This is a genomic window from Streptomyces dengpaensis, assembly GCF_002946835.1.
In the GTDB taxonomy this organism is placed as follows: Bacteria; Actinomycetota; Actinomycetes; order Streptomycetales; family Streptomycetaceae; genus Streptomyces; species Streptomyces dengpaensis.
In genome coordinates this window covers 738,801-853,346 of the sequence record NZ_CP026652.1, presented here as the reverse complement: position 1 = coordinate 853,346, position 114,546 = coordinate 738,801, and the positions used below count along the sequence as shown (strand labels likewise).

Here is a 114,546-nt window from a genome sequence, read left to right as displayed (position 1 = left end):
CGGCTTCGAGGAATTCGCCGAGCACGCCCGCGGCGTCTCCTGGGACGACATCCTCACCGCCACCCAACTCACCCGGCAGCGGATCGAGGAAGTCCGCGACTACGTGCTGCGCGCCAAGCGCGTCATCGTCTGCTGGGCCATGGGCGTCACCCAGCAACGGCACGGCGTGCCCACCGTCCGCGAGATCGTCAACTTCCTCATGCTGCGCGGCAACCTCGGCCGTGCCGGCGCCGGGGCCAGTCCCGTGCGCGGACACAGCAACGTCCAGGGCGACCGCACCATGGGTGTCTGGGAACAGATGCCCGACGAATTCCTCGACGCCCTCCAAGCCGAGTTCGGGTTCGACCCGCCTCGCGAGCACGGCGTGGACTCCGTCAAAGCGATCAAGGCCATGCGCGAGGGCCGCATCAAGGTGTTCCTGTCGTTGGCGGGGAACTTCGTGCGCGCTGCTCCCGACACCCACATCACCGACGAGGCCATCCGCCGCTGCCGCCTGACCGCGCAGATCTCCACCAAACTCAGCAAAGCCCACACGGTCACCGGGGAGACCGCGCTCATCCTGCCCTGCCTGGGCCGCACCGAAATCGACATCCAGGCGGGCGGCGTGCAGTTCGTCACCGTGGAGAACACCTCGAGCGAGGTCCACACCTCCTTCGGGAAACTCCCTCCCGCCTCCCGGCTCCTGCTCAGCGAAGTCGCCATCCTGTGCCGGCTCGCCCACCGCACCCTCGGCGACAAGGTCAAAGTCCCCTGGCTCGAATTCGAGGCCGAATACGGCACCATCCGGGAGCGCGTCTCCCGCATCGTCCCGGGGTTCCACGACTTCAACCGCCGCGTCACCCGTCCCGGCGGCATCAAACTGCCCAACCCCGTCAACGAAGGCGTCTTCGCCACGCCCACCGGCAAAGCCATGTTCACGCGTAACGACTTCGACATGTCCCGCGCCCCCGCCGGAGCCCTCGTCCTGCAGAGCATGCGCTCCCACGACCAGTGGAACACCATCCCCTACACCGACAACGACCGCTACCGTGGCATCCACGGGGGCCGCAACATCGTCATGGTCAACCCCGAGGACATGTCCGACCTCGGCCTCACCAGGGGCCAATACGTCGACATCATCGGCGTCTGGGACGACGACATCGAACGACGCGTCGATGGGTTCGTGGTCGTCCCCTATCCCACGACCCGCGGGTGCGCCGCCGCCTACTACCCCGAAGTCCAGCCCCTCGTCCCCCTCGACAGCGTCGCCGATATCAGCAACCAGCCCACTTCCAAAGGCATCGTCGTCCGACTCGAACCCACGACACCGCCGCCCGGCGCCAAATCCGCCCATTTCCATGAATGACCGACCACACGCAGAAGGGCGGGCGCGGTCAGGACGCCGACTCCCGGAGATCTGCTGATCATCATCGGTTACGCTCAGGTCCTGGTCGGGGAGACCCGGAGGACCCGAGGAGTGCTCGTGAGCGACGTGGAGATCCGTGACGACCGGGCGGGCGGCTGGCTGGCGGCGTTCGCCGGGGACGAAGTCGTAGGCCATATCGAGTACTTCGTCCTCGAAGCGCCCGCACGGGCCCTCGTCCCCGTGCACACCATCGTGGAACCCGGGCACGAGGGCCAGGGCATCGCGGGCTCCCTCGCCCGTGAGCTGTACGCCATCGCCGCCCGCGAGGGCATCGTGGTCGCGCCGCTGTGCCCGTACGTCGTGAAGTGGGCGGCGGGCCACCCCGAGGAGGCCCCGGTGGCCGACCCGGCGCTGCTGGACGCGGCGGTGGAGTGGCTCAAAGCGCACCCGGGCCGCTTCTGATGACCGGGACCGGCTCCCCGCGGCTGACCGGGACCGGTGCCTTGCGATGACGTCCGGCGGTCCGCTCGCCCTGTTGCACACCTCGCCCGTGCACGTCCCCGTCTTCGACGCCCTGCGTGACGAGGAACACCAGGGGCTGGAACTGCGGCACTTGGTGGCCGAGGAGCTGTTGGCCCGGGCACGGCGCGAGGGTCCGGACGCGGTGGTCGACGCGGTGCGGGCGGTGCTCGAACGGGCCGTCGCGGAGGGCGCGCGGGCCGTGCTTTGCACCTGCTCGACCATCGGCGGCGTCGCGGAGCGGGCGGGGGTCGGCGTGCCCGTGCTCCGCGTGGACCGCCCGATGGCCGCCGCCGCGGTGGCCGTTGGCCCGCGCGTCGTCGTCCTCGCGACGGTGGAGAGCACCCTGGGGCCGACCATCGCCCTCGTCGAGGAGGAGGCCCGGAGGGCCGGGCGCCCCGTAGACATCCGTACCGAGCTGCTCGAGGGCGCGTGGGCCCGCTTCGTGGCGGGCGACACGGAGGGCTACGTCCGCGCGGTGGCGGCCGCCGCCGACGCGGTCACCGGCGCCGACGCGATCGTCCTCGCCCAGGCGTCCATGGCCCCGGCCCAGCGGCTGACCGCGACCTCGACCCCGGTGCTGTCCAGCCCCCGCCCGGGGCTCGCCGCCGGTGCGGACGCCGTGCGCACACGGCAGCCCCGGTAGGCCCAGCCGGCCGCCATCCCTCGCGCGACGGGGTGAGTGGGCGCGCGGCGGCCGGGTACGCGGGGGACAAGTCCAGGGCGGACGTACCGACTGGCTGGAGGACACCATGACGCATCCGTTCCCCGACCCGGTGAAGCCGGGCCCCACGCCGGGCCCGGGCCCCGACCGCCCGGAGCCCGTCCCCGACCCGGGTCCCCACCCCACGCCGGAGCCCGTCCCGCCTCCGTCTCCGATCCCTAAGCCCCCGGGTCCCGACCCGGTACCGGAGCCGGAGCCACAGCCGGGGCCGATCTCCTGGGAGTACCCGTACGGGCCTCCCACCGGGGGTGCACAGAACAGAGAGTGAGAGGTGTGGCCGACGGTGTCGGCCCGATGCCGAGGTCGTCACGTCCCCGGTCCCCGGGACGTGACGACCTCGGCATCGCAGATGCCTACGCCTCGACCTCCGACCGGTCCCCGCCCCACAGCGTGTGGAACGAGCCCTCCCGGTCCGTACGCCGATAGGTGTGCGCCCCGAAGAAGTCCCGCTGTCCCTGAGTGAGGGCGGCGGGCAGGCGCTCGGCGCGCAGGGCGTCGTAGTAGGCGAGGGCCGCGGAGAAGCCGGGCGTGGGGACGCCCTGGCGGGTGGCGGCGACCAGGACCTCGCGCCAGTCGTCCTGGGCGTCCGCGATCTCCTGCGCGAACGTGTCGTCCGACAGCAGGCTCGGCAGGTCGGGCCGGGCGTCGTACGCGGCGCGGATGCGGTCGAGGAAGGCCGCCCGGATGATGCAGCCGCCACGCCAGATGGCGGCGACGGAGCCGAGGTCGATGTTCCAGTCGTACTCGTCGCTGCCCGCGGCGATCTCGTGGAAGCCCTGCGTGTACGAGACGATCTTCGACGCGTACAGCGCCTGCTCCACCTTGTCCGCGAAGGCCGCCGCCTCGGACTCGCTGAGCTTCTTCGCCTTCGGACCGGCGAGTCCGCGCGAGGCGGCGCGCAGGTCGGCGTGGCCCGACAGGGAACGGGCGAAGACCGCCTCCGCGATGCCGGACACCGGAACGCCCAGGTCCAGCGCGATCTGCACGGTCCAGCGGCCCGTGCCCTTCTGCTCCGCCTGGTCCTGGACCACGTCCACGAACGGCTTGCCCGTCGCCGCGTCCACGTGCGACAGGACCTCGGCGGTGATCTCGATCAGGTAGGAGTCGAGCCGGCCCGTGTTCCAGGTGCGGAAGATGTCCGCGATCTGGGCGGGGGAGTAGCCGGCCACATCGCGGAGCAGCTGGTAGGCCTCGCCGATCAGCTGCATGTCGGCGTACTCGATGCCGTTGTGGACCATCTTCACGAAGTGTCCGGCGCCGTCGGGGCCCACATGGGTCACGCACGGCGTCCCGTCCTTGGCTTTCGCGGAGATCTTCTCCAGCATCGGGCCGAGGGAGTCGTACGACTCGGCCGAGCCGCCCGGCATGATGCTCGGGCCGTGCAGGGCGCCCTCCTCACCGCCGGAGACGCCCGTCCCGACGAAATGGATGCCCTGCTCGCGCAGTGCGCGCTCCCGGCGCCGGGTGTCCGCGAAGTGCGCGTTGCCGCCGTCGATGATCATGTCGCCGGGCTCCAGGAGCGGGGCGAACTCCTCGATCACCGCGTCGGTCGGCTCGCCCGCCTTCACCATGATCACCAGGCGCCGGGGCCGCTCCAGCGCCGCCACGAAGTCCTTCGCGGTCTCGGCCGCCACGAACTCGCCCTCGTGGCCGAACTCCTCCATCAGCGCCTTGGTCCGGCCGACGGTGCGGTTGTGCACGGCGACCGCGTAGCCGTTGCGGGCGAAGTTGCGGGCGAGGTTGCGGCCCATGACCGCGAGACCCGTTACGCCGATCTGGGCGGAAGTGCTCATACGATTGGCTCCTAATAAATGCTGGCATCAGTGATGCCAGTTGTGCTCGTCAGTGCTAACGGTCTTGCTCGTCAGTTTCGTTCCCTGCCATCTTGACGCGTCGGGGAGGGGTACGCAGAAGAGCCCCCGAATGCCTCATCGGCCGACGCCGCCGTTGACGAAGTGACGCGGTGTCAGCATGCGGCCATCTTCCGCCACTAGGCCGCGCGGCGTTGGCGCGAAGCCGGCTCACGGGCGTCACGGGAGCGCACAGCACGACCGATTGCGCTCTTGTCATGGCCTGTTCGCAGCGCTTACTTTTGCCGCTCCTGACGCATGTCTAGGGGGCCCGCTCATGGCCGTACGCGGTCGGCACCGCCGGTACCAGCCGAACAGGATCAACCGCGCCTCACTCACCGTCACGGCCGGGGGCGCGGGCATAGCCCTCCCGCTCGTCACCACCGGAGTCGCCCACGGGGCCGATGCCGGCACCTGGAACAAGGTCGCCGCCTGCGAGTCCAGCGGCAACTGGAGCATCAACACGGGCAACGGCTACTTCGGAGGGCTGCAGTTCACCCAGTCCACCTGGGAGGCGTACGGCGGCAAGGTCTACGCGCAGCGCGCGGATCAGGCCACGAAGGACCAGCAGATCGCCGTCGCCGAGAAGGTGCTCGAGGGGCAGGGGCCCGGCGCCTGGCCGGTGTGCTCGGTCCGCGCCGGGCTGACCAGAGGCGGCGACACCCCCGACATCCACCCGTCCGGCGCCGCCTCGCCCGGGACGACGAAGCGCTCCGTGCGGGACGTGAAGCCGCAGAACACGCCCCAGTCGCAGGCGGGGACCGCCGAGATGTACACGGTCGTGCACGGCGACACGCTCTCCGGCATCGCCGACTCCCGGCACGTCCAGGGCGGCTGGCAGCCGCTGTACGCCGCGAACCGCGAGACCGTGGGCTCCGACCCGGACCTGATCCTGCCGGGCCAGCGGCTGAACCTGCGCGGCAAGGCCCAGACGCCCGCGCCCACGCGGAGCGCGCCGAAGCCGAAGCCGGCGGACGCACCCAAGTCGAAACCGACGGACGCACCGAAGCCGAAACCGACGAAGCAGTCCTCCACGAAGCAGTCCTCCACGAAGCAGTCCTCCACGAAGCAGTCCTCCACGAAGCAGTCCTCCACGAAGCAGTCCTCCACGGACCAGGCCAAGGAGGCCAAGGCTCCCTCGGTCGTCGCTCCCGTGAACGCGTCGGCCGGCACGCCCTACCGAGCCTCCGGCTCGTCTTGGTCGAAGGGTTACCACACGGGGGTCGACTTCCCCGTGGCCACCGGCACGTCCGTACAGGCGGTCGCGGCCGGTCAGGTCGCCGAGGCGGGCTGGGGCGGCTCCTTCGGGTACCAGGTAGTGATCCGGCACGCCGACGGCCACTACACGCAGTACGCCCATCTGTCCGCGATCTCCGTGAAATCGGGGCAGAGCGTGGTGAGCGGCCAGCGGATCGGCCGCTCCGGGTCCACGGGCAACAGCACGGGCCCGCATCTGCACTTCGAGGTGCGGAGGGGGCCCGGCTTCGGTACCGACATCGACCCGGTGGCCTACCTGAGGGCGGGCGGGGTCAGGATGTGACGCGCGTGCGGTGGTGGCCGACGAAGGCGACCGGCACATAGGGGGCGCCGTACAACGCCGTGTAGTACGGCAGGTCGTCCGGCGCCTCCGCCGTGTCCCGCGACGTGCTCTCCACCGCCGGCGCGCTCACCTGGGCCGGTATGAGGACGTCCTCGACGACGGCCTGCTCGGGAAGCCCGGCCAGCAGCTCCTCGACCTCGGCCTCGGCCGTCGTGAGCGTGGCGAGGTCCGGCTCGACGGCGGCAGGGACAGCGGTCGTGAGCGCGGCGAGGTCCGGCTCGACCGTGACGGGCACAGCGGTCGCCTCGCCGACGCGATCGTCAGGCTCCGGCGCGACCCCTTGTGCGGCAGGCGCGGTGGCCTGCGCGGCCGCGGTCGCCGGCCGCGTGCTGCCGATGCGCTCGGTCGTGAGCAGGATCAGACCGCCCGCCGCGACCACTCCGCAGCCCAGCGCGAGGGCGGTGCCGGTCGTGCCGTAGCGGAAGGTTTCGCCGAACATCGTGATGCCGACGGCGGCCGCCACGACGGGGTTCACGACCGTCAGCGTGGCCAGCGGGGCCGGCAGACCGCCGCCCCGGTAGGAGGCCTGCGACAGCAGCATGCCGGCCGTCGCGAAGACACCGATCACGGCGAGGCTGGAAAGGTCGGAGACGGACACCTGCTGCGACCAGTCCACCGCGACCGTCTTCGTGAACACCGAGGACATGCTGAAGGCGATGCCCGCCGCGACCGCCAGCAGCACACTGCGCACCGCCGGGTGCCGGTGCGCCGCGCGCCCCGCCACCATCAACGCCACCACGGAGCCGGCCGCCACCACGGTAAGTGCCACGCGCTGGGCGCTGCCCAAGGACTGCGTGTCGGCCGCGCCGACCAGCGACAGCAGGCCCGCGAGGCCCACCGTGGCCATGATGGCGCCGCGCCAGGCGGTCGCTCCGGCCTTGCGGCCGACGAAGAGGGCGGCCATGGGAAGGGCGAAGACTATGGTCAGCGCGCCGAGCGGCTGTACGAGGCTCAGCGGGCCGTAGGCGAGGGCCACCACATGCAGCAGCCCGCCGAGGCCGTTCAACGCCACAGCGGCCCACCAGCCCGGCCTGCGCAGCGGCGCGTAGGTCTGGCCGGGTGAGGTCAGGGCGACCTGCTCCTGCACGATCGCGCCGCCCGCGTACGCGACGGCGGAGACGAAACAGAGCACCACGGACAAAGCGAGGGCACTCATACGTCCCTCCTCTGCGTACGGCGGGCGCGGTCTGCCCGGTGCGACGAACGGTCGGCTTCCATGCAAACAACGATGCCTGGCGAATTAGTTCACGTCGTCGTACCTGAGCAGGCATTGACTCCTACTACCGATGGAGTACGCATCGCCCCCAGTCCTCCCCAGGGTGGGTTACACCGGCGGCCGACCCGCTGGTGAGAACCCTTAGGGGGCTTGGTACTACTGCTCTTCGTGGACCTCGACCCCGAACTCGCGGCGCTCGGCGCGCTCGGCGGCTTCTTCGTGCTGCGCACCGGCGTACCGCCGCGCGGCCCGCTGCCCACGCTCGCGCAGGCGTACACGACGCCACAAGTCCGGGCCCACGGCGATGCTTACGCGGATCCGATGACGTTTCGCGTCCGTAAAGTCGCGCGGAGTATTCACGCGCCGGAAGCGCGGATCGCGGTCTCGGTCGCCCAACAGGGCCTCGCGGCCCGGCTGTGGTCGATCGCGCTGGGCGCCGCCGCGTTGTACGGACGGGTGCCCGACCTCGATCCTGAGCTGCTGTGCTGGGATCCGGACGGCAGCGCTCCGGACGATCTGTGGCTGACGCGGGTGCGCGCCCTGCCCGCCACGGCCGTCGACGAGGTCGTACGAGCCGGTCACCTCGCCCCGCTGGCGACGGTCCTGCACTCCCGGTACCACGTCTCGGCACGCCTGTTGTGGGGCAACGCGGGCTCCGCCCTGGCCGGCACGGTACGCCAGATCGACCGCTGGGCACGGGCCAACGGCCGTCCGGAGGCGGGCGAGCGGGCCCGCACGCTCGCCGCCGGACTCTTCGCGCATCCCGACCTCTCCGGCGCCCTCGACGCCGGCACGCTCCGCCGCCGCAGCTGTTGCCTCTACTACCGGCTGCCCGGCGGCGGCCTGTGCGGCGACTGCTGCTTCGACCGCCCGCCACGGCGCGCGACCCACCCCTCCTGACCTCACATGGTCCGCGCGCGACCTCACGCGGTCTGCGCGCGGTCCCCGCGCGCTCTTCCCCATCCGCCCCGACTGAGTGACCATGAGGGGCACCAGCCGCTACGACGGGGGTGCTGTGTGCGCGTGGGACTGCTGACCCGGGAATACCCGCCGGACGTGTACGGCGGTGCGGGCGTCCATGTCGAGTTCCTCGCACGGGAGTTGCGCAGTCTCACTGACCTGGACGTGCACTGCTGGGGCGAGGGCGCCGCGGGCGGCGTCGTACGCCACCGGCCCTGGCCCTCGCTCGACGGCGCCAACGACGCCCTGCGCACCTTCTCCGTGGACCTCTCCATCGCCGCCGCCCTCGAAGGCCGCGAACTCGTCCACTCGCACACGTGGTACGCCAACCTCGCCGGCCACTTCGGCAAACTCCTGCACGGCATCCCGCACGTCATGACCGCCCACTCCCTGGAACCGCTGCGCCCCTGGAAGGCCGAGCAGCTCGCCGGCGGTTACGCCCTCTCCAGCTGGGCCGAACGCACCGCCATCGAGGCCGCGGACGCCGTGATCGCCGTCTCCGGCGCGATGCGCGAGGACATCCTGGCCTGCTATCCGGCCCTGGACCCGGCGAAGGTGCGCGTCGTGCACAACGGCATCGACACCTCCCTCTACCGCCCGGACCACGGCACGGACGTCCTCGACCGTATCGGCATCGACATCGGCCGCCCGTACGTCCTGTTCGTCGGCCGCATCACCCGCCAGAAGGGCGTGCCCCAACTCCTGCGCGCGGTACGGCATCTCGACCCGGCCGTGCAGGTGGTGCTGTGCGCGGGCGCGCCGGACACCCCGGAGATCGACCGGGAGTTCCGCGATCTCTTCCAGGAGTTGAGCGGCGTACGCGAGGGAGTGCACTGGATCCCGCAGATGCTGCCGCGCCCCGACGTCATCCAACTCCTCACGCATGCCGCCGTGTTCGTCTGCCCCTCGGTGTACGAGCCGCTCGGCATCGTCAACCTGGAGGCGATGGCCTGCGGAACGGCCGTGGTGGCGTCCCGGGTCGGCGGGATTCCCGAGGTGGTCGAGCACGGCGTGACGGGTTCCCTCGTGACGGTCGAGGGGGACTTCGAGGCCGGTCTGGCGCTGGCCCTCGACTCCGTGCTCGCCGACCCCGGGCAGGCGCGGCGGATGGGCGAGGCCGGACGGGAGCGCGCGGTGCGGGAGTTCGGCTGGGACGCCGTCGCCCGCAGGACCGTCCAGCTGTACGAGGAAGTCCTCAAACCGGGGTAACCATCGGACAGGTGCAGTTCAGCAACGGGGCCGGCCCGGCACAGCGGGCGCGGCCCGACCGGGCGTAGAGGGGCGGCGGCATGCGCGGTGGACCTTCGGTGCTGGGAATCGTACTCGCGGGGGGAGAGGGCAAGCGTCTGATGCCCCTCACCGCGGACCGCGCGAAACCCGCGGTCACCTTCGGCGGCACGTACCGCCTCGTCGACTTCGTGCTCTCCAACCTCGTCAACGCCGACATCCTGCGCATCTGCGTCCTGACGCAGTACAAGTCGCACTCCCTGGACCGGCATGTGACCACGACCTGGCGGATGTCGAGCCTGCTCGGCAACTACGTCACTCCCGTCCCGGCCCAGCAGCGGCTCGGCCCGCGCTGGTACCTGGGCAGCGCCGACGCGATCCTGCAGTCCCTGAACCTCGTGCACGACGAACGGCCGGACTACATCGCGGTGTTCGGCGCCGACCACGTCTACCGCATGGACCCGCGCCAGATGCTGGCCCAGCACATCGAGGGCGGCGCGGGCGTGACGGTGGCCGGGATACGGGTGCCGCGCGCCGAGTCCTCGTCCTTCGGCGTCATCAGCCCGGGCTCCGACGGCCAGACCGTGCGGGGCTTCCTGGAGAAGCCCGCCGACCCGCCGGGCCTCCCCGACGACCCCGAGTGCGTCTTCGCCTCGATGGGCAACTACATCTTCACCACCAAGGCCCTGATCGAGGCGCTCCAGCGGGACGCCGAGGACGGGCACTCGGTGCACGACATGGGCGGTTCGATCCTGCCCATGCTCACCGGCCGGGGCGAGGCGCAGCTGTACGACTTCAGCGACAACCACGTACCCGGCGAGACCACCCGCGACCAGGGCTACTGGCGCGACGTCGGCACCCTCGACGCGTACTACGACGCCCACATGGACCTGATCGCCGAGCGCCCCGCCTTCAACCTCTACAACCGCAGCTGGCCCATCTACACCACGTCCGGGCAGCTGTCGCCGGCGCGATTCAACGCGGGGGGCATCGCCGGCGAGTCCATCATCAGCGCGGGCTGCCTGATACGGGGACAGGTCACCAGGTCCGTGCTCTCACCGGGCGTCGTCGTCGACCCAGGAGCGGTCGTGCAGGGCTCGGTCCTGCACGACAACGTCCACATCGGGCGGGGCGCGGTGGTGCGCGGCGCGGTCCTCGACAAGAACGTCGAGGTACCGCCGGGTGCGACGATCGGCGTCAACCCCGATCGGGACGCGGAGCTCTACACCGTCTCGACGGGCGGGGTGATCGCCTTGGGCAAGGGGCAGCGCGTCCCCTGACCGCACACACCTCCTCCCTGGGCCCGACGGAGGGTTCACAGCGCCCGCCGTCGCCGTCCCAGCCATGTCTGCGCGATGACCACGACGGCCAGGAAGGCGCCGCTGACGACCTGCTGGTAGGCCGAGTCCAGTGAACCGATCTGGTTGATGACGTTCTGGATGACCTTCAGCAGGAGTACACCGACCAGCGAGCCGCTGAGGAAGCCGAATCCGCCGGTGAGCAGGGTCCCGCCGATGACCACCGCGGAGATGGCCTCCAGTTCCATGCCGGAGCCGAGGATCGTCACGCCCGACACCAGCCAGGCCGCGTTGAGCGCGCCGGCGAGCCCCGCGCACAGCCCGGACAGCGTGTACACGGAGATCTTCGTACGGGCCACGGGGGTGCCCATCAGCGCCGCCGCGTCCTCGTTGCCGCCGACCGCGTACACGTACTGCCCGAACCGTGTGCGCCGCAGCGCCACCGCGCCAAGGACGAACAGCGCGACGGTGATCCAGACGGGCACACCGATGCCGAGGAGCGTGTCCTGGCCGAGTTTCGCGAAGAACGAGTCCTTGTCCACGAGATACGTGGTGGAGCCCTCGTCCGTGAGGGAGAGCAGGATGCCCCGGGCGCCCAGCATCGAGGCGAGCGTGACGATGAACGGGGCCAGCCGCGAGCGGGCGATCAGCAGACCGTTGACCAGACCGATCAGCCCGCACACGGCCAGCGGGAGCAGCAGGGCGACCACCGTGCCGTACTGCGAACCCCAGGCCGCCAGCACCCCGCCGAGGGCGAACGTGGAGCCGACCGACAGGTCGATGCCGCCCGTGATGATCACGAAGGTCATACCGAGCGCGACCACCGCGAGGAACGCGGAGGACAGCGCCATGTTCTCCAGGTTGTCGCCGGTCAGGAACGTGTCGAAGCTCAGGGACGCCGCGATCACGGCGACCACGAGGGTGACCAGGGCGCCGTGCTGCTGGGCGAGAGCGCTGAGCCGCTCGGAGCGGCTCGCGCCGACGGGCTCTTCCTCGGGTGTGCTCATCGCGCGGACCGGACTCTCCACGTCGGCCGTCATCGCTTCCCCCGTTCCCGTGCCGCGTAGACGGCGAGGACGATCACCACGGCCTGGGCGATCTGGGTCCACGACGGCGGCAGATCGTGCTTGATGAGCGTGGTGGTGAGCAACTGGATCAGGACCGCGCCGGCGACCGTGCCGCCGATGCGGACCCGGCCGCCGCTCAGCGGAGTGCCGCCGACCACGACGGCGGTGATCGCGGACAGTTCCATCAGGGTGCCCAGCGAGGTCGGGTCGCTCGCGGTCAGCCGCGCAGTGGCCAGGACGCCGGCGATCGCGGCGAGGACGCCGGAGCAGACGTACACCAGGATCAGTACGCGACGCACCGGCAGCCCGGCGAGACGCGCGGCCGGACGGCTGTCGCCGAGGGCCAGGAGCTGCCGGCCGAACGTTGTGCGGCGTACGACGAACGCGATGAGCAGCGCGAGCGCGGCGGCGATCAGCACCAGGTACGGAACGCCGAGCACATCGCCCGAACCGAGCTCCGCCATGGCCGGGTTGTGCACGTCCTTGAGCTGGGGGAGCAGGACCAGGGCCAGTCCGCGTCCGGCGACCATCAGGGCGAGTGTCGCGACGATCGGCTGGACGCCGACGAAGGCGATCAGGGCGCCGTTTGCGACGCCGACCATGATGCCGCCCGCCACCGCGGCCAGTACGGCGATCCACACGCCGTACCCGAGGTAGAGCGAGAGGAGCGAGGTGGACAGGGCCATCACCGAACCCACCGACAGGTCCACGCCCTCGCTGCCGATGGCCAGCGCCATGCCGAGGGCCACGATCAGGACCGGGGCTACCTGGACCGCTTGGGTGCGGAAGTTCTCGGCGGACAGGAAGTGTGAGGTGAAGACGATGTTCAGCAGAAGCAGGACCACGACGCCCAGATAGACGCCGTATTCCTGGAGCAGGCGCAGCAGCCGGTCGCGGTCGGCGGTCGCCCGGCCCAGCGTCAGATCAGTCATCGTCGCCTCCGGCGGCGGTGGTTGCGGTGGGGGCCGCGGGCGCGGAGGGCGCGGTGTGCGCGGTCGCGATGGCGCGCATCAGCCGGTCCTCGGTGACGGCGTCGCCGGTCAGCTCCGCCACGACCGCGCCGTCCTTGAGGACGACCACCCGGTCGCTGCCCTCGATCAACTCCTCGGTGTCCGAGGAGATCAGCACCACGCCCAGGCCGTCGTCCGCGAGTTCGTCGATGAGTTTCTGCACCTCGGCCTTGGCGCCGACGTCGATGCCCCGGGTCGGTTCGTCCAGCAGGAGGACCTTGGGGTGCATGGCCAGCCAGCGGGCCAGCAGGACCTTCTGCTGGTTGCCGCCGGAGAGCTCGCCGACCTTCTGGTGGGGGCCCGCCGCCTTGATGCGCAGCCGTTTCATGAACGTGTCGACGATCCGGTCGATGCGTGCCTCGTCGACCAGACCGAAGCGGGAGAGCCCGGGCAGCGCGGCGAGCGCGATGTTCTCCCGGACCGAGAGCCCGGGGACGACGCCCTCGGCCTTGCGGTCCTCGGGCAGCAGGCTGATGCCCGCGCGGATCGCGGCCGGCGTCGAGCCGCTGCGCACCGCCGTGCCCGCCACCACGACCCGGCCGGAGTCGATGCGCAGGGCGCCCGCGATGGCTTTGGCGGTCTCCGTGCGGCCCGAGCCGAGCAGCCCGCCAAGACCCACCACCTCACCGGGACGTACGGCCACGGACACGCCGTGGAGCTGATGACGGACCGTCAAGTTCTCGGCCCGCAGAACGGGTTCGGAAGCCGCGTCGTGGCTCCCCGTGAACTTGGTCAGCCCCTCGTCCTGTACGACGCCGATCTCCCGGCCCAGCATCAGGGACACGAGCCGCAGCCGGTCCAGGTCCGCGATCCGCCCGGTGTGCACCAGCTTGCCGTCGCGCAGCACGGTGACCGTGTCGCAGATCGCGTACAGCTCGTCGAGGCGATGGCTGACGTAGATCACCGCGATGCCGCTCTCGCGCAGCGTGCGGATCACGCCGAACAGGGTCTCCACCTCGCGGGGTTCGAGCGAGGAGGTCGGTTCGTCCATGATGACGACCCGCGCGTCCACCGACACGGCGCGGGCGAGCGCGACCATCTGCTGGGCGCCGACGCCCAGTTCGCGCAGCTGCCGGCGCACGTCGACGCGGATGCCGAGCCCGCGAAGCGCCTCCTCGGCCTGCTGGTGCATGCGCCGGAAGTCGATCAGGCCGAGCCGGTTGTGGGGCTCCCGGCCCAGCAGGAGGTTGCGCGCCACGCTCATCAGCGGAACGAGGTTGACCTCCTGGTAAATGGTGGAGATGCCCGCCTGCTGGGCCTGCAGGGGAGTGGTGAAACGGACGGGGGAGCCGTCGTAGGTCACCTCGCCCTCGTCCGGCTGGTACACGCCCGTGAGCACCTTGATGAGCGTCGACTTGCCCGCGCCGTTCTCGCCGATGAGCGCGTGCACCTCCCCGGCGCGGGCCGTGAAGTCCACGGAGGACAGGGCCCGCACGCCGGGGAAGGTCTTGGACAGGCCAGTGACTGACAGCACGTCAGTAGGCCTTGCCCAGCTCGGACTTGGCGTTGTCCGTCGTGTACGCGCTGTCCTCGATCACGATGTCCTGGGCGACCTTGTCACCCTGGGTGAAGGAGTCGAGGGTCTGGAAGGCGAGCGGCCCGAAGCGCGGGTTGGACTCGATCACCCCGTCGATCCAGCCGTCGACGATCCCCTGCACGGCGTTGCGGGTGCCGTCGATCGTCACGATCTTCACCGCGCCCGGCTTCTTGCCCGCCCCCTTCAGGGCGTTGACCGCGCCGAGGCCCATCTCGTCGTTCTCGGCGTAGATCCCGGTGATGCCCGGCTTGGACTGGATGAGGTTCTCGGTGACGGACTGCCCCTTCTCGCGGGCGAACTCACCGGTCTGCTTGAAGACGATCTTGAGGCCGGGAGCCTTCTCCTTGACGCGGTCCTCAAAGCCCTTGGTGCGCTCGGTCGTCACGTTGTTGCCCGCGGCGCCGAGCAGGATCGCGATCTCACCCTTGCCGCCCGTCGCCTCGATCATCTGGTCGGCGGCGCGCTTGCCCTGCTCGACGAAGTCGGAGCCGATGAAGCTCACATAGTCCTTGCAGGCAGCCGCGTTGATCTTGCGGTCGATGGTGACGATCGGGATGTGCTTGGCCGACGCGGAGCGCAGCACCGGCTCCCAGCCGTCGGAGTTGAGCGGCGCGATCACCAGCAGGTCGGCGCCCTTGGCGATGAGGTCCTGGACGTCGCTGATCTGCTTGGAGAACTGTGACTGGGCGTTGGAGGTCAGCAGCTTCACGCCCCGCTTCTGCGCCTCGGCCTTGATCGAGGCGGTCTCCGCGATCCGGAAGGGGTTCGCCTCCTTCTCGGACTGGGAGAAGCCCACGGTCGCGGTCTTGAGGTCGATCTTCTTGCCGCCGTAGGCGTCGATGGCGCAGGTGGGGCCGGCGCCCGCGCTGGGCGACGCGACGACCTGGCCCGGGTCGCCCTGGCTGGTGGAGCTCTTGTCCTGGTCGGCGTCGTCCTCCGACTTGGCGCATCCGGAGACGAGCGCGAGGCTCGTGACGAGGCCGGTGGCGAGGAGGGTCCGGACAGAGGTTCGGCGAAGGATGGCGGTCGGCTTCATGGAGTCCCCAAACGGCACGCCCCGGCGCTGAGAGCGCTCCCGGGGAAGTTCGGCTCTTGCGGTCAACTCGCTGTGCACGTCGTTCAGGGGAGGTTTTTACATCGTTGGAAGATGGCTGTAAACCCTTCGGCCCGAAATCTCGTCAGCGCCGCCCCAGGGTGCTCTCGCGCTCCACGAGCCGGAAATCCGCGGTCAGTTCACGCCCGCCCGGCTCCGCGCGGCCCGACAGGCTGCGCAGCAGCGAGGCCACCGCCATCCGCGCGATGGCCGGCTTGTCCGGCGAGATGGTGGTCAACGAGGCGGCCCCGAACCGGCCCTCCTCGATGTCGTCGAACCCGACCACCGCGACGTCCCACGGCACCCTCAGCCCCCGCTCGTGCAGCACCCGCATCGCACCGATCGCGACCAGGTCGTTGTAGGCGAAGACCGCGTCCGGGCGTACCCCGGAGTCCAGCAGCCGGGCCATCGCCCGCGCGCCCTCGTCGCGGTTCCAGCCGCCGACCGGCACCACCAGGCTGTCCGGCGAGGGTACCCCCGCGGCCGTCAACTCCTCGCGCCAGCCCACGAGTCGCAGCTGGGCGGGCCGGTTGGCCGAGTCGGTACGGGCCCCCAGGTAGGCGATCCGAGAGCGGCCCCAGCCCAGCAGATGGCGTACTGCCGACCGTGCCGCGGCCACGTTGTCGATGGCGATGTGGTCGTAGGGCGCGTCGTACTCCCGCTCGCCGAGGAGCACGAGCGGCACGTCGTCGGCCCGGCCGCGCAGGTCGTCGGCCTCCAGCTCCAGCGGGCTGAGGATCAGACCGTCGATCACATTGGCCCGGAAGCCCTGGGTGACCAGGACCTCCTGCTCGCGGTCGCCCCGGGTGTGGTCCAGCAGCACGGTGAACTCGTGCTCGGCGGCGGCGTCGATGACCGCTCCGGCCAGCTCCGCGAAGTAGGGGTTGCCGAGCTCGGGCACGGCGAGGGCGATGATGCCGGTGCGCCCCTTGCGTAGATGACGTGCCGTCAGATTCGGTCGGTAACCGAGCTCGTCGATGGCCTCCTGGACCTTGGCACGCATGGCCGGAGTGACGTGCGGGTAGTTGTTCACGACGTTCGAGACGGTCTTGATCGAGACGCCGGCGTGCTCCGCGACGTCCTTCAGGCTGACCCGCAAGGGATCTCCTCTTCCTCGATGGGCGACCTTCCGCCAGGGCTTTTGTCATGAGCCTGGACAGGGGCCGGTCGCCGTGCTGTGATGCCAACTGCCGTTCCTTCCAACGTTGTACAGACTGAAGCAGCGAGCCGCCACCCTTCCTCAGCCAAGGAGGATTCGTGCGCATCAGACGATTCAGAGACAGACTCGCCCTACTCCTCGCCGCGGCGCTCGGCATCGCGGGACTCACCGCCGCCCCCGCCGCGACCGCGGCCGACGACCCCGTCGAGGTCCACGGGCTCAAGGGCGACTACTACACCCAGTCCGCCCCCGGAGCCTTCGACTTCCACGAGCTCAAGGCCACCGGATTCGACCCCCGACTCGACTTCGACAACCTGGAGCCGCGACTGAACTTCGCCACCGGGCGGTCCGACGACGTCAGCGTCCGCTGGACCGGCAGGATCGTGCCCGAGAAGACCGGCGCCCACACCTTCTCGATCATCGGCGACAACGGCTTCCGGCTGTGGGTCGACGGGAAGCTCGCCATCGACCACTGGGTCGACGACTGGGACCGGGAGCAGACGTCCGGCCCCGTCGACCTGACCGCCGGGCACGCCTACGACATCAAGGTCGAGTACTTCGAGCACTACGGCGGCTCCAACCTCCATCTGCGCTGGACACCGCCCGGCGGCAGCAAGACGGCCGTCCCGCAGTCGGCGTTCCGGCTGCCCGACGGATACGTTTACGACGGCGCCATCGCGACCACGGTCGCCCGCGACGGCCGTACGCTGCGCCTCGACTTCGCGCAGCCGCTTACCGCGCCGCCTGCCGGATTCACCGACCACGTCGAGGCGGTGATCGGCGGCGCCAAGTGGCCCGTGAACGGGGCGAAACTGGACCCGGCCGACCCCAAGGCCCTGCTCGTCGAGCTCAAGGAACCCGTCGTCGGCAACAAGACCGGCACGGCCAAGGGCACCGCGGACCTGCGCTACGACGGCAAGGGCGGCCTCTCCGGCACGAACGGCAACGTTGTCAGTGCCTTCTGGAGCAGCGGCGCCAACCACTCCACCTACGAACTGCGCACGAAGTGGGCGGACGAGGTCGGACCGGACAACGCCCACCCCGAGTACCCGCGACCCCAGCTGACCCGCGCCAACTGGCGCAACCTCAACGGCCAGTGGCAGTTCGCCGCGGCCGGGGCCGGCGAACAGCCCCCGGTCGGCAAGACCCTCGGAGAGAAGATCCTCGTCCCGTACCCCGTGGAGTCCCAGCTCTCCGGCCTCCAACGGCACGAGGACCGCATGTGGTACCGCCGCACCTTCACCGTGCCCGCGGACTGGAAGGTCGGCTCCGGCAAGCGGCTACGGCTCAACTTCGGCGCGGTCGACTGGCACTCCCAGGTGTACGTCAACGGCACCAAGGTCGCCGAACACAAGGGCGGCTACGACAAGTTCAGCGCCGACATCACCGACGCGCTGAAGCCCGGCCGCACCCAGGAGCTGATCGTCGGCGTCTACGACCCGACCGACACGCGGGGCGGCGAGAACCCGCCGATCGGCAAGCAGAGCCTGGACCCCAGCGGCATCTGGTACACGCCGTCCTCGGGCATCTGGCAGACGGTGTGGATGGAGCCGGTCGCGGCCGACCATGTCGACTCGCTCAAGCTCACCCCCGACGTCAAGAACGGCAGGCTCACCATCGAACCGCGGGGCGTGCGGGACGGAGTACCGGTCACGGCCACGGCGTACGCCGGGAAGAGCAGGGTCGGCACGGTGACCGGCAGCACCGGACAACCGCTGGTCCTGAAGATCGACAACCCGCGCCTGTGGTCGCCCGACGACCCGTTCCTCTACGACCTCAAGGTGCGCGTCGGCGCCGACCGGGTCAGCAGCTACTTCGGCATGCGGTCCATCGCCGTCGAGCAGGTGAACGGCACCCCGCGCACCATCCTGAACGGCAAGCCCGTCTTCATGATGGCCACCCTCGACCAGGGCTTCTGGCCCGACGGACTGCACACGGCGCCGACCGACGAGGCCCTCGCGTACGACCTGAAGCTGCACAAGCGGACGGGCTTCAACGCGGTCCGCAAGCACATCAAGGTGGAACCCGACCGCTGGTTCTACTGGGCGGACAAGCTGGGCCTGATGGTCTGGCAGGACATGCCCTCGATGACCCCCGGGGTCAACCCGAACGCCGCGTCCCGTGCCCAGTTCGAGCACGAGATGAAGCAGATGATCGACGAGCACATCAGCAGCCCCTCGATCGTCATGTGGGTGACGTTCAACGAGGGCTGGGGCCAGTACGACGTGGGCCGCGTCGCCGCCCAGGCCAAGGCCTGGGACCCGACACGGCTGGTCAACAACATGTCGGGCCTCAACCTGGGGGCCGACGGCGGCACCGGCGACATCATGGACGAGCACGGCTATCCGAGCCCCGCGCTGCCCCCCGCCCCCGACGGGAAGCGGGCCCTGGTCAGCGGCGAGTACGGCGGTCTCGGCCTCGCGGTGCCCGGTCATGCCTGGTCGGTGCAGCAGTCGTACGTGGACGTCGACCCCGCGACGTACACCGACACCTATCTCGCCCGCCTCGACGAGGTACGCAAGCTCGTCTGCAAGGGGAGCAACGGCGCCGTCTACACCCAGATCTCGGATGTGGAGGGCGAGTTGAACGGGCTGGTGACCTACGACCGCAAGGTGGTCAAGCCCGATGTGAAGCGCTTCAAGGCGGCCCACGACGCGCTGATCCACGACGCGTCGCAGGCGATCCCGGCGGGCTGCTCCTGACCGCGGGGCGCACCCGCACGACGCCTCCCCGCCGCTGCCCGCGCGCCCCGTCCTGACCCGCTCAGGGTCGTCGTACGGCTCGCCCTCTCCCACGGGAGCGGGCGGGCCGTACCCCCTCTTCCCCTCTGTCCCCACAGGAGCACCCGAATGCCCCTCGACAGACGCCTCTTCCTGCAGACGGGCTCCCTGGCCCTGGGAGCCCTCACCCTCGGCACGGCCTCCCCGGCCGCCGCGGCGGCCGGCCCCCTGCCGGACGCCTTCACCCGCCTGCCGCCCGGCAGCATCACCCCGCGCGGCTGGCTCGACGGGCAACTGCGGCAGCAGCTCGCGGGCCTGTGCGGCCGCTATGCCGAGCGCTCCCACTTCCTTGACTTCGCCACCAGCGGATGGGTCCACCCGGAGAACGGCGGCTGGGAGGAACTGCCTTACTGGCTGCGCGGATACGTCCCCCTGGCCATCGCCACCCGCGACACCACGGCGCTCGAACAGTCCCGCCGCTGGATCGACGCCATCCTCGCCACCCAGCAGAGCGACGGCTTCTTCGGCCCGCGGGCCCTGCGCACCTCGCTCAACGGCGGCCCCGACTTCTGGCCCTTCCTCCCGCTGCTCCAGGCCCTGCGCAGCTACGAGGAGTACGCGCGCGACGAGCGGATCGTGCCCTTCCTGACCCGCTTCCTGCGCTTCATGAACGCCCAGGGCCGGGGAGCCTTCGACACCAGCTGGGTCTCACTGCGCTGGGGCGACGGTATGGACGTGGCGCTGTGGCTCCACCGCCGCACCGGCGACGGCTTCCTGCTCGACCTCGTCGACAAGATGCACACCTACGGAGCCGACTGGACCGGCCCCCTGCCGAGCCCGCACAACGTCAACATCGCCCAGGGCTTCCGCGAACCGGCCCAGTACGCCCAGCGCTCGGGATCCGCCGCGCACACGCAGGCCACCTACCGTGCGTACGAACAAGTCATGGACGGCTACGGCCAGTTCCCCGGCGGCGGCCTCGCGGGTGACGAGAACATCCGCCCCGGCTTCGGCGACCCCCGGCAGGGCTTCGAGACCTGTGGCGTCGTCGAGTTCATGGCCAGCCACGAACTGCTCACCCGCGTCACCGGCGACCCGGTGTGGGCGGACCGCTGCGAGGACCTCGCCTTCAACATGCTGCCCGCCTCCCTCGACCCCGAGGGCAAGGCCATCCACTACATCACCAGCGCCAACAGCGTCGACCTGGACAACGCCCGCAAGACGCAGGGGCAGTTCCAGAACGGCTTCGCCATGCAGGCGTACCAGCCGGGCGTCGACCAGTACCGCTGCTGCCCGCACAACTACGGCATGGGCTGGCCCTACTTCAGCGAGGAACTGTGGCTGGCCACGCCCGACCACGGCCTGGCCGCCGCCATGTACGCCCCGTCCCGCGTCACCGCACAGGTCGCGGGCGGTACGCCGGTGACCGTCACCGAGGACACCGACTACCCGTTCCGCGAGACGATCACCCTCACGGTCCAGACCCCGCGCCCGGTCGCCTTCCCGCTGTACCTGCGGATACCCGGCTGGTGCACGGCGCCCCAACTCCGCGTCAACGGAGGGATCGTGGCGGCCGGGGACGGTCCTGCGTTCGTCCGCGTCGAGCGCACCTGGGCGAACGGCGACCGGGTGTCCCTGCGCCTGCCGCAGCGCACCACCGTGCGCACCTGGCACGGCAACCGCGACTCCGTGAGCGTCAGCCACGGCCCCCTCGCCTACGGGCTGCGGATCGGCGAGCAGTACGTCCGCTACGCGGGCACCGACACGTTTCCCGAGTACGAGGTGCATGCCACCACGCCCTGGAACTACGGCCTCCTGCCCGGCACTTCACCGGTCCTGCGGCGCACGGACGGCCCGCTCACCGGCGATCCGTTCACCCACGAGGGCAGTCCCGTCCGGATCCTGGCCAAGGCGCGCCGCCTGCCCGAATGGGTCGCCGACAACGAGCACGTCGTCGCCCCGCTCCAGCAGAGCCCGGCGCGCAGCAGGGAGCCCGTCGAGACCGTCACGCTGCTTCCGCTGGGGGCGGCACGGCTGAGGATCGCGTCCTTCCCGACGGCCGCCCCGGACGGCACCCCGTGGATACCGGAGCCCCCGTTCCGCCGCATCCTCAACCGGCACAGTGGCAAGGTGCTGGCCGTCGACCGGATGTCCACCGCCAACAGCGCCCGGGTCGTGCAGTTCGAGAACTCCGGGACGGGCGACCACGCCTGGCAGCTGATCGACAAGCCGGACGGCTGGTTCCTCATCCGCAACGGCCACAGCGGCAAGGTGCTCGGCGTCGACGGCATGTCCACCGCCAACAGCGCCCATGTGGTCCAGTACGAGGACAACGGCACCGCCGATCACCTGTGGACCTTCGTCGACCGGGGCGACGGCTGGTTCCTGGTCCGCAACAAGCACAGCGGCAAGGTGCTCGGTGTCGACGGGATGTCGACGGCGAACAGCGCACAGGTGGTGCAGTTCGACGACAACGGCACCGCGGATCACCTGTGGCGGTTCGCGTAACAGCCGAACTGACCTGCCGGTCACGACTCTTGACGAGTACGCACGACGAAGAATGCTCGCGCTGTGCTGTGACAGCGTTGTCCAAGCCTTGAGGAGGCGTCCCCGCCCATGAGATGGACCCAACGACTACGCGGTGCGAGAACGGCGGTCGCGGCGGCCGTGCTCCTCGGCGGCACACTCGCCGGCCCGGCCGCTCAGGCCGCCGGGCCACGCGACGGTCAACTCACCGATCTGGTCAACCCGTTCATCGGAACGGAGAACGAGGGCAACACCTATCCCGGCGCCGCTGTGCCCTTCGGCATGGTGCAGTTCTCCCCGGACACCGGCCACAACACCGGCTACGACTACTCCCAGAACCACATCCGCGGCTTCTCCCTCGTCCATCTGTCGGGCGTCGGCTGCGGCCTCGGCGGCGACCTGCCCGTGCTGCCGACGACCGGTGACGTCACGCGGACGGACTACGCCCAGTACCAGGCCGAGTTCAGCCACGACAGCGAGAAGGCGAGCCCCGGCTACTACAAAGTCGGACTCAAGACCGGCATCGACGCCGAGCTGACGGCCACCGCGCGCACCGGCGTACAGCGCTACACCTTCCCGGCCACGGACAAGGCCAATGTGCTGCTCAACACCGGGCAGTCGCTGCACAGCACCATCTCCACCAAGGTCGAGATCCTCGACAACCGGACCGTGCGCACGGCGATCACCGGCAGCGGCTTCTGCCAGCCCACGAAGCCGTACACCGTGTACACGATCACCCGCTTCGACCGGCCGTTCACGACCTCGGGCACCTGGAACGGCGACACGGTCACCGAGAGCTCCCGGCAGTCGGTGAGCAACGGCCGGAACGGCGCCTTCGTCCGCTTCGACACCACCGAGGACCGTACGGTCGAGGCGACCACCGCGCTCTCGTACGTGGATGCCGACGGCGCGGCAGTCAACCTCCGTTCCGAGGGCGGCCGTTCGTTCGACGCCGTCCGTGGGGCGGCCCGCCGCGCCTGGGAGGACCGGCTCGACGACGTACGCGCCCAGGGCGGCGGCGACACCCTGCGCCGTACGTTCTACTCGTCGCTCTACCGGTCCTTCCTCGCGCCGAACATCGGCAGCGACGCCGACGGCCGCTACACCGGCTGGGACCAGAAGATCCACCGCGCCCAGGGGTTCACGTACTACCAGAACTGGTCGCTGTGGGACACCTACCGCACCCAGTCGCAGCTGCTGTCCCTGCTCGCGCCGCGTGAGGCGCGGGACATGGCGATCTCCGTCATCAAGATCGACGAGGAGAGCGGCTGGCTGCCCAAGTGGGGCTACGGCACGGTCGAGACGAACATCATGACCGGCGACCCGGTCACCCCGTTCCTCACCAACGCCTATCAGCAGGGCCTGCTCAAGGGGTACGAGGAGCGGGCCTACCGCGCCCTGAAGAAGAACGCCGACGGGGTGCCGCCCGCCGACTCGCCGGCGGTGGGCCGCGAGGCGAACAAGGAGTACATGGCGAACGGCTTCGCGCCGTACGTCAAGGGCCGGCCGCACGCGAAGCCCGGTGACTCGGACTACGACCACGGGGCGTCCGCGACGCTGGAGTACGCCCTGTCGGACGCGATGCTCGGGGCGATGGCCCGGGATCTGGGCCATGACGCGGATGCCGCGCGCTATGCCGCACGGGCCCAGAACTACCGCACCGTCCATGACGGTTCGACGGGATTCTTCCGGGCGCGGGACGCCTCCGGCGTCTTCACCGGACCGGCGGACCCGGCACAGAGCGAGGGCTTCCACGAGGGCACGTCCTGGCAGTACCAGTGGCTGGTGCCGCAGGACCTGCCGGGCATGGTCGGCCTCATCGGCGGCAAGCAGGCGGCCAACGACCGGCTCGACTCGTTTTTCGCGTACGAGCAGCTGCTCAAGGACCCCGCGAAGACCGCCCGCGAGGTGTGGGTCAACGGCCCGTATGACTACTACAACGCGGACAAGTACAACCCGCAGAACGAGCCCGACCTCATCGCCCCGTACACCTACCTCTCGACCGGTCAGCCGTGGAAGACGACCGACGTGGTGCATGCCGCGCTGACCCTGTTCACGGACACGCCGACCGGGATGACCGGCAACGACGACCTGGGCACGATGTCCGCCTGGAACGTGCTCTCGTCCATCGGGATCTTCCCGGTGCAGCCCGGCTACGACACCTGGGGCCTGTCGACGCCCGTCTTCGAGCGGGTCGACCTGACGCTCGACCGGCGCTACTACCCGCGCAGCGCCCTGACGGTCACGGCACCGGGCACCTCGGACAGCGACCGGTACATCCAGTCGGCCCGCGCGGACGGGTCCCCGTACGGCCGTACGTATCTGACGACCGACGCGCTGCGAGGACTGCGCTCGCTCTCCTTCACGGTCGGCTCCGAGCCGTCCGGGTGGGGGACGTCCGCCGATGCCGCGCCGCCGGCCCTGAAGTGAGCACGAAGAGGACAGGCTGCACCTCAGACGCTCCTTGAGCCCCTTGAGTCCCACCCCTCTCACGAGGGGTGGGACTTAATCTGCTGTTAACTGTGCGTAGCTTGATCGTACTTGACCGTAATCGCTTGTCGGCGGTTGACTGCTTGCTCACCCGTCGTTGACATGAGAGCAAGCCTTTGACTCGAGGTGAGAGCGAACCTGTGACACCTGACCTCCTGGCACCACTCGACCTGGCGTTCTGGAACATCGAGTCCGCCGAGCACCCCATACACCTGGGTGCCCTCGGCGTCTTCGCGGCCCACTCGCCCACCGCGGGCGCGCACGCCGCCGATCTGCTCGCGGCGCGCGCGGCCGCGGTTCCCGGGCTGCGCATGCGGATCCGTGACGTCTGGCAGTGGCAGCCACGCGCCCCGCTCGCCTTCGGGAGCGCGGCCCGCGAACCCGCGCCCGACTTCGAGCCGCTCGACCACGTCCGGCTGCACGCGCCGACCGCGGACTTCCACGCGGTCGCGGGCAGGCTGATGGAACGCCCGCTGGAGCGCGGGCGGCCGCCGTGGGAGGCGCATGTGCTGCCCGGCGAGGACGGCGTGTCGTTCGCCGTGCTCTTCAAGTTCCACCACGCGCTCGCCGACGGGCTGCGGGCGCTCATGCTGGCCGCCGCCATCATGGACCCGGTGGACATGCCGGAGCTCCGCCGACGTCCCGCCGAGCCGCCCAGGGGGCTCCTCCCGGACGTCCGCAAGCTGCCGGGCCTCGTCCGCGGCACCCTCTCCGACATGGGCCGTGCCCTCGACATCGGCGCCTCCGTCGCCCGTGCCACCCTGGACGTCCGCTCCTCGCCCGCCCTGACCTCACAGCCCACCGGAACCCGCCGTACCGCGGGCGTGGTCCTCGACCTGGACGATGTGCACCGGGTCCGCAAGAGCGTCGGCGGCACCGTCAACGACGTCCTGATCGCCGTCGTCGCCGGCGCCCTGCGCACCTGGCTCGACGAGCGCGGCGACGGCAGCGCGGGCGTCACACCCCGTGCCCTGATCCCCGTCTCCAAACGCCGCCCGCGCACCGCGCACCCCCAGGGCAACCGGCTCTCCGGGTACCTGATGCCGCTCCCCGTCGGCGACCCGGACCCGCTCGGCCGGCTGCGGACGGTGCGGACGGCGATGGACCGCAACAAGGACGCGGGGCCCAACCGGGGAGCCGGCGCCGTCGCCCTGCTCGCCGATCATGTGCCGCCGCTCGGGCACCGGCTCGGCGGGCCCGTCGTCGGCCAGGCGGCCCGGCTGCTGTTCGACATCCTCGTCACCAGCGTGCCGCTGCCCAGCCTCGGCCTGAAGCTCGGCGGCTGCCCGCTCGCCGAGGTCTATCCGTTCGCCCCGCTGGCCCGCGGGCAGGCGCTGGCGGTGGCCGTCTCGACGTACCGCGGGCGTGTCCACTACGGGCTCGTCGCCGACGCCGAGGCCGTGCCGGACCTGGATCTGCTGGCGCGTGCGCTGTCCGAGGAGGTGGAGACGCTGATCGCCGCCTGCGGGTCCTGAGGCCCCTGAAGGCCCGTCGCCTGCGGTTCCTGACGGCCGTTGATCATCTCGGGTTTGGTGCTGCGCACCATTGCTCCGTAAAATTCCGCCTTCGACAGCGAGCGCGGTTCGAACGCGGCGCACAACCCGAGGAACGGCAACGGCGATGACGGTGACAGAGGACGGCCCCGCGGCCATGGACGAGATGTCCTACGGGCCTGGCATCGACCCCGAGCGGCTGGCCGTCTGCCTCAGCGTGCTCGACGAACTCGAGAAGATCGAGGTCGACCACCCCGATGCCATCGCCGTGCGGCGCGCCACCGCGGGCATCTACCGCACGGTCAAGCAGCGCCGCCGTCAGGAGCGCCGGGCCGCCAAGACCGCCCACGACAAGGCGGTCACCGAGGCCACGGCGACCGGCTCCGCGCAGCGCATCGACGACGAGACCGAGGGCATCCTGCCCTCGTCCGTGACCGGGGCCGGAGAGATCGCGGGGATACTCCAGCGCCCGCGCTCCTGCTACATCTGCAAGGCGCGGTACGTCGAGGTCGACTACTTCTACCACCAGCTCTGCCAGGACTGCGCCGCCGAGAACCGGTCCCGCCGCGACGCCCGAGCCGACCTCACCGGCAAGCGCGCGCTGCTCACCGGCGGCCGCGCCAAGATCGGCATGTACATCGCGCTGCGCCTGCTGCGCGACGGCGCGCACACCACGATCACCACGCGTTTCCCGAACGACGCGATCCGCCGCTTCAAGTCCATGCCCGACAGCGACGAGTGGATCGGCCGTCTGAAGATCGTCGGCATCGACCTGCGCGACCCGGCCCAGGTCGTCGCCCTCGCCGACTCGGTCGCCGCCGCGGGCCCGCTCGACATCCTGATCAACAACGCGGCCCAGACCGTACGCCGCTCCCCGCAGGCATACAGCGAACTGGTCGCCGCCGAGGCGGGCCCGCTGCCCGCCGGTGAGCTGCCGCCCGCCGAGGTGATCGGCACCTTCGGCTCCGGCGCCGTCGCCGCGCTCCCGGTCGCCGGGGGCGGCGCGCTCACCGCGCAGGACGTCACCGATCTGGCCCTGGTCTCCGGCTCGGCCTCCCTGGAGCGGATCGCGGCCGGTACGGCGATCGACGCGGGGGGGCTCGTCCCCGACCTGCACGACACCAACAGCTGGATCCAGGCGGTCGAGGAGGTCACGCCGGTCGAGCTCCTCGAGGTCCAGCTCTGCAATTCGACGGCGCCGTTCATCCTGATCAGCCGCCTGCGCGCGGCGATGGCGGCCGCCGGCGCCAGGCGCACGTACATCGTGAACGTCTCCGCGATGGAGGGCGTCTTCAACCGCGGCTACAAGGGCGCGGGCCACCCGCACACCAACATGGCCAAGGCCGCCCTGAACATGCTCACGCGCACCAGCGCCCAGGAGATGTTCGAGAAGGACCGCATCCTGATGACAGCCGTCGACACCGGCTGGATCACCGACGAGCGCCCGCACCCCGACAAGATGCGTCTCGCCGACGCGGGCTTCCACGCACCCCTCGACCTCATCGACGGGGCGGCCCGCGTGTACGACCCGATCGTCCGGGGCGAGCAGGGCGAGGACCTGTACGGCGTCTTCATGAAGGACTACGCGCCCGGCAAGTGGTGACGGCGGGTGCCGGCCACGGAGCTCACCGTCGCGTGAACGTGCCCAGGTGGACGTGCCGGGGCCGCCCTGGTCCCCGGCCCCGGCGGTCACCGCGTGCCGTCAGTCGACGGCTCCCAGGCGCGCGTGCTGGGCCGCCACCAGCTCCAGGACCGTGCGCCAGTCCTCCATGACCCCGGCGTCCAGGCCGACGACCTTGCCCGCGTCGTCGGCCTGCCGCAGGGTCACCGCGTCCTCGGACATCGGATCGCGCTCGAACGCGGCGGCCTCGTGCGGCGTCATGGCACCGCCCTGCACCGTCAGGGTCAGCGCGCTCTGCGGGGACAGCCCGCGGCCCGGCGACGTGGTCGCCAGATAGCGCTTCGCCGCGACATGCATCCGTACGAGGCGGGAGACCCGCTCGCCGAGCAGGGGCCGTACCGCGTCGGCCGCGACGTCGGCGTGACCGGCGTCGTCACCCGGCCTGAGCAGATGGCCTATGTCGTGCACCAGGCCCGCCACCTGGAGTTCCTTGTCGCTGGGATGGCCGCGGCGCAGCAGTGCGGCGGTCTGCAGCGCGTGATCGTGCAGATCGACCGGGTCGCCACTGCGGTCCGGGGTGTCCCAAGCGCCCCGGCAGGCGTGCAGCAGATCCATCAGCTCCTCGACGCTGCGCAGCTCCATGCGTCAGTCCTCCCGCGAGAAAAGCCGTTGCCGTGCGTCAGCAGATCATGGCCGCCTTGCGAATCGGCCAACGGGACCTGAACTGCGTCCCGTGTTCAAAGATGGGTGGACCCGTTCCCCTTTTCCGGTACGCCGCCCGTCTTTGCCGGTGCGCCGCCGGTCAACAGGGCTGGGATCACTCCGTGTTCGGCCACCAGGACGGCGCCCCAAGTCCGGTGGTGAGCGCGCGGGTCCGGGCACGGCCCAGGGGCGGTATTGAGCCGAATGGGCGGCCTCGAAGAGGGCATCATGTTTCAAATCACCGCAGATTGGGGCCTGATGGATGCTGGGTGACGCGTGACAGTAACCTCTTGTTTTCAGCCCCATCGAGCGGGTGCCCGCTCATTTGGTTAATCTATAAGGGACGGACAGCTTTTCGGGGTTCCACCCACACCCACGGTCCGTCCCGGGACAAGCCGGTCACCACGGCCTGCTCTCAGACGAGTTACCGGCGCCACCGCGTCCCTGACTGTCTTCGATTCAGACCCGAGCGGGCGTCAGGCGACCGGAGCGGACCGGACCTGTACGTCCCGAGGGTGACCCGACACATAAGGAGTGCGCGGTGACACCGGAGAAGACGAATCGCGATCAGCGCCCCAAGGAACGCGTGGAGCGCGCGGTCCGTGGGCCCGAGAAGAAGCTCGGAAGCCTCGACGTGTGGGCCAGGTCCGCCCCGATCCGCCTCGCGGGTTACGAGGACGACCTCGCCGAGCCCCACATCCTGCCCAGCGTCGACTGACCCCCGGCAGGAACCGTCGCGATCGCCGAGAGCATGGGCGTGCCGGACTCACTCCCATGCCGATCAGGTGAGCCGCGGCCGACGACCGGCCGCGGATCCGGCCTTTCCGGCACCGCATCGTCGCCGCCGAGACCTGCACCTGGGACCCGGGCACCTCCGAGGAGGTCGCCCGGGTCCACGCGTTGCGCCACTGCTAAAACCTGACGCCGACGTCAGGTGCGGCTCTGGCCCAGCGGCGCCGTCCGCTGCCACGGGTGCAGCTTCTCCAGCTGTTCCGCCAGCTCCAGCAGCTCCGCCTCCGACCCCGGGCTTCCCACCAGCTGTACGGCGCAGGGGGCGCCCGAGGGCAGGGTGCCGAACGGGACGGACATGGCGGGCCAGCCGGTGAGGTTCCAGGGCGGCGTCGTCGGCGAGTAGTGCGAGTTGGCCAGCATGTTGCGCAGCCAGCCGCGCTCGTGCCAGGGCCCGGCCTTGGGGGAGCGGCGGGCGAGGGCCGGCATGAGCAGGATGTCGTGCTCGGCGAAGAACGGGGTCAGGCGGCTGCGGACGCGTTCGCGGTGGTCGCCGGTGCGGACGGTGCGCAGGAGGCGGCGACCAAGAGCCGCGTGGACCCGGGTCCGCCGGGCCAGCAGCGCCGGGTCGAGGCCCTCGGCGCTCTCCGCGGTGCCCGCCGTCCAGAGCTGGAGCGCGGTGAGGCTCAGCGAGAGGGGATATGGCGGGTCGGCGCGCCGTATCCTGTGGCCCGCCCCGGCCAGCAGCCCGGCCGCATCCCGGACCGCGGTCCTGTACGGCGTGCCGATGGTGACTCCGGCGATCGGGCTGCGCAGCGACACGGCGATCTTCCACGGGGCCGGCTCGTCCCGGCGAACGAACTCCGTGTCCGCGAGGACCGAGAGCATCAGACGGAGGTCCTCGACCGTGGTCGCCAGCGGGCCGTGCTCGGCCATGCCGAACCAGTCACCGCCGTCGAACCCCGTCGGAACCACGCCGCGACCCGGCTTGAGCGTGACGAGGCCGCAGTTGGCCGCGGGTATGCGCAGCGAGCCCATGCCGTCGTTGCCGACGGCGACCGGCACCAGGCCGGCGGCCACCGCGGCCGCGCTGCCGCCCGACGAACCGCCCGCCGAGCGTGTGGTGTCCCAGGGGTTGCGGGCGATGCCGTACACGCTGTCCGTAGTGCCGACGATGCACAGTTCGGGCACGTTCGTCAGGCCCACGACCACCGCGCCCGCCGCCCGCAGCCGGGCCACGGTGACGTGGTCCTCGTCAGCGGGCGTCTCCGGAGTCGCGGCGGACCCGTTCCTGTTCGACTCGCCGCGTACGGCCAGGTTGTCCTTGATGGCCACGGGCACGCCCGCGAGGGGGAGTTCGGCCAGGTCGGAACGGGCCGCCACCTCGTCCGCCTCGGCGAGCGCCGCGTCCGCCCGTACGGTGCGGAAGGCTCCGACCTGCCCATCGAGCCGCTCGATCCGTGCGAGGTGCTCGGCCACGACTTCCCGGGGTGTGGCGCGCTTCTCGCGTACGGCTGCGGCGATCTCGATGGCGGTCCGGCCGACCCAGGTGGTCACGGGCGCTCCTCGTCGTACTCGTCAGTAGGGTGGAGAGCACTCTGCCCCGGGGTCAGGTGTTGTGTCGAGAGCTGACGCCCTTGAACTTTCCATTCTCCGACCGTCCGACGGCGACCCACGGCTCCCTCCCCGACGGAACGCCTGGCTAGTCCCTGATGCGGCGCTCCTCCTCCGTCTCCAGTCGCATCGGCGGCACGTAGTCGCGCACGTACGTCCGGTGCCAGCACGCGCCCGTCTCCCGCAGCTCGCGCCACGTCGTGTACCGGTACTGGAAGAGGCGGGCGCGGACGTAGCGGGGCGGGGCGTCGGCGGGGAAAGGGGAGCGGCGCAGCAGCCGTAGCGTCTCGCGGTCGTTCTCCAGGAGCCGCTCCACCAGACCCGAGAACCAGGAACCGGCGTAGGCGGGGGAGAGCGCAGCGAACCACATCAGCCAGTCGAGCCGCAGATGGTACGGCGCGAACTGGCGCGGCCAGTAGCGCGGATCGCCGGGCTTGCCCTTGAACTCGTACTCCCGCCACTTTGAGTCCGCGCGCGGGACGTCGTCCGCCGTGCCCTCGACGACCACCTCGTAGCGCACCCGGCTGATGCTGCCGAACGCCCCGTACGTGTTGACCAGATGGAGCGGGTCGAAGGAACGGTTCATGACCTGGCGCCGGGAGAGCAGATTGCGCGCCGGGCGATAGCTGAGGGCCAGCAGGCCCGCGGACACGGCGAGGACCACGATCACGTACCAGAGCGGTGGGCCGGCCACCCGCGGGGGAGTGGTGGGGAACTCGATCGCCGACAGGGCCACCACGATGGTGATCCAGTTCAGCCAGGCGAAGTTGCCGGACAGGACCAGCCACAGCTGGGTGAGGACCATCAGCGAGGCGGCGGCCGTCGCGATCGGCTGCGGAGTGAACAGCAGGACCGGGACAGCGAGTTGAGTGACGTGGTTCGCGGCCACCTCGACCCGGTGGAACGGCTTCGGGAGATGGTGGAAGAACCAGCTCAGCGGGCCCGGCATCGGCTGCGTCTCGTGGTGGTAGTCCAGGCACGTCAGCTTCCGCCAGCACGGGTCGCCCCGCATCTTGATCAGCCCGGCGCCGAACTCGACGCGGAACAGCACCCAGCGCAGCAGGAAGAGGACGACGACCGGCGGGGCCACCTCGTCATTGCCGAGGAACACGGCCAGGAAGCCGACCTCCAGGAGCAGGGACTCCCAGCCGAACGAATACCAGGTCTGGCCGACGTTGACGATCGACAGATACAGCGCCCAGGGAGCGAGCCACAGCAGCATCCCGCCCCAGAGCGGCAGTTGCGAGTCCAGGCCCGCGATCAACGCCACGGACACCGCGCAGCCCGTCCAGGCCCAGGCCGCGAAGAACCGGTCCGAATAGCGCAAGTGGAACACGCTCGGCGCGTCCCGGAACCGCACGCGCCCGAGGAAGCGGGGGACCGGCAGCATCCCGCGTTCTCCGATCAGCGCGCGGAACTGCAGTGCCGCGCCCAGGAACGCCATGAGGTACACGACGGCCAGTGCCCGCTGGAAGACCTGTCGGCTCAGCCAGTATTCGGGGGCGACGAACCACTCCACGTCGAGCACTCCTCTCCGTTCCATTGTGACGCTGGGTGACTGCCTCCGCTTGCGAGAGCCAACTTGCGTGAGCCAAGCGGGCGACGCAGACAATAGTGAACGATTCGCCCGGGATGAACGGGAGTACGTGGTGCACAAACCCACCAGAACCCTCGTCACAGCCTGCGTGCTCGCGGCGGCGCTCCTAGTCGCCGGCTGTGGCGTCGACAAGGAGAAGGACCAGGTGGCGCCCGACAGATCCAGTGGTGAGGTCTTCCTTGTGCCCGTCGCGGCCCAGGGTCCCGACCCCTTCACCGACACCACTGTGACCCCGCCGTCCGTCACCCGAATACCGCAACCGGCGTCCACCGGAACCGCCTCCGCCGCGCAGGGCGTGCGCTCGGTCTCCGGCGCCACGCCGGGCCTCTACGGCGGCATCCAGAACGCCGGCAGCTGCGATGTCGAGAAGCAGATCGGGTTCCTCGCCGCGGACCGGAGCAAGGCCCGTGCCTTCGCCCGGGCCTCGGGCAACTCCCAGGCCGCCATCCCGGACTACCTGCGCGGGCTGACCTCGGTCGTGCTGCGCGCCGACACGCGGGTCACCAACCACGGGTACGGCGACGGACGGGTGACCAGCTTCCAGTCGGTGCTCCAGGAGGGCACCGCCGTCCTCGTCGACAACCGGGGCGTGCCCCGCGTCCGCTGCGCCAGCGGCAACCCGCTGAACCCGCCCGTACCGGTCCGTGGGGACCCGGTCACTCAGGGCAAGCCCTGGGCCGGATGGCCCAGCGAGGTCGTCGTGGTGACGCCGGCGCCCACCGTGATCACCACCATCACGATCATCGACATCGCCGACAACACCTGGATCGAGCGCAGGATCGGCGACGACGGCCGCCAGGACCATGCCGTGCTGCCGCCCGACGGGTCCGAGCCCGACTGCGTCACGCCCACCGAGACGGATACGGGTCCGGATACCGGGACGGAGACCGGCGCGCCGCGAGCGACCGAGAGCGCCCCGGACCCGGCCACCGACTTCGGTCCCCCGCTGTCCGACGCGGCGAGGCTCGGGTCTTCGGCGGGGTGCCCCACGGCCACCGTCCCGGCCCCGCCGGCTACGGAGCCGGACAGCACGCCGAGCTCCCCGGTCGGAACTCCGCGCAGCGTCGACGCCCCGCCCGACGTCTTCGACAGCTGAGCTCACGCGCGGCCGGGGAGCCCGGAGACGGGCTCCCCAGAAGTCGAACATTCGGGCAAATCCTGGCAAGGTGGCTCCATGGTTGATCGGGGAGCGAGTGCCCTGTCACTCCCGGACGACTGGCCCGCCCACCCGGATCCGATCCTGGCGCTCAACCGCATGGGCAGCTTCGCCTGGGACCTGGACACCGGTCTGATGCTGATGGACGCCCAGGCGCACGAGGTCTTCGACGTGAGGCCGGAGGAGTACGACGGCCACCCCGAGACCCTGTCCCTGCGTGTCCCCCGGAGCGAGGGCATCCGCCTCGACACCCTGGTCGCCCAGGCCCTCAAGGACGGCAGCGAGAACTACGGCGCCTACTTCCGCGTCCGCTGCCGCGACGGTTCCCTGCGGTGGACCCACACCCAGGGCTGCATCCGCCGTGACGAGACCGGCAGACCACGCCGGATCATCGGCATCGTCCGCGACGCCACCCAGGAACTGGCGGAGGACGCGGCGCGCCTAGAGCAGGACGAACAGGACGAGGCCAGGCGCCAGCAGACGAACGTCGTGCAGATCACCACGGCCGCGCTCGCGCACGCCCGCACCGTCCAGGACGTCATCGACGTCCTCAAGGACTCCCAGGGCCTCACCCACCTCGGCGCGACGAGCCTGGTCATGGGCCTGGTGGAGGCCGCCCGGATCCGGCTGGTCGCGGAGGGGCCCGAGGGCAGCTTCGTACCCGGCACCCTGGTCACACGCATCGACGAGCAGTACCCGATGAGCGAGGTCGTGCGCACCCTCGCCCCGCGCTTCATCGAGTCGCCGGAGGACTTCGCCGCGTCGTATCCGCTGCTGTGGCCGCACATCACCGACCTCGGGATCACGTCGGCCGCGTATCTCCCGCTCATCGTGCAGGCCCGCCCCATCGGTGCCATGGGCCTGCTCTACAACGACCGGCGCGGCTTCACCCCGGAGGAGCGCAACGTCCTCGTCGCGCTCGGCAGCAGCATCGCCCAGAGTCTGCAGCGCGCCATGTTCTACGAGCAGGAGAAGGACCTCGCCCAGGGCCTGCAGCAGGCCATGCTGCCGCGCTCCATCCCCAGCGTGCCCGGCGCCGACATCGCCGTCCGCTACCGCTCCGCCTCCCTCGGCCGGGATATCGGCGGCGACTGGTACGACCTGATCCCGCTGCCCGGCGGCCGCGTCGGCGCCGTCATCGGTGACGTCCAGGGCCACGACACCCACGCGGCGGCCGTCATGGGCCAGCTGCGCATCGTGCTGCGCGCCTACGCCGCCGAGGGCCACACCCCGGCCACCGTGATGGCCCGCGCCTCGGTCTTCCTCCACGAACTCGACACCGAGCGCTTCGCGACCTGCCTGTACGCAGAGGCCGACCTGTCCACCGGAGTGGTCCAGCTGGTCCGGGCCGGCCATATCGACCCCCTGGTGCGGCACACCGACGGCAGCTGCCGCAGGCTGCCCCTCGACGGGGGGCTTCCGCTCGGCCTGTCCGCCGAGTTCGGGTGCCTCGAATATCCGGTCACCAGCATCGAACTCGACCCCGGGCACACCCTCCTGCTGTACACCGACGGCCTGGTCGAGCAGCCCGGCATCGACCTCGACGACGCCATGCGCACCCTGCGGGGGCTGGTCAGCTCCGGCCCGGACGACGTCCGCGACCTCGCCGACCGGCTCATCGACGTGGCCGAGGAGCGGGGCGGCGACGACGATGTCGCCCTGCTGCTTCTGCGCCGCCGCGGTCTCACCGACCAGCGGTCCGGCGGACGGCTTCAGCAGCATGTCGCCGCCGGCGATCCCGAGGCGCTCACCGAGGCACGTCACCTGATCCGCGCCGCGGTGCAGGCCTGGGGCGCCGACGAGCGCGCCGACGAGATCGAGCTGATCGCCGACGAACTGATCACCAACGCCCTGCTGCACACCGAGGGCTCCGCCATCGTCACCCTGCGCGTCCTCGCCGGCTCTGATCGCAGGCTGCGCGCCGAGGTCGAGGACTGCTCCAGCGCCCTGCCGCGCCGCCGGGAGGCCGGCGAGTCCGGCGTCTCCGGCCGCGGCCTGCTCCTCGTCGACCGGCTGACCGACGTGTGGGGCGTGGAGGCCCGCGGCGGCGGCAAATGCGTGTGGTGCGAGTTCATCGTCCCGGAAGAGGACTGACCAACGCAGGACCGGGCATCCCCGTACGCAGGACCGAGCATTCCCGTACGCAGGACTGACCATCCCCGTACGCAGGACTGACCATCCCCGTACGCGATCGACCGCTCCGGCAGGGCGCCTGCTGTTGTCGCTGCCGGATGGCACTCTGGACGTATGCCGGAACTGCCCGAGGTCGAAGCGCTCAAGGACTTCCTGGCCGACCATCTCGTCGGCCGTGAGGTCGTGCGCGTGCTGCCCGTCGCCATCAGTGTCCTCAAGACGTACGACCCGCCCGTCACCGCCCTGGAGGGACGCGAGGTCACGGCCGTGCACCGGTATGGCAAGTTCCTCGACATCGAGACGGACGGCCCGCACTTCGTGACGCACCTGGCCCGCGCGGGCTGGCTGCACTGGAGGGACACGCTGCCCGACGGACCGCCGCGCCCCGGCAAGGGCCCGCTCGCGCTGCGCGTCGCGCTGGCGACCGGTGAGGGTTTCGACCTCACCGAGGCCGGCACCCAGAAGCGGCTCGCGGTGTACGTCGTGCGGGACCCCGCGGAGATCCCCGGCGTGGCCCGCCTCGGCCCCGACCCGCTTGCCGATGACTTCGACGAGACGCGGTTCGCGAAACTGCTGGAGGGCGAGCGGCGCCAACTTAAGGGCGCGCTGCGCGACCAGAGCCTGATCGCGGGCGTCGGGAACGCGTACAGCGACGAGATCCTGCACGCGGCCAAGATGTCCCCCTTCAAGCTCGCCGCCTCGCTGACACCCGAGGAGATACGGCGTCTGTACGAGGCCCTGCGTTCGACCCTCACCGAGGCCGTCGAGCGCTCCCACGGTCTGGCCGCCGGACGTCTGAAGGCGGAGAAGAAGAGCGGACTGCGGGTGCACGGCAGGACGGGCGAGCCCTGCCCGGTGTGCGGCGACACCATCCGCGAGGTCTCCTTCAGCGACTCCACGCTGCAGTACTGCCCGACCTGCCAGACCGGCGGCAAACCGCTCGCGGACCGCAGGATGTCCCGGCTGCTCAAGTAGCGGCCGCTGACAGGCGAGGGCCAGAAAGAGCCGTTGATCAGCGGGACTTGGGCGTCGCCAGGGGTCAGTGGGACTGAGCGTTGCCAGGGGCCAGTGGGACTGAGCGTCGCCGGTGATCGGTGGACGTGAGCGTCGCCGGTGATCAGCGGGGCTGGAGCGTCACCAGGTGCTTGCCGTCCACCGTGCGCACCACGAAGCGGCTGATCTCCTTGGACGGGAGCGCGGCGCCGCCCTCCAGTCTGGTCATCTCTCCGTCGTGCGCGTGCACGAGCCAGCTGGTCACCGTCTGCTCGGAGCCGTCCTTGCCGAAGACCACGAGCTCACAGCTCCGCGGACCCCCGGCGTCCTTGACCTCGACGTCGATCTCGCTGCCCCAGTCCCGGTCCTGAGTCGTGACCTGGGCCCACACGCCGGTCCTCGCGTCCGTCGCGGCGACCTGTGTCGACCCGGGCCCGTGCTCGGTGACGATCGCGATCGCGGGCCCGCCCGCGGCGAGCACCACGGAGGCCGCCACCGCGTACAGCCGGCGCCTGCGCCCGGCCCGATTCCGTTTCGCCACCTCGCCGAGCAGCCGTTCGAGAAGCCGGGGTCCGGGGGCGGCGAAGGGGTGCACGGAGCGCGGTGTGGCCCGTCGGTAGAGCATCAACTGCCGTGTGGCGGAACGGAACTCAGTCACCTGCGCCGTGCACCGAGGGCACTCCATGAGGTGGTCCTCGAAGCGGAAGGCGTCCGCCTCGTCCAGCACGCCGAGCGCGTAGGCGCCGACGCCATGATGCCGTTCCAGGGACCTCATACCGAAACCGAATCCTCGTCGCGATGGTGCGGGGTGGGGGTGGTGCTGCTGTTGCCCACCGGTACGCACCAGACCGACGAATCACTCAAGACCCGCCCGGAATCGCGACCAAGACATTCGGAGCGAGCGGGCCCGCGGATTGGTGCGGGCCCAGAAAATTTGCTCGGACATCCCGCCGGCCCTCGTGGCCATCGCAGCTCGTGGCCGGAGGACCAGGTCAGGGGTGCAGGTCTCAGGAGGCGGTCAAGAGTGGAGGTCAGAGGAAGCGGCCGGGAGAGGAGGCCAGGAGAGGCGGTCAGATGTGGCTGTCAGAAGAGATGGATCGCCAGATGCCCCAGCGGCAGCCCGAGGCGCCACGCCGGCGTCCACACCTTCGGGCCGTCGTCGTCGCCCGGGACCGGGCCGCCACCGGGCACCGCGTCCAGGTCGGGGGCGAGCAGCTCGGTCTCCTCCAGCCAGCGCCAGGCCGCCGACGCCAGCGCCAGGTCCGGAGCGGGAGCACTGGACTCGGCGGCCTCGGTCGCAAGCCGCGCCATGTGCTCGCGCACCCAGTCCTGCCACGGCTGGTCGTACGCCGTCAGCGAAAGCCAGGTCTCCAGCTGCGAGACGACCCGGATGCCGGAGAGCTCGCCACCGCTGTCGGCAAGGAAGATGGTCAGCGCCAGCGCGTCGCGCCCGGCGCGGAACTCGAAGGACGTGGGCGGCATCAGGTCGCCGGTCCGCAGCAGTTCGTCGGCGATGTACTCGGCGTACAACCAGGCCATGGGGACGGTGAGTTCCTCACCGCCGGTGCCGTCCGTGCTCTCTTGACCTCTGTGCAGCATCCCTTTCTGCCCTCCTCCGGTTCACGTGCGCGATGCCCGTCCCGGGCCCCAACCGGAACACGGATGAGGCAAGCTGATTGCTCAACCATGGTCCTCAGCAAGGCGCTTTACGGAGGTTTGACTCGGCCTTCGGTTTCACCGCAGGTCGGCCGCGTATCCCGGAAGAACTCGGCGCAGGGCGCGCAGCGCGTAGTACGCGCGAGACTTCACGGTACCGGGCGGTATGCCGAGCGCAGCGGCGGCCTCCGCCACGCTCGCCCCTTGGAAGTACACCAGCACCAGGACTTCACGGTGCTCGGGAGTGAGAGTCTTCACAGCCTCCCGCACGTCGAGCGTCGCCGCGGACCGCTCGGCGTGATCGGCGCAGACGCTCGCACTGTCCAGCACCGCGTCGCCGACCTCCGCGGGGCGCGCCCGGCGGGCCCGCCGCGCGTCGATCGCGAGCCGCCGTCCCACGGTGAGCAGCCAGGGGCGTACCGAGTCGAAGTCGTCGGCACGCAGCGCCTCGGGGTGCTGCCAGGCGCGTACGAACGTCTCCTGCACCAGATCCTCGGCGCGCTGCCGGTCGCCGTCACAGAGCCGCAGCAGCAGCGCGAAGAGGGGCCGGCCGTGCTCGCGCTGCAACGCGGCCAGCTCGTGCTCGGCGGTCGTCCCGTGCGTGAAGGTGGTGGTTCCGGCCGTCATGGCCTGTATGCCAGCGGGTGCCGCTCCGCGGGGACAGGGCCAGGGCACGGGTCTGCGGTGGGCGGTCGAAGCTGTCGGTGAGCGGTGCGATGAACGGTCAATCGGGGGAGGGGACCTCCGCCGTCGGGTGCTGCGCTCGGACCCTGTTCGGGGGCGAGCCCTTGGACCTCGTGTCGCCCTGAAGGGCTCCTCCTCGAAGCCGGACGGGCTAAATCATGACGTTGTTCCTTGACTCGTAGCGGCCCTTTCATGTGGATTCTTGTTGATTCATATGCATATACGACCGCGATTGGGGCGAGGCTGATGACCACACGTCGGCGACAGACCACCGTGGCCCTCGCGGCTGTCCTCATCGCGGCGACCGCGGGCTGCCAGGCCCAGAAGCCGCCGACCGCGGCACCGGCACCTGTGCCCAAGGGGATGCCGACGCAGATGCCGATGCCGACAGCCATGCCGGCGCAGCAGAGCGGGTACCCGGCGGCCCCCGCCCCGGCATCCGGTTTCACCCTCGTCGCCTCCGGCGACGTGTTGCCGCACGGCTCGCTCATCGAGCGGGCGAACGCCGACGCGGGAGGCAACGGGTACGACTTCCGGCCGATGCTCGCGGGAGTCCAACCCGTCGTGTCCGGCGCCGACCTGGCGATCTGCCACGTGGGGATGGTGTACGGCGCCGGCGACGACACCGGCTTCCCGGCCTTCATGACCCCGCCGGAGGTGGCCGAGGGGCTCGCGGCGACGGGGTACGACAGCTGCTCCACCGCCTCGAACCACGCCCTCGACGACGGCGCCGCCGGCATTCAGCGCACCCTGGACGCCCTGGACTCCGCGGGTGTGCGCCACGCGGGATCGGCACGCACGGAGGAGGAGGCGACGAGCGTGACCATGATGAACGCGGGAGGGGCCAAGGTCGCGCATCTCGCGTACACCTACGACACGAACGGCATTCCGCTTCCGCCCGAGCAGCTCTGGGCGGTCAACCCGATCGACCCCGACAGGATCGTCGCCGACGCGAAGGCCGCCCGGGGAGCGGGCGCCGACGTGGTCGTCGTATCCCTGCACTGGGGCACGGAATGGCAGGAGGAGCCGGACGAGCAGCAGCTGCAGCTGAGCGAGCAGCTGACCGCCTCGCACACGAACGGGCGGCCCGACATCGACCTGATCCTCGGCACGCGCACGCACATCCCGCAGGCGTACGAGAAGGTCAACGGCACCTGGGTCGTCTATGGCCTGGGTGACCAGATCTCGGGCGAGATGGTCGACCACCAGGGTGTGGGCGACCCGCGCGGCAGCGCGAGCACCATCGCGCGGTTCACCTTCGCGCCGCCCGCGCAGGGGGGCGGGCGCTGGGAGGTGACCAAGGCCGAGTTCCTTCCCCAGACCTTGGACCTCGACGCCGGTCGCGTCATCACGCTCAACCCCGCCCTGGACCAGGGTGCCCGGGCCGGCGGCGGCGTACGCGACCGTATCCGGGACGTCGTCCTGAGCCGGGGCGCGGCCCAGGACGGACTCGTCATGGCGCAGTAGACACGGCGCCACCGCATGAGCCGGAGGGGCTGTCAGGCCTGTCGGCCGGACAGCCCCTCGCCGCAGGCCTCTAGCGGACGCGATACGTATGCACGTAGTCGAAGTGCGCGGTCGCCCCCGCGGTGTTCAGTGAGACGAGGCCGATCCTGAGGGGACCTTCGTCCGGCAGGGTCCAGGCCCCCGTCCAGGCCCAGTGCGACCCGTCCGTGCTCGTCGCCGCGCGCACCTCGTGGGCGCCGGACGTGCCGTCGCGGTGGCAGGACAACCGCAGCCAAAGGGTGTCGGCGGTCGGCCCGCCGAACATCGGTCCGTACGCCACCGGAAGCGGCGGACTCGTGGTCGGCCGCGCGCCCTCCCTCGCGAACTCGGTGACGTGCGTGACGGCCCCGGGGTGATGGCTCACCGGCAGCACGGCGTGGACCAGTTTGAGGTACTGGTCGTCGTTCCCGTACAGCACAAGTCCCGCCTGCTGGTTGGAGGTTCCGGGAGCGAACCGGAGCTTCGTCTCCACGACGTAGTCGCCCTGTGGCGCGGGCCGGGTCAGCACGGACGCGGTGTTGTTGCCGAGATAGAGCTCGGCGCTCTGGGTCGGCCAGGACAGCGCGCCGGCGCCGACACTCGTCCCGGACGCCGGGCCGCGGACCCAGGACCAGGCGGGGGAGAGGGCCGAGCCGTCGAAGTCGTCGCTGTAGGCGGGCAGCCGTGCGCCCGGCTGTGGATCGGGCACTCGGGAGGTGACCGGGGTGTAGAGCTGCGCCGCCCCTACGTTGTCCGCGGCCGCGCCGGTGCCGCGGGTGGCGATGCCGGCCTTGCCCGCCCGGGCGGCAGCGGCGGGCAGGGTGCGCTCCTGCGTGGCCACGGCGTCGCGCAGCCGGTCGGCGCTGACCTCGACGGTGAGGTGCGTACCGCGGACCTCGACGGCGACGTTGCGCCAGGCGCTCCACTGGTAGCCGGAGGGCAGTGCCGACACCCGCTCTCCCGCGCTGACGCCGTTCACCCGTACATCGGTGACGAGTGCGTTCCGGTCCTTGTCCAGCCAGGCGACGACGTAGTTGTCCGGGTCGACGTAGCCGACGAGCAGGCCTGCCGCGCCGCTGGCCGAGGTGACGCGCAGGTCGGCCTCGGCGCGCAGCCGCGCGGGGGCCTTGCTCTCCGAGACCAGGTAGGCGGGGCCGGTGGCACTGCCCGTGTGGGTGACGAACCCGCCCGGGTCCTGCTCGGTCGCGGGCACCCAGCCGTCCGTGCCCGAGCCTTCCGCTCTCCAGCCGGACAGGGAGCCGCCGTTGAAGGTGCTGCCGACGGCCCAGGTGGTGACCGGGGCGCGCTGGACACCCTCGGAGGGGCCGGCGCCCGCGCGTACCACGGGCCAGCCGTCGATCCAGTCGAGCCGGTCGATGAGCATCGGCCGCCGGGAGAGCTGGCGGTCCAGGCCGGGGAAGCGGTCCAGGTCCGGGTCGGTGGCGGGGATGCCGTGGTAGACGAGCCAGTCCTGCCCTGACAGGTCGGTCTGCAGGGCGTTGTGCCCCGGTCCGGCCCAGCCGCTTCCGGCGCCGACGACGATGCCGCCCTTGCTGGTGGGAGCCATCAGGTCCACGCCCTCGTCGTCCCGGAAGGGGCCGGTGGGGCTGGTGGCGCGGCCGACCTTGACCTGGTAGCCGCTGAAGGCACCGTCGCAGCAGCCGGCGTCCGAGTAGAAGAGGTAGTAGAAGCCGCCGCGCCGCACGACGAACGCGCCCTCCATACGGCGGCCCTGGGCGACTTCGGTGACCGGGCCCTCGATGCGGGTGCGGTCACCGTTCATCTTCGCCACGCAGATCGTGTCGTAGCTGCCCCAGTACAGGTACGGCTGACCGCCGACGTCGGTGAACTGGGCCTGGTCGATGTTGCCGGTGGCGCAGCCGCTCGGCGTGGGCAGCACGGCGCCCCGGTCGGTCCACGGCCCTGTGGGTGTGGGGGCGGTGGCCACGCCGACCGTGTCCTTGCCGGGGACGGAGTAGTAGAGCGTGTAGATCCCGTTCGTGTAGCGGATGTCGGGAGCCCACAGGCGGGAGCCGTTGTGCCAGGCGGGCTGGGTGGCCGGGGTGAAGACCTCCCCGGCGTACTCCCAGTGCGTCATGTCGGCCGACTTGAGGATGGGCAGCATCCGCTCGCCGGTCTCGCCCTTGCTCTGGAAGACGGGGTTCTGCGTGCCGTAGGCGTACCAGTTACCGTCCTTGCCGCGGAGGAGCGCCGGGTCGGGGAAGGTGTCGACGGTGTCGGCGGTGACCGGGTTCCGGTACGTCGCCGACTGCCGTACGCCGGCGGGGGATTCGGGCGCGGGGGCCGCCGTCGCGAGGTGCGCGGGAAGCAGGGCGGCGAGCAGGGTGCCGGCCAGGGCGGTGAGGAGCATGCGGGTGCGTCTCACGCCGCGAAGTGCCTTTCTACTCGGATCTATTCGAAGGAGCTGAGGCTGGGGTCGTAGTCGCGGGCACCGACGTCGGACATCGATGTCATCCAGTGGTAGAAGTTGTCGCCCCGCTCGCGCAGCAACTCGTAGAGCCGGCGTGTGTGCCCGAACGCCACGATGGTGCGCGGGCCTGGCGGCCGTCTTCTCGGGTGCGGTGATCACGTCAGCAGGTCAGCGAGGTGACGGCAGGCCGGGCACCGTGCGGGGATTTTCATCCGCGCGCAACAATCGGCGGCCCGGCCGCGACCGTCCGTGGCTTCACTGCGCCGCGGTGAGTGCTTCGAGGGCGCTCGCCTGGGTGCGCCAGTCCGTCTGGTTCGGCCTGGTGCCCGCCCAGCGCTGGCCGAGCCGGTTCAGGGAGTCCCGGTCGGTGCCCCAGATCGAGTCAGCCTGTTTCGTGATGTACGCCCGGTAGGCGGCCGATCCGATGGCGTTCGCGAGGTCGTCGAGGTGCCGCATGAAGATGCCCTTGAACTGTTTCTGGTTGTCGTCGCATGAGGCGGTGCCGGTGTCGCAGGACTCGGTCAGCACCCCGTCGCGCGTCAGTTGCGGCGAGGCCAGGGCGGCGTCGGCGAGGCGCCTGGCGGTGTCCAGGTAGCGGCTCTCGCCGGTGCCGCGCCACAACTGGGTGAAGGCGCCGATGGCAAGGCCCTGGTTGTAACTCCACACGGTCTGGCCGTTGTTGGCGCAGCCGGCGGTGAGGCCGTCGTTGACCAGACCCGCGGAATTGATCATCCCGCTGTTCAGGTACCAGTTCGCGGCGGTGCGCGCCCTCTCGCCCCATACCGTGTCGCCGGGGATGCGCTGGTGCAGCGCGGTCGTCAGCCACAGGTACAGGCCGTTGGTCACCGCGTTCTTGTACGTCCGCTCCCGGTTCCACCAGACGCCACCGCCGCACGTGCCCGTGTCCCAGTACTGGTGGACGTAGGCCGTGATGGTGACGGCCTCGTCCAGGTAGCGCCGATCGTGCGTGGAGTCGTACGCCGCCAGCCAGGCCACGCCCCACCAGGCCGCGTCGTCGATGGCGCGGCTGATGAAGTGCCCCTCGACCGGGTCCGAACTGCGCCCGCCCGCGGGGAAGACGCCGTTGTTCTGCTCGAAGGTTCGGGAGACGATCCAGTCGTAGTCGTGCCGCCCGGTGCGATCGGCGAAGTCGATCAGCGCGGTGAGCGCGACGGCCGAGTTCCACCAACTGCTCCGCCACCAGCCTTCGTTGGTGTGGTACGAGGCCATGAGCGCGTCCGCCGCCGCGCGCGCCCGCGTCGGTGCCGGCCTCGCCCACGCCGTGCAGCTGCCTTCCTGGTGGGCGGCCTCGCGCCCACAGGCGCGGACCGCGCCGCCGTACAACAGGCCGCGCGGGTCCCGGGTGGCGAACATGAGCGTTCTGGTGGTGGTGCCCCCGGACGGCACGCTGGTGCGGCCGAGCGAAGAGCCCTCGGGCCAGGTCGCGCCGCCGTCCCAGGAGCGGTCGAGCCAGATCTCGTCGCCCGCCCCGCCGTTCTCGATGACGCCCCACGCCGTGCCGTTCCGCTGGTCCATGTGCAGGCTGATGGTGCGCCCGAACAGGGTCGTCGCCGGGACCGGTCGCTCGTCGCCGGCCGCGGTGGCGGGATCGGCGCCGTCGCAGGACGCACCGTCGCAGACCTTCGGGTACACCCAGTCGGTGCAGGTGACCGCGGCCGCGTCGCCGCAGGCGCGGATCCAGCCGCGCCGGTGGCCCACCGGATCGGTGATGTTGTACATGAGCGTGCGCGTGCCGGTCCACGTGCTGGGGATGGAGGCCTTGCCCAGCAGCGGCTCCCAGGTGGCGCCCCGGTCCCAGGAGCGGTCCAGCCAGACCGAGTCGCCGGTCACACCGTTGTCGATGCTGGCCCAGGCCATGTCGTCGGGGTCGGAGACGTGCAGCCGCAGGATCCGGCCGTTGATGTTCCGGTCGGGTACGGGGAAGGTCTCCTGCGCTGCCTTGGAGGGGTCGAGCGTGTCGCAGGCCAGTGCGCACACCGGCGTCGCGGCACGGGAGGGGGTGGGCAGGGCGACCAGCCCGGCCAGGGCGAGTGCCAGGGCCAGCAGCCCGCCGAGGATGCGATGGGTTCGTACTGGCATGGTTCGTACTGGCATAGTCCGTACTGACATGACGTGCCCGTCCTTTCCGCACCCCGGCGGGCGCTCGGCTCAGGGGGCCCAGGGCGCCTCGATCGCCCAGATGGTGTCCTCGGTGAAGTTGACCGGGTTGTCCCAGGTGTGCGTACCGCCCGACTGGGCGAGCCACAGCTCGGCGTTGATGTGCCGCAGGTACTGGCCCGGGAAGTTGGACGCCGACAGCCGGATGCCTCCGTTGCCCTGGATCGGGCACCACGTCGCGTCCGCCTTGTACACCGCGGAGTTGTCGCCGGCCTCGCGCCGGACGCGGAAGTCGCGATGGCGCAGGTATTCACCCGGGTAGTTGCGGGACTCGAAGGAGTAGCAGAGCCTGTTCGCCAGCCCCGGTTTCACCTTCCATGTCGCGTCCTGCTTCAGCAGGCCGCTGCTGGCGGAGTCCACCACCTCGGTGAAGCCGAGCCCGTCGTAGTGCCGGATGTAGCGGTTGGTGAAGCCGGGCGTGGTGACCCGGATCGACACGTACTGCTCCAGCGGCAGCTTCACCGTCGGACCGAGGGTGCGGGACGCCGCGATGAGCGCCTGGTTGGCCGCGCGGACGCGGGCCTGGTCGACCTTGACGACCTGGCGGTTGTAGGTCAGCAGGCCGTTGGCCTCGTTCTCGACGTCGGTGATCTGCGTGTAGACGGCGGCCGACAGGCCGCCCGCGGGCATGGAGTTCTCCCGGATGCCGTTCAGCAGTCCGACGAGCCGGTCGTTCAGGGCGGCCAGGCTCGGCTGGTCCTCGTAACTGAACCCGCCGCCCGGGTACCACTCGTGACCGGAAACGCGGAAGCCGAGCCCCCCGTACTCGCCGAGCACCGAGGCGCGGACCGGCTCCGTCGGGGTGTTGCCGGGCCCGACGTAGTTGTGGTTGTCGATCACGTCGCCGTTGCCGCCGTCCTGCGCGGCACAGCAGTTGACGCCGCTCATGTTGTCGACGAGGCGCGAGGGGTCGTAGGACTTGACCATGTCGGCGATGCGGGCCTGGTCGTACTGGCCCCAGCCCTCGTTCTGGTTCACCCACAGGATGAGTGCGGGCGAACTGCGGTGCTCGTCGATGATCGCGCGGTACTCGCTCTCCCACTGGGTGCGGGCCGCGCCGTCCGGGCTCTTGCCGCTGTCCATGGAGGGCATGTCCTGCCACACCAGCAGCCCGAGCCGGTCCGCCCAGTAGAACCAGCGCTGCGGTTCGACCTTGATGTGCTTGCGGACCATGTTGAAGCCGAGGTCCTTGTGCTTCTGCAGGTCGTACTTGAGGGCGTCGTCGGTGGGCGCGGTGTAGATGCCGTCCGGCCAGAAACCCTGGTCCAGAGTGCCGGTCTGGAAGACGAACTGGCCGTTGAGGACCGGCCGGCGTACGCCGCCCACGTCCTTGACGGCGATGGAGCGCATGCCGGCGTAACTGCCGACCTTGTCGGTTCCGGCGCTGCCCGTCAGTTCGGCCGTGACGTCGTACAGAAAGGGATCCTCCGGCGTCCACAGGCGGGCGCCGGGCACGGGCACCGGGAACTCGGTGCCGACCGTTCCCGTGGCGCTGCCGACCGGCGTGCCGCCGGAGGAGACGGTGACCTTGACGGCCGCGCCGTCGGCGCCGGCGCCGCGCACGGTCACGCGCAGGGTGTTGTCCTCGAGGCTCGGGACCATGTCGATCCGGGTGATGTGGGCGGCGGCCGTCGGCTCCAGCCAGACGGTCTGCCAGATCCCCGAGGATGCGGTGTAGACGATGCTGTGACCGGGGTGCGGGGTGACGTCCTGGATGCGCTGTTTGCCGATGGCCTGCCCGCCGGTCTCGGTCGGGTCGTACGCGGAGACGACGATCGTGTTGGTGCCGCCGTTGAGCAGGGGGGTGATGTCGTACGAGAAGTCGTCGTAGCCGCCCCGGTGGACGGCTCCGGCCTGCTGTCCGTTGACCCAGACCGTGGTCTCCCAGTCGGAGGCACCGAAGTTGAGCTGGACACGGCGGCCGTTCCAGCCGGACGGGACGGTGAAGGTGCGCTTGTACCAGAGTTTGTCGTTCTGGGTGATCTTGCGCTGGATGCCGGAGAGAGCGGACTCGGGCACGAAGGGTACGCGGATCTGTTCGCCGAAGGTCGCGGGCTGGCCGGCGTCGCGGGAGGTGACGGCGAAGTCCCAGATGCCGTTGAGGTTGAGCCAGTCGGGGCGGGTGAGCTGGGGGCGCGGGTAGTCCGGCAGCGGGTTGTCGACCGGGACCTGGTTGGTCCACGGAGTGGTCATCGGCGCCGGTCTGGGTGTCCAGTCCGCCGCGGCGCGGCTCGGGGTAGTGCCGGAGACGAGTGCGGAGACGGTGGCCAGCGCCAGGACCACGGCGGTCAGGAGTTGGCGCCAGGCGCGTCGCGGGCGGGGGAGTGGGGGCGTGAGGGGGAACGGCTGTCTCACCACGGTTCTCGCTCCATGGTCTCGGCGGCGCCCGGCGGGTGGTGTCCGCCGGGGCGGTGGAAGCTTTCAACGTTGGAAGCGTCTGTTGTGTGCACGACAGCACCGGAGTCCACCTTTGTCTAGACCTGAGGCTCGGGCGGCCCGAACTCGCCTGCCAGGGAGGGGCGTTGACGACGGCGACGGCGCTGTGCCGGCGTGCCGCGTCCACCCGGTCCGTACCAGGGCGGCCTGACTCACGCCGGCCGCCCCACATGCCGGAGGGGCTGTCCGGCCACATGCCGGACAGCCCCTCACCAAGATCTGCGTCAGTCTTAGGGCACCACGGTGACGGGCCAGCGTCCCGCCTTCACCAGCCGGACCGCCACCGAACCGATGATCCGGTGTCCCGCCTGCTCCGAGGCGCCGACCACCACGGCGTCCGCCTTGAGCTCGTCCGCGGCGGTGACCAGGCCTTTGTAGGGGTCGCCGCGGAAGGTGTGGAACTCCCAGCGCACCTCGAACGTGCCCTGGAGGCGCTCGGTCGCGTCGCGGATGATCTGGACGAGGTCCTCGGCGATCTCGTCGGTCGTCTCGGCGACCGGAACGCCGAGTGCCGCCCCCGCCGCCATGACGGGCTGGACGTACACGACGGCGAGCAGCGCGTGCTGCCTCCTGGCCAGGCCGGCGGCGTATGCCGCCGCACGGAGCGAGGAGTCGGAGCCGTCCATGCCCACGACGATGACCCTGGGACCGTCCGTGCCCCGCTCGAATCGATGCGGGCTCTGCGCGCCCTGCTGTTCCGCCACGGCTTCGAGGCTAGCGGAAACCGCAGGTCCCGACGCCATGGGGGCGCCGGGAAACCCACTCGACGGGCCGGCGGGCCGCCCTTCCGTCCCGGGGCAGCCTCCTGGGCAGGGCGCCTGCGGGCTTCGCGGCCTTCATCGACGCGCTCGGCCCGCCCGGCGTCCTGCTCACCGCTTCGGGACCGGTGTCGACCGTGTGGGACATGGCTGTTTCCCGTGGTGCGTCACCGCTGACCTCGTCCAGGCGGGTGCTTTCGATGCCCCGCCCCGGTGTTGCTGAGCTCCGCCGCCTCTCCACGGGTGACTGATAAATCATGAAAGAGGATCAGCTGCTCACCCGCCGCCGGGTGTTGATCGCAGGCGCCGCCGTCCTCGGAGCCGCCGGGGCGGCGGGCACGGCCCGCCTCCTGACCGCCGAGTCGGCCGCGAAGCCGGTGCGGAGTGCCTCTCCGGTCTCGGGCGCCGGCGCGCAGCCGCACCGTGCCCTCAAGCCCTCCGCCCACCGCCTCCAGCCGATGACGGGATACGGCCCGCCGCGCAACAGGCCCGCCCGGACCGTCGTCCGGCACAAGCCGATCCTGCGCATGACCGGTCGCGGCAGCAGCATGGTGCTGACCTTCGACGACGGCCCCGACCCGCGCTACACCCCGGACATCCTGGCCACTTTGCGCGCGTACGACGTGCGCGCGATGTTCTTCGTGTGCGGCGGGATGGCCGTCGACAACAAGGACCTGCTGAGCGAGATGGCCGACGACGGACACATCGTCGGCAACCACACCTGGACCCACCCGCTGCTGACCCAGCTCTCGCGCTCCGAGATCCGCTACGAGATGGAGCGCACCTGCGAGCTCATCGACGACGCCTACGGCGAGCCGCCGCTCTGGTTCCGGGCGCCGTACGGGGCCTGGAACCGGGCGACCTTCCAGATCGGCGCCAAACTGGGCATGGAGCCGCTGGCCTGGACGGTCGACAGCCTCGACTGGCTGACCCCGCCCCCGGGCACCGCCACGATCGTCGAGCGGGTCGAGGACGGAGCCGCCCCGGGCGTCGTGATCCTCTCGCACGACGCGGGCGGCGACCGCTCGCGGACCGTGGCGGCCCTGCGCGACTATCTGCCCCACCTGCTGGATTCCGGCTACCACATCACCGTGCCGCGCCGGCAATTCTTCTAGGGCCTGTCGTCGAACTCCCTCCCCACTGCCTCAAGGGCGGGGGAGGCGGGCCCGCCTCCGGGCGGAGGACGGGAGTTCGACGACAGGACCTGGCGCCCCGACGGGCTCTCGCCCGCCCGGTCGGGAACGCGGAAACACTCAGCGAACCTCGACCAGGCGGGCGAATACGACGACGTTTCCGTCGTAGCCGTGCAGCTTGGAGAAACCGCCGCCGCAGGTGATGACCCGCAATTCGGCAGCGCCCTTGCTGCTGTACACGCGGTCGCCGGGGAATTTGTCCTTCGCGAAGACCTCGACGCCGTAGATCTCGAACACCGCGGTCTTGCCGTCCTTGCGCAGGACTTCGACCCCGTTTCCCTTCTTGAGCGCCCCGAGCCCGTAGAAGACGGCGGGACCCTCCGTATTGTCGACATGGCCCACCAGCACGGCCGTGCCCTTTTCGCCGGGCGAGACCGCGCCGGTGAACCAGCCCGCGAGGTTGGGGTCCTCCGGCGGCGGCGCGGCGACCCACCCGTCCGCGTCCAGGCCCACGGGCATGGCCGGCGCGTCGACCTGGAGCGCCGGGATCCTGACCCGGTCGACCACGGCGAACGGCAGCGAGGCCGGCGGGCTCGCCAGGGCCGCACCGGGGGTGCGGCTGTCCGCTGCCGCCGCCGAAACGGGCTGCGGAGGGCCCACGTCGAACTCACCGGACCCATTCCGGATGAGTGCGAGGCCGGTCAGCAGAACAAGCGCTATAACGCCCCACGGGGCGCGCTTCCTCTGCCGCTCCTCCTCTTCGGCCATCCAGGACGCAGACATTCGCCATCCCCTCTCGACACGGCCGTCGCCGGGTGCGTCGCGCATATAAGAACGTTAAGTGCAACACATCCGGTGGGCGACGGGGGCGCGGGCGAACGGGTGGCGGGGTACCTCCGTCGTGAGCCATCCGAGTTGCCACGAGCAGGAATTTTCTGACGGTCCGTGACCTGCGGCAATATCCGATTGTGTGGAAATCGCTCGGCGTGTCCTCTCACCGGGACGGACCATTCTCGAAATGCGGCTCTGTGCACGGCATCTGAGGGTCTGTCTGGGAGGCGCTTTCTCGCCGATCGACCGGGGACAGTTCCCGGGGCGCCTTCCGCGGAGGATCAGATGCGAAACTCACGCGCCTTGGCGGCCGCGGCCACCGCGGCCGCCGTCCTCGGGCTCGCCGCCCCCGCGGCCGCCACGTACCGTACGGGCGACTCGGGCCATCAGAACGACAACTTCTTTGGTGACTCGGGCAACAACAACGGGGCCGGGCCCGGCAACAACAACGGTTTCGGGCCGGGTAACAACAACAACGGGTTCGGGCCCGGTAACAACAACGGGTTCGGCAACAACAACGGGGGCGTGCCGGGCAACAACAACGGTTTCGGGCCGGGTAACAACAACGGGTTCGGGCCTGGCAACAACAACGGGTTCGGCAACAACAACGGGTTTGGAAACAACAACGGGTTCGGCAACAACAACGGCTTCGGCAACAACGACGACTTCGGGCAGGGCAACGACCATGGGGCCGGCCAGGGCAACAACTTCGGGGGCAAGTCGAGGAACATCGTCGCCGTGCCCAGCGTCATCGCCGCCGGCGGCCAGCTGACGGTGACGGTCGACGGATGCCGGAACGGCGGCACCATGAACTCGCCCGCGTTCCGGCAGACGAGCCTGTCGCGCATCCCGGGCGGCAACGAGACGGCGAGCGGAAGGGCGACCGTCGACCGCGACGCGCGCCCTGGCTCGTACGACATCATGGTCAACTGCGTCGGGACGGGCGGCCTGACCCGCCCCCGCGCCTTCACTGTCATCGGCGGTGTTCGCGGTGGTCTCGGCGGTAGCAGTTCCACTGGCGCCACGCCCACCGACATGGCGATCGGCGGCGGTCTGGTGGCCACGGCCGTCATCGGCGGCGGAGTGGTCTGGGTGCGCCGAAGGTCCGAGAAGAGGATTTGAGAGGCATCGCCCCGACTGGCCGGTCCTCCCCCTTCGGGACCGGAGCTCGCCTTCGGAAACCGCACGTGACAGCCTTCGCCCCGACCCCTCCTGACGAGGGCTCGGGGCGAAGGGCTCTGTGCTCCGTGAGGGTCCGTCACCCGGGCAGGTGCGGGAACAGCGCGGTGAACGGTTCCGCCGAGGCGGTGATGCCCCGGCTGTAGGGCGCGTCGAAGTCCCAGATCAGGAAGAGCAGGAAGGCGATCAGGGCGGAGAAGAGCCCGGCGAGGATCAGCTCGCGCGGGGTGCGCCGGATCTGCAGCGCGAAGACCATTCCGATGGTCACGACGGCACCAGTGATCAGCCCGAACCACACCACGCCCGGCATGGTCGGCTCCGTCGAGTCGGCGCGGGCGACGCGTGCGGCGTCCGCCATCGTCACCTGGTCGATGAGCGGCTGGTACTGCTGGGCCTCGAAGTCCGTCTTCGGCTCGTAGCCGATGACGTCCTGGCGGATGTTCCCGAAGAGCCGGTCGCCCTGGTCGGTCACGCGGCCCAGGTTCGCCATGGTCTTCCACTCGGTCGTGACGACGTGGCTGACGTACGTGTTGACGTCGCCGCGGATGCGGTCACGCACGTCGGGCGGGTAGACGCGGACCCGCTCCGAGATCTCGTGCAGGGCCTGGGCCTCCGTCTGCACATGGTTCTGGGCGACGCCGCGTGCCTCCCAGACACCGGCGATGGCCAGGCCCAGGACGATGGCGTACACCACACCGATCATCATGGTCATGTACTCGATCACGTCCGGGGTCTCCGACGGATCCTCGTCGTCGCGGGCCGTGCGATGACGTACGAGGGTCACGATGAGGACGACCAGACACGCGGCCGCCATCGCGAGGGAGAGAACAAGCCATTCCGACACAGTTGCCTCCAGAGGTCAGCGCGGGCGCAGCGCCGCGACAGCGAGCACCGCGGGCGCGGTGATGAGCAGGGTGAGGGAGACCAGCGGCGGGCCACCGCGGGGCGGGTGCTTGTGCCGCTGGGCGTGGTACTCCGGATAACTCACCGGGGACGGCGACGGCTTGGGGTGCGCACTCGGTGTCGGCGTCGGTGCGGGGATGGCCCGCGGCGCCGCGGGCCGTGGTGTCGCCACAGGCGGAGGCGGAGGCGGCGGTGGTTCGGGTCTCGGTGCGTGCGTGGGTGGGGGAGAGGGCGTCGGTGTCGGGGCGGGTGTCGGCGTCGGCGTAGGTGTCGGCGTCGGTGTGGGGGTCGGGCACCACGTGGTGTCCCCGACGACCGCCACGGCGCCGCTTCCCGCGACGGCCACCGCCGTACTGCCGTCGCCGTCCGGGCCGACGGAGGCGTACGCGCACGAGTCGGCGACCGCCACCCCTTGCGACGTTCCACTGAGGATCCAGGTCAGCGTCAGCAGCGCCAACACCCGTATGGCGAGGGCGGATCGGGTCCGCTTGGGTCCATGCACGACGAAGATCATGGGCCGCGCGGGGCCCTGCCACGCCGGAGCGCCGGGAGATTGCCCCGAAGGGAGGGCGTGCGCCTCCCGGCGGTTTGACGGGCTGTACGGGGATGCGCCGGTGGGTGTGTACACATGCGCGAACCGCCCGGTTCGTGTCACAGGAATTCGGAAAGAAATTTGTGAGCCCGTTGAACACTTCCGACACTCCCGCCCGTACCTAGGGCCATGCGCGGCGCAGCAGGGCGCTGCAACACCAATGCGAACAGCGGGAGTTATCCAATGAAGACCTCCTGGCGGAGCGCCGCACTCGTCGCGTCAGCTGCGGCCGTGCTGGCGCTCACGACGGCGTGCGGTCAGGAACAGGCCCCCCAGACCGGTAGCCAGAACGTGGGTGCCACCGCGGCCGCGGGTGATTACGGAACGGGTATCGGCACCGGCTCGAGCACCGACAACGGCTACGGCGCCGATGCCAAGGACCAGCAGGGCGCCGCGGCCCAGGCGCAGTCCGCGGGTCAGCTCGCTGTTACGGAAAGCGCGGAGCTCGGCGAGGTGCTGACCGACGGCGCCGGATTCACCCTGTACCGCTTCGACAAGGACACGGCCGAACCGCCGAAGTCGAGCTGTGACGGCGACTGTGCGAAGGCCTGGCCGCCCGTGCCCGCCGAGGGCGCCGAGGCCGCCACCGGTGTGGACAAGGCGCTGCTCGGCGAGGTCACCCGTACGGACGGCACGAAGCAGCTGACCGTTGCCGGCTGGCCGATGTACCGGTACGCGAAGGACACCAAGGCCGGGGACACCAACGGTCAGGGTGTGGGCGGTACGTGGTTCGCGTCGGCTCCCACCGGCAAGAAGGCGACGCTGGCCGACCTGCCCGGCCTCTCGGTCCGCAAGGACCCCCAGCTCGGTGACATCGTCGTCGACAAGAACGGCATGACGGTCTACCGCTTCATGAAGGACGAGGCCTGGCCGAAGCCGGTGTCGGCCTGCACGGGCGCCTGCCTGGAGAAGTGGCCCGCCGTCGCGCCGGTCTCCGCGGACGACACCGAGGGCGTCAAGAAGAAGAACCTGATGACCTTCACCCGCCCGGACGGCGTCCGGCAGATGACGGTCAACTGCTGGCCCATTTACACCTTCACCGGTGACAAGAAAGCCGGGGACACCAACGGTCAGGGCGTGGGCGGCACGTGGTACGCCGTCGCGCCCGACGGAAAGCCGGTCGGCGCGCCCGAGGCGGAGTAAAGGATCACCTCCCCAGGGTGGATCGCCTCGCCAGACAGCCACGCAACGCGGAAGGGAGGGGAACGCGGACAGGCCAGTGTGCCGGACGAACGGAACAGCGCGCGCGACCCCGGGTCCGCCCCCTCCGCACCCCACGGAGGGGGCGGACCGCTTGGCGTGCCCAGGAGCATGGAGGGGAGCGGCTCGGCGTCCAGGAACTTCTGTCCGGAAACCGTGCGCGGCCTGTCCGGACACCACGGCGACTCTTTGTAACTCCCCGGAGCTTTTTGGAATGCTTCGGAGCGTCTTCGCAGGGCCGGTGAGAGGCGTGTTGGGCACGTGTTCACGGGGCGTCAATTCGGCGCTTGCCGGAGGCGGTGGGGCCGGGAACGGACGGTCAATTTCCGTTTTGGCTCGCCCCTTTGGCGGGCGATCAGTAGCCTCTGCTCGAACACCGGATCGCCTACGCAGCCGACTATGCCGTGGAGAGATAGATGGAGCGTCCCGCCTGGGCCCCCCGAAGCATTGACATCTCGGTGCCGAGCGTGTCCCGTATGTATGACTACTACCTGGGCGGTTCGCACAACTTCGAGGTCGACCGGGAAGCGGCACGCAAGGCGATGGAGTTCATGCCGGGACTTCCCAAGATCATGCAGGCGAACCGGGCGTTCATGCGCCGCGCCGTGCGTTTCGCGGACGACGAGGGCATCTCCCAGTTCCTGGACATCGGTTCGGGCATCCCGACCTTCGGGAACGTGCACGAGGTGGCCCAAGCGGCCCGCCCCGGCGCGCACGTCGTGTACGTCGACCACGACCCGGTGGCCGTCGCGCACAGCCAGGCCGTGCTGCGGGGCAACGAGGATGCGGACGTCGTCGGCGGCGATCTCCTCAAGCCCCGGGAAATCCTGGACAGTCCACAGGTTCAGCGTCTGATCGACCTGAACCGGCCGGTCGCCCTCCTTCTCGTTGCCATACTGCACTTCGTGGAGGACGAGGACGACCCGTACAAGGCGGTGGCGGAACTGCGCGACGCACTCGCGCCGGGCAGCCTGCTCGTCGTCACGCATGCCTCGTACGAGGGAATTCCGCTCCCTCCGGAGCGGGCCGAGGGTGCGGTCGACGTCTACCAGAGCATCCGCAACCCGCTGATCATGCGCTCGCGCGACGAGATCGCGCGGTTCTTCGAGGGGTACGACATGGTGGAACCCGGACTGGTGCCGATGCCGGACTGGCGGCCCGACACGGCACCCGAGGACGAGGATCCCTATTCCTTCTCCGGGTTCGCCGGCGTGGGACGTACGGCGTGACCGCCGAGCCGGACGGGCCGGACGGGCCGGAGGACAGACTGCGCCGGTTCGCGACGATCTGGAGCCGGGCCGTCTACCCGGTCACCTCCACGTCGCTGACCCGGACCGAGTTCGAGCAGCAACTCATGCCGCTCGCACGGCGGTTGAGTGCGACGCTGCGGGCCAGGACCTTCGACGCGGCCGAGGGCCAGGCGGTGGGCGCCGCGCTGATCGCCGCGCACTGCACCGACCCGGAGGCGCTCAGCCGCGCCCTCGACTGCGTGGACGCCTATCTGGTGCTCTACTGCGGCGAGGACGGGCCCCAGGAGGCACTGCGCACCCGGTCGGCACGGTTGCAGCACGCCATGGCCGCCGGGTTCGCGCAGGCGCTGCGCGAGCGGACACTCGCCGAGCAGGAGGCCATCGCCCAGGCGGCGTTGGACGCCCGCAGCGCGGTGGCCGAGGCGCTGCACGCCAGCGAGGCCCGCTTCCGCGCGGTGTTCGAGGGCGCGGCCATAGGGATCGGCATCGCCGACCTCGACGGCAACGTCCTCCAGGTCAACGGAGCCCTGCTGCGCATGTTCGGCGGCTCCGAGCAGTCGATGCGCGGCCGCAACGTCTGCGAGTGGACGCACCCCGAGGACGCTCCTCAGATCTGGCGCCTGTACCAGGAGCTGGTCCGCGGCGAGCGCGAGCACTACCACGTCGAGAAGGCCTTCTACCGTCCTGACGGCACGGCCCTGTGGACCAATCTGACGGTCTCCCTGCTGCGCGACGCGGACGGCGAACCCCAGTACCAGCTGGCCCTGATGGAGGACACCACCGAGCGGCGGCTGCTCAACCTCCGGCTGCGGTACGAGGCCACGCACGACGCGCTCACCGGACTACCCAACCGGACCCTGTTCTTCGAGCGCCTGGAGAAGGCGTTGTCCGCGAGGGAGGGCCAGCGCTTCGGGCTGTGCTACCTCGACCTCGACGGCTTCAAGACCATCAACGACAGCCTCGGGCACGCGGCCGGCGACCGGCTGCTCGTCGAGGTCGCCGACCGGCTGCAGTCCTGCGCGACGGCGCCGGGCGAGATGGTCGCCCGGCTCGGCGGCGACGAGTTCGTGGCCCTGACCACCGGACCCGACACCGAGCGCGAGGTCGACGAGCTCGCCGGGCGCATCATGAACGCGCTGGTCACCCCGATCAGCGTCGACGGCCGTGAACTGACCGTGCGCGGCAGCATCGGTGTCGTCGAGGGACCCGCCGGTGAGCGTGGCCCCGCCGAGGTGCTGCGCAGCGCCGACATCACGATGTACCGGGCCAAGTCCGCGGGCGGCAACCGCTTCGAGCTCGCCGACCCCGAGGCCGACGCCCGCGCCATCACCCGGCACGGACTGACCACCGCGCTGCCCGCGGCCCTGGACCGGGGCGAGTTCTTCATCGAGTACCAGCCGCTGGTGCACCTCGGTGACGGCAGCGTGCGCGGCGCGGAGGCGCTGGTGCGGTGGCTGCACCCGCAGCACGGTGTCCTCGGGCCCGACCGGTTCATCCCGCTCGCCGAGCACACCGGGCTGATCGTTCCGCTCGGCCGCTGGGTCCTGGAGCAGTCGGTGCGCCAGGCCCGGGAGTGGCAGGAACGACACGCCGCCGCGGGTCCGCTGCGGATCAACGTCAACCTGTCGCCGTGCCAGCTGACCCATCCCGGCCTGGTTCAGGACACCGTCGACATCCTGGAGCGCGAAGGGCTCGACGCCGACGCGCTGTGCCTGGAGGTCACCGAGTCCGCGTTGATCGGCGCCGACGACGACCTGCTCAAACCGCTGCGCCGGCTGGCCGAGATGGGCGTCGACATCGCCCTCGACGACTTCGGCACGGGCTACTCCAACCTCGCCAACCTGCGCCGCCTGCCGGTCAGCATCCTCAAGCTGGACCGATCCTTCACCCAGGGCATGCAGCAGTTCCCCGCCGACCCGGTCGATCTGAAGATCGTCGAGGGCATCGTCTCCCTCGCCCACAGCCTCGACCTCGCGATCACGGTCGAGGGCGTGGAAACGGGCGCGCAGGCCGAGCAGCTGCGGATACTGGGCTGCGACACGGCCCAGGGCTGGTACTACGCCCGGCCGGGCCCGCCGGAGCGGCTGCACGAGCTGGCGCTGGTGGACGCGACGGGCTGACGCGGAGCCCCGCGCCTCGCTCCGCCCCGGCGCAGGAACCCTCGCTCCTGCGCCACGCACACCCCGGTGCCGCCCTTGCGCCCCGCGCACCCCTTGAGCTGCCCCCAGCCGGAATGCGGGGGACGATGGCCGCATGGCGGACGAACAGGACAACAAGGGCATCGAGCTGCACGGCAGGACCGCCGTGGTGACCGGCGCGAGCAAGGGCATCGGACTGGCCGTCGTGGAGGCCCTGGCCAGAGCGGGGGCGCGTGTCGTCGCCGGGTCCCGTACCTCGTCCGAGGGCCTGGACGCGCTGGTCAAGGAGGGCACGGTCACCTGGGTGCCCGTCGACCTCACCGAGCCGACGGCGGCCGAACGGCTGGTCGAGGCGGCAGACGGACGCGTCGACGTCCTGGTGAACAACGTCGGCGCGGCCCCGGCCCGCACCCGCGGCTTCCTGTCGGTGACCGACGAGGACTGGCAGCGCACGGTCGACCTGAACCTCTTCACGGCGGTTCGTGTCACCCGCGCCGCCCTGCCCGTCATGCTGGCGGCAGGTCAGGGCTCCGTGGTGACGGTCGCCTCGGTCAACGCCACGCTGCCCGACCCCATGGTGATCGACTACAGCGCCGGCAAGGCCGCCCTGGTCGCCTTCTCCAAGGCACTCTCCAAGGAGGTCGGCCCCCAGGGCATCCGCGTCAACACCGTCAGCCCCGGCCCGGTCGAGACGGAGCTGTGGCTCGGCGGCGGCGGAGTGGCGGAGACCCTGTCGGCCGCCACCGGCGTCACCCCCGACGAGGTCCTGGCCCAGGCCGCCGGTGCCACCGTCACCGGCCGCTTCTCCCGCCCCGCCGAGGTCGCCGACCTGGTGGTCTTCCTCGCCAGTGACCGCGCCCGCAACATCACCGGCAGCGACCTGGTGATCGACGGCGGCTTCATCCCGACGTGGTGACCGGGCGAAGACCGCAGGGTCCGCCCGCCTCAGCGCTCCAGCAGCATCCGCTGCAGCTCCCGCGCAGCCCGCGGCGGAGCCACATCGCTGCGATGGGCCAGCGCGATCCTCCGTTCGAGTCCGGGCCGGGCGAGCGGGGTCACCCGTAGCCCGCGACCGGACCGGGCGGCGACCATGTGCGGTACGACGGCCACGCCGAGCCCCGCACGGACGAAGCCGAGGACGGCGTCCATCTCACCGCCCTCGACGGCGAAGTCGGGTTCGAAGCCCTCGGCGCGACAGGCGGCGACGGTCAGCTCCCGCAGGTCGTAGCCGTGCCGGAACATCACCAGGCGTTCGCCCTCCAGGTCGGCGATGCGGACCGTGCGCCGACCGCGGCCGGGTGCGGTCGCGTCCGGTGACGACACCACCACCAGGTCCTCGCGCAGCACCTCCGTCGTGGTCAGCGCGGGGGACGGCGTGGGGAGCGGGAGGACGACCAGGGCGAGGTCGAGGGCGCCGCGCGCGAGATGGCGTACGAGATCGTGCGAACCGCCCTCCTCGATCAGCAGCCGGATGCCGGGATAACGGTCGTGGAAGGCGCGCAGCACGTCCGGGAGCAGACCCGTGCACACGCTCGGAGTGGCGCCGAGGCGGACCCGGCCGCTGCGCAGCTGGGCCAGCTCCTGCACCTCGTGCCGGGCGGTGTCGGCGTCGGCGAGGATGCGCCGGGCCAGTGGCAGCAGTGCCTCGCCCGCGTCTGTGAGCGTGATGTTCCCCCGCGCCCGCTGGAACAGATCCGCCCCGAGCTCCCGCTCCAGCGCCTTGATCTGCTGGGAGAGCGAGGGCTGCGCGACATGGACCAGGTCCGCGGCGCGGGTGAAGTGACGGGTCTCGGCGACCGCCACGAAGTACTGGAGCTGCTGGAACTGCACACCTCGACCATAGTCCATGTCTATGGAAACAAACCGGACCATGTCTTGGACCGATCGGGTCCGAGGGCTTTAGCGTCCGTCACATGGCTCTGGCAACGCGGACGGACCGACGGCCGTCGATGGCGCGCACTGTATGGGACAGCTCCGTCGGCAAGAAGACTGTGATGGCCGTCAGCGGGCTGATCATGCTGCTGTACCTGGTCGCCCACATGATCGGGAACCTGAAGATCTACTTCGGGGCCGCCGAATTCAACCACTACGCTCACTGGCTGCGTACGGTCGGCGAGCCCGTCATGCACTACGGGTGGACGCTCTGGACCATCCGTGTCGTGCTCGTGGTCGCGGTCGTCGCACACGCCACCTCCGCCTACCAGCTCAGCCGCCGCGACATCAAGGCGCGGCCGAGCAAGTACGTCCACAAGAAGCCGCGGGCCAGCTACGCCACACGCACCATGCGGTGGGGCGGGATCATCCTCGGCCTGTTCATCGTCTGGCACCTCCTCGACCTGACGACCGGCACCGTGCACCCCGGCGGCTTCCAGGAGGGCCTCGCGTACCAGAACGTCGTGGACACCTTCTCCACCTGGTACAGCAACGTCATCTACATCGTCGCGATGCTCGCGGTCGGCCTGCACATCCGGCACGGCTTCTGGAGCGCGGCACAGACCCTGGGCGCCGGCAGCCGCACCCGCGACCGCGCCCTCAAGACCGTCGCCGACGTCCTCGCACTGTTGCTGACGGCGGGCTTCATCGCCGTACCCATCGGCGTCATGACCGGAGTGGTGAGCTGACATGACTTCTTACGCTGACTACACGACCGGTGAGCCGGTCGTCGACGGCAAGGCCCCGTCCGGGCCGATCAACGAGCGCTGGGACACCCGCCGCTTCGAGGCCAAACTGGTCAACGCCGCCAACCGCCGCAAGCACACGGTGATCGTCGTCGGCACCGGCCTCGCGGGCGGCTCCGCGGGCGCCACGCTCGCCGAACAGGGCTACCACGTCGTCCAGTTCTGCTACCAGGACTCCCCGCGCCGCGCCCACTCGATCGCCGCGCAGGGCGGCATCAACGCGGCGAAGAACTACCGCAACGACGGCGACTCCATCCACCGGCTCTTCTACGACACCGTCAAGGGCGGCGACTTCAGGGCCCGGGAGTCCAACGTCCACCGCCTGGCGCAGATCTCGGTCGAGATCATCGACCAGTGCGTCGCGCAGGGCGTGCCCTTCGCCCGTGAGTACGGCGGTCTCCTCGACACGCGTTCCTTCGGCGGCGTCCAGGTGTCCCGGACGTTCTACGCCCGTGGGCAGACCGGGCAGCAGCTGCTGCTCGGCGCGTACCAGGCGCTGTCGCGGCAGATCGCCGCGGGCAATATCGAGATGCATCCGCGGACCGAGATGCTCGACGTGATCGTGGTCGACGGACGGGCGCGCGGAATCGTGGCCCGCGATCTGATCACCGGGAAGATCGACACGTACTTCGCGGACGCGGTGGTGCTGGCGAGCGGCGGATACGGCAACGTCTTCTACCTCTCGACGAACGCCATGAACTCCAACGCCACCGCCGTCTGGCGCGCCCACCGGCGCGGCGCCCTCTTCGCCAACCCCTGCTTCACCCAGATCCACCCCACCTGCATTCCGCGCACCGGCGACCACCAGTCCAAGCTCACCCTGATGAGCGAGTCGCTGCGCAATGACGGCCGTATCTGGGTGCCGAAGGCGAAGGGTGACACCCGCCCGCCGAACGAGATCCCCGAGGACGAGCGCGACTACTACCTGGAGCGCATCTACCCGTCCTTCGGCAACCTCGTGCCCCGCGACATCGCCTCCCGCGCCGCGAAGAACGTCTGCGACGAGGGCCGCGGCGTCGGCCCCGGCGGCCAGGGCGTCTACCTGGACTTCGCCGACGCGATCAAGCGGCTGGGCCGCAAGGCCGTCGAGGCCAAGTACGGCAACCTCTTCGACATGTACCAGCGGATCACCGACGAGGATCCGTACGAGGTGCCGATGCGGATCTACCCGGCCGTGCACTACACGATGGGCGGGCTGTGGGTCGACTACGACCTGCAGACCACCATCCCCGGCCTGTTCGCGATCGGCGAGGCCAACTTCTCCGACCACGGAGCGAACCGGCTGGGCGCCTCGGCCCTGATGCAGGGACTCGCCGACGGCTACTTCGTGCTGCCGTCGACGATCAACGACTACCTCGCCCGCAACCCGCACCACGAGCAGGTCACCGACGAACACCCCGTCGTCCAGGAGGTGCTGGCAGAGACCGAGGACCGGCTGCGGCTGCTCCTCGCCGTCGACGGCGACCGTACCCCCGACTCCTTCCACCGCGAAGTCGGCGAACTCATGTGGGAGTTCTGCGGCATGGCCCGTACGGAGACGGGGCTGCGCAAGGCACTTGAGCGCATCCCGCAGATCCGTGAGGAGTTCTGGCGGCGCATCAAGGTCCCCGGCACCGGCGAGGAGTTCAACCAGTCCCTGGAGAAGGCGAACCGCATCGTCGACTACCTGGAGCTCGCCGAGCTCATGTGCCTCGACGCGCTGCACCGCGCCGAGTCCTGCGGCGGCCACTTCCGCGAGGAGTCGCAGACCCCGGACGGCGAGGCCGCCCGCAACGACGACGCCTTCTCCTACGCGGCGGCCTGGGAGTTCACGGGTACGGGCGAGGCCCCGACCCTCCACAAGGAAGACCTGGTCTTCGAGTACGTCCACCCCACTCAGCGGAGCTACGCATGAAGCTCACCCTGCGCGTCTGGCGGCAGAAGAACGCCGACGCAGACGGAGCGATGTCCACATACGAGGTGGACGGCATCTCGGCCGACATGTCCTTCCTGGAGATGCTCGACACCCTCAACGAGGAACTCATCCTCAAGGGCGAGGACCCGGTCGCCTTCGACCACGACTGCCGCGAGGGCATCTGCGGCGCGTGCTCGCTCGTCATCAACGGCGACGCGCACGGACCGGAACGCACCACCACCTGCCAGCTGCACATGCGGGCCTTCCAGGACGGCGACACGATCGACATCGAGCCGTGGCGCGCCTCGGCCTTCCCGGTCGTGAAGGACCTCGTGGTGGACCGGTCGGCCTTCGACCGGATCATCCAGGCCGGCGGCTACATCACCGCCCCGACCGGCGCCGCGCCCGAGGCGCACGCCACGCCCGTGCCCAAGCCGGACGCCGACTTCGCCTTCGAGCACGCCGAGTGCATCGGCTGCGGTGCCTGCGTGGCGGCCTGCCCGAACGGCGCGGCGATGCTGTTCACCTCGGCGAAGATCAACCACCTGAACGTCCTGCCGCAGGGCGCGCCCGAGCGCGAGACCCGGGTGCTCGACATGGTGGCGCAGATGGACGAGGAGGGCTTCGGCGGCTGCACCCTCACCGGAGAGTGCGCGACCGCCTGCCCGAAGGGCATTCCGCTCTTCTCCATCACCAGCATGAACAAGGAGTGGCTGCGCGCGTCCCGCAAGGCGGGAAAGCGTTAGCCGTACATCGTTCGCCGTTAAGGTGCGGACGGGCGGGACCGGGAGTGGTGCTCTTCCCGGTCCCGTCTCGCTTTCCGTCCCACCCCTGGGGTTCAACATCCCCACATCCGCCCTCCTGGCGCAGGTCACGCGCACGCCAACCGGCATCGGAAGAACAGGATCGCGCAGATCGCACCGACCCGGTCTGCCGCCGCACTGCCGAACCGGCCCGTGACCAGGAGAGTGCCATGACCGGCGTATCCACCCTCGACAGCCCCCCACCCTCTGTCGCCCCCACCCGCTACACCGTCACCCTCGCCCGTGACGAGGACGACGTCCGGGCCGCGCAGCGCCTGCGCCACGACGTCTTCGCCGGAGAGATGGGCGCCCTCCTGTCCACCCCGCAGCCGGGCTACGACATCGATGCCTTCGACGCGTACTGCGACCACCTGCTGGTCCGCGACACGGTCACCGGTCAGGTCGTCGGCACCTACCGGCTGCTGCCGCCGGACCGGGCCGCGGTCGCCGGGCGGCTGTACTCGGAGAGCGAGTTCGACCTCGGCCCGCTGGCCGGAATCCGCTCCGGACTCGTCGAGGTCGGCCGCTCCTGCGTCCACCCCGACCACCGCGACGGCGCGGTCATCGGGCTCATCTGGGCCGGGATAGCCCGCTACATGGTCGATGGCGGCCATGAGTGGCTCGCGGGCTGCTGCTCGATTCCGCTGGCCGACGGCGGCGCACTCGCGGCCGGGACCTGGGACCGTGTTCAGGCCAAGTACCTGGCGCCCGAGGAGTACCGCGTACGTCCGCTGCTGCCCTGGAGCGCGGAGGGCGTCGCCCGGCCCGAGCGCACGGAGCTTCCCCCGCTCCTGCGCGGCTACCTTCGCCTCGGCGCCTGGGTGTGCGGCCAGCCCGCCCACGACCCGGACTTCGGCGTGGCCGACATGTACGTGCTGCTGTCGATGCGCCGGGTCAACTCGCGCTATCTGCGGCACTTCCTCTCGCTCGCCCCGGCGTGATGAACACGTCTCGCGCGGGCGCGACGAGCGTGTCCCGCCTCGGTGTGATACTCCGTCCCCGCCGTGCCGCGGCGGGGACGGACACGGCGTTCCCGGCCACTGCTACGGTGCCGCGCCCTCGGGACGGCGCGCCGGGGGCCTCCGTGCCCGGCGGGACGCTCGCGGGCCCGGCGCCGACGAGCGCCTGGCTGCCCAGTGCCCCGTGCTCCCCGAAGGACTGCGTCGAATCCACGGGTTCGCGGGCGGCCTTGCCGCGCGCGGTGCTGCGGCTGGCCGTCCTGCTCATCGTGACCGGAGTCGGGATCCTCCTGACCCCGGTGGTCGGACGGATCTCCGCCGCGCCGCGCGACCGGCTCATCAGGGCCTGGTGCCGGACAGTGGTGCGGGCCGCCGGTGTCCGCGTACGGATCACCGGCGCCGCCCCGCCCACCGGTGGTCTGCTGATGGTCGCCAACCACATCTCCTGGCTGGACATCCCCCTCCTCGCCGCCGTCCGTCCCGGCCGGATGCTGGCCAAGGCCGAGATCCGGCAGTGGCCCGTGGCGGGCGCGCTGACCGCCCTGAGCGGTGCGCTGTTCATCGAGCGCGACCGGCTGCGCGCGCTGCCCGACACGGTGGCGCGGATCGCGGACGCGCTGCGCGACGGCTCGGCGGTGGTGGTCTTCCCGGAGGGAAGCACCTGGTGCGGCCGGGCCCAGGGGTATTTCCGGCGGGCCGTCTTCCAGTCCGCGCTGGACGCTGCCGTGCCGGTCCAGCCGGTGCACCTGCACTACCGGTTCGACGGGGGAGCGGCGAGCACCGCGCCCGCGTTCGTCGGGAGCGACTCGCTGCTCACCTCGGTGTGGCGGGTCGTGTCCGCCAGCGACCTCGTCGCGGACGTGCGGGTGCTGCCGGTCCTCGCGCCCGGCGCATACACCGACCGGCGTGACCTCGCCCGCGCCGCGCAAGGGGGATCGGACGCACCGAGCGCCCTGCCCCACCGCTGACGCCTACCGCGCCCGAGGGAGGGCGCGGGCGAGATTGGGTGCCGTCCGGCTCCCGTCCTCCCGCGCCACCTCGGCCGGCGGCCCCGAGGCCGCGATCCGCCCGCCCGCGTCGCCGCCGCCCGGCCCCAGGTCGATGACCCAGCCCGCGAAGGTAGCCCCACGCTGACGAACCGTCAGCACGCCGAACAGCCCGAAGCGCAACTGCGTTGCAAGGCACAGCCGTTGCGGCTCGCCCACCGAGAGCGTGGGGGTCGCCCGGTCCAGACTGATGTAGCCGAGGCCGAGTTCGAGGATCGGGGCGATGCGCTCTCTGAGATCGTCGGTGAGCACCCGGGCCGTCTCCGACGTGCTCTCGCGCTCCGCCGCGCGCTCGAGCCGCTCGACCAGCTCCGTCAGCGGCAGCGCGGCCAGTTCGGCGATGTTGGACCCCGCGAAGGTCACCTCCAGCGCCTCCGGGCGCAGCTTGGTGCCGCCGCACGCGGGACAGGGCGCGTTGGTCAGGAACCGCTCGGCCCTCGCCCGCAGCGCCGGGCTCTTGGAGTCCGAGAACGTCTTCATCACGTACCGGCGGGCGCTCATGTACGGGCCCTGGTAGGGCCGTTGGATCTTGTCGGCGTCCCGCACCGGGTGCACCGTGACCACCGGCTGCTTGGGGCGAGGCGGCGTCCGGCGCGGCCCGGGGCGCTTCGCGGCGCTCCGGGCGGGCAGGGATCAAGTCGTCGGAGTGCCCCCACCGCCAACGAGAGCAGGAATGCCCCATGCAGTACGTGAAGCTCGGTTCGACGGGCCTGGACGTCTCCCGGATCTGCCTGGGGTGCATGAGTTTCGGCCTGCCCGACCGTGGCCCGCACGAGTGGACCCTCGACGAGGAGGCGTCCCGCCCGCTGATCCGCCAGGCGCTGGAAGCCGGAATCAACTTCTTCGACACCGCGAACGTCTACTCGGACGGCACCAGCGAGGAGATCGTCGGCCTGGTGCTGCTCACGGGCCTTGCGCGCCGCGACGAGGTCGTCATCGCCAGCAAGGTGAACGGCGCGATGCACGACGGCCCCAACGGCCGCGGCCTGTCCCGCAAGGCGATCATGACGGAGATCGACAACACCCTGCGCCGGCTGGGCACCGACTACGTGGACCTCTACCAGATCCACCGCTTCGACCCCGCCACCCCCGTCGAGGAGACGATGGAGGCGCTGCACGACGTGGTCAAGGCGGGCAAGGCCCGTTACATCGGGGCGAGTTCGATGTACGCCTGGCAGTTCTCCAAGGCCCAGTACACGGCCCGGCTGAACGGCTGGACACGGTTCGTCTCCATGCAGAACCACTACAACCTCCTCTACCGCGAGGAGGAGCGGGAGATGCTGCCGCTGTGCGAGGACCTGGGCGTCGGCGTACTGCCCTGGAGCCCGCTCGCCCGTGGCCGCCTCACCCGCGACTGGGACGCGACCACCGCGCGCAGCCGGACCGACGAGTTCGGCAGGAACCTCTACCAGGACGGCGACCGCGAGATCGTCGACGCCGTCGCCCGTATCGCCGCCGAGCGTGACGTGCCGCGTGCGCGGGTCGCCCTGGCGTGGCTGCTGCACCAGAGCACCGTGACCGCGCCCATCGTCGGCGCCACCAAGCCGCACCACATCGAGGACGCGGTCTCTTCCCTCGGCCTGGAGCTCACGGACAAGGAGACCGAGGAGCTGGAGGGGCCGTACACGCCTCGGGCGATCAGCGGTCACTGATCCGCGGCGCATTTGCCGCGGCTGGGGCGTGGTCCATCGGCGCGCGCCAAGGCCGCTGCCCAAGGTGGACAGCGGCCCCGGCGCGCACGCGCGGACGGTGCGAATCAGACGGTACGGAAGGCCAGTACCACGTTGTGGCCGCCGAAGCCGAAGGAGTTGTTCAGGGCCGCGATCCGCCCGTCCGGCAGGGCGCGCGGCTCACCACGGACGACATCGGCCTCGACCTCGGGATCGATGGTGTCGAGGTTGATGGTCGGGGGAGCGAGCCGCTGGTGGAGCGCGAGAACCGTGGCCACCGACTCGACGCCGCCGGCCCCGCCGAGGAGATGGCCGGTCATGGACTTCGTCCTCTCGGCGGCCGGGGCGGCGGGCCTGGTGAAGGCGGCGCTCGCTGTCCACCACGGCGTCGTACCGCCGCAGCCCGCCGAGATGCGCGTCAACGGCGAGCTCGGGCTCGACGCCGCGGGACTGCGCCTCACCACCGAGCAGCAGCCCTGGCCGCACGACGACGTACGCCGGGCCGGGGTCAGCTCCTTCGGCTTCGGCGGCACCAACGTGCACGCCGTGCTCGAAGGCGCGCCCGCCGCCGGACCCGTCCGGCGCGACGCAGGGCCGGCGGCCCAGACCGCCGCGCGCGGAGCCGCACAGTCCGACGCCCGTCCGGCCGAGGGGCACGAGGACGCGCCCTGGCTGTTCCTGCTCTCCGCCGGGTCCGTGCCGGACCTCGCCCGCCACGCCGAGGAGATCCGCGGCTTCGTCGCCGGCACCCCGGACGCCACGCCGGCCGCCGTGGCCCGCACCCTCGCCTCCCGCGAACTGCTCACCGCGCGCCTGGCGGTCGTCGCCGCCACCCGCGAGGAACTGCGCGACAAACTCGACGTGGCCGCCCGGCGGCTGGCGGAAGGCGCCCTCGGCGAACTGGCCGAGGGCATCCACGCGACAGCCGCGCCGCTGCCCGCCGAGGACCGCAAGGTGGCCTTCGCCTTCCCCGGCCAGGGCTCCCAGCGCCCCGGCATGCTGGCCGACCTCGTCCGGCGCTTCCCGGCCCTCGCCGAACGCGCCGCCGAGCTGGCCGAGTTCACGGCCGAGGAGTCCGCGACGCTGCCGCAGGCGCTGCCCGATCTGCTGTGGGGCGGGCACGAGCCCGACGACGCCGAGGCGCAGGCGGCCCTGACCGTGACCGACGTGTGCCAGCCCGGCCTCGGCATCACCGGCGTCAGCACCATGGAACTGCTGGCCGCCTGCGGGGTCGAGCCGGACATCGCGGTCGGACACAGCGTCGGCGAGTTCCCGGCGGCGGTCGCGACCGTGCAGAGCCGCCTCGGGGCGCAGCCGGCGGCGATGACGGCGCAGCGCGCCGCGGCCCCGACGCCCGAGCCGGTTCAGCAGGCTCCGGCCGCCGCCGGGCCGAGCCGCCCGGTCGCGGACCGCAGCGAGACCGCCGACGTCCGCGCGTTTCCCGAGGTTCTCGCCTCGCTGGAGCGCGCCCGCACCATCGCATCGGCCAGTGTCCACAACCCGTACTTCCTGCAGCACGAGGGCACCATCCGGGACACCACCCGGGTCGGGGACCACGAGCTGATCTCGTTCTCCAGCTACAACTACCTGGGCCTGTCCGGGCACCCAGCGGTCTCCGCGGCCATCGCGGACGCCGTCGAGCGCTACGGCTCCTCGGTGTCCGCCGCCCGCATCCTGTCCGGCAACCGCCCCCTGCACGAGGAACTCGACCGGGGCCTGGCCGAACTCGTCGGCGCCCAGGCCGCGGTGACTCTGGTCAGCGGCCACGCCACCAACGTCACGGTCATCGGCCACCTCATGGGCGCCGAGGACCTGATCCTGCACGACTCGCTCGCCCACGACAGCATCATCCAGGGCTGCCGCCAGTCGGGCGCCGCCCGCCAGCCCTTCCCGCACAACGACATCGCGGCCCTGGACCGGATCCTGAGCCAGGTACGGGACCGCTACCGCCGCGTGCTGATCGTGGTGGAGGGCGTCTACAGCATGGACGGCGGCACCGCCGACCTGCCCGCCCTGATCGCTGTCAAGGAGAAGCACGGCGCCCTGCTCATGGTGGACGAGGCCCACAGCATCGGCGTCATGGGCAAGACCGGCGGCGGCATGGCCGAGTTTTCCGGAGTCACCCCCGAGGACGTCGACGTCTGGATGGGCACCCTCTCCAAGTCACTGGCCAGCTGCGGGGGTTACGTGGCGGGGCGGCACGAGCTCATCGAGCACTTCCGGTACACGCTGCCGGGCTTCGTCTTCAGCGCGGGCCTGCCCCCGGCGTCCACCGCCGCCGCGCTGGCCGCGCTGCGGCTGATCCGCGAGGAGCCCGAGCGGGTGACCCGGCTGCACGACAACTCGGAGCTGTTCCTGCGGCTCGCCGCCGAGGCCGGGATCGACGTGGGCACCAGCGAGGGCACCCCGATCGTGCCCGCCATCACCGGTGACTCCATGAAGGCGCTCCAGCTCTCCGACCGGCTCTACGCCCGCGGCGTCAGCGCCAACCCGATCCTGCACCCGGCGGTGGAGGAACGGCTCGCACGGCTGCGGTTCTTCATCACCTCCGAGCACACCGAGGAGCAGATCACCGCGTCGGTCGACATCCTGGCCGAAGAGCTGGCCAAGCTGTCCTGACCCACCCCGGATCCGCACCGGGGCGGAGCGAAGGGACCCCCGCCCTTCAGCTCCGCCCCGGTGCCGGCAGCCACGGACTTGTTCAGCCGCGGAACACCGCCTCCGAAGTGAGTACCCCCATGCCCTCCCTCACGCCCCGCGCCCCTCTTCCGCCGTCGTCGGCCGCCTCGCCCATGACCGCCCTGCTCTCCGCGCACGAGATGCTGCTCGAAGTCATGAAGGCACTTGACGGACCGTCAGCATCGCTTCGGGGCCCGGCCGCGGGACCGCTGGTGACGGGCCCGGGTCTGCTGCGCCCCTCCACGGAGGACTGACACGGCCGCGCCGACGGCCCTCGGGCCTGTTTAAGGTGGCACGCGTGAAGGAGCAGAGCGGCAGTAGACCCCTGGCGATATTCGACCTGGACGGCACCCTCGCGGACACCGCGCACCGCCAGCGGTTCCTGGAGCGCAAGCGGCGGGACTGGGACGCGTTCTTCGCGGCGGCGCCGCACGATCCACCGCTGGCCGAGGGCATTGCGCTGGCACTGAAGAGCGCTGAGGAGTGCGAGGTGGTCTACCTCACCGGCCGCCCCGAGCGGTGCCGCCGGGAGGCGGCCGACTGGCTGGCTGTCCAGGGGCTGCCCGACGGGCGCATCTGGATGCGGCGCAACGACGACCGCAGGCCCGCGCGCCGCACCAAGCTGGAGATCCTCCGCAGACTGGCCCGCGACCGCGAGATCCGCGTCCTCGTGGATGACGACGAGCTCGTCTGTGAGGACGCGGAGCGGGCGGGCTTCAGGGTCGTACGAGCGCGCTGGGCGGCCGCGTCGGCGGCGCTGATGGACGCGCAGGAGCGGGAGGGGCGGACCTGAGGGGGTCCGCAGGTTCTGAAGTGCCGGACGGAGGCCTGGGGGCCTGGGGTCACGCGCCTTCTTCGAGCCGGAAGCCGACCTTCATGCAGACCTGGTAGTGCTCGATCTGCCCGTTCTCGATCTGCCCCCTGACCTGCGTGACCTCGAACCAGTCCAGGTTGCGCAGCGTCTGCGACGCCCGGTTGATCCCGTTGCGAAGGGCCTGGTCGACGCCCTCGTGGGAGGTGCCGACGATCTCGGTGACCCGGTAGGTGTTGTCGGACATGCGGGTGCTCCTCTCCGCCGTGGCGGGTGTGCCACGCGTCATTCCACGGTGCCCCACGGTGCGGCGGTCCGCGAGATATCCGGGGTGTCGGGGGGATGCCCCGGATGGAATGGCGGGCGAGTCCTGGGCTGTCGGCGCTGCGTCAGGCCGGTTCCGGCCCTTGACGCACTTGATTGGTACATACCAAAATCCAGACACCCGTACGAGCGTTGAGCTCGTCCCCCACGTCGGGCCTCTTGCCCCTGTCCGCCAGACAGAACAGGACCCCTCGTGAGAAACCGCCCCCGCAGAGCCCGCCTCCTCGCCGTCGTGTGCGCCGCCGCCTTACTGCTCACCGCCTGCGGTGTCCTGCCCGAGGGAGGGGCCGGGCGGCGGACCGTCACCGTGTGGCTGATGAAGGGCAGCACCTCCAAGGAATTCCTGAGGCGGTTCACGGCGGAGTTCGAGCGGACCCACGGTGACCTGCGGCTCGACATCCGCATCCAGGAGTGGACCGGGATCGGCGAGAAGGTCCAGGCGGCGCTGAAGCAGGAGGACGAGGGCGCGCCCGACGTCATCGAGGTCGGCAACACCCAGGTCGCGCAGTACGTGGACGGCGACGGGCTGAGCGACCTGAGCCTTGAGTCGTTACGCGACTGGGGCATGAACGACTGGCTCCCGGGCCTCGCCGAACCCGGCCGCTTCGGCTCCCGCCAGTTCGGTGTCCCCTGGTACGCGGCCAACCGCGTCGTCATCTACCGCGAGGACCTGTTCGCCCAGGCCGGCATCAAGGAGCCGCCGCAGACCCGCGACCAGTGGCTGGCGGACACTGAACGGCTCAACTCCTCGGAAAACCAAGGGATCTACCTGGCCGGACAGGACTGGTACACCCTCGCCGGGTTCATCTGGGACGAGGGCGGCGACCTCGCCACGAAGGCCTCCGCCGGAACCTGGGAGGGCAGTCTGCAGACGCCGGCCGCCCTGCGGGGCATGGACTTCTACCGGCGGCTGCAGGCACTCGGCGACGGGCCCGTGAACGCCGACGAGGAACACCCGCCGCAGGCGGGAGAGTTCGCCAAGGGACGGGTCGCCCAGATCGTGGCCGTGCCCGGCCTCGTCCAGGCCATCGAGCGGGCGAACCCCGGCCTCAAGGGCAAGCTGGGCTTCTTCCCCGTGCCCGGCCCGACGGCCGCCGAGCCCTGCGCGGTCTTCACCGGCGGCTCCGACCTCGTGGTGCCTAAGAACACGGACGTCCGGCCGGGCGCCACAGCCGTCGTCGCGGCACTTGCCGGCGCCAAGTGGCAGAAGGACTTGGCCAGGACGATGAGCTACGTGCCCAATAAGACGACCCTCGCCTCGGCGGTGGCGGGCGAGAAAGGAGTCGCGGCCATGGCGGCGGGCGCCGCGCAGGGCCGGGCGACCCCCGCCACGCCCCAGTGGGCCGCCGTCGAGGCCGACAACCCGATCAAGGTCTACATGACGAAGGTCCTCACCGGATCCGACCCGGCGACGGAGGCCCGGCGCGCCTCGGCCAGCATCACGCGGACGTTGGCGGGCAGGGCCGAGTGACGGGTCCGGCGCCTGCGGCACCCGCCTGGGACGAGGGCGGCGGCCTCGCCACGGAGCGCCCGCCGCGCACGGAGCGCCCGGCCCGCCGTCTCGACGGTGGTCCCGGGCGCTCCGTTCCGCGCGGCGCCCGCCCGCTATCCGGCCCTGCTCAACGACAGCGCGAAGCGACCCTCCTCGTCCGTCCACCAATGGGTCAACGCGAAGCCGGCGGCGGCCAGTTCACCGCGTACGCCCTCCTCGCGGAACTTCGCCGAGATCTCGGTCCGCAGTTCCTCGCCGTCCGCGAAGTGGACGGCGAGGTCGAGTGCGGGGATCTTCACGGTCTGCGCGGTACGCGAGCGCAGCCGCATCTCGATCCACTCGTGCTGGGTGTCCCAGAGGGCGACATGATCGAACGCGTCGGGGTCGAAGTCGGCGCCGAGCTCACGGTTGACGACGGTCAGCACGTTCTTGTTGAACGCGGCCGTCACCCCGGCCGCGTCGTCGTACGCGGCGACCAGAACCGACTCGTCCTTGACGAGGTCTGTGCCCAGCAGCAGCGCGTCGCCGGGCGACAGCAGGGCCCGTACGGATGCCAGGAACGCGGCGCGTTCGGCGGGCAGCAGATTGCCGATCGTGCCGCCGAGGAACGCCACGAGCCGCGGTCCGGGCGTGCCCGGCATCGCGAGACCGCCGGTGAAGTCGGCGATCAGGGCATGCACATCGAGGCCCGGGTGCTCCTCCATCAGCGCGTGCCCGGCCTGGGTGAGCGCGCTCTCGCTGACGTCGACGGGAACGTACGTGTGCACGTCGGCCAGCGCTTTGAGGAGAGACCGCGTCTTCTCGGACGAGCCGGAACCCAGCTCGACGAGGGTGCGTGCCCCGGTGGCCGTGGCGATCTCGCCGGCCCGGGCGATCAGGATCTCCCGCTCGGCACGCGTGGGGTAGTACTCGGGAAGTTCGGTGATCTTCTCGAAGAGTTCGCTGCCGTGCGCGTCGTAGAACCACTTCGGCGGCAGCGTTTTGGGCGAGTGGGTGAGGCCCTGCAGGACGTCGGCGCGCAGGGCGGCGTCCGTGGCGTCCTCGGGCAGGGTGCGGGTGAGAAGGAACGGACTCACGTACGGGGCTCCTTCGGTGGTGCGGATGTCATGGCGGCGGTGTCGCCGGTCATGTCCTTGAGCGGGGTGAGCAGCACCTCGGTGCGGCTCGCCGTGAGGAGTGTGCGGTCGGGGACCTCCTGCCAGCGCGGGTCGTCGTCGTAGGGCTCGGAGGCCACGACGGTGCGGCGGCCGGGCTCGGTGAGATACCAGAGGGTGTCGCCCCAGGCGGTCGCGGTGATCGTCTCGCCGTTGGTGAGCAGCAGGTTGAGCCGGGACCCGGGGGCCGCCCCGGCGACCTCCAGGACCGTGTCGGCCAGCGCCTGACTCTCGTCGTCACCCCTGCGCAGCCGGTGCAGGACCAGCGCCCAGACGAGAGCCGCGTCGCAGCGGGCCTCCAGCGACAGCAACTCCACCGCGGGCAGGGTCGCGGCGAGCGGGGCGAGGGAGCCGGGCCAGCCGAGCACGGCGCCGTTGTGGCTGAACAGCCAGGGGCCCGCGGCGAACGGCGCCGCCGCGGCCTCCCCGTCCGCACCCGCCACGGTCGCGTCCCGCACCGCCGCGAGCAGCGCGGTGGTCCTGACGACCCGGGCCAGGTCCGCGAACGACTGGTCGCCCCAGATGGGCCCGGCCCGTCGGTACCGGGCGGGCACGGGATCGCCCGCGGCGTACCAACCCACCCCGAAACCATCGGCGTTGACCGTCCCGTACCGCTGCTGCCGCGGTGCCCAGGACTGCCGGAACAGGCTGTGCTCCGGCTCCACGAGCAGCGCGCCGAGCGGCTCCTCGGGGCCCAGGAAGGCCAGTTGACGGCACATCAGGAACTCTCCGGTCCGGCGTCCCGCGCCGTACGGAAGCCGGAGAAGATCTGCCGCCGGATCGGATAGTCCCAGTTGCGGAACGTGCCCCGGCAGACCACCGGGTCCACCGCGAACGAACCACCGCGCAGCACCTTGTATTCCGGCCCGAAGAACACTTCCGAGTACTCCCGGTAGGGGAAGGCCACAAAGCCCGGATAGGGCTGCAGATCGCTCGACGTCCACTCCCACACGTCGCCGATCAACTGCCGTACGCCCAGGGGCGATTCGCCCGCCGGATAGCTGCCGGCCGGCGCCGGGCGCAGATGGCGCTGGCCGAGGTTGGCGTGTTCCGGGGTGGGGTCGGCGTCGCCCCACGGGTAGCGCGTGGAGCGGTCGGACGCCGGATCGTGGCGGGCCGCCTTCTCCCACTCGGTCTCGGTGGGCAGCCGCCGACCCGCCCAGCGCGCGTACGCGTCGGCCTCGTACCAGCACACGTGCAGCACCGGCTCGTCGGGCGGTACCAGCTCGGTGACACCGAAGCGGCGCCGCAGCCACTGCCCGCCGTCGCGGCGCCAGAACAGCGGCGCCTTGATGCCGTGCGCCCGGATGTGGTCCCAGCCCTCGGGGGTCCACCAGCGCCGGTCGCCGTAGCCGCCGTCCTCGATGAACGCCTGGTACGCGGCGTTCGTGACCGGCACGGTGTCGATGTAGAAGGAGGGGACGATACGCCGGTGGGCGGGCCGTTCGTTGTCCAGCGCCCATGGCTCGGTGGACGTGCCCATCGCGAACGGGCCGCCGGGCACCAGGACTTCGGCCGGTCCGGTGAACAGCGGCGCGGGCGCGGGATCCGGTGCCGTCAGGGCGGCCGGACCCTTGCGGAGCTGATGGGTGATCAGCATCGTCTCGTCGTGCTGCTGTTCGTGCTGCGCGATCATCCCGAAGGCGAAACCCGCCTCGGTCAGCCGCGTGCCCTGGAACGCGGTGCTCTCCAGCACGTCCAGCGCCCGGCCGCGCACCTCGGCCGCGTACTGACGGGCCTCGCCGGGAGGCAGCAGGGGCAGCGAAGGCCGCTCGGCGCGCGGATGTTCGAACGCGTCGTACAGCCCGTCGATCTCGGGCCGCATCGCCTCACGCCCGGCGACCGTGCGCAGCAGCCACAGCTCCTCCTGGTTGCCGATGTGCGCGAGGTCCCACACCAGCGGGGACATCAACGGCGAGTGCTGGGCGGTCAGTTCGGGGTCCTCCACACAGGAGGTGAGGAGTGCGGTGCGGTCGCGGGCCGTGGTCAGCGCGTCCAGCGCGCGCTCCCTGAGCGACTCCGGGTCCGTGAGTGAATCGGGGGCGGTCATGTGCGGATGTCCTTCCCGTGGAACCGACCGTAGGACGGGCCGTGAGACGGCCCGTGCGGTTGAGTGGGGGATCGCCCGTCGAAGGGGCCGAGCAGATCGTCGGCGGGGCAGCGGCCCCGGGCCACATAGCGGTCGTTGAACTCCGCCACGGCGTCCAGGACCTCGGTGGTGGCGCCGAGCCGGGGCAGGGCCTCGGCCGCCGCCGCGAAACAGGCGACGGCGGCCTCGTGCAGCTCCGGGTCCGCCAGGCCGTACCGCGCGGCGTCCCGCCACAGCGGATTGCGCGGCGCGGCCAGCGAGTCCGCCCGCTCGGCGAGCGGTTTGACGGTCCGGTACGCGATCTCGGCGGCCTCCGCGTCGTCGAAGAGGGCCGCTGTCACGGCGAGCGGCACGATCCAGCCGTCGTCGCCCGGCTGTGCGTCGATCATGCGCAGTTCGAGATGACCGCGCGGACGCACCGGTGGGAACAGGGTCGTCAGGTGATAGTCGAGATCCGCCCGGTCCGGCGGCGACGCCGACCGGGTCCACTGCCGGAAACTCATGCCTTCCGGTACGGTCCAGGGGCCGCTCGGCGCCCGTACGCACATCACCGACGCGTCCAGGACGTGCCGGGCCCAGGCGGCCCGTGGCTCGCCGTCCAGGGGAGGGGCGCCGGCCCGCCCGGGGTCCATCGCCGTCCACAGCGACTGCCGCGTGGAGCGCCAGCCGGTGTGCCGCCCGCGGGCGAGCGGAGAGTGGGCGAACGCGGCCACCAGGACCGCGCCCAGCTGGTGCGCCAGCCACCAGCGGCGCCCGTGCCCGAGCGGGCCCGGCTCCTCGTACCCGGCGTCCAGGCACACCTGGACGGAGGCGGAGCTGCACATCATGGCGCGGCCTTCCGGCCCCGCGCGGTCGAGGTAGCGCTCCATGGCGTCGTAACGGGGCTCATGGAGGAAGCGGTTCGGGGGGTTCCAGGGATCGTGGCCATAGCCGCTGAGGCCGAGACCTGCCTCGCGCAGTGTCGCGCGGACGGCGTCGAGGTCGGCGGAGACGGACCCGATGCACTCCATCAGAGAAGACGCGGGAGCGGAGCTGAGCTCCAGCTGACCGCCGGGTTCGACGGTGAGCGCCGAACGCAGGGGCAGGGTCCGCAGTGCGGCGTACGCCGCTTCAAGTCGTGCGGGTGGTACGGGGAGCCGCGGCGTCCGCAGCTCATGGATGAGCCATTCCACTTCGACACCGAGGTACCGGGGCGGACCGGTCTTGAAGCAGATGCCGTGAACGAGCGCCTCCACCTCGGCCTCGGTGACGGCGGAGCGGCGCTCCGCACAGTCACTCACCGAATCGGACATGTAGGGATCCTCCTGAGATTCCACCATGTCGCCGGCCCGGCGTCTCGTGGGCCGAACCGGCAATTGCTCGTCCCACCCAAGACGCTTTCGACGGTTCGCACAAGGGTACGGATCATCGCTTTCCGAACTAGGAAACACTGTTTGCGGGGCGGTGAAACTCTGTTGCGCCGCAGGACCAGCATCGCTCACGATGCGCTCATGGGCACGACGGGGGAGATCGCGAGGGGCGCGTTCATGGCGTGTACGGGGGTCGCGCCATGAGCGCGCGCCTGCGCGCGATCGCGCAGCAGACGGAGGAGATCGTCGCGGCGGGCGCGTATCGGGCGCCCGGCGGGCGGGAGGTGTCGATCGCCGCGGGGACCGAGGCCGCCCGGACCGGGACGCGGATGTATGGGCCCGAGCCGGTGGAGATACGCCCGGCCGCACCCGTCGACACTTTGTTCGAGGTCACGGGCGAGAGCAGCTTGGAAGCCGCCCGAAGGATCGCCGGGGTTTCCGGGCAGAACGCCGCCGTCGCCGTCCTGAACTTCGCCTCGGCGCGCAATCCGGGCGGCGGCTATCTGAACGGCGCGCAGGCCCAGGAAGAGGCCCTGTGCCGGGCCTCCGCGCTGTACACCTGCCTGCTGCGGACCCGGGAGTTCTACGACCACCACCGCGCCCACCGCGACCCGTTCTACACGGACCGTGTCATCCACTCACCCGCCGTACCCGTCTTCCGCGACGACCGCGGCCGACTCCTCGGCGAGCCGTACACGGCCGGATTCCTGACCGCCGCGGCTCCCAACGCCGGAGTCGTCCTGCGTACTGCCCCGGAGCGCGCCGCCGAGCTGCCGGGGGCCCTCGCCGTGCGCGCGGAGAGGGTCCTGGAGACCGCCGCGGCCCACGGCTACCGGAGGCTGGTGCTCGGGGCGTGGGGCTGCGGGGTCTTCCAGAACGACCCGGAGCAGGTGGCGGCCGCCTTCCATGGGCTGCTGGTCAAGGGCCGCTTCGAGGGGTTCTTCGACCACGTCGTGTTCGGGATCCTGGACCGCACGGCGGGCAGGACGACGCGCGGCGCCTTCGATCAGGCGTTCACCTGCGAGCGCCGGGGCCGGTGACGCGGTGAGGGGCGCGGAGCTGTGGCACTCAGCGGCTCCGCCGCGGGTGCGCGACCAGTCACAGACGGTCCGCACGGGACAGACGACCCCTCTCGCGGGGCGGGGGCGCGCTCAGCGCCACCCGTACCGCAACCGCAACCGGTGCACAACGGAGTTGAACCGCATCCGGTCCAGCGCACACGCCTCCCGCCGCATCCCGTCCTCGTGCAACCGCAGCACACGGTCCACGGCCACCCACGAGTCACGCCCCGACCGGTCCCACGGCCCGCTGCCGATCGGCACCCACTCGCGGTCGCCGTCGTGCCGCTTGCTGGAGAGCTGGACGGCGAGGAACGTGCCCGCGGCCTCGCGGGCGACGACGAGTACCGGGCGGTCCTTGCCCCGGCCGTCGTTCTCCTCGAAGGGCACCCACGTCCACACGATCTCGCCGGGATCGGGATCGCCGTCGTGCGCGGGGGAGTACTCGGTCCTCACCCGGCCGACCTCGCGGGGCTCGGCCTCGGTGGTCGCGGAGGGGCCGTAGCGGCCGGGCACGTCTTCTTCGGTAAAGGCAGTCACGCGGGCCAGGTTAGAGCGTGTGCGGAACGTTGCGCCGAGTAGGGCGGTACGAAGACGACTTCGGGCGTACGGAGGCCAACTCCCGTACGCCCGAAGCCTCGGCGCGTCACCGCCGAAGCGTCAGCGCCTCATCCCTGGTCCTTGTCCACGGGCACCTTCTCGACCGGCATCTTCTCCACCGGTGCCCCGTCCACCGGCACCTTCTCCGGCCGAGGCGGCGCAAAGCCGTTGAGCCCGGCGGCTCCGGTCTCCGGCGTACCGTTGTGGTTCATGGAGGCCAGCAACTGCCGGGCAAGACCCAGCCCGGTGCCACCCATGGTGAGCGCTTTGGCGAACAGGTCGGACATGCCGTCGGCGCCGTTGAGCAGCACCATGTGGTCGACGTTGCCGAACGCGCTCGCGCCCGCCTGGACGATCTCCGGCCAGTTCTCGGCGAGTTGCTGGGCGACCACGGCCTCCTGGTTCTCGGCGAGAGCGGCGGCCCGCGCCTTGATGGCCTCGGCCTCCGCCAGACCCTGCGCGCGCGTCGCCTCGGCGGCGGCGAGGCCCTTGGCCTGAGCGGCGGAGGCCTCGGCCTCACCGGTGGCACGGGTCGCCGTCGCCGCGGCCGCCCCCCGCGCCTTGGTCGCCTCGGCCTCGGCGTTGGCGGCCGTCTTGACCCGGGTCGCCTCGGCCGCGGCGGCGAGTTCGGTCTCCTTCGCCTTGGCCTGCGCGGCCGAGATGCGCGCGTCACGCTCGGCCTCGGCCCGGGCCCGGGTCTCGTACGCCTTGGCGTCCGCGGGCTTGCGGACGTCCGCCTGGAGCTGCTGCTCGCGGCGGTGCGCCTCGAGTTCAGCGACGCGTGTCTCCTGCACGACGACGTCCTGCCGGGCGGCGGCCTCGGCGAGCGGTCCGGCCTGCCGGGCCTTGGCGGCCGCCTTGTCGCGCTCGGCCTGGTAGCCGGCCTGGAGGATCTCGCTGTCCCGGGTCGCCTCGGACATCCGGGCGGCGGCCTGCTGTTCGGCCTCGGTGGCGAGCCGGTTGGCCTCCGCCTGCGCGATGCGCGCGTCGCGCTGGACCGCGGCGGCGTGGGGCATGGCGAGGTTCTTGATGTACCCGGTCGGGTCCTCGATCTCGTGGATCTGCAGCGAGTCGACGATCAGGCCGAGCTTCTCCATCTCCGTACCGCACGCGGCACGCGTCTGGCCGGTCAGTTTCTCGCGGTCGCGGATCATGTCCTCGACGGTCAGCCCGCCGACGATGGACAGCAGATGACCGGCGAACACGTTGTGCACCCGCTCCGCCATCAGCTTCTGCTGGTCGAGGAAGCGGCGGCCCGCGTTGGCGATCGACACGAAGTCGTCGCCCACCTTGAAGATGACCACGCCACGGACCTTGAGCGGAATGCCCTGGTGCGTCACGCAGTCCACGGACAGCTCGGTCTCGTTGAGGTCGAGCGAGAGCTTGCGCACCGCCTGCACGCCCGGCACCACCAGCGTGCCGCGCCCCGTCACGATGCGGAATCCCATGCCTTCTTCGAGGCCTTCGGTCCGATGCTTCGAACCGGAGATGATCAGCGCTTCGTTGGGTTCCGCCACGCGCCACATGAGTTTGAAGACCACAACGATGAAGATCAGTGCGAGGACAACCGCCCCCGCCGCGACGCCGACGACCATCGGCATGCGCCCCCCTTCGCATGGTGCCCTGTCGGCACCGAACGAACGGGAGTGTGCTCCTGTGCACGGCCGGGATCCAGACGCTGACGGATCCTTGTTGCAGTCTTGATGCGCGGGGCTCTCACCTGGGCGAGCCCCGTTCAACTCCCGTACGCACAGCGTCGGTCGGCGTTCCGCACATCGCGAGCCGGCTGCGCGCAGAGCGCCGGCCGGCGTCGCACGCGGCGCGAGTCGGCGTTGCACGCGGCGCGAGTCGGCTGCGCGCACGGCGCCTGGCGTTCCGCGCGACGCGCGTCAGTCGTCGTACGCCGCAGACACGTACACCGTGCGCGGCGGCAGATACTCCACCACCATCACCACCGTGCCCCGCTCGATGCGGTCCTTCGCGGAGGCGGGATACGCGAGGAAGTGCTCGGCACCGCCGCGCACCCGGACGATCACCTCGCCGACGAGCCCGGGTCCGACCGTGCCGGTCACCCGCCCCATCAACCCGACCATCGACACATCGCCCATGGTCACAGACTAAGGCCGGAACTTCGTTACGTGGCCGGTGAGTTCGCGGGCGCCTCGTGCGGCGGCCACGCCTCGTGCCAGCGCAGGTCCGCCTCCAACTGCGCGGCCAGCGACACGAGAAGCGGCTCGCTGTTCGCCGGACCGAGCAACTGGGCGCCGACCGGCAGACCGTCGCCCACGAGGCCGGCCGGGACGTTCACCCCGGGCCAACCGAGGATGTTCCACGGCCAGGCGTACGGGCATGCGGCGATCATGGCCCGGTCGGTCCCGAAGCCGTTCAGGTCGACCATCGCGCCGATCCGGGGCGGGGGAGCGGCGGTCGTCGGCGCGAGGAGCACGTCGTACGTGTCGAAGAGCGCGCCGATCCGCCGGTGCAGCGTGGCCTCGGCCCGCCGGGCCGCACGCAGCGGCGCGCCGTCCAGCAGCCGGCCGAGCCGGGCGGCGTCCCGGGTGCGCCGGTCGAGGAGATCCGGGAACGGCACGTCGCGCACCCGCTCGGCCAGGCCGACCGTCGCCCGCGGGATGAACGTGAGCCCGATCTGCCCGTAGCGCGGCTCCGCCTCCTCCACCACGTGCCCGAGCGCCGTGAGCCGCTCCGCGAGCGCGAGGACCTTCGCCCGTACGACGGGGTCGAGCCGGGCGGGCAGCGCGGTGAACGGCGGCTTCAGCGACAGCGCGATCCGCAGGCGGCCCGGATCGCGTCCGACCGCGTCCGAGACGCGCAGCGCGGGCGGGCGGTGCAGATCGCCGTCGTGGTTGCCGCTCGCCGCGTCCAGGAGGAGGGCCGCGTCCGCGACCGTGCGGGCGAGCGTCCCGTTGACCGTGATGCCCTGGAAGGACTCCGGGCGCGGCCAGGTCGAGATCCGGCCGCGCTGCGGCTTGATGCCGATCAGATGGGTCCAGGAGGCCGGAATGCGCACCGAGCCCGCACCGTCCGAGCCCAGCGCGGCCGGGACCAGACCTGCCGCGACCGCCGCCGCGGAGCCCCCGGACGAGCCGCCCGGGGTGTGGCCGGGGTGCCAGGGATTGCGGGTGGCCCCGAAGGCCGGGCCCTCGGTGAAGGGCCATTGGCCCAGCTCGCACGTGTTGGTCTTGCCGATGACGATGGCTCCGGACGCCCGCAGCCGGCGTACGGCCTCGCCGTCCTCGGCCTTCGGCGGGAAGTCGCCCCGGCAGCCGAAGGCGGTGGGCTCGCCGGCCACGTCCATGTCGTCCTTGACCGCCACCGGCACCCCGAGCAGCGGTCGCCGCACCCCCGCGGTCAGCTCCTTGTCCGCCGCGTCGGCCTCGGCGAGCGCCGCCTCGGCGCGCACCAGGCGGAAGGCGTTGAGGGTGGGCTGGGTCGCCTCGATCCGGGCGAGCGCCCGCTCGACCAGCTCGCGCGCGGTCACCTCGCCGTCGGCGAGGGAGCGAGCACACTCCGCCAGACCCGCGGCACGGTCGGGAGCCATACAGGGAACCTCCGAAGCACGACGTCTACCGAACGGTAACCTCCGGACGGGTCATTCGGTACGGGAAGGGGAACTTCCCTTGCGGAAGCGTGAGTTCCGCCGTGCCGGGGCCCGAACGTCCCCCGGCACAATGCGGCGCGCCGCGCCTCTGCAAGGATGCGATACGTCATGGTGCAGATACCGAAGCAGACCGCCCCGCCGTCGCCCGTGCAACGCCCCGTGCCGACGAGTGCCGATGTGGCACGCCTCGCGGGTGTCTCGCGCGCGACCGTCTCGTACGTCCTGAACAACACCAGCACCGTCCGGATCAGCGAACCCACCCGCCGCCGCGTCCACGAGGCGGCCAAAGAACTCGGGTACGTCCCGCACGCCGCCGCCCGCAGCCTGCGCGCCGGGCACAGCCGCATGGTCCTGATGCCCGCGCCGACCATCCCCGTCGGCCCCCTGTACAACCAGTTCTTCAATGACCTCCAGTGGGCCCTCGGCCGCCTCGACTACACCGTCGTGCAGTACGGCAGCGTGGGCCTGCGCGGCGACGAGGCCGCCCGCGCCTGGGCCGAGCTGCGGCCGGTCGCCGTCCTGGTGCCCGGCAGCGGGCTCGGCCCGCAGGGCGTGGCCGTCCTCAAGCGCTCCGGCGCCCGGGCCGTGGTCACGCTGGGCCCCGAACGCGTGGAGGGCGCACACGCGTTGCTCATGGACCACGACCGGGTCGGCCACTGCGCGGGCACCCACCTGGTCGCCCGCGGCCGCCGCCGCATCGGCGTCGTGATGCCCGGGGAGACCGGCCTCGAGGTCTTCTCCAAGCCCCGCCTCGACGGCGTACGCCGCGCCCTGCACGGTACGGACGCGACGGTGACCGAACTGCCGCTGGCGTACGAGGAGGAGGGCGCCGCCCGGCTCGCGGCGCGCTGGCGCTCCCTCGACCTCGACGCCGTCTTCGCGTACAGCGACGAGTACGCGATGCTGCTGATGCGCGCCCTGCAGGACGAGGGCATCGGCATCCCGGACGAGACGGCCGTCATCGGCGCGGACGACCTGATGCTCGGACGGCTGCTGCGGCCCCGGCTGAGCACCGTCCACATCGAGCTGCCGTCCGGACGCGACCTCGCCGAACTGGTCGACCGGGCGGTGCGCGAACCGGGTGCCGTGCCCGAGACCCAGGCGGTGCTGGGAGCGAGGGTCGTGCACCGGGCATCGAGCTGAGCGGGGCCGGGGCCCGGCTCCGGCCGGACCGGACACGGGAGGCGCGTCTTGCGGACCACGGTAGGCATCATCGGCGGCGGCCCGGCCGGTCTCCTGCTGGCCCGGCTGCTGCACCGCACGGGGATCGACTGTGTCGTCCTGGAGAGCAGGACGCGCGCGTACGTCGAGCAGCGCCAGCGCGCCGGAATGCTGGAGCAGGGCACGGTGGACGCGCTGCGCGAGTGCGGCGCCGCCGACCGCCTGGGCGCCGAGGGCCTGACCCACCACGGCATCGAGCTGCGCTTCGACCGAGAGCGCCACCGCATCGACTTCCCCGCGCTCACCGGCGGGCGCACCGTCACGATCTATGCCCAGACGGAGATCGTGAAGGACCTCGTCGCCCTCCAACTCGCCGAGGGGCCACCGCTGTTGTTCGAGGCCGAGGCGATTGCCGTGGAGAAGCCGGAGAGCGATTCACCCGTCGTACGGTTCCTGCACGAGGGACGCGAACAGACCCTGAGCTGCGCCTACGTGGTGGGCTGCGACGGCTCCCACGGCATCGCGCACGACGCCTTCCCGGCCGGGGCGAGCCGCACCTACGCGCACGACTACCCGTACTCCTGGCTCGGGATCCTCGCCGATGTGCCGCCCTCCTGCGAGGAGTTGATCTACGCGCGCGGCCCGGGCGGCTTCGCGCTGCACAGCATGCGCTCGCCCTCGGTGTCACGCCTGTACGTGCAGGTCCCGAACGGCACCGACGCCGACGACTGGCCCGACGAGCGCATCTGGGACGAACTTGACGAACGCTTCGCGATCGACGGCGACTGGCGGCTGGAGCGCGGCCTCATCACCGCCAAGTCCGTGACACCGATGAGGAGTTACGTCCACGAGCCGATGAGCCACGGACGGCTGTTCCTGGCCGGGGACGCCGCGCACATCGTGCCGCCGACGGGTGCCAAGGGCCTCAACCTCGCCGTGTCCGACGTACGGGTCCTGGCCCACTGCTTCGCCGAGTTCCATCGCACGGGGTCCACCCGACTGCTCGACCGCTACTCGGAGTTGTGCCTGAACCGCGTGTGGCAGGCCACGCGCTTCTCGTACGACATGACCCGGATGCTGCACGTTCACCCGGGCGGGGACGCCTTCGACAGCCGCATACAGCTCGCGCGGCTGCGCAGGATCACGGCATCACGCCACGCGGCAGCCGAACTCGCCGCGAACTACACGGGACTCCCGCTCGCGTTATGAGCCCCGCCGTCGGCGTGCGCGGGGAAGGGGATCGCCGCCTCCGGCACCGGCGCCCGCTGCGGCGGTGAGGCCATGGTGGAGGCCTTCACCGACGTGTGCTGGACGACGGCGCGGGGGGCGTGGCGGCGTACCCGTTCTGATCTGTGCCCCGGGTCTTACTCGCCGCCTCGCTGGGCCTGCTGCTGGGCGACGGACTTGCGGACCTCGTCCATGTCCAGCTTCCGGGCCTGACCGATGACGTCGTCCAGGGCCGCCTCGGGCAGCGCCCCCGGCTGGGCGAAGATCGCGACCTGGTCGCGGACGATCATCAGGGTCGGGATCGACTGGATGTCGAAGGCGGCGGCCAGCTCCGGCTGCGCCTCGGTGTCGACCTTGGCGAACACCAGGTCGGGGTTGGCCTCGGCCGCCTTCTCGTAGACGGGCGCGAACTGACGGCACGGCCCGCACCAGGACGCCCAGAAATCGATCAGGACGAACTCGTTGTCCTTGACCGTCTGGTCGAAGTTCTCCTTGGTGAGCTCCACGGTGCTGTTCATATGCGTTTCCCTCTTCCTCGCGTCCTGATCAAACCGGTTTGCACAACGCCGCCCGCCGGGGGAGTATTCCGCGTGCGTACCCGTGTGGCCACGGCGCACACCAGGAAGCCAGACTGGCCCCATGACGGAAACGGAATCCATCGCGTACGACGTCGTGGTGCTCGGTGCCGGGCCGGTGGGGGAGAACGTCGCCGACCGCACCCGCGCGGCAGGCCTGTCCACCGCGGTCGTGGAGAGCGAGCTGGTCGGCGGCGAGTGCTCGTACTGGGCCTGTATGCCCAGCAAGGCCCTCCTGCGCCCGGCCATCGCCCGCGCCGACGCCCGCCGCGTGCCCGGCCTCAGCCAGGCCGTGCAGGGCCCCCTCGACGCCCCCGCGGTCCTCGCCCACCGCGACTACTACACCTCCCACTGGAAGGACGACGGCCAGGTCGGCTGGCTGGACGGCATCGGAGCGGACCTGTACCGCGGACACGGGCGGCTCGCGGGGCCACGCACGGTGACCGTGGAGGGGCCGGACGGGGAGGTGCGCACTCTGACCGCCCGGCACGCCGTCGCCGTCTGTACTGGCAGCCGCGCCCAGCTCCCCGATCTGCCGGGACTTGCCGAGGTCAAGCCCTGGACCAGCCGCGAGGCCACCAGCGCGCACGCCGTGCCCGGGCGGCTGATCGTGGTGGGCGGCGGTGTGGTCGCCACCGAGATGGCCACGGCCTGGCAGGCCCTCGGCTCCCAGGTCACCGTCCTCGCCCGCGGCATGGGCCTGCTGTCCCGCATGGAGCCCTTCGCCGGGGAACTGGTCGCCGAAGCGCTGAAGGAGGCGGGTGCCGACGTGCGCACCGGCACCTCGGTGGTCTCGGTGACCCGCGAGGGCTCCACGGTGGTGGCCGTGACGAACACAGGCGACCGTATCGAGGCCGACGAGATCCTCTTCGCCACCGGCCGCGAACCCCGCACCGACGACATCGGCCTCGACACGATCGGACTGGAGCCGGGCTCCTGGCTCGACGTCGACGACAGCCTTCGCGTCGCCGGCAGCAACTGGCTGTACGGGGTCGGCGACGTCAACCACCGCGCACTCCTCACCCACCAGGGCAAATACCAGGCCCGGATCGCGGGCGCCGCCATCGCCGCCCGGGCCGCGGGCGTACCCCTCCTGGAGACCGACCCCTGGGGCGCGCACTCCGCGACCGCCGACCACGCGGCCGTCCCCCAGTGCGTCTTCACCGACCCGGAGGCCGCGGCCGTGGGCCTCTGCCTCGCCGAGGCGGAACGGGCGGGCCACCGTGTCCGGGCCGTGGACATCGACATGTCCTCGGTCGCCGGCGCGGGCCTGTACGCGGACGGCTACCGCGGCCGGGCCTGCATGATCGTCGACCTCGACCGCGAGATCCTCCTTGGCGTCACCTTCGTCGGCCCCGGCGTGGGCGAACTGATCCACTCGGCGTCCGTCGCGGTCGCCGGCGAGGTGCCGATCAGCCGCCTGTGGCACGCGGTCCCGTCCTATCCGACGGTGAGCGAGGTGTGGCTGCGGCTGCTGGAGGCGTACCGGGACGCGTAACCGGCACCTCACGCCGGCGCCTAGCCGGGCGGCCCCGGCCATCGGTCGGGCCGCCCGGGTTGGAGTGTCGCGGTCTCGGCCGCGCGTGGGGCCTGTACGGGCCGTCCAGGCCCCGCCTCCGGGATCCGGTCGGTGACCGTGGGCCCGCCGCGTGGGGTTCCGCGCTCAGGCGGGGGAGACCCCCTGGGGACGCGGGGCCGTGGTTTCAGTCCGGCAGGGTGAAACCGAGAGCCTCGGCCGCTCGCTCCGGCGTCGGCTGGGTCCAGCGATCCGCCACTTCCTGGTTCGAGGACAGCGAGCGCAGCTCGGCGCGGTCGAGATAGAGCATGCCGTCCAAGTGGTCCGTCTCGTGCTGGACGATGCGCGCGGGCCAGCCGGTGAACACCTCGTCGACCGTGTGGCCGTGCTCGTCCTGCGCCGTCAGCCGCACCTCCGCATGCCGGGCCACCACGGCCTGCCAGCCCGGAACGCTCAGACACCCCTCGAAGAACACGGCCCGCGCCGCGCCGATCCCCTCGTACGACGGATTGACCAGTACCCGGAACGGCTGCGGCACCCGCCCGCGCGCCAGCCGCAGCTCCTCGGACACCGGCGCCGGGTCCTCGATGACGGCCAGCCGCAGCGGTACGCCGACCTGCGGCGCTGCCAGGCCGACGCCCGGCGCCGCGTGCATCGTCGCCCGCAGGGCCGCGACGAAGCGGGTCAGCAGCCCCGGGTCCAGTTGGCCATCGAAGGGCTCGGCGACCCGGCGCAGCACCGGATCACCGGCGGCGACGATCGGCAACGGGCCTTCGCGCGAGAGGAGCTCCTCGACCTGGTCGCTCAGGGGGCGGGAGGTGCTGAGGTCACGTTCGGATGCCATCGCGCCAGAATGCCAACCCGGCCCGCGCCGGGCGAGGCGGCTCCAGGCAAGCCCAGCATCTTTCCGGCGCGCGACGCCAGCGCCGTGTGAGCGCGCCTCGTCCCGCGTGCGACGCCCGCGCGGCGCGACCCCACACCCCCATGTGACGTACGCCACACGCAAGCCCGGGAACTGGACGCCCCCGCGCCACGAGCCTGGCAGCAGGTCCCGCCGCAGATCCTCGTACCGGCCATGGCGGTCGTCGCCGTCCTCGGCTACTTCGTCCCGCTGCTCGGTATCCCGCTCGCGGTGTTCATCGCCGTGGACGTGGTCCTCGGCGAGATCGCGCACCGGAGGGGGAAGCGCACCTACGGCGGTCAGGCGGCGTGACCGGACGCGCCGCGAAGTGACCGCCGAACTCATAGGCGGCACAGGAAAGGCCGGTCACCGAAGTGACCGGCCTGCCCTGAACAGGGCCACGCGAAGTGGCTCCCTACGCCCCGAGGGTTCTCGAAGGGGCGATCACATCTGCTCGAAGTCGCCCGCGAAGGCCGAGGCGATGCGCAGGTGCGACTTCGCCTCCTCGTGCCGCCCCTGGCGCTCCAGCGTGCGCCCGAGCATCATCCGGGCGTAGTGCTCGACCGGGTCGAGCTCCACGAGTGTCCGCAACTCCTCCTCCGCGCGGTGCAGTTGGGCCGAGTGGTAGTAGGAGCGTGCCAGCAGCAGCCGCGGTCCGACCTGCTCCGGTACCTCCTCGACCAGCCCGGCCAGAATCCGGGCCGCGGCGGCGTAGTCCCTGGCGTCGAAGAACATCCGCGCCCGCTCCCAGCGCTCCGCGGCCGTCCCGTGGTCGTAGTACGTCATTTCCACTGCTGACCTCCTTCGACCGCCCATAACTCGACTAGATGGTTGAATATTCCACGACAGGGCTGGGCCAGTGTTACGCGCCGGCCAGCTCCGCGTTGGCGCGCTCCGTGACGAGGGCCAGCACGCGCCCTGCGACCGCCAGGTCCTCCGCCGGAATCCCGGCGTAGATCCTGGCCGAGATCTCGCCGGTCTCGACCGAGGTCCTGTCGTACAGCTCCCGCCCTGCGTCCGTGATCCAGACCCGGGACGGCTCCTGCGGGACCACTTCCAGATGCTTCCCGGCGATCAGCTCCTCGATGACGGCGTGTACGTCCGCCTCGTCGATCTTCAACGCGTCGGTGACCTGGCCGACGAGCCCTTCGCGGAGGACGGGCTCGGGCGCGATGGCGACGAGCCTGAGGGTCACGGACTGCTGGAACGTGATGCCGTAGCCCTCCAGCACGCTCTCCAGGACAGCGCGGCCCGCGTAGTGCGCGAGGCCTATGACCCGGCCGTTGACGGTGGGTGTCGCAGTGGTCATGGCTGCTCCTTGTCGCTCTCGGTCGTTCTCAGTCGTTCCCACGGAATGGATCAAGAGGTGCGTCGAGCAGGGTCGTCAGGTCCCGGGTGAACTCCCGCGAGCGGGGACTGTCGAGCCCGCCGAGCGGCTCCAGCAACTGGTTCAGCAGTCCCTGGACGATTTTGATCGCGCGTCGCGCGACATCGTGCCCCTGCTCGGTCAGCGCCAGTTGTACGGCGCGGGGATCCCGTGGGTCCCGGGTGCGCTCGAGGAGACCGGCCGCCTCCAGGGCGCGGGCCAGCTTCGAGACGTAGAGCGGTTCGAGTCCGGTGTGGTCGGCCAGCCGGCGCTGACTGGGCCGCTCACCGTCCTTGCGCATGCCGTACAGCGATGCCACCAGTGCGTACTGCGCGTGGGTCAGGCCCAACGGGGCGACCGCCCGGTCGACGGCCACACGCCATTTCATCGACAGACGCCAGACGAGAAATCCGGGCGTCGCCCCAGCAGGTACCGAACTCATGGCCGAAACCGTACGTGGCTACTATGTCCATGGCTACTATTTTTGAGGCTGGTCCGACCAGCGGAGTACGCACCCGCGACCGAGGTCCTAAGCCCCGTGCCGGTTCTGCGCCAAGTGCCCCGCGATGGGCGGCTTGATGGACTGCCGGGGGGATGGACTGACGGACGGTCCCCGACGGGGCTAGGTTGGGCGCCATGAGCAATCTTGATCGCGAGGCGGTTCCCGCCCTCTGTGGTGGCCGCGGTTTCGTGGTGGCCGAGCCGGTACGTGAACTCCTCAGCCCCCGCCGGGTCAAGCTCGGCGAGTCCACCGAAGTCCGCCGCCTCCTGCCCAACCTGGGCCGCCGCATGGTCGGCGCGTGGTGCTTCGTCGATCACTACGGGCCCGACGACATCGCCGACGAGCCCGGCATGCAGGTTCCGCCGCACCCGCACATGGGCCTGCAGACCGTCAGCTGGCTGCACGAGGGGGAGGTGCTGCACCGCGACTCCACGGGCAGCCTGCAGACCATCCGCCCGCGCGAACTGGGCCTCATGACCTCGGGCCGGGCCATCAGCCACTCCGAGGAGAGCCCCAAGTCGCACGCCCGTTTCCTGCACGGCGCGCAGCTCTGGGTCGCCCTCCCGGACGGCCACCGCCACACCGACCCGCGCTTCGAGCACCACGCCGAACTGCCCGTCGTGACGGCTCCCGGCCTCGAGGCCACGCTCATCCTGGGCAGCGTCGACGGCGCGACCTCGCCCGGTACGACGTTCACGCCGATCGTCGGCGCCGACCTGGCCCTGGCGAGCGGCGCCGACGTACGGCTGCCCCTGGAGCCCGACTTCGAGTACGCCGTGCTGTCCATGTCCGGCGAGGCCCACGTCGACGGCGTACCGGTACTCCCCGGCTCGATGCTCTACCTCGGCTGTGGCCGCCGCGAACTCCCCCTGCGCGCCGAGTCGGACGCGGCCCTGATGCTCCTGGGCGGTGAGCCGTTCGAGGAGGAGCTGATCATGTTCTGGAACTTCATCGGCCGTACCCAGGAGGAGATCGAGCAGGCCCGCACGGACTGGATGACGGGCTCGCGCTTCGGTGAGGTGAAGGGATACGACGGCGATCCGCTCCCGGCGCCGGCACTGCCGCCGGTATCGCTGAAACCGCGGGGAAGGGTTCGCTGACCTCCGCGATGCCGCATCCCGGCACCGGCGCCGAGGCGCCGCCATCGTCGTGGGTGCTTCCCTCTCGGGTCTGATGACCGGACTGAGCCTGTCGCGAGCCGGTTTCGACGTCACGATGCTGGAGCGATCGGGTCCCTCTCCGCGATGCGGCGCCGCACTCGGTCTCGTTGGCGTTGACTTCCACGGCGAAACGAAGCTGCTGGACGGCTCCAACCGCAGACGTACCGCGAACTCGCGGCCCAGGCACGCGACCTCTGGTCCCAGTCGTGGCAGGACACCGTCCTCGACCGCATCAACCGGCGTGCGCTCATCGGCACCCCGATCGCCGAGAACGTGCCGGACGCGATCGCCAACGGGCGCCTCGCGCTCGTCGGAAACGCCGCGCACGTCCAGACGCCGATGACCGGCGCCAGGGCTTCGACCACTCGGTGCAGGACGCCGAAGCCCTCGCGGCCGGTCTGCCCGCGTCGACCATGGAAGAGTGCCTCCGCGCGTACCAGGTGACGCGACTGCGCAGCGCTCGTGACCAGGTGCGGGCGGGGCGGCGGTTCAGTCGCTCTTTCGGTCGTGCGTCAACTGATTCGTGAATCCGCCGTAACGGCGGCGAAACCTGCCCGGCCGCAGTGGGCGGCCGGGCAGGTTTCGGCACAGGGCCGCCGCGGGGGAAGGGTTCGCCGTCGGACTGACATGTTCACCGGCCGAACGGCCTCAAAGTGCCACCCGGCAGCCTCAAAGTAGAATAAACAGGGACAATCCCGGCCAGGGTTCACGGCCAGGTTGGGCGGCCGTTGCTTCGTATGCAACGGGTGCCACGACGGCGCGATTCCTGGCGGTGGCATACCTGAGCCGCCGTGCCCGTGTGATCGCGGGCCGCAGGAGGGATGCAGGGATGGACGGAAACCCAGCGCGAACTGTCGGCCGGATGGCGCGTGGCGCGGTCACCGAGGCGGCTGCCGTCACCGCGGTCCTGGCTCTTCTTCCTTTCGGCACCGGCGACGGCTGCGGGAGTGTCTGCACCGTTCACCCCTCGTTGCCGCGGCTGCCGACCGGACACGGCAACGTGTCCGGGGACGCCGCCGCTCCCGTCCCTGTGCTGCTTGTTCACGGGCTGGGCGGGAACCGAGCGGTCCTGACGGTCCTGCGCAACGGACTCCTGCGCGGTGGCTTTCCGTGCGTGTCGGCGATGAACTACCGTTCGCTGGCCGGGGACATCAGTGACGCCGCTGAGCAACTGGCCGAAGAGGTACGGCGGTTGTGCGAGCACGGTGGCTGCGAGCGCGTTCACGTGGTCAGCCACAGCCTCGGTGGCCTGATTGCCCGTTACTACGTGCAACGCATGGGCGGCGATGCCCAGGTGGACACCCTGGTCACTCTGGGAACGCCCCATCAGGGAACCTGGGCCGCCATTGTCCCGGCCCCGGCCCCCATGATCCGGCAGATCCTGCCGGGTAGTGACCTGCTCGCCGAACTGGCCTTGCCGGCGCCGGGATGCCGGACCCGTTTCGTCGCCTTCCACAGTGAACTCGACGAGATGGTCATCCCCTCCGGCCATGCCCGGATCAGTCACCCGGACCTGCTCGTCGACAACGTAGCCGTTGACGGTGTCGGTCACCTGTCGCTGCTGTTCGACCGCGGCGTGCTCGAGGCCGTCTGCCACGCACTCGCGTCTCCCGCCGAGCGGCCCGCACTGCCCCTCACGCCGCCTGCGGCGTAGCGCTGACCGATCTGCTCGGGCCCCAGCCGTGGCCGGGCGGCCATAGCCGGGCAGCGGTTGCCAGTTGGCCGTAGCCGCCGGGCTACGGCCAACTGGCCCAATCGTCCTACGCCGGGTTCACTTGCCCGTGTTGAGGTGCTTGATCTTGGTTGAGGTGCTTGATCTTGATCCAGTCGCGGGAGCGGCGTCCGGGCAGGTAGGGGCTGGTGAGTCGCTTCGCGACCACGCCCTCGTAGCCCTCGCTGACGCTCTGCTCCAGTGCCTCGGCTGCCATCGAAGGCCAGGCCGCGGGCACGGCGGCGCCAGGTCCTGCCAGCCCGAGGTCGTCGAGGAGGTCGCGGCGGGCGGTGTAGGGCAGCTGCACGGTCGGCTCCCCGAGATACAGGATGTCGAAGAGCATCAGCCTGACGGGCAGGTCCCTGGCTCCGTGGGTGACCGCGTCCGGGTGGTGCAGACTCATGCGCTGCTGCAGCCGCTGCACAGACGGGCGACCCTCGCTGTCCCGGGCGACGATCTCCCCGTCCAGCACCGCCTCCGGACCGGGCAGCAAAGCGGCCAGCGACCGGAGTTCGGGGTACTGGGCGGTGACGTCAATGCCGGTGGCGGCCAGCAGGCGCACGGTGCCGTCCCCTGGGAGGTGGGCGATCACGCGGGCCCCGTTCCAGAGCGTTTCGTACGCGTACTCGGCTTCGGTTTCCGGCTTCGGTGGCGGGCCGATCACCGCCAGCATGGGGCTCAGCGAAGGCAGCACTTGCTGAGCGCTGGAAGGTGGGTGCACGCTCATGCTTTCCAGCGTGCGCCCATTGGCGCGGATCGGCCACTTTGCCCGCCCCGGCCGGTGCGGGTCACTCGTCGGCAGCCGGCCGAATTCGCCAACAGTGTCCGGTGCGGCCGGAGCGGTTCTTGCGCAGGTCCGCGCCGCGGCCGCGGGGGCGGGCGGCGTCGTCTGCGGGCACCTATGTCACTGGGTGTTATGTCCCGGAATGTGTTCTTCGTCGGTTGGTGGTTTGCTGCTCCGTGGCGGCAGCCGTGCTTGGTTTGCCGCTCATCGTGTGCATCCGGACGCTCAAGGAGGAGCAGTATGTCCGTCTACACCCCCCAGCACATCAGCCCGTCGCAGACGCAGCAGCCCTGGAGCCAGCAGCCGTACAGCCAGCCCCCGATCTCGCAGCAGACGCTCGGCCAGTCACCGTTCGGCCAGCAGGGCCAGTTCGGGATGCAGGGGCAGCAGATTCCGCAGCTCGTAACGGAGTTGTCGCTGCGTTGTGCCGCGACGGCGGTGAGCGCGGTGGTGGAGCAACTGCGGATGGACCCGCAGATCATGATGGGGATCCAGGCGCAGGGACAGATCCCGCCGCACGCCTGGAGCAGCGTGCTGACCGAATGCGCCCGCCGCGTCGCCCCTGTCATCCACACCACGCTGGCCCAGATCGCCGGCCAGGGACAGACCGGCCAGTACGGCCAGCAGCCGCAGGGCCAGTTCGGCCAGTTCGGCCAGCTCCAGGGCCAGGGCCAGTTCCCCGGGCAGCAGCCGCAGTACGGCCAGCCCTCGCAGTACGGCCAGCAGTCTCAGTACGGGCAGCAGCCGCAGTACGGGCGGCAGCCGCAGTACGGGCAGATGTCGCCTCTGGGCATGTGAGACCGCCGGCCGGGCGCCGTCCGCACCCACTCCCAGGGTGAGGCCGCCCGGCCGGATCCGTGGCCCGGTTCGAGGCACCGGGCCACGGGCCGCTGGTGGGAGCGGAGACACGCCCGCTCCCACCAGCAAGATCCAGAACACATGACGACCCTATGAGTCTGAGATGGCGGTTGGGTGATGAGTGAGCAGGGCGGCAACGGTATGAAGCCGGGCAACGGAGGCGAAGGCGCGAAGTCCCAGGGCGCCCAGGGGGAGGCGGGCCAGCAGTCGTCGGCCACGGGCGAGCCGGGCGGTATGGCTGAGGGAAGGCACGAGCGGCCCGAGTCCCGTGTGCCGGGGCGGGGTCTGAGGGCGGGCTGGGGCCGGTATCTGGTGGCGCCGCGCGTGGTGGGCTCGCTGGTCGGCGGGGTGCCGCCGATCGAGGCCGCCGCGCTGTTCGCGCTGCTGGAGGAGGACCCCGATGTGGAACCCCTGGCACAGCTGCGGCCGTCACGCTCGCAGGGGCTGGGGGCCATCGCCGAGCCGCATCTCGCGTGCCCGCCGGTCGCGGTGGTCGCGATGCCGGACGAGCGGGCCCGCGCCCTGGCGGCGAACCCGCAGGTCGTCGTGGAGATCGACCAGCCGCTCTGCTACACGCCCACCGCACCGGTCGGCGGCGGCTTCGGCACGACCGTGCCCGTGGTCGACCCGGCACTGGCCGTCACGCTGGAGGAGCCCGAGCACATCACGCTGCGGATCAAGGGCAGCGACGGTGAGGCGATTCCCGGCGCGCACGTTTGGTCGATCGGGACCGGCGCGACCGCGCACGGGGTCACGGGTCCTGACGGCCGGGTGCACCTCACCCTGATCGCGGACACCCCGGACACCGTCCAGGCCGTCCATGTGCGACCGGTGGGCGGGTACTGGCCGCTGCGAACCGGCCGCCCGCGCTTCCGGGGTGACGGCGCAGAGGCCGTGATCGAGGTGCAGGCCCTGTCCGACACGTTCGAGGGCTTTCCCAGCCAGGTGCTGAGCGGTTGGGGAGTCCAGGCCATGCGACTCCACCAGATCCCCCCGACCTACCGCGGCCACGGCATCCGTATCGCCCTCCTCGACTCCGGCGTGAACACCGGCCACCCGGACCTGAAGGACACCGTCCGGAACGGTCACGACTTCACCGGTTCCGGAACCGGCACGTGGGGAACGGACGCCACCGGCCGGGGCACCCAGTGCGCCGGGATCATCGCCGCGGCCGACAATCGCACCGGCATCACCGGGATCGCCGCGGAGGCCGAGCTCCACGCCCTCAAGCTGTTCCCCGGCGGGCACGTCAGCGACCTGCTGCAGGCGATCGACCACTGCGTCACCCACGACATCGACATCGCCCAGCTCGGCCTCGCCTACGAGGCCCCGTCCCAGCTGGTCGCATGGAAGCTGCTGGACGCGCACGCCGCCGGTATCACCGTCATCGCCCCGGCCGGCGACACCGCCGGCCCGGTCACCCACCTCGCCGCGCTGCCCGGCGTCCTGGCGGTAGGGGCGATCGCCCACACCGGCACCTACCCCGCCAACAGTCCCCTCGCGGCCGTGCAACCGCCCTGGGGCGGGCCCTATCCCGCCCCGTTCACCCCCACCGGACCCGGCGTCGACCTGGTCGCCCCCGGCGCGGCGGTGATCACCACCGGACTCGGCGACGGTTACACACCTGCCGACGGCACCGCGATCGCCGCGTCCTACGTCACGGGCCTGGCGGCGCTGCTGCTTGCGCACCACGACTACCTGCGCACTCAGGCCGTCCCGCGCACCCCGGCCCGCGCCGACCGACTGCACACCCTGCTGAGGGCCGCCTGCCGCCCCCTGCCCGGCGCCGACCCGGCCCGCACCGGTGCGGGTATCGCCGATGCCCCCACCGCCCTCGGCCTCCCCACCACCTGGCAGCAGGACTACCGCGGCGACCAGCTGTACGCGGTGGTAGGGCCGCGGTGGTAGGGGCGTATCCCCGAGGCTGAGGAACCGCTCCGCCATGCTCCGTCCCCGGCGTCAGTCGCCACGCGCCGGGGACGGCCTTCACGCGCCGGGGACGCTTTCGATCAGCCGATATTGCTTTTGACGGGTCGAAGCGGGAAAAATGTTGCTTGAGTGCTTCGGACAGGAGGCACGTCCGTGGGGGCTGCTACGCCGGACCGCGGGTGTCTCCAACCGCTGCGCGTGCGTGCCCCTCCCATGGTGACTGTCCACTCAGCACCCCCTGAGGGAGTTGTGAGCACCATGCGTGTCACGGTCGCAACGAAGCAACATCCACACGACGACGCTCCGGACACCGCCGCCGCCTTCGCGACGCTGTGCGCGCTGCCCGACGGCCCCGAGCGGCAGGAACTGCGCAATGAGATCGTGCGCGCCTGGCTGCCCATGGCGGAACGCATCGCGGGCCAGTACCGGGGCAGGGGTGAATCCATCGAGGACCTCAGCCAGGTCGCGGCGCTGGGCCTGGTCAAGGCGGTCGACCGGTTCGACCCGACGCGGGGCAACGCCTTCGAGAGCTATGCGGTCCCGACCATCACGGGCGAGATCAAACGCCATTTCCGTGACCACATGTGGGTCCTGCACGTGCCGCGCCGTGTCCAGGATCTGCGCAACCGGGTGCGTACCGCCTTGAAGGACCTGTCCCAGACGATGCCGGGCCGACAGCCCACCATCGCCGAGATCGCCGCGTGCGCGCACCTCGGCGAGGACGAGGTACGCACCGCCCTGGAGGCCCTGGACAGCTTCGCCGCGCTCTCGCTCGACGCCGAACTGCCGGGCAGCGAGGACGGATACGCCCTCGCCGACGCCCTGGGCGAGCCCGACGACGGCTTCGACCTGGTCGTCGACCGCGAGGCCGTGAAGCCCGCCCTGAGCGCGCTGCCCGAGCGTGAGCGGACCATCCTCTACCTGCGGTTCTTCGGCGACATGACGCAGAGCCGTATCGCGGAGCGGCTCGGCATCTCGCAGATGCATGTGTCCCGTCTGATCAACAACAGCTGCGCCGCGCTGCGGGATCAGGTGCTCTCCAATGCCGCATAGCCCCTGGAACGGTCAGCGTTCCTACCCGGGCGCCCGGTCGAGTTCGCTCGGTCCGGGCGGCCGGGGGCGAGCTCACTGCCGAACCCTCCCGGGAGCGGTTGGCCAGCTTCTCGCCTCTCTTCGGACTACCGGGGCGGAAACGATCCAAACCTTTTCGAGGGCTTCGGCGGCTTCGGCGGCTTCGGGGACTTCGAGGGGTTCGAGGGGTTCGAGGGGTTCGGGGCTTCCGGGACGTCGAGGTTTCCAGGGTTACGGGGCGGACGGAGAATCCGGGATCTGCGTGGGCCCGTATTTGTCGATCGTGTCCTCAAGGGCCGCGCGAATCTCGGGTGACAGATCTCCTTTCCCTCCCCAGGAAATGATCATCTCCGCGATCGTGCGCAGCTTGATGTTCGTGTGCTGGGAAATCTCCCTGAGAACGGTCCACCCTTGATCGGGGGTCACTCGAACGAGGGCGACCACCACGCCGATCGCCTGGTCCACGACGGCGTGCGAGGTGACGGCTTCCTTCAACTGGTCGATTTCTTCTCGCAGCTCGACAATCTGGTCCGCCTCCCCGACAACCTGGTCCGCCTCCCCGACAATCTGGTCCGCCTCCTCGGCGATCCGGTCCGTCTCCTCGGCGGGCGATACCGACTCGTCGGCGGGCGAAACCGACTCCTCGGCGGGCGATGCCGACTCCCCGGCGGGCGATGCCCTCTCCTCGGGGATGGCGCGCGGCTCGTCGTCTCCCGAACGAGCGTCTCGGTTCATCGTCCCCTCCGGGGTCGGGCCGCGTCCTTCGACTCCATCGTCGCCACTGGGCGCGGCGCATGCCAACGCGGGCGAAGGGGCACCCGCTCGGGCGGGTGCCCCTCCCCGGATCGAGCGTCCGGTCACGCGGCGACCGTCACCGCCGCCACCGCGGGCGTCCGCACCGTGCGCCGGGCCGTGAACAGGCTGGTGCCCATCGTCACCGCCGCCGCGACCGCGACGACAATGAGCCAGATGCCCAGTCCCTGGCCCGGCCATGCCGCGTCCGTACGGACCAGGGTGAACGGGAGGATCCCCGCGAGCCCGGCCACGGTGCCGAAGAAGACCCCGGTCACCGTCACGATCACGCCCTCGACGCCGACCATGCCCAGCACCTGGCCCGGCGTCGCACCCGCCAGCCGCTGTCGGCCGAACTCCCCGCTGCGGTAAGTCGTCGCCTCGTACAGGGAGTTGATCAGCATGATGGGGTCTTGCCGACCTTCACCAGCCGCAGTGCCTCGGAGGCGGGTCCCTTGTCGCTCGTGCGTCATGAGCTGGTCCGAAACATCGTCATCACTCTCCGTCCGGCACGCCCTGTGCCCTGCCGACGAAGCTACGGAGACCGGGACGGGACCACATGGGGCGCAGAATCCGTATTCCGGGGTGTACTCAACGACACCCCGTACCTGCGGCACCCCGTAGTCGAGCACTCCGTACGGCTGTCGCACGTACGGGCCACCACAACGCGCCGCCCCCGTCGGCCGCCGATGCAATGGACGAGTGACCGCGCCCCCGGACGACTGCCTCGCGCGCAACGAATGGATCTGCGGTGAGTATCTGAGCACCCGCCGCCAGATCATCCTCGACGCGGTCGTCCAGCACTTCCAACTCACCGCGGTCTCCGTCCTCATCGGGCTCCTCATCGCGCTGCCGCTGGCCGTACTCGCCCGCCGCTGGGGCCTCGCGGCCGGTCCGGTGCTGGCGGTGACCACGATTCTCTACACGATCCCGTCGCTCGCCATGTTCTCGCTGCTCCTGCCCGTCTACGGGCTGTCGGCCGCCCTGGTCGTCGCGGGCCTCGTCCTCTACTCGCTGACTGTGCTCGTGCGGAACATCCTCGCGGGCCTGCGCGCCGTCCCCGAGGAGACCCGGCAGGCCGCGCGCGGCATGGGCTACGGGCCCATCAGGCTGCTGCTCACCGTCGAACTGCCGCTCGCCGTGCCCGCCGCCATGGCCGGGCTGCGGATCGCCACCGTCTCGGCGGTCGCGCTGCTCACGGTCGGCGCGATCGTCGGCTTCGGAGGGCTCGGCAACCTCATCTACGCGGGCATGAACACCTACTTCAAGGCCCAGGTCCTCACCGCGTCCGTGCTGTGCGTGGTCATCGCCGTCCTCGCGGACCTCCTCCTGCTGGGCGTACAGCGGCTCATCACCCCCTGGACCAGGGCGGCCCGCGGATGAACGCCCTGACCGCCGCCTGGGACTGGCTCGCCGACCCCGCGCACTGGTCGGGCGACGAGGGCATCTGGCACCGGCTCTTCCAGCACCTGGTCATGACCGTCGTCTGTCTGGTCGTCAGCTGCCTGATTGCGCTGCCGGTCGCCCTCGTCCTGGGGCATCTCGGCAGGGGCGGCGCGCTGGCCGTGAACATCTCCAACGTCGGCCGCGCGGTGCCCACCTTCGCCGTTCTCGTCCTGCTGCTCCTGACACCCATCGGCAAGTGGGGCGAGGGGCCGACGGTCGTAGCGCTCGTGCTGTTCGCCGTTCCGCCACTGCTCACCAACGCGTACGTCGGCATGCGCGAGGTCAACCGCAGCATCGTGCAGGCGGCGCGGGGAATGGGCATGACCGGCCGCCAGATGTTGTTTCACGTAGAACTGCCCCTTTCGCTGCCGATGGTCCTGAACGGGGTGCGGCTGGCCGCCGTCCAGCTGGTCGCGACCGCCACCATCGCCGCGCTCGCGGGTGGCGGAGGGCTCGGCCGGATCATCACCGCGGGTTTCAATCTGGCGAGTACGCCCCAGGTCGTCGCCGGTGCCGTCCTGGTCGCCGTGTTCGCGCTGATCGTCGAGGGGATCTTCGAGGTCGTGGAGCGGCTGGCTCCGCACTTGGTGAGGGGAGCGCGGTGAGGCGGAGGGCCGCACGGGGCGTGGGGGGCGCGGTGAGGCGGAGGGCCGCACGGGGCATGGGGGGCGCGGTGAGGCGGAGGGCGGCACGGGGCGTGGGGGGCGCGATGAGGCGGAGGGCCGCACGGGGCGCGCTCGCCGTGAGGCGGGGGAGCGCACTGGTGGCTCTGGTCCTGTTGAGCGGCTGCACCACCGGCCCGTCCCTGGAAAACCGGGACGCGGTCACCGTCTCGCCCGGCGACAGCAGGCATCTGACCATCGGCTCGGCCGGCTTCACCGAGAGCGATCTGCTGGCCCAGATGTACGCGCTGCTGCTGAACCAGGCCGGCTACAAGACCTCCATGATCACGGTCGCCAACCGCGAACTCTACGAACCCGCCCTGGAATCGGGCCAGATCGACGTCGTCCCCGAATACGCGGCCACCTTCGCGGACTGGCTGAACGCCAAGACCAACGGCGCCGACGCACCGCCCGTCGGCTCACCTGACCTCGACGCCACGATGGCGGCCCTGCGCAAGCTGGCCACGCCCCGCGGCCTCACCGTCCTGAACCCCGGCAGGGCCGTCGATCAGAACGCCTTCGCCGTGACGGCGGCGTACGCCCGTCAGCATCACCTCAAGACACTCAGCGACCTCGGCAGGTCCGGCCTGAAGGTGCGGCTCGCGGCGGGCGACGAGTGCGTGCAACGACCTTACTGCGAGCCGGGGTTGAAGAAGACCTTTGGCATCGACATCACCGCCGTCGACCCGAAGGGCGTCGGCACCACCCAGGCGAAGCTGGCCGTGCAGAGCGGCCGGGACCAGATGGTGCTGACCACCACGACGGACGCGACCCTGGAGGAATTCGGCCTGGTGCTCCTCGCCGACGACAAGCACCTGCAGAACGCCGACTACGTCGTGCCGGTCGTCAGCCGCGCCCGCGCGGGCGGCCGCCCGGTCACCAAGGCGCTCAGCAAGCTCAACGACGTCCTCACGACCGCCGATTTGGCGTCCATGAACCAGCAGGTGGACAGCTGGCGACGGTTGCCGGACGACGTGGCGCGGACGTATCTGAAGGACAAAGGGCTGCTGAAGTGAGGCCCGGGGGAGAAGCGGGGCCCGGCAGGTGCCAGAGGTGAGGCCCAGGGGGTGTCGGAAGTGAGGCCCAGGGGGTGTCAGCGGTGCGCCGGAACGCACCCCCGGTCCGCCGGAACGCACCCCCGGTCAACCAGAATGCCCCCGGTCCGCCGCTCAGGCGTCCGCCACCGACTCGAACTCCACCTGCCCCCGCGACACACCGAGGGCGTCGGCGTCCACCGACCGTCGCAGCGCCTCGTGCAGCTTCGCCGGCGTCAGGACGCCGAGGAAGCGTGCCCCGTCCAGCACGGCGACCCATCCCGCGTCGTGCTGGAGCATCACGCCGAAGGCCTGCTTCAGTGGCGCGCCCACGGGCACCCAGGAGCTCATCCGGTGGGTGAGGTCGCCGACCGTACCGCCCGCCCCGAGTTCGTCGACGCCCACCCATCCGTGCAGATCGCCCCGCGTGTCGAGCACGACGGCCCAGCGGGCGCCCTCCGTGTGCAGCCGGGCGGCGGCATGGGCGGCGGGCTCGTCCAGGCGCGCGACCGGCGGCTGCTGGAGGTCGTCGGCCTCGATCGCGGTGACCGACAGCCGCTTCAGGCCGCGGTCGGCGCCCACGAAGTCGGCGACGTACGGCGTGGCGGGCCTGCCGAGGACAGCGCCCGGCGTGTCGAACTGCTCGATGCGCCCCTGCCCGTACACCGCGATCCGGTCGCCGAGCCGCACCGCCTCCTCGATGTCGTGCGTGACCAGCAACACCGTCTTGCGTACGGCGTGCTGCATCCGCAGGAACTCGTCCTGCAACTGCTCCCGCACCACCGGGTCGACGGCCCCGAACGGCTCGTCCATCAGCAGGACGGGCGGGTCGGCGGCCAGCGCCCGCGCCACGCCCACCCGTTGCCGCTGACCGCCCGACAGCTGGTCCGGATAACGCGATCCGTACGTCTTCGGGTCCAGGCCCACCAGAGCGAGCAGCTCGGCGGCGCGCGCCCGCGCCTTCGCCTTCTTCCAGCCGACCAGCGTCGGCACGGTCGCCGTGTTGTCGAGGATCGTCCGGTGCGGGAACAGCCCGACCTGCTGGATGACGTAACCGATCCGCCGCCGCAGCCGCACCGGATCGACCGCGGCGATGTCCTCGCCGTTCACGAAGATCTGGCCGGACGTCGGCTCGATCAGCCGGTTCACCATCATCATGGTCGTCGTCTTGCCGCAGCCCGACGGGCCGACGAGCGTGACGAGTTCGCCCTCGGCGACCTCGAAGGAGAGGTCGTCCACGGCGGTCGTGCCGTCCGGGTAGCGCTTGGTGACCTGCTCGAACCGGATCATTCCCTCACGCTAACCGCGCCGTCCGCTCCCCGCTCACCAACCGCGCCCCATGACCTCTGAACCCTGCGCTCCGTTTTTGAAAAGTTTCAATCAGGCTGGAAGTTGCCTCATGTGCATGCCTGTTGCTGCCTATGACCGCCGGTCAATTGCGCCTGATTTTTTCTGGTGATCGTGGTGTTGGAGTGGTGGACAGGCTCACTGGACGCCACTATGTTCGCCGTCGACCGGAGTGAAACGTTATAACCCGCGTGCTTAGAAAGCCGAAGGGATGACGGCGTGACCGAAGGAACAGGAAACGTACGACGCAGAACGGTGCTCGGTACGGCGCTGGGCGCCGGAGTCGCCGCGATGGCCGGAGGGGCCGGGACGGGAGGCACGGCCTGGGCCGCGCCGGCCGCCGCGGACCGGACCTCCCTGTCGGGGCTGACCGTGGAGCACCGGACGAACCCGCTCGGCGTGGACGCGGACAAGCCACGCTTCGGCTGGCGCATGGTGTCCGCGGCACGAGGCCGGCGCCAGACGGCGTATCAGATCCTGGTGGCCACCTCGCCCGAGCGCCTGACCCGTAGCCGCGCGAATGTCTGGAACAGCGGCCGCGTCGAGTCACCCGACTCGGTGGCGGTGCGCTACTCCGGCACTCCGCTGCGCGCCTCGACCCGCTACAGCGCCCAGTTGATGGCACAGATGGCCCGAGCCACCGGGCGCACGACGGAGGCCGGAAAGTACGACAGGCTCTTCGCCGCCATCAAACGGGCCTTCATCACCAAGTACCTCAGCACCAGCGGCGGAAAGGTGACCGTACGATCCAGCCTCGGCGGGTCCCCCATCAACGGCACGGCTCCCGAGGACGACAGCCAGACCGCGCTGGTGTGGGTCCTCAAGCTCGGTCTGTACGACACCGACGCCCAGCGCCGCCAGATCGTCGACCTGCTCGCCGAGAACATCGGGAACGACGCGGCCTACAAGGCGGCCCACCCCGACAGCACCCGCGTGCGGTACGCCGAGAACACCCTGTCCGTCGGCTTCCTCGGCGTGAACGTGCTCGCCCCGGTGCTCACCGACCAGGGCCGCGCCGACCTCGCCTACAAGCTGCTGCTCCAGGACGCCATGCCGTCATGGCTGTACTCGGTGAAGAACGGCGCCACCACCATCTGGGAGCGCTGGAACTCGTACTCGAAGGAGGACGGCTTCGGACCGGTCGAGATGAACTCGTTCAACCACTACTCCTACGGCGCGATCATGGAGTGGATGTACGAGGACATGGCCGGCATCGCGAAGGACCCGGCCCATCCCGGGTTCCGGCACTTCCTGCTCAAGCCGCATGTCGACCCCACCGGGACGATCACCCACGTGGCCGCGTCGCACGGCTCGCCCTACGGCGAGATCGTCAGCGAATGGACGCTGCGGGACCGGACGCTGACCTACCGGGCGGTGGTCCCGGCGAACAGCGAAGCGACCCTGCGCCTCCCGGCCATCGACCCTTCCACCGTTCGCGCGGGCAGGACGCCGCTGGCCGAGGTACCCGGCGTCGAGTTCCTGGGCTTCGACGACGCGGTGGCCTCCTACCGGCTCCCGTCCGGCGGTTACGAGGTGACGTCCGCCCTGGGCTGATCGCTCACCAGCACCACCTCCAGGGTGCGCGGACCGTGCACCCCCTCGACCCGGTCCAGCTCGATGTCACTGGTCGCCGACGGCCCGGAGATCCATGTCAACGGCCGGGTCGGGTCGAGGCGTTGCAGGGCCTGGGGCACGGAGGACACGACCTGGTCGGGCACGCGGACGACACAGATGTGGTGGTCAGGAACGAGTGTGATGCGGCGGCGGCCCTGATCGGGGCCGCCGTCCAGCACGATGGTGCCGGTCTCGGCGATGGCCACCGCACACGCGGTGACCACGCTGTCGACCGCGTCCAGCTCTCGCGGTGTGCTGCCGAGCCGGTCCGGGACACGCGTCACATCGGTCGCCGCCAGCCATGCCGCGTCCAGACCCGCCGGGACGACCACCGACCCCGCGGCCCGCTCGGCGAGCAGCCCCGCAATCGTGGCCGCCAGCTCGCCGGACGCGCAGCGGTGCACGATCGCCCGGTAGTCCGCCAGGTTCTCGGCCAGCAGATCCACCGTCTCCGCGACACTCCGCCTGCCGTGCTCGCGCAGATAGCTCCGGTCGACGGCCTGCTCGTACGGCGTGTCGTCCTGGCGTACGTCCGCGATCGCGCGCCGCACCCGGCCCAGGATCAGATCCCTGCTGCTCACTTCGCGACTCCTCTGTCCTCGCGGCTCGCCTCCAGGGCGCCGCAGCCGGTGTCGGGAGACCGACCGTGCTCAGCCCCTCCTCCGTCGGGGCCTCCGCGCGCTCGGCCGCTCGACACCGGCGCGCCCTTCCGGCTCACCGGCGGTCTCCACCGTGCGTACGCTGCCACCAGTCGCGGAACGGCTCCGCGGGCAGGGACGGCAGATCACGGCTCGCGCTCCACGCCTTGCCGGGGCCCGGCAGCGTCCGCGGCTGGAAGCGGCGCGTCCGCGACGCGAGGCGCTGGCCGGTGCGCAGCGCGCCGGGGTGGCTGAACGCCCAGCGCGCGGCACGCATCGCCGCCCGTTCGGCGGCGTGCCCCTTGGCGGGCTTGAGCACGACCTTGTTGCCGTCCTTCGTCACGCGACCGCCCTCGGCGACCCGTTCGCGCAGGTGGACGAGGACTTCCGGGATGTCGATGGCGACCGGGCAGACCTCGTAGCAGGCGCCGCACAGCGAGGAGGCGTACGGGAGCGAGGCGTCGATCTCGCTCGCGGTGCCCCGGAGCTGGGGGCTGAGGATGGCGCCGATCGGGCCCGGGTAGACCGAGCCGTACGCGTGGCCGCCCGCCCGCTCGTACACCGGGCAGACGTTGAGACACGCCGAGCAGCGGATGCAGCGCAGCGCCTGGCGGCCGACTTCGTCGGCGAGCGTGTCGGTGCGGCCGTTGTCGAGGAGGACCAGGTGGAAGGTCTGGGGTCCGTCCTCGTCCGTGGTGCCCGTCCACATGCTCGTGTACGGGTTCATGCGCTCGGCCGTCGAGGAGCGGGGGAGTGTCTGGAGGAGGACCTCCAGGTCCTGCCAGGTCGGCACGATCTTCTCGATGCCGACGACCGAGATCAGGGTCTCGGGGAGGGTGAGGCACATCCGGCCGTTGCCCTCGGACTCGACGACGACGAGCGTGCCGGTCTCGGCGACCATGAAGTTGGCTCCGGAGACACCGACCTTGGCGCGCAGGAACTTCTCCCGCAGGTGCAGCCGGGCGGCTTCGGCCAGCTCGGCGGGCGTGTCGGTCAGGCCCTCGGGAGCCGGGCGGCCCCACTCACTCATCTCGCGGGCGAAGATGTCGCGGATCTCGCCGCGGTTGCGGTGGATCGCCGGGACCAGGATGTGCGACGGACGGTCCTTGCCCAACTGCACGATGAGTTCGGCGAGATCGGTCTCGTAGGCGTGGATGCCCTCGGCCTCCAGCGCCTCATTGAGTCCGATCTCCTGGGTGGCCATCGACTTGACCTTGACGACCTCTGTCTCGCCGGTCGCCTTGACCAGCTCCGTGACGATCCGGTTGGCCTCGTCGGCGTCGGCGGCCCAGTGCACGGTGCCCCCGGCCGCCGTGACCGCCTCCTCCAACCGCACCAGATACCCGTCGAGATGGCGGAGGGTGTGGTCCTTGATCTGCTTGCCCGCCTCGCGCAGTGCCGCCCAGTCGGACACCTCCGCGACCGCCTTGGCGCGCTTGGCGCGGATCGTGTGGGTGGCGTGCCGCAGATTGCCGCGCAGGGTCGTGTTGTGGACGGCCTCGTGCGCGGCCTTCGGGAAGGCGGGGTGGGCGGGTGGGAGAAACGCAGCGTGGGCGGGTGGGAGAAACGCAGCGTGGGCGGGTGGGGGAAACGCAGCGTGGGCGGGTGGGGGAAACACAGGCATCCCTACGAACGTCCCGCTCATGACATCGGCTCCTCTTCCGTGCTCGCCAGGATCTCCGCGATGTGGACGGGCCGCATCCCTGTGTCGAGGCGGCCCATCGTGCCGCCGATGTGCATCAGACAGGAGTTGTCGGCCGCACACAGCACATCGGCGCCCGTCGACTCGGCGTTGCGCACCTTGTCTGCGCCCATCGCCGCCGAGACGTCGGGGTTCTTGACGGCGAAGGTGCCGCCGAAGCCGCAGCACTCGTCGGCGCCGGGCAGCTCGCGCAGCTCAAGTCCCTTGACGGCCTGGAGCAGCCGGCGCGGCCGGTCGCCCAGACCCAGGCTGCGCAGCCCGTGGCAGGTGGGGTGGTAGGTCACCGTGTGCGGGTAGTACGCGCCGACGTCCGTCACGCCGAGCACGTCGACCAGGAACTCGGTGAGCTCGTACGTCTTCGGCACGACCGGCGCCAGCGTCCGGGCCAGGGTGTCGCCACGCCCTTCGGCCCGCGCCCGCTCGCCCATCCGCGGATACAGCTCCCGCACCATCGCCCCGCACGATCCGGACGGCGTCACGATCGCCTCGTACTCCCCGAACACATCGGAGAAATGCCGGGCCAGCGGCTCGGCCTCATGGCGATAGCCGGTGTTGTAGTGCGCCTGACCGCAGCACGTCTGCCCCATCGGGAAATCGACGTCCACGCCCAGCCTGGTCAGCAGTTTCACCACGGCACGGCCGGTATCCGGATACAGCGTGTCGTTGACACAGGTCAGGAACAGAGCGACACGCATCGCGGCTCCTTGTTCTCGATCATCGGATGCCTGCAGCCTACGCAGGGGGTGCGCGGTGCGGGAGACACCGAGCACCACCCGGGTCGCGCCGCACGGTTCATGACGGCGCGAGCCTCGCCTCGGCCGCCCGCCAGGCCGCCGTGTCGCCCCGCGGCTCGTACCGCCGCAAGGGCTGGGTACGGGCGAGCAGCCGGCGCATCTCTTCCAGGTCGCCCACCAGCCCGTGGGCCCGGGCCTGCACGAGGACGTTGCCTAGCGCGGCCGCCTCGGCGGGGCCCGCGACGACCGGCAGACCGCAGGCGTCGGCGGTGAGCCGGCAGAGCAGGGTGTTGCGGGTCCCGCCGCCCACGATGTGCACGACGTCGACCGGGTGGCCGGCGAGGGACTGCGTCTCGTCGACCGCCCGGCGATGGGCGAGCGCGAGGGAGTCGAGGATGCAGCGCGTCACCTCGGCGGGGGACTCGGGCACCGGCTGCCCCGACGCCCGGCAGGCGTCGGCGATCCGGGCGGGCATCCGGCCCGGCGCCAGGAACGCCGCGTCGCCCGCGTCCACCACGGACCGCAGCGGCGCCACCTCGGCGGCGGCGGACAGGAGTTGCTCCAGATCGGGGTGGCCCCATTCCCGTACGCACTCCTGGAGCAGCCACAGCCCCATGATGTTGCGCAGATAGCGGACCGTGCCGTCCAGGCCCAGTTCATTGGTGAAGTTGGCCGCCCGGCTCGCCTCGGTGAGCACGGGCGCGTCCAGCTCCAGGCCCACCAGGGACCAGGTGCCGGTGCAGATGTACGCGAACCGCTCCCCGGTGGCCGGGACGGCGGCCACCGCCGAGGCGGTGTCGTGCGAACCGACTGTCGTCACCGGGACCGGGCCGGTGAGCCCGGTCTCCTCCAGCACATGCGGCCGGAGCAGCCCGGCCGGGTCGCCGGGGCGGCGCAGCGGCGCGAACAGCGTGAGGTCGATGCCGAGCCGCTCCGCCAGGTCGTACGACCAGTCGCGCGTCCTTGGGTTGATCAGCTGGGTGGTCGAGGCGTTGGTGAGCTCCGTGCCCGCCTCGCCCGTGAGCCAGTACGTCAACAGGTCCGGGATGAGCAACAGCCGCTCGGCGGCGCCGAGTTGAACCGAGGACCGGGCCGCCGCCAACTGGTACAGGGTGTTGAACGGCGCGTACTGGAGCCCGGTCGCCGCGTACAGCTCGGCGGCGGGCACGGTGGCCCACGCCTTCTCCGCGACACCCTCCGTACGGGCGTCGCGGTAGTGCACGGGGTTGCCGAGCAGCGCTCCGTCCGCGTCCAGCAGGCCGTAGTCCACGGCCCAGCTGTCGATGCCGACCGAGTCGACCTGCCCGGCCGCGCGCAGACCGTCGAGGACGTCCGCGTACAGCGCGAGGATGTCCCAGCGCAGTCCCTCGGGGACCCGGACCGGCCGGTTCCGGAAGCGGTGTGCCTCGGTGAGGTCCAGCGTGTCGGGCCCGACACGGCCGACCATGACGCGTCCGCTGGACGCGCCGAGGTCGACCGCGGCGAACGACGCACTCATCGCAGGAAGGCGGCGGCGACGCCGGCGTCGACCGGGACGTGGAGTCCGGTGGTGTGCGTCAAGTCCCCACCCGTCAGGGCGAACACGGCGTTCGCGACGTGCTCCGGCAGCACCTCCCGCTTGAGGATGGTCCGCTGGGCGTAGAACTCGCCGAGCTTCTCCTCCTCGATGCCGTAGGTCGCCGCCCGCTGCGCTCCCCAGCCGCCCGCGAAGATCCCCGATCCGCGGACCACCCCGTCGGGGCTGACGCCGTTGACCCGGATCCCGTGCTCGCCCAACTCGGCTGCCAGCAGCCGTACTTGATGAGCCTGATCGGCCTTGGTCGCGGAGTACGCGATGTTGTTCGGTCCGGCGAAGACCGCGTTCTTGGAGGCGACGTAGACGATGTCGCCGCCACGGCCCTGCGCGATCATCACCCGGGCCGCCTCGCGCGAGACGAGGAAGGAGCCGCGGGCCATGATGTCGTGCTGGAGGTCCCAGTCCTTCGCGGTGGTCTCCAACAGGGGCTTGGAGATGGAGATGCCCGCGTTGTTGACCACCAGGTCGACGCCGCCGAAGGCCAGCACCGCCGCCTTGAACGCCTCGGCGATCTGCTCCTCGGAGGTCACGTCGACGGTGACGGCGACGGCCTTGTCGGGGCCGCCGAGCGCCGAGGCGACCTGGGCCGCGTTCTCCGCGTTGAGGTCCGCGACCACGACACACGCGCCCTCGGCCACCAGCCGCTCGGCGATCGCCTTGCCGATGCCGCTGCCCGCGCCCGTCACCAGCGCCACCCGCGTCGCCAGCGGCCTGGGCCTCGGCATCCGCTGGAGCTTGGCCTCCTCCAAGGCCCAGTACTCGATGCGGAACTTCTCCGACTCCTCGATCGGCGCGTACGTCGAGACGGCCTCGGCGCCCCGCATCACGTTGATCGCGTTGACGTAGAACTCGCCGGCCACCCGCGCGGTCTGCTTGTCCTTGCCGAAGGAGAACATGCCGACGCCGGGCACGAGCACGATCGCCGGGTCCGCGCCGCGCATCGCGGGGGAGCCGGGCACGGCGTGCCGCCGGTAGTAGGCGGCGTACTCCTCGCGGTACTCGGCGTGCAGCTCCTTGAGGCGCTCGATCGCGTCCTCCGGAGGAGCCGCCGCCGGCATATCGAGGACGAGCGGCCTGACCTTCGTACGCAGGAAGTGGTCAGGGCACGAGGTGCCGAGCGCGGCGAGACGCGGGTGCTCGGCGCGGGCGAGGAAGTCCAGGACGACGTCCGCGTCGGTGAAGTGGCCGACCTGCGGCTTGTCCTGGGAGGCGATGGCCCGGACGTAGGGCGCCAGAGCGGCGGCCCGTTCACGGCGGTCCGCCTCGGGCAGGGCCGCATACCCCTCGACGACCGGCCCGAACTGCTCCGCCTTCCCGCGCTCGGCGAGGAAGGCCTCGGCTGTGCGGATGATGTGCAGCGAGTTGCGCTCGCACTCCTCGGCGGTGGCGCCCCACGCCGTGATGCCATGGCCGCCGAGCACGCACCCGATGGCCTGCGGGCTGGCCTCCTTGACGGCCGCGATGTCCAGGCCGAGCTGGAAACCGGGGCGGCGCCAGGGCACCCACACCACACGGCCGCCGAAGCAGTCGGCGGTCAGCTTCTCCCCGTCGGCCGCGCAGGCGAGCGCGATGCCCGAGTCGGGGTGGAGGTGGTCGACGTGCGCCACGTCCACCAGGCCGTGCATCGCAGTGTCGATGGACGGGGCGGCACCTCCCTTGCCATGCAGGCAGTAGTCGAACGCGGCGACCATCTCGTCCTCGCGCTCGACACCCGGGTAGACGTCCTTCAGCGCCAGCAGCCGGTCCAGCCGCAGGACGGCCAGCCCCGACTCGGTGAGCGTACCGAGATCGCCGCCGGACCCCTTGACCCACATCAATTCGACGTCGCCCCCGGTCACGGGATCGGTGTCGGTGCCCTTCGCGGACGCGTTGCCGCCCGCGTAGTTGGTGTTACGGGGATCGGCGCCGAGCCGATGAGAACGGGCCAGCAGAGCGGCGGCTTCGGGATGGGGTGCCATGTTCCTGCTGCTGAACGCGACCATCCTCGTCCTCGTCGCCACCGGGCAGTCGCTGGTCGTCATCACCCGCAACGTCGACCTGTCGGTGGGCTCGACCCTGGGCATCAGCGCCTTCGCGGCCGGCACCTACCTGCAGGGCGGCGGCAACCCCGTCGTCGCCGTGCTCCTCGCGGTCCTGCTCGGCGTCGGCTGCGGACTGGTCAACGGCACGCTCGTCAGCCTCGGTCAGGTGCCCGCGCTCGTCGTCACCCTCGGCACGCTCTACATCATCCGCGGCATCGACTCCATCTGGGTCGGCTCCCGGCAGATCACCGCGGCCGACCTCCCGGGCGGCTTCGTCGACTTCGGCTCCGGCGGTATCTCGGCGGTGCCGTATCTCGCCCTGATCGCCCTGGCCGTGCTGGTGGTCACCGCGTACTACCTCAGGCACTTCGGCAGCGGCCGCGAGCTGTACGCCCTCGGCTCCAACCCCGAGGCGGCACGCCTCGCCGGCATTCCCGTCCGCAAGCGGATCCTCACCGCGTACGTCGTCTGCGGCGGTCTCGCCGGGCTCGCGGGCGCGCTGTACCTCGCCCGGTTCGGCAACGTCGACTCCGGCACCAGCAGCGGCTATGAACTCACCGTCGTCAGCGCGGTCGTGGTCGGCGGTGTCGTCTTCACCGGCGGCTCTGGCAGCGTCTACGGCGCCGCCCTCGGCGCGCTGCTGCTCACCTCCGTCACCAGCGTGCTGCCCGCCCTCGGCGTCAGCTCCGTCTGGGTGCTGGCCATCAACGGCATCCTGCTCATCCTCGCCATCGCCGTCGACCGGATCGTCGCGCTGCGCGTGGCCGCCGCCCTGAAGAAGAGGAACGCCCGCCATGGCTGACTCGCCCCTCGCGCGCGCCGTCCGCTGGGACACGGCCGTCGGCGCCCTCCTCATCGTCCTGCTGCTGTTCTCCTTCGGGTTCGTGGACGGCTTCGGCAACGCCCTCAACCTGTCGTTCCTGATCGGCAACACCCTGCCGATCGCGTTGATCGCCCTGCCGATGACCCTGCTGGTGGTGTCCGGTGAGATCGACCTCTCGGTCGCGTCCACGGCCGGGCTGTCCGGTGCGGTGATGGGCGCCCTGTGGAACCAGGGCATGCCGATCGAGACGATCATCCCGCTGTGCCTGCTGCTCGGGGCTGTGTGCGGGCTCGTCAACGGCCTGCTGGTGACCCGGCTCGGGCTGCCGTCCCTCGCCGTCACCATCGGTACGCTCGCCGCCTACCGGGGCATCGCGCAGATCGTGCTCGGCCAGGACTCGGTGACCGATTTCCCCACCCAGTACCTGGACTTCGCGGCCGGACGCATCGGGATCACCTTCATTCCGCAGGCCTTCCTGCCCTTCCTGGTGCTGCTGGCCATCGCGGTGGTGGTCCTGCACGCCACCCCGTTCGGACGTTCGGCCTTCGCGACCGGCGCCAACGAGGAGGCCGCGCGGTTCGCCGGCATCCGCGTCAAGCGGCAGAAACTGATCCTCTTCGTCGCCACCGACTTCATGGCTTCGCTGACCGGCGTCTTCTGGGCACTGCACTACGCCAGCGCCCGCTACGACAACGCCACGGGGCTCGAACTCTCGGTCGTCGCCGCCGTGTTGCTCGGGGGCATCGACTTCGACGGCGGCAAGGGCACGCTCGGCGGCGCGATCGCGGGCGTCTTCCTGCTCGGCGCGCTGCAGAACGTGATGAGCCTCCTGAACGTCTCCGCACAGTCGCAGATCGTCGTCACCGGCGTGCTGCTCGTCGTCTCCGTGCTCGGCCCCCGGGCCGCGCGGCAGATCTCCGTGGCGAGGGCGGGCCGCAGCGCCGCGTAAGCGCTCCGCCTGGCCGGCCGTTCGAAAGCTGCAGGCCGTCCGTGGCCGGTCGCGCCCACGCGGCGGAGCCGCATATCGATACAGCCCCGCGCCCCTTTGGGGCGCACCCACTCACCCCGTAAAGGACCCCGCCATGCGCAAGTCATCCATCCGCCGTACCTGCGCGGCCCTCGCCGCCGTCACCTCGCTCGCCCTGGCCGCCACCGCGTGCGGCGGCACCACCAAGAACGACGTCAAGAACTCGGGTGGTTCGGGCGCCGCCGTCGGCAAGGCCGACCCGAACGCCGCCACCAAGAAGGGCCTGACCGTCGGCTTCCTGCCCAAGCAGGTCAACAACCCGTACTTCACCTCCGCCGACAAGGGCGGCGAGAAGGCCCTCAAGGAACTGGGCTCCACCTACAAGGAGGTCGGCCCCAGCAGCGCCACCGACACCAGCGGCCAGGTGAGTTACGTCAACACGCTCACCCAGCAGCAGGTCGACGCGATGGCGGTCTCCGCGCAGGACCCGGGCGCCCTGTGCACCGCGCTCAAGCAGGCCATGACGAACAAGATCAAGGTCGTCACCTACGACTCCGACACCAAGACCGACTGCCGCAACGCCTTCGTCTCGCAGGCCAGCGCCGAGGACCTGGGCCGCACCGAGGTGCAGCTGCTCGCCGAACAGATCGGCTACAAGGGCGAGATCGCGATCCTGTCCGCCGCGCAGACCGCGACGAACCAGAACACCTGGATCGACTTCATGAAGGACGAGCTGAAGGACCCGAAGTACAAGGACATCAAGCTGGTCAAGGTCGCGTACGGCAACGACGACGCCCAGCAGTCCTTCCAGCAGACGCAGGGCCTGCTCCAGGAGCACCCGAACCTCAAGGGGATCATCTCCCCGACCACCGTCGGCATCAAGGCGGCGGCCCAGTACCTGTCCGGCTCCAAGTACAAGGGCAAGGTCAAGCTGACGGGCCTGGGCACCCCCAACGACATGCGCAAGTACGTCAAGAACGGCACCGTCGAGGCCTTCGAGCTGTGGGACCCGGCGAAGCTGGGCGAGCTGGCCGCGCGGACCGCCGTGGCGCTGTCCTCCGGACAGATCACCGGCAAGGAGGGCGAGACCTTCAAGGCCGGTGACATGGGCTCCTTCACCATCGGCAAGGACGGCGTGATCAACCTGGGCAAGCCGACCGTCTTCGACGCGAAGAACATCGACCAGTTCGACTTCTAGCCGCTCCATCCCCTTACCCCGGAAGGCCCTTGATGCAGCGCGTGTGCTTTCTGCTGAAGGTCCGTGCGGACCGCCTCGACGAGTACCGCGAGCGGCACGCCGCCGTGTGGCCCGAGAAGCTCGAAGCGCTCTCGGCCACCGGCTGGCACAACTACTCGCTCTTCCTGCGCGAGGACGGCCTGCTGGTCGCCTACTTGGAGACCGAGGACTTCGCGGCCGCACAGGCCGGCCTGGCGGCCACCGGCATCAATGCCCGCTGGCAGGCGGAGACGGCGCCGTTCTTCGAGTCACTGGACGGCGCCGGACCCGACGACGCCATGAAGCCCCTCACCGAAGTCTTCCACCTCGCCTGACCCTGCCCTCGTGCCCACCGCCCTTGGAGGGCACGCGAGTAATGTGAGAACTGGCCCGCCGCTACTCATCACCCTGGAGGTCCCTGCCTGATGGCCCAGTCGGTGGGTATCAAGGACGTCGCCCGTGCCGCCGGAGTCTCCGTCGGCACGGTCTCGAACGTGATCAACCGCCCCGACACGGTCGCCTCCGAGACCCGGGCGCGCGTGCTGTCGGCGATCGACCGGCTCGGTTACGTCCGCAGCGAGTCCGCGCGTCAGCTGCGGGCCGGCCGCAGCCGGATCATGGGCCTGCTCGTCCTCGACATGGGCAACCCGTTCTTCGTGGACGTGGCGCGCGGCGCCGAGCGCGCCGCACGGGAGACCGGGCTCGGCGTGATGGTCTGCAACAGCGCGCAGAGCGCGAGCGAGGAGGCCGACTATCTGTCGCTCTTCGCCGAGCAGCGGGTGCGCGGCGTGCTCCTGACGCCCACCGACGCGAGTGGCCGCAACATCGAGGCGTTCCGCCGCAACGGCATCCCGTTCGTGCTGGTCGACCGGGTCGCCGAGGGCACCACCGAGTGCTCGGTCTCGGTCGACGACGTGTCGGGCGGCGCGCTGGCCGTACGGCATCTCGTGGACGCCGGTCACCGTTCCATCGCGTACGTCAGCGGGCCGCCCGGACTGAACCAGGTCAGGGACCGCCGGACGGGCGCCCTGAACGCCCTGGCCGAGGCGGGGCTCGGCCCGGAGTGCCTGCGCGAGCTGCCCACCGAGCGCCTCGACGTGGCCGCGGGGCGCGACGCCGGGGCCCGGCTCCTGGGCCTCGCCGAGCGCCCCACCGCCGTGTTCTGCGCCAACGACCTGCTCGCGCTCGGCGTCCTGCAGGGCATGTACGCGGCGGGCGTCGGCGTCCCGGACGACCTGGCGATCGTCGGCTACGACGACATCGAGTTCGCGGCCGCCGCCGCCGTCCCGCTCACCTCCGTACGGCAGCCCGCCGTGGCCATGGGCGCCCTGGCCGCCGAGCTGCTCCTGGAGGAGATCAGGGCGGAGACCGCACCCACGCGGCACGAGCACCAGCGGCTCGTCCTCCAGCCGGAGCTGGTGGTGCGCCGCTCCAGCCTGCCGGCGCGCTGAGCGTTCAGCGCGGAGCGGGCGGTCACGGCACACGGGCTGACCGGGTATTCAGCAAGTTTTCTTGATCCCCGGGCCGCCGACCGCGGAACGTGTGCTCAACTGGGACACAGCCTGAAGCCCTTACGTCTCGGGAGCCCTGTTGACTCTCAGCTACCGCCAGCCCGGTGTCGTCCTCACCGACCACCACTTCACCGTGCCCCTCGACCACGACGACCCGACGGGAGAGAGCATCGAACTGTTCGCCCGCGAGGTCGTCGCGAGCGACAAGGCACACCAGGACCTTCCCTGGCTGGTCTATCTCCAA

The 114,546-nt window shown here is 70.9% G+C and carries 95 protein-coding genes and 6 pseudogenes (2 of these 101 running past the window's edge); 54 read left to right on the top strand and 47 right to left on the bottom strand.

All coding sequences use genetic code 11. From position 1 onward, the window contains the following. The 3 genes from C4B68_RS04055 to C4B68_RS04045 form a co-directional block, all read left to right on the top strand. On the top strand, positions 1-1,345 hold the 3' portion of the coding sequence (locus C4B68_RS04055) for an FdhF/YdeP family oxidoreductase (RefSeq protein WP_099501571.1). 980 nt of this gene lie to the left of the window's left edge; the window shows 1,345 of its 2,325 coding nt (coding positions 981-2,325); its start codon lies off the left edge, out of view; its stop codon occupies positions 1,343-1,345. A gap of 117 nt (positions 1,346-1,462) precedes the next feature. Beyond that, the gene (locus tag C4B68_RS04050; protein WP_099501649.1) at positions 1,463-1,807 is read left to right on the top strand and encodes a GNAT family N-acetyltransferase; all 345 of its coding nucleotides are present in this window, start codon (positions 1,463-1,465) and stop codon (positions 1,805-1,807) included. Positions 1,808-1,853: 46 nt separating this feature from the next. Continuing rightward, positions 1,854-2,510 (top strand): aspartate/glutamate racemase family protein, encoded by a 657-nt coding sequence (locus C4B68_RS04045; RefSeq protein WP_099501569.1) that lies wholly within the window; start codon positions 1,854-1,856, stop codon positions 2,508-2,510. Between the two features lie 431 nt (positions 2,511-2,941). Here the strand turns inward: C4B68_RS04045 and gndA are convergent, their stop codons facing one another. Then, the gene (gene gndA, locus C4B68_RS04035; protein WP_099501565.1) at positions 2,942-4,381 is read right to left on the bottom strand and encodes an NADP-dependent phosphogluconate dehydrogenase; all 1,440 of its coding nucleotides are present in this window, start codon (positions 4,379-4,381) and stop codon (positions 2,942-2,944) included. A gap of 334 nt (positions 4,382-4,715) precedes the next feature. Here gndA and C4B68_RS04030 point away from each other — a divergent pair, with 334 nt between their 5' ends. Continuing rightward, entirely contained in the window at positions 4,716-5,978 is a 1,263-nt protein-coding gene (locus tag C4B68_RS04030) for a transglycosylase family protein (protein WP_099501564.1), read from the top strand. Here the strand turns inward: C4B68_RS04030 and C4B68_RS04025 are convergent. Beyond that, positions 5,968-7,194, bottom strand: coding sequence for a DMT family transporter (locus C4B68_RS04025; protein WP_099501562.1), 1,227 nt, complete (start codon positions 7,192-7,194; stop codon positions 5,968-5,970). The two genes, C4B68_RS04030 and C4B68_RS04025, sit on opposite strands and share 11 nt — an antisense overlap. Before the next feature lie 210 nt (positions 7,195-7,404). On the opposite strand from C4B68_RS04025, the gene C4B68_RS04015 reads away from it, so the two are divergent. From C4B68_RS04015 to glgC, 3 genes are all read left to right on the top strand, one after another. Beyond that, positions 7,405-8,154: a (2Fe-2S)-binding protein gene (locus tag C4B68_RS04015; RefSeq protein ID WP_180289241.1), complete on the top strand. Its 750-nt coding sequence runs from the start codon at positions 7,405-7,407 to the stop codon at positions 8,152-8,154. Between the two features lie 117 nt (positions 8,155-8,271). After that, positions 8,272-9,423, top strand: coding sequence for a glycogen synthase (gene glgA / locus C4B68_RS04010; protein WP_099501560.1), 1,152 nt, complete (start codon positions 8,272-8,274; stop codon positions 9,421-9,423). An 80-nt stretch (positions 9,424-9,503) separates the two neighbouring features. Next, the gene (gene glgC, locus C4B68_RS04005) at positions 9,504-10,721 is read left to right on the top strand and encodes a glucose-1-phosphate adenylyltransferase (protein WP_099501558.1); all 1,218 of its coding nucleotides are present in this window, start codon (positions 9,504-9,506) and stop codon (positions 10,719-10,721) included. Positions 10,722-10,756: 35 nt separating this feature from the next. Here the strand turns inward: glgC and C4B68_RS04000 are convergent, their stop codons facing one another. The 5 genes from C4B68_RS04000 to C4B68_RS03980 all read right to left on the bottom strand — a co-directional run bounded on the left by C4B68_RS04000 (position 10,757) and on the right by C4B68_RS03980 (position 16,545). Continuing rightward, complete coding sequence (locus C4B68_RS04000) at positions 10,757-11,746, bottom strand: ABC transporter permease (protein WP_099501645.1); 990 nt, start codon at positions 11,744-11,746, stop codon at positions 10,757-10,759. Between the two features lie 29 nt (positions 11,747-11,775). Beyond that, positions 11,776-12,738 carry an ABC transporter permease gene (locus C4B68_RS03995; RefSeq protein WP_099501557.1) on the bottom strand — a complete coding sequence of 321 codons (963 nt, stop codon included), beginning with the start codon at positions 12,736-12,738 and terminating at the stop codon, positions 11,776-11,778. Then, complete coding sequence (locus C4B68_RS03990) at positions 12,731-14,290, bottom strand: sugar ABC transporter ATP-binding protein (RefSeq protein WP_099501555.1); 1,560 nt, start codon at positions 14,288-14,290, stop codon at positions 12,731-12,733. The genes C4B68_RS03995 and C4B68_RS03990 overlap by 8 nt, the downstream gene beginning before the upstream one ends. Position 14,291: 1 nt before the next feature. Beyond that, a complete protein-coding gene (locus tag C4B68_RS03985; RefSeq protein WP_099501553.1) occupies positions 14,292-15,389 on the bottom strand; it encodes an ABC transporter substrate-binding protein in 1,098 nt (365 codons plus the stop codon). Between the two features lie 142 nt (positions 15,390-15,531). After that, complete coding sequence (locus C4B68_RS03980; RefSeq protein WP_099501551.1) at positions 15,532-16,545, bottom strand: LacI family DNA-binding transcriptional regulator; 1,014 nt, start codon at positions 16,543-16,545, stop codon at positions 15,532-15,534. Positions 16,546-16,703: 158 nt separating this feature from the next. Between C4B68_RS03980 and C4B68_RS03975 the strand changes: the two genes are divergently transcribed. The 5 genes from C4B68_RS03975 (at position 16,704) to C4B68_RS03955 (ending at position 27,437) form a co-directional block, all read left to right on the top strand. Beyond that, on the top strand, positions 16,704-19,307 hold the full coding sequence (locus C4B68_RS03975; RefSeq protein WP_099501549.1) for a PA14 domain-containing protein: 2,604 nt from the start codon (positions 16,704-16,706) through the stop codon (positions 19,305-19,307). A gap of 147 nt (positions 19,308-19,454) precedes the next feature. Beyond that, positions 19,455-21,833, top strand: a complete 2,379-nt coding sequence (locus C4B68_RS03970) for an RICIN domain-containing protein (RefSeq protein WP_099501548.1) — start codon at positions 19,455-19,457, stop codon at positions 21,831-21,833. A 108-nt stretch (positions 21,834-21,941) separates the two neighbouring features. After that, positions 21,942-24,281: a GH92 family glycosyl hydrolase gene (locus C4B68_RS03965; RefSeq protein WP_099501546.1), complete on the top strand. Its 2,340-nt coding sequence runs from the start codon at positions 21,942-21,944 to the stop codon at positions 24,279-24,281. A gap of 200 nt (positions 24,282-24,481) precedes the next feature. Continuing rightward, complete coding sequence (locus C4B68_RS03960; RefSeq protein WP_099501544.1) at positions 24,482-25,816, top strand: wax ester/triacylglycerol synthase family O-acyltransferase; 1,335 nt, start codon at positions 24,482-24,484, stop codon at positions 25,814-25,816. Between the two features lie 145 nt (positions 25,817-25,961). Next, the gene (locus C4B68_RS03955) at positions 25,962-27,437 is read left to right on the top strand and encodes an SDR family NAD(P)-dependent oxidoreductase (RefSeq protein WP_099501543.1); all 1,476 of its coding nucleotides are present in this window, start codon (positions 25,962-25,964) and stop codon (positions 27,435-27,437) included. Positions 27,438-27,536: 99 nt separating this feature from the next. Here C4B68_RS03955 and C4B68_RS03950 read toward each other — a convergent pair whose 3' ends face one another. Next, entirely contained in the window at positions 27,537-28,097 is a 561-nt protein-coding gene (locus C4B68_RS03950; protein ID WP_099501541.1) for an HD domain-containing protein, read from the bottom strand. A 601-nt stretch (positions 28,098-28,698) separates the two neighbouring features. Between C4B68_RS03950 and C4B68_RS41680 the strand changes: the two genes are divergently transcribed. Beyond that, a complete protein-coding gene (locus C4B68_RS41680; RefSeq protein ID WP_167459000.1) occupies positions 28,699-28,875 on the top strand; it encodes a hypothetical protein in 177 nt (58 codons plus the stop codon). Positions 28,876-29,087: 212 nt separating this feature from the next. Here the strand turns inward: C4B68_RS41680 and C4B68_RS03940 are convergent, their stop codons facing one another. Then, on the bottom strand, positions 29,088-30,443 hold the full coding sequence (locus tag C4B68_RS03940; protein ID WP_099501539.1) for an amidase: 1,356 nt from the start codon (positions 30,441-30,443) through the stop codon (positions 29,088-29,090). 145 nt (positions 30,444-30,588) lie between these two features. Next, complete coding sequence (locus tag C4B68_RS03935; RefSeq protein WP_099501643.1) at positions 30,589-32,019, bottom strand: lipase maturation factor family protein; 1,431 nt, start codon at positions 32,017-32,019, stop codon at positions 30,589-30,591. Between the two features lie 130 nt (positions 32,020-32,149). Here C4B68_RS03935 and C4B68_RS03930 point away from each other — a divergent pair, with 130 nt between their 5' ends. The 3 genes from C4B68_RS03930 (at position 32,150) to C4B68_RS03920 (ending at position 36,361) form a co-directional block, all read left to right on the top strand. Continuing rightward, positions 32,150-33,193, top strand: a complete 1,044-nt coding sequence (locus C4B68_RS03930; RefSeq protein WP_143674332.1) for a DUF6777 domain-containing protein — start codon at positions 32,150-32,152, stop codon at positions 33,191-33,193. 78 nt (positions 33,194-33,271) lie between these two features. Next, positions 33,272-35,347: a SpoIIE family protein phosphatase gene (locus C4B68_RS03925; RefSeq protein WP_099501535.1), complete on the top strand. Its 2,076-nt coding sequence runs from the start codon at positions 33,272-33,274 to the stop codon at positions 35,345-35,347. Between the two features lie 153 nt (positions 35,348-35,500). After that, positions 35,501-36,361 (top strand): Fpg/Nei family DNA glycosylase, encoded by an 861-nt coding sequence (locus C4B68_RS03920; RefSeq protein ID WP_099501533.1) that lies wholly within the window; start codon positions 35,501-35,503, stop codon positions 36,359-36,361. A gap of 142 nt (positions 36,362-36,503) precedes the next feature. Here the strand turns inward: C4B68_RS03920 and C4B68_RS03915 are convergent, their stop codons facing one another. The 3 genes from C4B68_RS03915 to C4B68_RS03905 form a co-directional block, all read right to left on the bottom strand. Continuing rightward, positions 36,504-37,154 carry a zf-HC2 domain-containing protein gene (locus C4B68_RS03915; RefSeq protein WP_099501531.1) on the bottom strand — a complete coding sequence of 217 codons (651 nt, stop codon included), beginning with the start codon at positions 37,152-37,154 and terminating at the stop codon, positions 36,504-36,506. Between the two features lie 308 nt (positions 37,155-37,462). Further along, the gene (locus tag C4B68_RS03910; protein ID WP_099501529.1) at positions 37,463-37,978 is read right to left on the bottom strand and encodes a hypothetical protein; all 516 of its coding nucleotides are present in this window, start codon (positions 37,976-37,978) and stop codon (positions 37,463-37,465) included. Positions 37,979-38,113: 135 nt separating this feature from the next. Continuing rightward, complete coding sequence (locus C4B68_RS03905; protein ID WP_099501527.1) at positions 38,114-38,662, bottom strand: sigma-70 family RNA polymerase sigma factor; 549 nt, start codon at positions 38,660-38,662, stop codon at positions 38,114-38,116. Positions 38,663-38,965: 303 nt separating this feature from the next. Here C4B68_RS03905 and C4B68_RS03900 point away from each other — a divergent pair, with 303 nt between their 5' ends. Further along, positions 38,966-40,186, top strand: coding sequence for a CapA family protein (locus tag C4B68_RS03900; RefSeq protein WP_099501525.1), 1,221 nt, complete (start codon positions 38,966-38,968; stop codon positions 40,184-40,186). A gap of 70 nt (positions 40,187-40,256) precedes the next feature. On the opposite strand, the gene C4B68_RS03895 is transcribed toward C4B68_RS03900, so the two are convergent. From C4B68_RS03895 to C4B68_RS03880, 5 genes are all read right to left on the bottom strand, one after another. Then, complete coding sequence (locus C4B68_RS03895) at positions 40,257-42,575, bottom strand: family 43 glycosylhydrolase (RefSeq protein WP_099501524.1); 2,319 nt, start codon at positions 42,573-42,575, stop codon at positions 40,257-40,259. Positions 42,576-42,616: 41 nt separating this feature from the next. Continuing rightward, a complete protein-coding gene (locus C4B68_RS44035; RefSeq protein WP_257217298.1) occupies positions 42,617-42,748 on the bottom strand; it encodes a hypothetical protein in 132 nt (43 codons plus the stop codon). A gap of 142 nt (positions 42,749-42,890) precedes the next feature. Then, a complete protein-coding gene (locus tag C4B68_RS03890) occupies positions 42,891-44,735 on the bottom strand; it encodes a glycoside hydrolase family 76 protein (RefSeq protein WP_099501522.1) in 1,845 nt (614 codons plus the stop codon). Between the two features lie 69 nt (positions 44,736-44,804). Further along, entirely contained in the window at positions 44,805-47,096 is a 2,292-nt protein-coding gene (locus tag C4B68_RS03885) for an AbfB domain-containing protein (RefSeq protein ID WP_373682215.1), read from the bottom strand. A 383-nt stretch (positions 47,097-47,479) separates the two neighbouring features. Next, positions 47,480-47,992 (bottom strand): universal stress protein, encoded by a 513-nt coding sequence (locus C4B68_RS03880; protein ID WP_099501520.1) that lies wholly within the window; start codon positions 47,990-47,992, stop codon positions 47,480-47,482. A gap of 272 nt (positions 47,993-48,264) precedes the next feature. Between C4B68_RS03880 and C4B68_RS03875 the strand changes: the two genes are divergently transcribed. Beyond that, positions 48,265-49,122: a polysaccharide deacetylase family protein gene (locus tag C4B68_RS03875; protein WP_099501518.1), complete on the top strand. Its 858-nt coding sequence runs from the start codon at positions 48,265-48,267 to the stop codon at positions 49,120-49,122. Between the two features lie 138 nt (positions 49,123-49,260). Here C4B68_RS03875 and C4B68_RS03870 read toward each other — a convergent pair whose 3' ends face one another. After that, the gene (locus C4B68_RS03870; RefSeq protein ID WP_099501516.1) at positions 49,261-49,923 is read right to left on the bottom strand and encodes a class F sortase; all 663 of its coding nucleotides are present in this window, start codon (positions 49,921-49,923) and stop codon (positions 49,261-49,263) included. Positions 49,924-50,697: 774 nt separating this feature from the next. Between C4B68_RS03870 and C4B68_RS42920 the strand changes: the two are divergent. Beyond that, a pseudogene (locus C4B68_RS42920) lies at positions 50,698-51,093 on the top strand (hypothetical protein); the annotation flags it as partial. Between the two features lie 136 nt (positions 51,094-51,229). On the opposite strand, the gene C4B68_RS03860 reads toward C4B68_RS42920, so the two are convergent. Beyond that, on the bottom strand, positions 51,230-51,994 hold the full coding sequence (locus C4B68_RS03860) for a bestrophin-like domain (protein ID WP_099501514.1): 765 nt from the start codon (positions 51,992-51,994) through the stop codon (positions 51,230-51,232). 15 nt (positions 51,995-52,009) lie between these two features. Next, positions 52,010-52,555, bottom strand: coding sequence for a hypothetical protein (locus tag C4B68_RS03855; RefSeq protein ID WP_180289229.1), 546 nt, complete (start codon positions 52,553-52,555; stop codon positions 52,010-52,012). A gap of 273 nt (positions 52,556-52,828) precedes the next feature. Here C4B68_RS03855 and C4B68_RS03850 point away from each other — a divergent pair, with 273 nt between their 5' ends. From C4B68_RS03850 to C4B68_RS03835, 4 genes are all read left to right on the top strand, one after another. After that, complete coding sequence (locus C4B68_RS03850) at positions 52,829-53,788, top strand: SCO0930 family lipoprotein (protein ID WP_099501510.1); 960 nt, start codon at positions 52,829-52,831, stop codon at positions 53,786-53,788. Positions 53,789-54,261: 473 nt separating this feature from the next. After that, positions 54,262-55,074, top strand: coding sequence for an SAM-dependent methyltransferase (locus C4B68_RS03845; protein ID WP_099501508.1), 813 nt, complete (start codon positions 54,262-54,264; stop codon positions 55,072-55,074). Next, positions 55,071-57,215 carry a putative bifunctional diguanylate cyclase/phosphodiesterase gene (locus C4B68_RS03840; RefSeq protein ID WP_099501506.1) on the top strand — a complete coding sequence of 715 codons (2,145 nt, stop codon included), beginning with the start codon at positions 55,071-55,073 and terminating at the stop codon, positions 57,213-57,215. The genes C4B68_RS03845 and C4B68_RS03840 overlap by 4 nt, the downstream gene beginning before the upstream one ends. A gap of 133 nt (positions 57,216-57,348) precedes the next feature. After that, the gene (locus C4B68_RS03835; RefSeq protein WP_099501504.1) at positions 57,349-58,149 is read left to right on the top strand and encodes an SDR family NAD(P)-dependent oxidoreductase; all 801 of its coding nucleotides are present in this window, start codon (positions 57,349-57,351) and stop codon (positions 58,147-58,149) included. A 29-nt stretch (positions 58,150-58,178) separates the two neighbouring features. On the opposite strand, the gene C4B68_RS03830 is transcribed toward C4B68_RS03835, so the two are convergent. Next, complete coding sequence (locus tag C4B68_RS03830; RefSeq protein WP_099501503.1) at positions 58,179-59,063, bottom strand: LysR family transcriptional regulator; 885 nt, start codon at positions 59,061-59,063, stop codon at positions 58,179-58,181. A gap of 119 nt (positions 59,064-59,182) precedes the next feature. Between C4B68_RS03830 and C4B68_RS03825 the strand changes: the two genes are divergently transcribed. From C4B68_RS03825 to C4B68_RS03805, 5 genes are all read left to right on the top strand, one after another. Next, a complete protein-coding gene (locus tag C4B68_RS03825) occupies positions 59,183-59,854 on the top strand; it encodes a succinate dehydrogenase (protein ID WP_099501502.1) in 672 nt (223 codons plus the stop codon). Position 59,855: 1 nt separating this feature from the next. Beyond that, positions 59,856-61,805 (top strand): fumarate reductase/succinate dehydrogenase flavoprotein subunit, encoded by a 1,950-nt coding sequence (locus C4B68_RS03820; protein WP_099501500.1) that lies wholly within the window; start codon positions 59,856-59,858, stop codon positions 61,803-61,805. Then, a complete protein-coding gene (locus C4B68_RS03815) occupies positions 61,802-62,551 on the top strand; it encodes a succinate dehydrogenase/fumarate reductase iron-sulfur subunit (RefSeq protein WP_099501499.1) in 750 nt (249 codons plus the stop codon). The genes C4B68_RS03820 and C4B68_RS03815 overlap by 4 nt, the downstream gene beginning before the upstream one ends. A 227-nt stretch (positions 62,552-62,778) precedes the next feature. Continuing rightward, on the top strand, positions 62,779-63,549 hold the full coding sequence (locus C4B68_RS03810) for a GNAT family N-acetyltransferase (protein ID WP_099501497.1): 771 nt from the start codon (positions 62,779-62,781) through the stop codon (positions 63,547-63,549). A 143-nt stretch (positions 63,550-63,692) separates the two neighbouring features. Further along, positions 63,693-64,535: a lysophospholipid acyltransferase family protein gene (locus tag C4B68_RS03805; protein WP_240634665.1), complete on the top strand. Its 843-nt coding sequence runs from the start codon at positions 63,693-63,695 to the stop codon at positions 64,533-64,535. A gap of 39 nt (positions 64,536-64,574) precedes the next feature. Here C4B68_RS03805 and C4B68_RS03800 read toward each other — a convergent pair. Next, positions 64,575-65,186: pseudogene (locus tag C4B68_RS03800) on the bottom strand (ABC transporter); the annotation flags it as partial. A 107-nt stretch (positions 65,187-65,293) separates the two neighbouring features. Here C4B68_RS03800 and C4B68_RS03795 point away from each other — a divergent pair. Continuing rightward, positions 65,294-66,265 carry an aldo/keto reductase gene (locus tag C4B68_RS03795; protein WP_099501494.1) on the top strand — a complete coding sequence of 324 codons (972 nt, stop codon included), beginning with the start codon at positions 65,294-65,296 and terminating at the stop codon, positions 66,263-66,265. 104 nt (positions 66,266-66,369) lie between these two features. Here the strand turns inward: C4B68_RS03795 and C4B68_RS03790 are convergent. Next, positions 66,370-66,624 (bottom strand): annotated as a pseudogene (locus C4B68_RS03790) (beta-ketoacyl-ACP synthase); the annotation flags it as partial. On the opposite strand from C4B68_RS03790, the gene C4B68_RS03785 reads away from it, so the two are divergent. From C4B68_RS03785 to C4B68_RS03775, 3 genes are all read left to right on the top strand, one after another. Further along, positions 66,515-68,902 carry an aminotransferase class I/II-fold pyridoxal phosphate-dependent enzyme gene (locus tag C4B68_RS03785; RefSeq protein ID WP_373682212.1) on the top strand — a complete coding sequence of 796 codons (2,388 nt, stop codon included), beginning with the start codon at positions 66,515-66,517 and terminating at the stop codon, positions 68,900-68,902. The pseudogene C4B68_RS03790 and the gene C4B68_RS03785 sit on opposite strands and share 110 nt — an antisense overlap. Before the next feature lie 119 nt (positions 68,903-69,021). Further along, positions 69,022-69,216: a hypothetical protein gene (locus tag C4B68_RS03780; protein ID WP_099501492.1), complete on the top strand. Its 195-nt coding sequence runs from the start codon at positions 69,022-69,024 to the stop codon at positions 69,214-69,216. Positions 69,217-69,260: 44 nt separating this feature from the next. Further along, on the top strand, positions 69,261-69,755 hold the full coding sequence (locus C4B68_RS03775) for a phosphatase domain-containing protein (RefSeq protein ID WP_099501490.1): 495 nt from the start codon (positions 69,261-69,263) through the stop codon (positions 69,753-69,755). 49 nt (positions 69,756-69,804) lie between these two features. On the opposite strand, the gene C4B68_RS03770 is transcribed toward C4B68_RS03775, so the two are convergent. Beyond that, entirely contained in the window at positions 69,805-70,020 is a 216-nt protein-coding gene (locus C4B68_RS03770; protein WP_099501488.1) for a dodecin, read from the bottom strand. 270 nt (positions 70,021-70,290) lie between these two features. On the opposite strand from C4B68_RS03770, the gene C4B68_RS03765 reads away from it, so the two are divergent. Beyond that, positions 70,291-71,568 (top strand): extracellular solute-binding protein, encoded by a 1,278-nt coding sequence (locus C4B68_RS03765; protein ID WP_099501487.1) that lies wholly within the window; start codon positions 70,291-70,293, stop codon positions 71,566-71,568. 134 nt (positions 71,569-71,702) lie between these two features. Here the strand turns inward: C4B68_RS03765 and egtD are convergent, their stop codons facing one another. The 4 genes from egtD to egtA are packed head-to-tail and all read right to left on the bottom strand — an operon-like array spanning position 71,703 to position 76,124. Beyond that, positions 71,703-72,665: an L-histidine N(alpha)-methyltransferase gene (gene egtD / locus C4B68_RS03760; RefSeq protein WP_099501485.1), complete on the bottom strand. Its 963-nt coding sequence runs from the start codon at positions 72,663-72,665 to the stop codon at positions 71,703-71,705. Then, complete coding sequence (gene egtC / locus C4B68_RS03755; protein WP_099501483.1) at positions 72,662-73,462, bottom strand: ergothioneine biosynthesis protein EgtC; 801 nt, start codon at positions 73,460-73,462, stop codon at positions 72,662-72,664. The genes egtD and egtC overlap by 4 nt, the downstream gene beginning before the upstream one ends. Next, entirely contained in the window at positions 73,462-74,793 is a 1,332-nt protein-coding gene (gene egtB / locus C4B68_RS03750) for an ergothioneine biosynthesis protein EgtB (protein ID WP_099501481.1), read from the bottom strand. The genes egtC and egtB overlap by 1 nt, the downstream gene beginning before the upstream one ends. Further along, entirely contained in the window at positions 74,790-76,124 is a 1,335-nt protein-coding gene (gene egtA, locus C4B68_RS03745) for an ergothioneine biosynthesis glutamate--cysteine ligase EgtA (protein WP_099501479.1), read from the bottom strand. The genes egtB and egtA overlap by 4 nt, the downstream gene beginning before the upstream one ends. A 257-nt stretch (positions 76,125-76,381) precedes the next feature. Between egtA and C4B68_RS03740 the strand changes: the two genes are divergently transcribed. After that, entirely contained in the window at positions 76,382-77,221 is an 840-nt protein-coding gene (locus tag C4B68_RS03740; protein ID WP_099501477.1) for a TIGR02452 family protein, read from the top strand. A 111-nt stretch (positions 77,222-77,332) separates the two neighbouring features. Here the strand turns inward: C4B68_RS03740 and C4B68_RS03735 are convergent, their stop codons facing one another. From C4B68_RS03735 to C4B68_RS03720, 4 genes are all read right to left on the bottom strand, one after another. Beyond that, a complete protein-coding gene (locus C4B68_RS03735; protein ID WP_099501476.1) occupies positions 77,333-77,779 on the bottom strand; it encodes a type II toxin-antitoxin system PemK/MazF family toxin in 447 nt (148 codons plus the stop codon). A gap of 128 nt (positions 77,780-77,907) precedes the next feature. Beyond that, positions 77,908-79,440: an SPFH domain-containing protein gene (locus tag C4B68_RS03730; RefSeq protein ID WP_180289239.1), complete on the bottom strand. Its 1,533-nt coding sequence runs from the start codon at positions 79,438-79,440 to the stop codon at positions 77,908-77,910. A 288-nt stretch (positions 79,441-79,728) separates the two neighbouring features. After that, positions 79,729-79,947 carry a hypothetical protein gene (locus tag C4B68_RS03725; protein WP_180289238.1) on the bottom strand — a complete coding sequence of 73 codons (219 nt, stop codon included), beginning with the start codon at positions 79,945-79,947 and terminating at the stop codon, positions 79,729-79,731. 26 nt (positions 79,948-79,973) lie between these two features. Beyond that, complete coding sequence (locus C4B68_RS03720; RefSeq protein WP_099501473.1) at positions 79,974-81,398, bottom strand: amidase; 1,425 nt, start codon at positions 81,396-81,398, stop codon at positions 79,974-79,976. A gap of 168 nt (positions 81,399-81,566) precedes the next feature. Here C4B68_RS03720 and C4B68_RS03715 point away from each other — a divergent pair, with 168 nt between their 5' ends. Together C4B68_RS03715 and C4B68_RS03710 are read left to right on the top strand one after the other, a co-directional pair. Beyond that, positions 81,567-82,601 (top strand): LacI family DNA-binding transcriptional regulator, encoded by a 1,035-nt coding sequence (locus C4B68_RS03715; protein WP_099501471.1) that lies wholly within the window; start codon positions 81,567-81,569, stop codon positions 82,599-82,601. A gap of 48 nt (positions 82,602-82,649) precedes the next feature. Next, the gene (locus tag C4B68_RS03710) at positions 82,650-83,828 is read left to right on the top strand and encodes a 4-hydroxybenzoate 3-monooxygenase (protein ID WP_099501469.1); all 1,179 of its coding nucleotides are present in this window, start codon (positions 82,650-82,652) and stop codon (positions 83,826-83,828) included. Between the two features lie 155 nt (positions 83,829-83,983). Here the strand turns inward: C4B68_RS03710 and trxA are convergent, their stop codons facing one another. Next, positions 83,984-84,487 (bottom strand): thioredoxin, encoded by a 504-nt coding sequence (gene trxA / locus C4B68_RS03705; protein ID WP_257217296.1) that lies wholly within the window; start codon positions 84,485-84,487, stop codon positions 83,984-83,986. Between trxA and C4B68_RS03700 the strand changes: the two genes are divergently transcribed. Then, positions 84,486-85,919, top strand: coding sequence for a dihydrolipoyl dehydrogenase family protein (locus C4B68_RS03700; RefSeq protein WP_099501466.1), 1,434 nt, complete (start codon positions 84,486-84,488; stop codon positions 85,917-85,919). The two genes, trxA and C4B68_RS03700, sit on opposite strands and share 2 nt — an antisense overlap. A gap of 205 nt (positions 85,920-86,124) precedes the next feature. Here the strand turns inward: C4B68_RS03700 and C4B68_RS03695 are convergent, their stop codons facing one another. Next, positions 86,125-86,781 carry a peptide deformylase gene (locus tag C4B68_RS03695; protein ID WP_099501464.1) on the bottom strand — a complete coding sequence of 219 codons (657 nt, stop codon included), beginning with the start codon at positions 86,779-86,781 and terminating at the stop codon, positions 86,125-86,127. Positions 86,782-86,961: 180 nt separating this feature from the next. Between C4B68_RS03695 and C4B68_RS03690 the strand changes: the two are divergent. After that, positions 86,962-87,150, top strand: a pseudogene (locus C4B68_RS03690) (PepSY domain-containing protein); the annotation flags it as partial. A gap of 132 nt (positions 87,151-87,282) precedes the next feature. Here the strand turns inward: C4B68_RS03690 and C4B68_RS03685 are convergent. The 3 genes from C4B68_RS03685 to C4B68_RS03675 form a co-directional block, all read right to left on the bottom strand. Further along, the gene (locus C4B68_RS03685) at positions 87,283-87,630 is read right to left on the bottom strand and encodes a tetratricopeptide repeat protein (protein WP_099501462.1); all 348 of its coding nucleotides are present in this window, start codon (positions 87,628-87,630) and stop codon (positions 87,283-87,285) included. Between the two features lie 70 nt (positions 87,631-87,700). Next, positions 87,701-88,147, bottom strand: a complete 447-nt coding sequence (locus tag C4B68_RS03680; RefSeq protein WP_099501460.1) for a MarR family winged helix-turn-helix transcriptional regulator — start codon at positions 88,145-88,147, stop codon at positions 87,701-87,703. 28 nt (positions 88,148-88,175) lie between these two features. Next, positions 88,176-88,646, bottom strand: a complete 471-nt coding sequence (locus tag C4B68_RS03675) for a MarR family winged helix-turn-helix transcriptional regulator (protein ID WP_099501457.1) — start codon at positions 88,644-88,646, stop codon at positions 88,176-88,178. A 194-nt stretch (positions 88,647-88,840) separates the two neighbouring features. Here C4B68_RS03675 and C4B68_RS03670 point away from each other — a divergent pair, with 194 nt between their 5' ends. The 3 genes from C4B68_RS03670 (at position 88,841) to C4B68_RS03665 (ending at position 91,520) form a co-directional block, all read left to right on the top strand. Beyond that, positions 88,841-89,806 carry a pirin family protein gene (locus tag C4B68_RS03670; RefSeq protein ID WP_099501456.1) on the top strand — a complete coding sequence of 322 codons (966 nt, stop codon included), beginning with the start codon at positions 88,841-88,843 and terminating at the stop codon, positions 89,804-89,806. A 73-nt stretch (positions 89,807-89,879) separates the two neighbouring features. Next, positions 89,880-90,209, top strand: a complete 330-nt coding sequence (locus C4B68_RS44600; protein ID WP_167458999.1) for a hypothetical protein — start codon at positions 89,880-89,882, stop codon at positions 90,207-90,209. Positions 90,210-90,665: 456 nt separating this feature from the next. Next, positions 90,666-91,520, top strand: a complete 855-nt coding sequence (locus tag C4B68_RS03665; RefSeq protein ID WP_143674330.1) for an esterase/lipase family protein — start codon at positions 90,666-90,668, stop codon at positions 91,518-91,520. 106 nt (positions 91,521-91,626) lie between these two features. On the opposite strand, the gene C4B68_RS03660 is transcribed toward C4B68_RS03665, so the two are convergent. Further along, entirely contained in the window at positions 91,627-92,304 is a 678-nt protein-coding gene (locus C4B68_RS03660) for an ATP-dependent DNA ligase (protein WP_099501452.1), read from the bottom strand. 297 nt (positions 92,305-92,601) lie between these two features. Here C4B68_RS03660 and C4B68_RS42400 point away from each other — a divergent pair, with 297 nt between their 5' ends. The 3 genes from C4B68_RS42400 to C4B68_RS03645 all read left to right on the top strand — a co-directional run bounded on the left by C4B68_RS42400 (position 92,602) and on the right by C4B68_RS03645 (position 96,201). Continuing rightward, complete coding sequence (locus C4B68_RS42400) at positions 92,602-93,159, top strand: hypothetical protein (RefSeq protein WP_180289236.1); 558 nt, start codon at positions 92,602-92,604, stop codon at positions 93,157-93,159. Between the two features lie 177 nt (positions 93,160-93,336). Then, entirely contained in the window at positions 93,337-95,127 is a 1,791-nt protein-coding gene (locus tag C4B68_RS03650) for a S8 family serine peptidase (RefSeq protein ID WP_099501450.1), read from the top strand. 279 nt (positions 95,128-95,406) lie between these two features. After that, positions 95,407-96,201 carry an RNA polymerase sigma factor SigF gene (locus C4B68_RS03645; protein ID WP_099501448.1) on the top strand — a complete coding sequence of 265 codons (795 nt, stop codon included), beginning with the start codon at positions 95,407-95,409 and terminating at the stop codon, positions 96,199-96,201. Positions 96,202-96,450: 249 nt separating this feature from the next. Here the strand turns inward: C4B68_RS03645 and C4B68_RS03635 are convergent, their stop codons facing one another. Beyond that, on the bottom strand, positions 96,451-96,786 hold the full coding sequence (locus C4B68_RS03635; protein WP_099501638.1) for an ANTAR domain-containing protein: 336 nt from the start codon (positions 96,784-96,786) through the stop codon (positions 96,451-96,453). Positions 96,787-97,076: 290 nt separating this feature from the next. Continuing rightward, positions 97,077-97,418 (bottom strand): annotated as a pseudogene (locus tag C4B68_RS03630) (FtsX-like permease family protein); the annotation flags it as partial. Between the two features lie 295 nt (positions 97,419-97,713). Between C4B68_RS03630 and C4B68_RS03625 the strand changes: the two are divergent. The 3 genes from C4B68_RS03625 to C4B68_RS03615 all read left to right on the top strand — a co-directional run bounded on the left by C4B68_RS03625 (position 97,714) and on the right by C4B68_RS03615 (position 100,135). Then, positions 97,714-98,394, top strand: coding sequence for an ABC transporter permease (locus C4B68_RS03625; RefSeq protein ID WP_099501446.1), 681 nt, complete (start codon positions 97,714-97,716; stop codon positions 98,392-98,394). Further along, positions 98,391-99,062, top strand: coding sequence for an ABC transporter permease (locus C4B68_RS03620; protein ID WP_099501445.1), 672 nt, complete (start codon positions 98,391-98,393; stop codon positions 99,060-99,062). The genes C4B68_RS03625 and C4B68_RS03620 overlap by 4 nt, the downstream gene beginning before the upstream one ends. A 104-nt stretch (positions 99,063-99,166) precedes the next feature. Continuing rightward, positions 99,167-100,135: an ABC transporter substrate-binding protein gene (locus C4B68_RS03615; RefSeq protein WP_099501443.1), complete on the top strand. Its 969-nt coding sequence runs from the start codon at positions 99,167-99,169 to the stop codon at positions 100,133-100,135. Positions 100,136-100,288: 153 nt separating this feature from the next. On the opposite strand, the gene C4B68_RS03610 is transcribed toward C4B68_RS03615, so the two are convergent. Further along, positions 100,289-101,443: a betaine/proline/choline family ABC transporter ATP-binding protein gene (locus C4B68_RS03610; protein WP_099501442.1), complete on the bottom strand. Its 1,155-nt coding sequence runs from the start codon at positions 101,441-101,443 to the stop codon at positions 100,289-100,291. Positions 101,444-101,791: 348 nt separating this feature from the next. Here C4B68_RS03610 and C4B68_RS03605 point away from each other — a divergent pair, with 348 nt between their 5' ends. After that, on the top strand, positions 101,792-103,054 hold the full coding sequence (locus tag C4B68_RS03605) for an alpha-L-rhamnosidase-related protein (protein WP_099501637.1): 1,263 nt from the start codon (positions 101,792-101,794) through the stop codon (positions 103,052-103,054). Here the strand turns inward: C4B68_RS03605 and C4B68_RS03600 are convergent. The 5 genes from C4B68_RS03600 to C4B68_RS03580 form a co-directional block, all read right to left on the bottom strand. Further along, on the bottom strand, positions 103,027-103,695 hold the full coding sequence (locus C4B68_RS03600; RefSeq protein ID WP_099501440.1) for a LutC/YkgG family protein: 669 nt from the start codon (positions 103,693-103,695) through the stop codon (positions 103,027-103,029). The two genes, C4B68_RS03605 and C4B68_RS03600, sit on opposite strands and share 28 nt — an antisense overlap. 133 nt (positions 103,696-103,828) lie before the next feature. Further along, positions 103,829-105,397: a LutB/LldF family L-lactate oxidation iron-sulfur protein gene (locus C4B68_RS03595; RefSeq protein ID WP_180289235.1), complete on the bottom strand. Its 1,569-nt coding sequence runs from the start codon at positions 105,395-105,397 to the stop codon at positions 103,829-103,831. Further along, the gene (locus tag C4B68_RS03590; RefSeq protein ID WP_099501438.1) at positions 105,394-106,149 is read right to left on the bottom strand and encodes a (Fe-S)-binding protein; all 756 of its coding nucleotides are present in this window, start codon (positions 106,147-106,149) and stop codon (positions 105,394-105,396) included. Before C4B68_RS03590 ends, C4B68_RS03595 begins: the two co-directional genes overlap by 4 nt. Positions 106,150-106,246: 97 nt before the next feature. After that, positions 106,247-107,686, bottom strand: a complete 1,440-nt coding sequence (locus C4B68_RS03585; protein ID WP_099501437.1) for a rhamnulokinase — start codon at positions 107,684-107,686, stop codon at positions 106,247-106,249. Further along, complete coding sequence (locus C4B68_RS03580) at positions 107,683-109,722, bottom strand: bifunctional aldolase/short-chain dehydrogenase (RefSeq protein ID WP_099501435.1); 2,040 nt, start codon at positions 109,720-109,722, stop codon at positions 107,683-107,685. The genes C4B68_RS03585 and C4B68_RS03580 overlap by 4 nt, the downstream gene beginning before the upstream one ends. Between C4B68_RS03580 and C4B68_RS03575 the strand changes: the two are divergent. The 6 genes and pseudogenes from C4B68_RS03575 to C4B68_RS03550 all read left to right on the top strand — a co-directional run. Next, positions 109,721-110,587, top strand: a pseudogene (locus C4B68_RS03575) (ABC transporter permease); the annotation flags it as partial. The gene C4B68_RS03580 and the pseudogene C4B68_RS03575 sit on opposite strands and share 2 nt — an antisense overlap. Further along, on the top strand, positions 110,580-111,557 hold the full coding sequence (locus C4B68_RS03570; RefSeq protein ID WP_099501433.1) for an ABC transporter permease: 978 nt from the start codon (positions 110,580-110,582) through the stop codon (positions 111,555-111,557). The pseudogene C4B68_RS03575 and the gene C4B68_RS03570, both read left to right, overlap by 8 nt. Positions 111,558-111,690: 133 nt before the next feature. Beyond that, positions 111,691-112,773 carry a rhamnose ABC transporter substrate-binding protein gene (rhaS, locus tag C4B68_RS03565; RefSeq protein ID WP_099501431.1) on the top strand — a complete coding sequence of 361 codons (1,083 nt, stop codon included), beginning with the start codon at positions 111,691-111,693 and terminating at the stop codon, positions 112,771-112,773. A gap of 32 nt (positions 112,774-112,805) precedes the next feature. Next, the gene (locus tag C4B68_RS03560) at positions 112,806-113,126 is read left to right on the top strand and encodes an L-rhamnose mutarotase (RefSeq protein WP_099501429.1); all 321 of its coding nucleotides are present in this window, start codon (positions 112,806-112,808) and stop codon (positions 113,124-113,126) included. Between the two features lie 90 nt (positions 113,127-113,216). Next, the gene (locus tag C4B68_RS03555) at positions 113,217-114,242 is read left to right on the top strand and encodes a LacI family DNA-binding transcriptional regulator (protein ID WP_099501427.1); all 1,026 of its coding nucleotides are present in this window, start codon (positions 113,217-113,219) and stop codon (positions 114,240-114,242) included. A gap of 139 nt (positions 114,243-114,381) precedes the next feature. Continuing rightward, a protein-coding gene (locus C4B68_RS03550) for an alpha/beta fold hydrolase (protein ID WP_099501425.1) crosses the window boundary here: on the top strand, positions 114,382-114,546 show its 5' portion. It continues 1,137 nt past the right edge of the window; 165 of the gene's 1,302 nt are visible here — the first part of the coding sequence; its start codon is at positions 114,382-114,384; its stop codon lies off the right edge, out of view.

Excerpts from the sequence above, each read along its gene's own strand:
- C4B68_RS03660 (WP_099501452.1), bottom strand. The coding sequence starts at position 92,304 with ATGAGCGTGCACCCACCTTCCAGCGCTCAGCAAGTGCTGCCTTCGCTG.
- C4B68_RS04045 (WP_099501569.1), top strand. The coding sequence starts at position 1,854 with ATGACGTCCGGCGGTCCGCTCGCCCTGTTGCACACCTCGCCCGTGCAC.
- C4B68_RS03580 (WP_099501435.1), bottom strand. The coding sequence starts at position 109,722 with ATGGCACCCCATCCCGAAGCCGCCGCTCTGCTGGCCCGTTCTCATCGG.
- C4B68_RS03680 (WP_099501460.1), bottom strand. The coding sequence starts at position 88,147 with ATGACCACTGCGACACCCACCGTCAACGGCCGGGTCATAGGCCTCGCG.
- C4B68_RS03615 (WP_099501443.1), top strand. The coding sequence starts at position 99,167 with ATGAGGCGGAGGGCCGCACGGGGCGCGCTCGCCGTGAGGCGGGGGAGC.
- C4B68_RS03970 (WP_099501548.1), top strand. The coding sequence starts at position 19,455 with ATGCCCCTCGACAGACGCCTCTTCCTGCAGACGGGCTCCCTGGCCCTG.
- C4B68_RS03620 (WP_099501445.1), top strand. The coding sequence starts at position 98,391 with ATGAACGCCCTGACCGCCGCCTGGGACTGGCTCGCCGACCCCGCGCAC.
- C4B68_RS03555 (WP_099501427.1), top strand. The coding sequence starts at position 113,217 with ATGGCCCAGTCGGTGGGTATCAAGGACGTCGCCCGTGCCGCCGGAGTC.
- C4B68_RS03695 (WP_099501464.1), bottom strand. The coding sequence starts at position 86,781 with ATGGCATCCGAACGTGACCTCAGCACCTCCCGCCCCCTGAGCGACCAG.
- C4B68_RS03725 (WP_180289238.1), bottom strand. The coding sequence starts at position 79,947 with ATGGGCGATGTGTCGATGGTCGGGTTGATGGGGCGGGTGACCGGCACG.
- C4B68_RS03595 (WP_180289235.1), bottom strand. The coding sequence starts at position 105,397 with ATGAGCGGGACGTTCGTAGGGATGCCTGTGTTTCCCCCACCCGCCCAC.
- C4B68_RS03835 (WP_099501504.1), top strand. The coding sequence starts at position 57,349 with ATGGCGGACGAACAGGACAACAAGGGCATCGAGCTGCACGGCAGGACC.
- C4B68_RS44600 (WP_167458999.1), top strand. The coding sequence starts at position 89,880 with ATGACCGGACTGAGCCTGTCGCGAGCCGGTTTCGACGTCACGATGCTG.
- C4B68_RS03645 (WP_099501448.1), top strand. The coding sequence starts at position 95,407 with ATGCGTGTCACGGTCGCAACGAAGCAACATCCACACGACGACGCTCCG.
- C4B68_RS03590 (WP_099501438.1), bottom strand. The coding sequence starts at position 106,149 with ATGCGTGTCGCTCTGTTCCTGACCTGTGTCAACGACACGCTGTATCCG.
- C4B68_RS03815 (WP_099501499.1), top strand. The coding sequence starts at position 61,802 with ATGAAGCTCACCCTGCGCGTCTGGCGGCAGAAGAACGCCGACGCAGAC.
- C4B68_RS03825 (WP_099501502.1), top strand. The coding sequence starts at position 59,183 with ATGGCGCGCACTGTATGGGACAGCTCCGTCGGCAAGAAGACTGTGATG.
- C4B68_RS03875 (WP_099501518.1), top strand. The coding sequence starts at position 48,265 with ATGAAAGAGGATCAGCTGCTCACCCGCCGCCGGGTGTTGATCGCAGGC.
- egtB (WP_099501481.1), bottom strand. The coding sequence starts at position 74,793 with ATGACCGCCCCCGATTCACTCACGGACCCGGAGTCGCTCAGGGAGCGC.
- glgC (WP_099501558.1), top strand. The coding sequence starts at position 9,504 with ATGCGCGGTGGACCTTCGGTGCTGGGAATCGTACTCGCGGGGGGAGAG.
- C4B68_RS03730 (WP_180289239.1), bottom strand. The coding sequence starts at position 79,440 with ATGCCGATGGTCGTCGGCGTCGCGGCGGGGGCGGTTGTCCTCGCACTG.
- C4B68_RS03890 (WP_099501522.1), bottom strand. The coding sequence starts at position 44,735 with ATGCCAGTACGAACCCATCGCATCCTCGGCGGGCTGCTGGCCCTGGCA.
- C4B68_RS03810 (WP_099501497.1), top strand. The coding sequence starts at position 62,779 with ATGACCGGCGTATCCACCCTCGACAGCCCCCCACCCTCTGTCGCCCCC.
- C4B68_RS04000 (WP_099501645.1), bottom strand. The coding sequence starts at position 11,746 with ATGAGCACACCCGAGGAAGAGCCCGTCGGCGCGAGCCGCTCCGAGCGG.
- C4B68_RS03570 (WP_099501433.1), top strand. The coding sequence starts at position 110,580 with ATGGCTGACTCGCCCCTCGCGCGCGCCGTCCGCTGGGACACGGCCGTC.
- egtA (WP_099501479.1), bottom strand. The coding sequence starts at position 76,124 with ATGTCCGATTCGGTGAGTGACTGTGCGGAGCGCCGCTCCGCCGTCACC.
- C4B68_RS04025 (WP_099501562.1), bottom strand. The coding sequence starts at position 7,194 with ATGAGTGCCCTCGCTTTGTCCGTGGTGCTCTGTTTCGTCTCCGCCGTC.
- C4B68_RS03605 (WP_099501637.1), top strand. The coding sequence starts at position 101,792 with ATGGCCGGAGGGGCCGGGACGGGAGGCACGGCCTGGGCCGCGCCGGCC.
- egtC (WP_099501483.1), bottom strand. The coding sequence starts at position 73,462 with ATGTGCCGTCAACTGGCCTTCCTGGGCCCCGAGGAGCCGCTCGGCGCG.
- C4B68_RS03955 (WP_099501543.1), top strand. The coding sequence starts at position 25,962 with ATGACGGTGACAGAGGACGGCCCCGCGGCCATGGACGAGATGTCCTAC.
- C4B68_RS03585 (WP_099501437.1), bottom strand. The coding sequence starts at position 107,686 with ATGAGTGCGTCGTTCGCCGCGGTCGACCTCGGCGCGTCCAGCGGACGC.
- C4B68_RS03915 (WP_099501531.1), bottom strand. The coding sequence starts at position 37,154 with ATGAGGTCCCTGGAACGGCATCATGGCGTCGGCGCCTACGCGCTCGGC.
- C4B68_RS03880 (WP_099501520.1), bottom strand. The coding sequence starts at position 47,992 with ATGGCGTCGGGACCTGCGGTTTCCGCTAGCCTCGAAGCCGTGGCGGAA.
- C4B68_RS03850 (WP_099501510.1), top strand. The coding sequence starts at position 52,829 with ATGAAGACCTCCTGGCGGAGCGCCGCACTCGTCGCGTCAGCTGCGGCC.
- C4B68_RS03720 (WP_099501473.1), bottom strand. The coding sequence starts at position 81,398 with ATGGCTCCCGACCGTGCCGCGGGTCTGGCGGAGTGTGCTCGCTCCCTC.
- C4B68_RS03560 (WP_099501429.1), top strand. The coding sequence starts at position 112,806 with ATGCAGCGCGTGTGCTTTCTGCTGAAGGTCCGTGCGGACCGCCTCGAC.
- C4B68_RS42400 (WP_180289236.1), top strand. The coding sequence starts at position 92,602 with ATGTCCGTCTACACCCCCCAGCACATCAGCCCGTCGCAGACGCAGCAG.
- C4B68_RS03670 (WP_099501456.1), top strand. The coding sequence starts at position 88,841 with ATGAGCAATCTTGATCGCGAGGCGGTTCCCGCCCTCTGTGGTGGCCGC.
- C4B68_RS03870 (WP_099501516.1), bottom strand. The coding sequence starts at position 49,923 with ATGTCTGCGTCCTGGATGGCCGAAGAGGAGGAGCGGCAGAGGAAGCGC.
- C4B68_RS03650 (WP_099501450.1), top strand. The coding sequence starts at position 93,337 with ATGAGTGAGCAGGGCGGCAACGGTATGAAGCCGGGCAACGGAGGCGAA.
- C4B68_RS03965 (WP_099501546.1), top strand. The coding sequence starts at position 21,942 with ATGAGATGGACCCAACGACTACGCGGTGCGAGAACGGCGGTCGCGGCG.
- C4B68_RS03770 (WP_099501488.1), bottom strand. The coding sequence starts at position 70,020 with ATGTCCGACAACACCTACCGGGTCACCGAGATCGTCGGCACCTCCCAC.
- C4B68_RS03715 (WP_099501471.1), top strand. The coding sequence starts at position 81,567 with ATGGTGCAGATACCGAAGCAGACCGCCCCGCCGTCGCCCGTGCAACGC.
- C4B68_RS03925 (WP_099501535.1), top strand. The coding sequence starts at position 33,272 with ATGGTTGATCGGGGAGCGAGTGCCCTGTCACTCCCGGACGACTGGCCC.
- C4B68_RS04030 (WP_099501564.1), top strand. The coding sequence starts at position 4,716 with ATGGCCGTACGCGGTCGGCACCGCCGGTACCAGCCGAACAGGATCAAC.
- gndA (WP_099501565.1), bottom strand. The coding sequence starts at position 4,381 with ATGAGCACTTCCGCCCAGATCGGCGTAACGGGTCTCGCGGTCATGGGC.
- trxA (WP_257217296.1), bottom strand. The coding sequence starts at position 84,487 with ATGGGGCCAGTCTGGCTTCCTGGTGTGCGCCGTGGCCACACGGGTACG.
- C4B68_RS03910 (WP_099501529.1), bottom strand. The coding sequence starts at position 37,978 with ATGCTGCACAGAGGTCAAGAGAGCACGGACGGCACCGGCGGTGAGGAA.
- C4B68_RS03795 (WP_099501494.1), top strand. The coding sequence starts at position 65,294 with ATGCAGTACGTGAAGCTCGGTTCGACGGGCCTGGACGTCTCCCGGATC.
- C4B68_RS03780 (WP_099501492.1), top strand. The coding sequence starts at position 69,022 with ATGCCCTCCCTCACGCCCCGCGCCCCTCTTCCGCCGTCGTCGGCCGCC.
- C4B68_RS03905 (WP_099501527.1), bottom strand. The coding sequence starts at position 38,662 with ATGACGGCCGGAACCACCACCTTCACGCACGGGACGACCGCCGAGCAC.
- C4B68_RS03920 (WP_099501533.1), top strand. The coding sequence starts at position 35,501 with ATGCCGGAACTGCCCGAGGTCGAAGCGCTCAAGGACTTCCTGGCCGAC.
- C4B68_RS03700 (WP_099501466.1), top strand. The coding sequence starts at position 84,486 with ATGACGGAAACGGAATCCATCGCGTACGACGTCGTGGTGCTCGGTGCC.
- C4B68_RS03950 (WP_099501541.1), bottom strand. The coding sequence starts at position 28,097 with ATGGAGCTGCGCAGCGTCGAGGAGCTGATGGATCTGCTGCACGCCTGC.
- C4B68_RS03845 (WP_099501508.1), top strand. The coding sequence starts at position 54,262 with ATGGAGCGTCCCGCCTGGGCCCCCCGAAGCATTGACATCTCGGTGCCG.
- C4B68_RS03820 (WP_099501500.1), top strand. The coding sequence starts at position 59,856 with ATGACTTCTTACGCTGACTACACGACCGGTGAGCCGGTCGTCGACGGC.
- rhaS (WP_099501431.1), top strand. The coding sequence starts at position 111,691 with ATGCGCAAGTCATCCATCCGCCGTACCTGCGCGGCCCTCGCCGCCGTC.
- C4B68_RS03895 (WP_099501524.1), bottom strand. The coding sequence starts at position 42,575 with ATGCTCCTCACCGCCCTGGCCGGCACCCTGCTCGCCGCCCTGCTTCCC.
- C4B68_RS03610 (WP_099501442.1), bottom strand. The coding sequence starts at position 101,443 with ATGATCCGGTTCGAGCAGGTCACCAAGCGCTACCCGGACGGCACGACC.
- C4B68_RS03900 (WP_099501525.1), top strand. The coding sequence starts at position 38,966 with ATGACCACACGTCGGCGACAGACCACCGTGGCCCTCGCGGCTGTCCTC.
- C4B68_RS03985 (WP_099501553.1), bottom strand. The coding sequence starts at position 15,389 with ATGAAGCCGACCGCCATCCTTCGCCGAACCTCTGTCCGGACCCTCCTC.
- C4B68_RS03675 (WP_099501457.1), bottom strand. The coding sequence starts at position 88,646 with ATGAGTTCGGTACCTGCTGGGGCGACGCCCGGATTTCTCGTCTGGCGT.
- C4B68_RS03740 (WP_099501477.1), top strand. The coding sequence starts at position 76,382 with ATGAGCGCGCGCCTGCGCGCGATCGCGCAGCAGACGGAGGAGATCGTC.
- C4B68_RS03995 (WP_099501557.1), bottom strand. The coding sequence starts at position 12,738 with ATGACTGATCTGACGCTGGGCCGGGCGACCGCCGACCGCGACCGGCTG.
- C4B68_RS03785 (WP_373682212.1), top strand. The coding sequence starts at position 66,515 with ATGGTCGGGGGAGCGAGCCGCTGGTGGAGCGCGAGAACCGTGGCCACC.